Genomic DNA, 115,343 nt, shown 5'->3' with positions numbered 1-115,343 from the left:
TGTTTGAATAAAAGTCAGAAGGTACGGGATTTTACGGCAACCCCAATTTTTATGCAGCGTTATCGTTTCTCCGGACGATTCGGCAGCTAAAAAGCAAAAAGGCCGGTTACCCGGCCTTTTTAGGGAGCTAAAACTCACGTGCAGTTATTTTTCCTGCAAACCGAGTTTTTTCTCCAGATAATGAATGTTGGTACCGCCGTGTTGGAAGTTCTCGTCACTCATAATCTTTTGTTGCAGCTCAACGTTGGTTTTGATGCCGTCGATGATCAGTTCCGCTAACGCATTCTTCATGCGAGCGATAGCCACGTCACGGTTTTCACCGTAGCAGATAAGCTTACCAATCATGGAATCATAGTACGGAGGTACAGTGTAGCCCGCGTAGATATGGGATTCCCAACGAACGCCAAAGCCACCCGGTGCGTGGAAGCGCGTAATTTTACCCGGGCTTGGCAGGAAGGTATCAGAGTCTTCGGCGTTGATACGGCATTCTACCGCATGACCGCGAACCTGAACTTCGTGCTGTTTGATAGACAGAGGCTGTCCTGCAGCGATGCGCAGCTGTTCTTTAATCAGATCGACGCCGGTGATCATTTCGGTCACTGGATGTTCAACCTGAATACGGGTGTTCATTTCGATGAAATAGAACTCGCCGTTTTCGAACAGGAACTCGAAAGTACCTGCGCCGCGGTAGTTGATATCTACACAAGCTTTAGAACAACGTTCGCCGATGTAGCGACGTAGTTCAGGCGTGATGCCTGGTGCTGGTGCTTCTTCGACCACTTTCTGGTGACGACGCTGCATCGAGCAGTCACGTTCAGCCAGATAGATCGCGTTGCCTTGACCGTCTGCCAGCACCTGAATTTCGATGTGGCGTGGGTTTTCCAGATACTTCTCCATGTAAACCATGTCGTTGTTGAAAGCCGCTTTGGCTTCCGCTTTCGTCATGATAATGGATTGTTCCAGATCTTTATCACCGCGAACAACACGCATACCGCGTCCGCCGCCGCCGCCAGAGGCTTTGATGATCACTGGGTAACCGATGCGTTTGGCGATGGCTTTGTTCTTCACCATATCGTCGCCCAATGGGCCGTCAGAACCCGGTACGCACGGAACACCTGCTTTTTTCATCGCGCTAATCGCGGAAACTTTGTCACCCATCAGGCGGATAGTTTCAGCGCGTGGGCCGATAAAGATAAAGCCAGAACGCTCGATTTGCTCAGCAAAGTCGGCGTTTTCAGACAGGAAGCCATAACCCGGGTGAATCGCCACTGCGCCAGTAATTTCAGCCGCAGAGATAATTGCAGGGATATTTAAATAGCTTTTGACTGACTGTGCAGGGCCGATACAGACGGTTTCGTCTGCCAGCAGCACGTGTTTTAGATCGCGGTCAGCCGTGGAGTGAACTGCTACGGTTTTAATTCCCAGCTCTTTACAAGCGCGCAGGATACGCAGGGCAATTTCACCACGGTTGGCGATAACAATTTTATCTAGCATGACTCGCCTCGTTATTCGATGACGACCAGAGGCTCGTCAAATTCAACCGGTTGGCCGTTTTCCAGCAGGATGGCTTTCACCACACCGGATTTGTCGGCTTCAATCTGGTTCATCATTTTCATTGCTTCTACGATGCACAGTGGATCGCCAACATTTACTTTTTGGCCCACTTCAACAAACGCTTTCGCATCTGGGCTTGGAGTACGGTAGAAAGTACCGACCATCGGAGAACGTACAATGTGACCGCTAATCGCTGCCGGAGCTTCTGCTACAGGTGCTGCTGCAGGCGCTGCTGCTACTGGAGCTGCCGCTTGCGCAGGTGCTGCATAGTAAGGCTGCATCATAGGCATGCTGCCTGCTGCTGGGGCACGACTAATGCGTACTGATTCTTCACCTTCAGAGATTTCCAGCTCAGAAATGCCAGATTCTTCAACCAGTTCGATCAGTTTTTTGATTTTACGAATATCCATGTGTGATTCCGTACTCTTTGTTGTTACGTAGAATATAGATGCTCATCCGTCTGAATCTAAACCCTAGGTTCGGATCGACCGGGATGACATCCTTAGTTAAATTTTTTCAGGCGGTTAACTGCCGCCTGCAGGGCGAATTCGTATCCATCTGCACCCAAGCCGCAGATAACACCAATAGCGATATCGGACAGATAGGAGTGATGACGAAAAGGCTCGCGTGCGTGCACGTTTGACAGATGGATCTCGATAAACGGGATTTGAACTGCCAATAGTGCATCGCGGAGTGCTACGCTGGTATGCGTAAATGCCGCAGGGTTGATCAGAATGAAGTCCGTGTTGCCTCGGGCAGCATGAATACGATCGATAAGCTCAAATTCAGCATTAGACTGCAAATGACTGAGTGAAACGTTCAGCGCATCGGCGGCCTGTTCTAAATGGCTGACAATTTCTGGCAACGTGGTGCTGCCGTATTTGTCTGGCTCACGTGTTCCTAACAAATTCAGGTTAGGACCGTTTAAAAGCAAAATGTTGAACTTATCTGCCATTGTGCTGCTATCTCCGGCAATCAGACGATCATCGTCAAAATAACCCTATGTCACCGACTTGTCACCTTTTCTGTGTCAATTTGTGGCACAGATCTGCGTATAAGGTCGGGCATTATAATGATTTCGTGGCAATTAGCAGCTAAATACTGGTCGAATCAGCGAAGATATTCAACTACCAACTTCGCTAGATAGAAACACGTTGAATGAATTTGGATAGAAAAATACTAATAAGTTCCAACCGTTACCGCCACCATTGGCGAATTTTCTGATAACGGAATGCTAACAATATAATCGCTCCAATCGCATAAAAAATAGGCAATGGTGAGAGCGTTTTCACCGACCACAGGTAGTGAATCGGCGCTAGGATGGCCACAATATAGACAAAATTATGTAATTTCTGCCAGCCAGAACCCATTTTTCGCATTGCCCACTGGGTGGATGTCACCGTTAAAGCAAATAAAATCAGCCAACTGATGATACCTAAGGTGAGATAAGGTCGCTTGATCAACTCACTGCCCAGCAGGGTGAAGTCTAACCCAAGTTCCAGAATTGTATAGCTGGCTAAGTGAATTGATGCCCAAACAAAACACCAAACTCCGAGCAAACGGCGGCAGCGAATCAGCAACGGTTGTTTTCCGTAGCGCGCCAGCGGAGAAATAAGCAGGGTGGCCAGCAGCAGTTTTAGCGCCATTCTGCCGGTGAAATGCTGAATATCTTTAGCGGGATCGGCACTCAGTAGCCCCTGTGTGGTCGCGAATATTAACCAGAGCAGCGGCAGGCTCGCCGCTAGCCAGATCAGCACTTTGACTATCTTTATCTGTTTGAGCGTGAGTCTTTTCATGTTTGGGCTTTTGACCTCGAACTATTGACCCCTAATGAATCATCTTGGGCACATTGGGTTAGAAAAATTTCCTGAGATCCATACCTTGATAGAGCGATGCGACCTGATCGGCATAGCCATTAAAAAGCAGTGTTGGCTGGCGTTTAACGTCCAAAATGCCGCCTGAGCCAATAAAACGTTCGCTGGCCTGTGACCAGCGCGGATGATCGACGTGTGGATTCACGTTGGCATAGAAGCCATATTCGTCCGGTGCGCTGGCATTCCAGGTTGTCGGCGGCTCATCGTGAGTTAAGCGGATACTGACAATCGACTTAATCCCTTTGAATCCATATTTCCACGGCACGGTAAGGCGCAGAGGGGCACCGTTTTGTGGCGGTAGCGCTTTACCGTAAACGCCCGTGGTGATCATGGTGAGTGGATGCATTGCTTCATCTAAACGCAGACCTTCAATGTAGGGATATTTAAGCCCACCGCCGATAAAACGATCTTTTTGCCCCGGCATGTTGTCAGGGTCATAAATGGTTTGAAACGCCACGTAGCGAGCTTTGCTGGTGGGTTCCGCCATTTTTAGCAATTTTCCCAGCTCAAACCCTACCCACGGCACCACCATCGACCAAGCCTCAACGCAGCGCATCCGATAAATTCGTTCTTCTAAGGCGAAGTGCTTATAAATGTCGTCCATATCGAGCGTGAGCGGCTTGGCGACTTCGCCGTCGATGCGAATTTTCCAGCCTTCGGTTTTTAATGTTCCGGCATTGGCGGCGGGATCGGCTTTATCTAGGCCGAACTCATAAAAATTGTTATAGCCAGTCACCTTGTCTTCCGGCGTGAGTGCGAGCTTTGCTTGGTACTCAGCCGGTTGGGTAAATTTCAACGCTTTGCCAGCCGGAGCCGCTGGGCGATCGTGGCCTTTAAACCACGAGAGAAGGTCGGCTTGAGCGGCATGAGGAAGTGCTAAAGATGCAGCGGTAATGCCTAATGCCTTGAGCACGCTGCGGCGTTGCTGAAACACGCTCTCCGGCGTGACATCTGATTCAGTGAATCTTGGAAATTTAGTCATGATCGATGCCTCTTGTTTTTCTTAATTATCGTCGCTGTTGAAAAACATGATGGCAGGAATTGCGCGTAATGGAGGAATATCACGAAATTGTTATAAATAGTGATTGTTCCCTCTCTTTGGCTGGAGAGGGAACTGTTTGGCGTTAGATAGAAAAAGAGGTGCTTAGCGAACTTTCACTAAGGTTCGGCCTGTTACTTTGTTATCAATCAATGCAGCGGCGGCTTCTGCGGCTTTTTCCAGTGCGACTTCCGTCGATGCGTGTTCATAGAAACTTTCTGGCAGTAAATCAGCCAAACGTTCCCATGCTTGGGTGCGGCGCTGGTGTGGCGTCATGACGGAATCAACACCTTGCAAACGTACATTACGCAAAATGAATGGCATCACGGTTGTGGGTAACTGATAACCACCGGCTAACCCACAGGCAGCAACCGTACTGTTGTAATCCATTTGAGCTAAGACTTTCGCCAGCACTTTGTCGCCAACGGTATCAATCGCACCAGCCCAAATTTGTTTCTCTAATGGTCGACTGTCGGCGGTGAACTCACTGCGCGGCAGAACACGCTCTGCGCCCAGCGATTTTAAATATTCTTCATTACTATCACGACCGCTCACGGCAACAACGTGATAGCCCAAGCGAGTCAGCAACGCAATGGCGGTACTGCCCACGCCACCGCTGGCGCCTGTAACCAGAATTTCACCGCTTTCCGGTGTCACACCACCCTCTTCCAGAGCCATAACGCACAGCATGGCGGTAAAACCAGCGGTACCAATAATCATGGCCTTACGTGCATCCAATCCTTGAGGTAATGCAACGAGCCACTCACTGTTGACACGAGCCTGTTCAGATAAGCCGCCCCAATGATTTTCTCCCACGCCCCATCCTGTGAGGATCACGGATTGACCAATATGGAAACGCGGATCTTCGCTATGATGGACGGTACCCGCAAAATCAATGCCGGGAACCATCGGGAAATTACGGATAATTTTGCCTTTACCGGTGATCGCCAGTGCGTCTTTATAGTTAAGGCTGGACCACTGGACATCAACGAGAACATCTCCCGCGGGGAGATCGTCAGTTTTCAGAGTCTGAATATTGGCAACGGTTTTGCCATCAATTTGTTCAAGCACTAAAGCTTTCATTCGGGAGCCCTCGTTGAGGTCATTAAATTGCCAAAAGATCGAGAAAATACCGTGAGACGCCTCATTCATTGACAAAAGTCGTCTCAGATTAATTAGGAATTCGCTATGCTAATAGATTAATCAGTGTGTGAATAATTTCAAAAGTTGTCTTTGATATAGAGCAATGAAGCTCTTAGGATGTTGATGTGCGCAATGGAAAGGCGCTTGGGAGCCAAATTTACGGCTAAGTTACATTATATAGGTGGGTACTGACAGGGATGCGTATCACAACCAAGTTGTTTGCATTTATTACGGTCTTAGTTGCATTGGCGATGTTGCTTATGTTGCTGGGAAGTACATACAGTTTTTTCAATCAAAGCCATCATCGAGCTGAAAACCAGCTTAATGCACTCGCCACGACTATTGATCAGCTTTTGTTGACCGAGCAACGCAGCATTATCAAAAAATGGCTGCCGGTGGTGATGCGCTCATCTGGCGTGAATGAAATCATCATTCAGAATAATTCTCATCAGGTCTATCAGCTTAAATTACCGACCACCTACAACGCGTGGGATACTCTGATTAATCAGCGCTATGTTGAAGCGCCTTTAATGCACCATCCAGGTTATAGCCTAAAAATGGCGTATATCGATCCCACGGCTAGCTATACGCGTTCACTGGAAACCATGTTCCCCGTGACGGTTTCTATTGGTCTGATGGTTTTGGTGCTGCTATTTAGCTATCGCTGGCTACGTGAACAAACGCTGGGACTTGAAAAGCTAGAACGGCGAGCGCGTAAAATCTTGGGTGGTGAACGTGAAAATGCGGTGCGTGGCGACGTGCATGAGTTTCCGCCTAACGCCAGCAGCGCCATCGATCGTCTGCTTTCAGACCTTGCCGATGCTCGAGAAGAGCGCGGCCGTGTGGATACCTTGATCCGCGCCTTTGCGGCGCAGGACTCTCGTACCGGGCTCAATAACCGTCTCTTTTTTGATAATCAGCTAACGACGCAGCTGGAAGATGAAGGAGCACACGGGGTGGTGATGGTGATCCGCGTGCCGGATTGGGAATCGATGGCGGGTCTACAAGGTAAACGCGAGCGTGAAGAATACCGCTATTCGCTGGTGAATATGTTATCGACGTCGGTCATGCGTTATCCATCTGGGCTATTAGCCCGCTATTTCCAAAATAATTTTGCCGTTTTGCTTCCTCATCGATCGCTAAAAGAAGCCGAGGGATTTGCATCACAGCTAATTAGTTCGGTAAGTGCCATTCCTCCTGCCAATGGTATCGATAGTGAGGAAGTGCTGCATATCGGGATTAGCCTTTATCATTATGGGCAAAGCACCGAGCAGGTTATGGATCAGGCCGAGCAAGCCGCACGCAACGCAGTGCTGCAGGGCAGCAATGGCTGGTTTATTGATAGTAATCCCGTGCCGGAAGTGGTGCGAGGCAGCGTGAAGTGGCGGACGTTGTTAGAACAAACGCTTGCGCGAGGTGGCCCAACGTTATTGCAAAAAGAAGCGATCAGCGTGAGTGGAGAAGTGCATCATCACGATATTCTTCCTTATATTTACGACGGTAGCCAGGCACTACCCAGCGCTGAATATTATCCGCTTGTTCAACAGCTTGGCATGGCTGAAAGCTATGACCGGCAGATGCTGCTTCAGATTATTCCTTTATTGCGTCATTTTTCTGCTGAGAAACTGGCCTTTCCGGTTAGTATTGACTCATTATTACAGCGCAGTTTTCAACGTTGGCTGCGCGACACGCTGCTTCAGAGTGAAAAATCGCTTCGCCAGCGTATTTTCTTTGAACTGATTGAAGCAGATGTAAGCCAGCATATTGACCGTTTGCGTCCTGTCGTGCGCTTGCTGCAAGGTTTGGGTTGCCACATTGTTATTTCTCAAGCGGGACTCAAAGTGGTTAGCACTTCTTATATCAAGCAATTGCAGGTGACGTTGGTAAAACTTCATCCTGGCTTGGTTCGTAATATCCATAAGCGCGTAGAAAATCAGCTGTTTGTTCAGAGCTTGACGGGCGCGTGTGAAGGCACGTCGGCACAGGTTTTTGCCGCAGGAGTGCGAACTAAAGAAGAATGGCAGGTACTAAAAGACAAAGGGATCGCCGGTGGCCAAGGAGATTTTTTTGCAAAACCAAGGCCTGTTAGTCGTGTGTAAAAAAAATATTCACATCGGCAATAAATTGGCCTTTTTGTCGCGTGAAATTCACGTAGAATAGCGCGCGACCAAGTCATTCATAGTTGGTAGGTGCTAACGTTAGTGACCACCTGCCGATTGATACAAAAGACCGTCCGCAGTATTCGGTGCATTAATGCATCGAAACTGTTCAGCAATAGGTTGTCTATTGGTCAAATGCAATAGGTTGTCTATTGGTCAAATATTGTCTGTCGGTCAGATTCAAAGCTCATGTGTGCTGTGTTTTACCGTTCAACGAATTACCGGCGTGGTGTTTCTGTGGCCGCTGAAGGTGAGATTGTGCTGTTATTTCTCTGACCTGTAGGCCTAATTCATTGAATCTCAAACATGGTGTAAATTTTCACCGAAGTAGGACGTTTTTGCGCCTTGTCGCTGCTTCGCGTGGTTGGTAAAGTAGGCGGATTTTATTTTTCGCCCCCAGCTTTCAGGATTATCCTTCAGTTATGTTTAAGAAATTTCGTGGCATGTTTTCAAATGACTTGTCCATCGACTTGGGTACAGCCAATACCCTGATTTATGTGAAAGGACAAGGCATTGTATTGAACGAACCGTCCGTAGTGGCGATTCGTCAGGACCGCGCAGGCTCTCCAAAAAGCGTTGCTGCGGTAGGGCATGAAGCTAAGCAAATGCTGGGCCGTACGCCAGGTAATATTGCCGCGATTCGTCCAATGAAAGACGGTGTTATTGCCGATTTCTTCGTGACTGAAAAAATGCTTCAGCACTTTATCAAACAGGTGCATAGCAACAGCTTTATGCGTCCAAGTCCGCGTGTCTTGGTGTGTGTGCCGGTTGGCGCCACGCAGGTTGAACGTCGTGCAATCCGTGAATCTGCGCAGGGCGCAGGTGCTCGTGAGGTCTTCTTGATTGAAGAACCCATGGCGGCGGCAATTGGCGCAGGCTTGCCAGTTTCTGAAGCTACCGGCTCAATGGTGGTGGATATCGGTGGTGGTACCACTGAAGTGGCCGTTATCTCCCTTAATGGCGTGGTTTACTCTTCTTCTGTACGTATCGGTGGTGACCGCTTCGATGAAGCTATCATTAATTATGTGCGTCGTAACTATGGCTCACTGATTGGTGAAGCAACCGCCGAACGCATCAAACACGGCATCGGTTCTGCTTACCCAGGTGATGAAGTTCACGAAATCGAAGTTCGTGGTCGTAACCTGGCTGAAGGTGTTCCTCGTGGCTTCACGCTGAATTCCAACGAAATCCTGGAAGCTCTGCAAGAGCCTCTGACCGGCATCGTAAGCGCGGTGATGGTTGCTCTGGAACAGTGTCCACCAGAATTGGCTTCTGATATTTCCGAACGCGGTATGGTTCTGACCGGCGGTGGCGCACTGCTGCGCAACTTAGACCGTCTGCTGATGGAAGAAACCGGTATTCCAGTTGTTGTTGCCGAAGACCCGCTGACCTGTGTGGCGCGTGGTGGTGGTAAAGCGTTGGAAATGATCGATATGCATGGCGGTGATTTGTTCAGCGAAGAATAATCGGCCTGTAGGTAGGAGCTTGGCTCCTGCTTGCCGGTGATGCCACGTGTTTGCCACCGGATTGGGAATTCCCAAGCCGGTGGTTGTGCATCGTGGAATCGCTAAAACCGCTCGGGAAACGCTTGCCTGTTTCCCTGCTGTCGAGGATAACGCAATTTTATGAAGCCCATATTTAGCAGAGGCCCTTCTCTGCAACTCCGACTTTTTCTGGCGGTGGTTGTTGCTATTGGATTAGTAATTGCAGATAGCCGTTTTGGCACTTTTCTGCAGATTCGTAGCTACCTTGATACCGCCGTTAGTCCTTTTTATTATCTGTCAAATGGACCTCGTCAGATCCTGGACAACGTTTCAAGCACGTTGGCCACCCGCGAACAATTGGAACTGGAAAACAGGGCATTACGCCAAGAACTCCTATTAAAAAATAGCGATACCCTGTTACTCGGTCAGTTCAAACAAGAAAATGCCCGTCTGCGTGAGCTGTTGGGATCGCCGCTGCGTCAGGATGAGCACAAAATGGTGACGCAGGTCATTTCCACATTACCCGATCCGTATAGCGATCAGGTGGTGATAGATAAAGGCAGCAACAGCGGCGTTTATTTTGGTCAGCCTATCATCAGTGATAAAGGCGTAGTCGGTCAGGTTGTTGCCGTCGGCAAACTGTCTAGCCGGGTATTGCTAATCTGTAATGCTTCACATGCTTTGCCTATTCAGGTGTTACGCAATGACATTCGCGTGCTAGCCGCGGGTAACGGTTGTACTGACGATCTCCAGCTTGAGCATCTTCCTGCCAATACTGACATTCGCGTCGGTGATGTCTTAGTGACATCCGGTTTGGGTGGACGCTTCCCCGAAGGCTACCCGGTTGCCGTTGTTTCCTCGGTTAAAGTGGATAACCAACGTGCTTATACCGTGATTAAGGCGCGTCCAACCGCGGGACTCCAGCGTTTGCGCTATCTGCTGCTGCTGTGGGGCGCCGATCGCAATGGCACTATGCCGCTGCCGCCAGATGAAGTGCATCGCGTTGCCAATGAACGTTTAATGCAGATGATGCCGCAGGTATTACCGACGCCGTCAGAAATGGGGCCTCAACAACCCGCGCCAGCCGCAGGTATCACGCCGCCGGGCACGACTCCCGTAGCGCCAGCAGCCTCTGCCAATAACGCTACCCGCTCAGCCACTCCTGCGGTTTCGCCTTCTGCAACAACGCTTCCTGCTCGCACGCAAGGAGGTCGTTAATGTCTGGATATCGTAGCCAAGGACGGTGGGTTATTTGGTTATTCTTTCTGCTGGCATTCGTATTGCAAATAATGCCGTGGCCGGACGAACTGATGATGTTCCGGCCTAATTGGTTAGCCTTGTTCCTGATTTACTGGGTGATGGCGTTGCCACACCGGGTTAACGTTGGCACTGGGTTTGTGCTGGGCCTGATCTGGGATCTCATTTTAGGCTCCACGCTTGGCGTTCGCGCTTTAGCGTTCAGCCTGTTGGCGTATTTAGTTGCATTCAAGTTCCAACTATTCCGCAATATGGCACTCTGGCAGCAGGCCCTGATGGTGGTATTACTCACGGCAGCCATGGACGTTGTTGTTTTCTGGGGCGAATTTGTTGTGGCAAATGCCTCTTTCCGTCCAGAGGTGTTCTGGAGTAGTGTGGTTAACGGCGTGCTGTGGCCGTGGCTGTTCTTGCTGATGCGCAAAGTTCGTCGTCGTTTTGCGGTGCAATAATTTACCTTAGGGTAAAGCTCATTTATTTATAACGAGATACAACGAGAATTATCAATGGACTCTATCTATCTGGGATCTGGATCGCCGCGCCGTCGTGAATTATTAGCGTTAATGGATATTCCCTTCGAGCGCCTGATTATCGATGTGGAAGAACAGCGCCAGCCAGAAGAAGCGCCATTGGAATACGTTTGCCGTTTGGCACAGGATAAAGCGCGTGCTGGCGTTGCCGCCGCGCCAGAAGATAAGCCGGTGCTGGGTGCCGACACTATCGTTGTGTTAGAGGGTGCCGTACTAGAAAAACCTAAAAATGAGGCTCATGCGGCACAAATGCTGCGCCAGCTATCAGGGCAAACTCATCAGGTGATTACCGCGGTTTCATTGGCGGATAAGCAGCATCAGTTATATTGTCATGTGGTAACAGACGTGACATTTCGATCTCTCAGCGAACAAGATATTCACGACTATATCGCCAGCGGCGAACCCATGGATAAAGCGGGTGCATACGGGATACAAGGAAAAGGTGGCTGCTTCGTAAGATCTATTACCGGTAGTTATCATGCCGTAATGGGACTACCGTTAGTAGAAACACAAGAGCTACTTAAACAGTTTATGGCGTTACGGGACGTGAGGAGAGACCATGACAGCTGAATTGCTAGTTAACGTTACACCTTCAGAAACACGGGTCGCCTATATTGACGGTGGGATCCTGCAAGAAATCCATATTGAGCGCGAATCTAAGCGTGGCATCGTGGGTAATATTTACAAAGGGCGCGTCAGCCGTGTACTTCCCGGCATGCAGGCGGCTTTTGTCGACATTGGATTAGATAAAGCGGCATTTCTACATGCCTCGGACATCATGCCGCACACCGAATGCGTGGCGGGTGATGAGCAAAAAAACTTCCACGTACGTGATATTGCTGAACTGGTTCGTCAGGGACAAGACCTGATGGTTCAAGTTGTCAAAGATCCCCTCGGTACGAAAGGCGCACGCCTGACCACGGATATTACGCTGCCTTCTCGTTATCTGGTCTTTATGCCAGGTGCGAGCCACGTTGGCGTCTCTCAGCGTATTGAAGGTGAAGCAGAACGTAATCGTTTGAAGTCCATCGTTTCTGAATACTGTGATGAGCAGGGCGGTTTTATTATCCGCACGGCGGCGGAAGGTATTGATGACGAAGAATTGGCACAAGATGCCGCATTTTTAAAACGTTTGTGGACCAAAGTGATGGAACGCAAGCGTCGTAATAAAACCAAATGTAAGCTGTATGGCGAATTGGCCTTAGCGCATCGCGTATTGCGTGATTTTGCTGGTGCCGCGTTAGATCGCATCCGTGTTGATTCACGCCTGAATTTTGATTCATTGACCGAATTTACCCGTGAGTACATTCCGGAGATGACGTCTAAGCTCGAGTTGTATACGGGCAAGCAGCCTATTTTCGATCTCTATGACGTTGAGAACGAGATCCAGCGCTCGCTCGATCGCCGCGTTGAGCTAAAATCGGGTGGCTATTTGATCATCGATCAAACTGAAGCCATGACGACGGTGGATATAAATACCGGTGCGTTTGTGGGGCATCGCAATCTGGATGAAACCATTTTCAACACCAACGTTGAGGCGACTCAGGCGATTGCTCGTCAGCTGCGGTTGCGCAATTTAGGTGGCATTATCATCATTGATTTCATTGATATGAGCAGTGAAGATCACCGCCGCCGCGTGTTGCATTCGTTAGAGCAGGCGCTGAGCAAAGATCGCGCGAAAACCAGCATAAACGGTTTTTCCCAGCTAGGATTAGTGGAAATGACGCGCAAAAGAACGCGCGAAAGCATAGAGCATGTACTGTGCAGCGACTGTCCAACCTGTCGCGGGCGTGGAACGGTGAAAACCGTCGAAACCGTATGCTACGAGATTTTGCGTGAGATCGTGCGTGTGCATCATGCTTACGATAGCGACCGATTCTTGGTTTATGCGTCACCTGCCGTTGGCGAAGCGCTGAAAAGCGAAGAATCTCATTCTTTGGCTGAGGTGGAGATTTTTGTGGGTAAACAGGTCAAAGTACAAATTGAGCCGCTTTACAACCAAGAGCAATTCGACGTGGTTATGATGTGATTTGAACGCTCAGCTTACGATTATGATTTCAAGGAGAAGAGCGTGAGGCGACTGTCTGGATACTTACTAGCGACACTGGTGGCATTGATTGTTCTGGTGGCGCTGATAGTGAGTGGCCTGCGCTTGGCTCTGCCTCATCTTGAAACATTTCGCCCGCAGATTGTTGAAAAGGTTGAACAGTATACTGGTGTACCGGTAAAAATCGGCGCGCTGGATGCAAACTGGCAGTCCTTTGGCCCTACGCTGGAAGCGCGTAATATTTCCGTGGTGCAGCCAAAAGGCAATATCAGCATTCAGCGCGTGACCGTTGCGCTGGATGTTTGGCAGTCTCTATTACATTGGCGTTGGCAGTTTCGCGATCTCACTTTTTACCACTTACAGGCCGATAGCAATGAGCCTTTAAGCGGTTCTTCGTCCGATTCAAAGGGCATCGAAAGTGATGGTATTACGGATATCTTCCTTTACCAGTTTGACCACTTTATCCTGCGTGACAGCAAGATCACCTTTCCAAGCCCGTCGGGCCCGCGCATCCAGCTTGAAATCCCTAATCTGACATGGTTAAACACCGCGACGCGCCACCGCGCTGAAGGCCAGGTCATGTTCTCCACGCCGGAAGGTCAGCACGGCAATATGCAGGTCAGAATGGATCTGCATGACAAAAACGGCTTGCTCAGCGATGGCACCGTTTATTTGCAGGCCGATGAGATAGAGATGAAGCCGTGGCTGAGCCGCTGGGTAAACCGCAATACCGGTTTGCATAGCGCGCGATTCAGCTTAGCATCTTGGCTAACCGTGACCGATGGCGAAATCCAAGGCGGGCATCTGTTATTAAAACAGGGTGAGGCCAATTGGAGCACGGCAGATAAGCAACATGAACTGACGGTGGATAATCTTACGCTACAGGTTGGGCGTATTGCCGGCGGTTGGACGTTTGATATCCCGCAGCTTAATTTGAGCACCGATGGCGTTGCATGGCCGAAAGGCTCGTTGAGCGCCATGTACCGCCCTGAAAATACCCATTTTATCGGCCCCGACCAGCCTGAAGAACTGCGCCTGCGCGCGACAGATTTACAGTTAGAACGCATTGGACCTATTTTGCCTACTCTGGCGTTTCTTACGCCTGATGCCTTAGGGCGCTGGGACGATATTCGCCCCAAGGGCCATATCGAGTACGCGGGTGTTGATATTCCGTTGCAACAGCCTGAGCGAGCACGGTTTATCGGGGCATGGCAAGACGTCAGCTGGCAGCCGTGGAAATTGCTGCCTGGCGTCAATCATTTCAACGGCAGTGTATCAGGCAGTGCGATGAATGCGGGCCTGCAATTCAGGTTGAAAGACAGCTTGCTGCCATATGGTGATATGTTCCGAGCGCCGCTCGAAGTGAGTCACGCCAGCGGCTTCGCCACGTTTATTAACAATGACAAAGGCTGGTCGCTGTCGGGTGACAATCTTGACGTACAGGCGAAGTCTTTGTGGGCGACCGGTGAGTTTAATTACCAGCACCCTAAAGAAGGTCAGCCGTGGCTGAGCATCTTATCGGGGATCCGCCTGTATGACGCGGCACAGGCGTGGCGCTATTTCCCTGAACCTTTGATGGGCACGCATTTGGTTGACTATCTCACCGGTGCATTGGAAGGCGGCAAGGTGGACAATGCCACGCTGGTCTACGCTGGAAATCCGCATTATTTCCCTTATCAGCATAATGAAGGGCAGTTCCAAGTCTTTGTTCCCCTTCGTGATGCGACTTTCCGCTTCCAGCCAAACTGGGAGCCACTGAGTAATCTCGCTATCGATTTGAATTTTCTCAACGATGGCCTGTGGATGAATGCGCCGCACACTAAGTTAGGTGCCGTTGATGGAACGGATATCACCGCCGTAATTCCTGTTTACCAGAAAGAAAAGCTGCTCGTTGACGCGAAGGTGGCAGGTTCTGGCAAGGCCGTTCATGAATACTTTAAAACATCGCCATTAGCTGATTCTGTGGGCGCAGCCTTGGACGAATTGGAAGTGGGCGGCGATGTCAGTGGGCGCTTACATCTTGATATCCCGTTGGATGGTAAAGAAACCCGAGCCACCGGTGACGTTGCTTTTAAGAATAACTCCTTGCTGATCAAACCGCTGGATAGCACCTTTACCCAGCTCAATGGTTCGCTGCATTTCGATAATGGCAACTTAACCAGTAGCCCGATGAATGCCGCTTGGTTTGGTCAACCGGTAAACTTTACCTTCTCAACGGCGGAAGGCGTGCAGGACTTTGGCGTAGATGTTGCGCTGAACGCTGATTGGCAGCCTGCGAAGCTGCCGTGGATGCCGTCCGCGTTAGCGAAAGACGTTGCCGGTTCAGCGCCTTGGAATACAAAAGTGGCGATTAAGTTGCCGCATAAAGGCCATCCATCGTATGACATTCAAGTTAATGCCGATCTAAAAAATGTAAGCAGTCACTTACCGTCACCGCTAGATAAACCAAATGGTCAGACATTGCCGTTGGTGATTAATGCCAAAGGCGATTTAAATGGTTTCATGCTGACCGGGAATTTGGGGCCGAAAAACCACTTTAATAGCCAATTCATCCTGCAGAAACACGGAGTGAAGCTGGCACGCGCGGCATGGAGCGACGACAGTCGTAAAATACCTGCGTTGCCTGAAAGCGAATCACTAACGCTGAATCTGCCGGCTCTTGATGGCGAAGAGTGGCTCGCGGCGCTGGCTCCTGCACTGGGTGAGAAGGCAGGAACCGCAGCTTCAAACTTCAGCTATCCGCAGCAGGTTAACCTCACCACGCCACAATTAATTTTAGCGGGGCAAGCGTGGCATCAGTTGACCGTTTCGGCTTCAAAGCTGGCGAATGGCACGCATATCAGTGCGAAAGGGCGTGAAATTAACGGTGAAGCTGATTTAGATAATAACAACGTGTTACGTGCCAACGTGGCCTATCTATATTACAACCCACAATGGGACACTGACTCTCCAAGTTCTGGCTCTCCAGCTAGCAGCGATGCGCCAGCAACGCCGCCGGCCGTTGAACGAGTCTCCTTTAGTCAGTGGCCAAGCATGATTCTGCGTTGCCAAGACTGCTGGATGATGGGACAGCGCCTACGTCAGGTTAATGCGGATTTAACACCGAACGGCGATCAGCTGATGTTGAAAAATGGTTTAGTTGATACTGGAAATACCAAAGTTACGCTCAGCGGAATGTGGAACCAAAGCAACAGCAAGGATCATACTTGGCTGAAAGTGCGGGTTAAAGGTGCCAACATTACCACCAGCAGTGACTATTTTGGCTTTAGCTCGCCGCTGAAAAACTCGCCGTTTGATGTTCATCTTGATTTGAACTGGATAGGTGAACCGTGGCGGCCACAGGTGAACTCGCTTAATGGCACGCTAAGCAGTAAGCTGGGGAAAGGTGAAATTGATAATGCGGGCGGTGGTCGTGCTGGACAGCTGCTGCGGTTGGTGAGTTTCGACGCCTTGCTGCGTAAACTAAAGCTCGATTTTAGCGATACTTTCGGTCAAGGGTTCTACTATGACAGCATTCGCGGCAATGGTAAGTTTAAGGATGGTATTCTATCCACCAATGACTTACTGGTAGACGGCTTAGCTGCTGATATTGCGATGGACGGTAACGTGAACCTTGTGACTCGTCGTATCGACATGCAGGCGGTCATCGCGCCAGAGATTTCAGCTACCGTCGGCGTTGCAACGGCATTTGCCATTAACCCTGTCGTCGGTGCTGCCGTATTTGCTGCATCAAGAGTATTGGCACCGTTGTGGAATAAAATATCGCTGATACGCTACAACATTACAGGCAGTTTGGATCACCCAACCATTAACGAAGTTTTACGCCAGCCAAAGGAGAAATAGCACGATGAGGAATGCAAATATTGCTTTATTGCAACTGTGCAGCGGAGATAACACCCGTTCGAATCTGGCGCAAATAGAACAGCAAATCAAACAGTTGAATAACAACATCAAGCTGGTGATGACGCCAGAAAACGCACTGTTGTTTGCTGATTCGAAAGCCTATCACGAGCAGGCCGAGCAAGAAGGCAAAGGCCCGTTGCAGGACGCTATCCGCGATATGGCGCGCCGCTACGGCGTGTGGATCCTGATTGGCTCAATGCCATTGATTAGCCGTGAAAACAGCAAGCAAATTACCGCCAGCAGCCTGTTATTTGACGATCAAGGCGAGCTGAAAGCGCGTTACGATAAGCTGCATATGTTTGACGTGGATATTAAAGATACGCACGGACACTACCGTGAATCGGATACCTATCAGCACGGTGAGCACCTGACCGTGGTCGATACCCCAGTGGGAAAATTGGGTATGACTATCTGCTACGATCTGCGTTTCCCTGGTTTATTCCAAGCGCTGCGCGATAAAGGTGCCGAAATTATTTCCGTTCCTGCGGCGTTTACCCGCGTAACTGGGGAATCCCATTGGGAAATTTTGCTGCGTGCTCGCGCGATTGAAACCCAATGCTATATTTTGGCTCCGGCACAGGTTGGCCGTCATGGCGCAACGCGCCGCACGTGGGGACATACCATGGCGGTAGATGGTTGGGGCAATATTATTGAACAGAATGCCGATTTGGTGATGCCGATTAAAGTTAAAGTGAATACTAACTCACTTGAGAATATCCGCACCCAGATGCCGGTCGCGCAACACAACAGATTCCAGCCGACGCTGGTTAATCCTTTGGATCAAGAAGAGTAAAACGCTATGAGTCTGACGTTCGTTAGTGAGCAGCTATTGGCTGCTAACAACCTGAGTCATCAAGATCTGTTTTCAGTATTGGGTACACTGGCTGAACGTCAGCTTGACTACGCCGATCTCTATTTCCAGTCCAGTTACCATGAATCTTGGGTGATTGAAGACCGTATCATTAAAGACGGTTCTTACAATATCGATCAGGGCGTTGGCGTGCGCGCTATTAGCGGTGAGAAGACCGGCTTCGCCTACGCTGACCAGATTACCCTTAATGCGCTGAATCAAAGCGCACAGGCGGCCCGTAGCATCGTACGTGAACAGGGCAATGGCAAAGTTCATACTTTAGGCAATGTGCCTTATAGCTTGCTGTACCCCGCCATTGATCCGCTGCAAAGCCTGCCGCGTGAAGAGAAAATTGCTCTGCTGCATCGCGTTGATAACGCTGCGCGTGCGGAAGATCCCCGAGTGCAGGAAGTTTCTGCCAGCATTACTGGTGTGTATGAGTTAATTCTGGTCGCAGCAACCGATGGCACCTTGGCAGCAGATGTTCGCCCACTGGTTCGTCTTTCTGTCAGCGTGCTGGTAGAAGAGGATGGTCGCCGTGAACGTGGTTCGAGCGGCGGCGGTGGTCGTTCTGGTTACGAATACTTCCTCGAGCTCGTCGATGGCGATGTGCGTGCTGATGCTTTTGCCAAAGAAGCGGTACGCATGGCGCTGGTAAATCTGTCTGCGGTGGCGGCTCCTGCCGGTTCAATGCCGGTCGTGCTTGGCGCAGGCTGGCCGGGCGTGCTGTTGCATGAAGCGGTTGGTCATGGCTTAGAAGGTGATTTTAATCGTCGCGGTACGTCTGTCTTCAGCGGGCAAATGGGGCAGTTGGTGGCTTCTGAACTGTGTACCGTTGTTGATGATGGCACAATCAGCGGGCGTCGTGGCTCTCTGGCAATCGACGATGAAGGCGTTCCAGGTCAATACAACGTACTGATCGAAAAAGGCATTCTGAAAGGCTTTATGCAGGATAAAATGAATGCGCGCCTGATGGGGCTTGCGCCAACCGGTAACGGTCGCCGTGAATCCTATGCGCATCTGCCAATGCCACGTATGACTAACACCTATATGCTGGCAGGCAAATCTTCGCCGCAGGATATTATCGCCAGCGTTGAATATGGCCTGTATGCGCCGAATTTTGCCGGTGGTCAGGTCGATATTACGTCGGGCAAATTTGTCTTCTCAACGTCAGAGGCTTATCTGATTGAGAATGGCAAAATTACCAAACCGGTGAAAGGCGCAACGCTGATTGGTTCTGGCATTGAAGCTATGCAGCAAATTTCTATGGTTGGTAACGATCTGGCGCTGGATAAAGGCGTTGGCGTATGCGGCAAAGAAGGGCAAAGCGTGCCGGTTGGCGTTGGTCAGCCAACGTTGAAGCTGGATTCAATGACAGTAGGGGGAACGGCGTAAGCTGTCGCCTTACATTTCGGTATTTCTATACTTGAACGGTGAAGGGTTTCGTCCGCCAGTCAGTTTCTGGTTTTTCTATGCTGTTACTGGCGTAGGCGTCCGACGAAAGGTTGCTAGCGCGCAACCTCTCGACTCTCGCGCTTTTTACCGAGTTATTTGACCGACCGGTCTCGGAGCGCACATCCTGTGCGCCCTCAACCCGTCACCAGCATCCCTGCTGGTGACTCTAAAATGCATGCCATTCAATAAAACAAAAGCGCTGTCCGTATTTGTCTTTTCATTGTTTAGGTTTTGGTTGGACGAGCCAGCATGACATGGATGTCATGCTGGAGTTTGGGGCGCCCAGGACGGGCGATACCAAACCGGAGCGGAAATGGCATCTCGGATAGAAGCGCGCGAGTTGAGAGCCCCGCGCAATGGGGCTCTCATCGGACGCCTTCTAATTAGTTTTCATGGAAATGCTTTTTAAACAGGCGGACGAAATATTACACGGAGTTTGTATAGTGAGCCCCAAACGAAAAGCTAGCTCACTCCTCCTGCCGATAATCCTGATAAATCTCCCCAACCTTAGTGAAATATTCACTGAGGTAGTTAATACAAACCTGCACTTTGAGCGGAAGCTTATCTTTTTGGGTATGTAAGGCGTAAACCGGTCTTGGATCGGATTGATAACGGCTGAAGAGAATTTCAACTTCACCGCGTTTTATCTCTTCGATGACCCACATCAGCGGCACGTAGGCAATGCCCACGCCTTCGCTGAGCCAGCGGATGAGCGTTTGTGAGTCATTGGTAACGAAGCGGCCCTGAGGCGAGAGGCGCAGGGTTTGCCCTTCTGGCGCTATCAGCTCAAATTCACTGTCGGGGCGAACGCTATAGGTTAGCCAGCTAAAGCTGGTGATATCGGCGGGTTTCTCTGGTGTGCCGTGCTGCTGGAGATAGCTTTTCGCCGCGCATACCACCATTGGCATGGAACCTAAGCGCTTAGAAAAAAGGCTGGAGTCTTGTAATGCACCCACCCGTACCACCAGATCGAGTCCGTCAGCGATAAGGTCTGGCGCAGGAACGCCGGTGACTAAATCAATCGATAATCCCGGATACTCGCGCAGCATGCGTGCCGTCATCGGCGCCAAGACATTTTGTGCCATGGTGGATGAACTACCGATACGTAAGGTGCCCGTTGGCGTATTGTTGAAGGCGTAAATCTGTTCGTGGACTTCCTGCGCTTCAAGCAGCATTTTCCGACAGCCCTGATAATAAATTTTCCCCGCCTCGGTTAAACCAATGCTGCGCGTACTGCGGTTGAGCAGCTTAATATTCAGCTCATTTTCCAGCTTGGAAATAGTTTGGCTTATGGACGAAACGCTCATCTCAAGCTGGCGTCCTGCGCTGGTAAAGGAGCCGCATTCAACTACTTTGGCAAATACGGCCATTCGCTTAAGTCGTTCCATTGTTCAATCTACCTTAATAGGGAAGTGAGGCTAGATGGGAAAAACCGCCATACAATCAGCCTTTTAGGTAACGATGATAGCTTAAAAAAACGACTGATTGTTTATTTTAAATAAAAAGTGATTTAGCTCACATATTCTATACATGGTGATTATTATTGCGCTAAGATATTGTCATTGACGATGCGGAAATAATCCTCTGTGTATCGAAACGACGAAATGTCCTTCTGCCATCAGATCCTGTAGTTCACATCCTCTGACAGACATCCTTCTTCTGAGTTAAACGCCATCAGCCAGCATTTTAGGGTGAGGGCGGTTAGTGGATCGCGTAAGGCAAAAGTTATCGTTCGTGGCGCTATGCAGCCAACGAAGAACGCCGCGTTGAGCTAGGCTAAATATTATTTGAGTGGAGAGAATTATGGGGCTGCTACCGGTAATGGTCGTTTTTGGCCTGTCCTTTCCACCGGTGTTTTTTGAACTGCTGGTGGCTTTGCTGCTGTTTTTACTGTTCCGGCGGGTATTACAGCCGACGGGGATCTACGATTTTGTTTGGCATCCGGCGTTGTTTAATACCGCGTTGTACTGCTGTTTGTTCTACTTGATTACCTGCTTATTTGTCTGAGGTCACTGTGAATCAAATTATGATAAAAATGACCCGCATCGCTATCACCGTGATCATCGTGATAGTCGCGGCAATTGCCGTGTTTAAAGCATGGGCCTTTTATACCGAATCCCCTTGGACGCGTGATGCCAAATTTACCGCCGACGTGGTTGCCATTGCGCCAGACGTCAGCGGCCTGCTATCGGACGTTCCTATTCGCGATAACCAACTGGTGAAGAAAGGGCAGATTCTGTTTGTTATCGATCAGCCGCGTTATCAAGAAGCGCTAAATCAGGCTGAGGCCGATGTGCGCTACTACCAAACTCTGGTCAGTGAAAAAGCGAAAGAGGCTGGGCGTCGTGTCCGTTTAGGCGTTCAGGCGATGTCCCAAGAAGAGATTGATCAGTCAAGCAACGTACTGGCAACGGTGCGTCAGCAGCTGGCAAAAGCGCAGTCGACGCGCGATCTGGCAAAACTGGATCTAGAACGTACCGTGGTGCGTGCTCCGGCCGATGGCTGGGTAACCAACCTGAACGTGCATCAGGGGGAGTTTATTAACCGTGGCGCTACGGCGGTTGCGCTGGTGAAAAAAGGCACCTTCTACATTCTGGCCTACATGGAAGAAACCAAACTCGACGGCATCCAGCGCGGCGATCGCGTGGAGATTACGCCGCTGGGCAGTAACCGTATTCTGTATGGCACCGTAGATAGCGTATCCGCAGGGGTGAACAACAAAAGCTCTACGGCGGATAGCAAAGGCTTGGCGACCGTTGACTCTAACCTTGAATGGGTTCGTTTGGCACAGCGCGTTCCGGTAAAAATCCTGCTTGATAACAAAGAGCAAGAGACGCCTTATCCGGCTGGGACAACCGCCACCGTGGTGGTGAGCAACCAGCAAGACGTTGAGCGTAAATCGTCATCGCCGATTGTGCAGTTGCTACATCGTCTGCGTGAATTTGGTTAAGCCCTTTCAACGATATTTTCACTGACTTTCACTTGGGGTTTGCACGCACGTTAACGTGCAAATTCCTATCACTTTTTAGCGCAGACAGAGGCAATGATGAATAATGGTGGCATGTTTTTGCGCTTACGTTTTGCCTGTAAGTTAGCATTTGCTATCGTGCTGGCGCTGTTTCTTGGCTTTCATTTGCAACTTGAAACTCCGCGCTGGTCGGTTTTAACCGCGGCTATTGTAGCCGCAGGTCCGGCGTTTGCAGCTGGGGGCGAGCCTTTCTCTGGGGCCATTCGCCACCGTGGTTGGCTACGTATTATCGGAACATTTATTGGCTCGATTGGCGGTTTGCTGATCATGATGCTGTTCATCCGTGCGCCGCTGGTGATGATGCTCCTGTGCTGCGCATGGGCAGGCTTTTGTACCTGGATCTCTTCGCTGGTGCGCGTGGAGAACTCTTATGCCTTTGGCTTAGCAGGCTATACCGCGCTTATTATCGTGGTGACAACGGCAACCGAACCCTTGTTGAGCCCGCTGTATGCGGTTGAGCGCTGTAGTGAAATCGTATTAGGTATCGTGTGTGCGGTACTGGCTGACATTATCTTTTCGCCACGCTCAATTAAAAGTGATATTGACCGCGTGGTGAGTTCGCTGATCGTCGATCAATTCCGGCTACTGCAAATGTGCGTTCGCCCTGACGAGCGAGAAGTGCTGGATAAATCGTGGAACGATTTAGTAAAAGGCACCAATGCGCTCAATGGGATGCGCAGCAATCTGATGTTGGAATCCACCCGTTGGGTACGCGTAAACCGCCGCCTGAAGGCGTTGAACACCGTTTCTTTAACGCTGATCACGCAGGCCTGTGAAACCTTCTTTATCAGCTCAAATGCGCCAGAACGTATTCCCAGTGAAATGCAGGTTCTGATCCTTGAGCCGGTAGAAACTATCGGTGATGTTCACAAGCGAATGAAACAGCTGCGTCAGCTATTATCGATGCAGCCCACGGACTCGGTGCCGCTAACCATCAGCAGCTGGATTGGCGCCGCTACGCGCTACCTGTTATTGGCGAAAGGGGTGCATACCAACAGCAGTATTAGTTCGGTTGAAGAAAATATTCTCGAAGGCGAGTATGTGGTGAAACCCGCCTCCGCAGAGCGTCATCACGCGATGATCAACGGTTTACGTACGTGGGCAGCCACGTCCATTGGTGCGCTGTTCTGGCTGTGGACAGGTTGGACATCCGGCAGTGGCTGCATGGTTATGATTGCCGTGGTGACCGCGCTGGCGATGCGCACGCCGAACCCACGCATGGCATCGATTGATTTCCTGTTAGGCACGATTATGGCGCTGCCGATCGGTGCGTTGTTTTACATGCTGATCCTTCCCGCCACGCAGCAAAGCATGCTGTTGCTGTGTATCAGTTTGGGGCTGATGGCGTTTGTTATCGGTTTGGAAGTGCAAAAACGCCGTTTGGGATCGCTGGGGACCTTGGCTTCGACGATTAACATTATGGTGTTAAGCAACCCGATGACGTTTCCGGTCAGCAGCTTTTTGGACAACGCGATTGGCCAGATCATCGGCTGCTTTGTGGCGATGATTGTGCTGTTCTTGATCCGCGACCGTTCTAAAGCTCGTACAGGGCGCGCATTACTCAATGGCTTTGTGTACAGCGCGGTATCCGCGTTAACCACCAATCAGGCTCGGCGCAATGAAAACCATTTACCGGCGCTGTATCAACAGCTCTTTCAGCTGTTGAATCTGTTCCCGAATGACATCGCTAAATACCGTTTGGCGCTGACGTTAATCATCGCCCACCAGCGTTTACGCAATGCGCAGATTCCGGTCAACCAAGAGCTGTCAGACTTCCATAAACAGATACGAGCCACCGCCAATAAGGTGATTTCAGCAGGCGGCGACAGTAAGCGTAGAGGCTACTTCTTCCGCTTGTTAGATGAACTGAATCAGTATCAAGCACGCTTGGTACACTATCAGGCACCGTATACCGTTACGATCCCGGTCAAACGGCTATCGACCATGTTGGAGAAATACCAGCATGCGCTAATTGATTAAATCCTATCCATGTGATGAATGGGGCTTAGGAAAAGAAATCGTTTGCGTAGGATCATAAAAATCGTGATTTAGCGCTTGCAGCATCGCTGCGGGTGAGTATAATGCCCGACAATTTGCCGGGAGACTGCATGAAAAACGTTGTGGCTATCAGTGCTGTTTGGGTCGCTTGTCGACTAGACGCCCTGCCTGAACAAGGCGGCTGCCACCGTTTTTTTCTTCCGTTGCTAAAACGATCGTTAATCGCCCCTCAATGAGGGGCTTTTTTTTGTCCAGCGATCGGGTTGATTACATTTTAAACATCCCGTCGCCCCGGTCCGCGGGCGCGAAAAACAGGAGAACAACAAATGGCTAATCCGTTGTATAACAAAGATATCATCTCCATAAACGATCTGAATCGTGAAGAACTGGAGCTGGTATTACGTACTGCTGCAAGCCTGAAGGCCAATCCGCAGCCAGAATTGTTGAAACACAAAGTGATTGCCAGCCTGTTTTTCGAGGCCTCAACGCGTACCCGTCTCTCTTTCGAAACCTCGATGCATCGCCTTGGCGCTTCGGTCGTCGGTTTCTCCGACAGCAGCAATACGTCGCTGGGTAAGAAGGGTGAGACGCTGGCGGATACCATCTCGGTAATCAGCACCTACGTGGACGCCATTGTGATGCGCCATCCGCAGGAAGGCGCTGCGCGATTAGCCACTGAGTTTTGTGGTTCGATTCCGGTCGTTAACGCGGGCGATGGTTCGAACCAACACCCAACCCAAACGCTGCTCGACCTGTTTACGATTCAGGAAACGCAGGGACGTTTGAATAACATCAATATTGCGATGGTTGGTGACTTGAAATATGGCCGCACCGTGCACTCATTAACTCAGGCGCTGGCGAAGTTTGAAGGAAATCGCTTCTATTTCATCGCGCCAGATGCCTTGGCGATGCCGGCGTATATCTTGAAGATGCTGGATGAAAAAGGCATTCAATACAGCCTGCATACCAGTATCGAAGAGGTGATACCGGAACTGGATATTCTGTACATGACCCGTGTACAGAAAGAGCGCTTGGACCCGTCTGAATACGCCAACGTGAAGTCTCAGTTTGTGCTGCGCGCCGCTTCCTTAGAAGGCGCTCGTGACAACATGAAAGTGCTGCATCCTCTGCCGCGTATTGATGAAATCACCAACGACGTAGATAAAACTCCGTATGCCTATTATTTCCAGCAGGCAGGAAACGGCATCTTTGCTCGTCAGGCTTTGTTGGCTCTGGTTTTGAATGCTGAACTGAACTTTTAATCGAGGACGCTAAAATGACACACGATAATAAATTACAGGTAGAAGCGATTAAACGTGGCACGGTGATTGACCATATCCCAGCGCAGGTCGGCTTCAAACTCTTAACGTTGTTCAAACTCACCGAGACAGATCAGCGCATTACTATCGGCTTAAACCTGCCTTCAAATGCGCAGGGGCGTAAAGACCTGATTAAAATCGAAAACGTCTTTTTGACCGAAGAACAGGTCAACCAACTTTCGATTTATGCGCCTAAAGCGACGGTAAACCGTATCGATAACTACGAAGTGGTTCTCAAACTCACGCCAACGCTGCCAGAGCAGATTGACCACGTGCTGGACTGCCCAAACAGCAACTGCATTAGCCGTAGCGAACCGGTGTCTTCCAGCTTTAAAGTTCGCGTGCGCCAAGATGAAGTGTTATTGAAGTGTAAGTACTGTGAAAAAGAGTTTGAACATCATGCCGTGATGCAGGGGTTTTAGATTAAAGCTCAATACTAATTTCCAGATTTAACTCGGGATTGCGAGGCGGCGGGTGGGTTTTAGTAGGCCGCTTCCCTATAATGGTGGCGAATTTATGCTTAATGTTCATCATACATCCGAAATCCTATAGGAGCAGATATGTCACGCATCATCAGTACAGAGAACGCACCTGCCGCAATCGGCCCTTATGTTCAGGGCGTTGATCTGGGTAGCATGATCATCACTTCTGGTCAGATCCCAGTGAACCCGAAGAATGGCCAGGTTGCTGAAGACATTTCCGCGCAGGCGCGCCAGTCTCTGGAAAACGTGCAGGCTATCGTTGAAGCTGCTGGTCTGAAAGTATCAGATATTGTGAAAACAACCGTTTTCGTTAAAGATTTGAACGACTTTGCGACCGTTAACGCGATCTACGAAGCATTCTTCACTGAGCATAATGCGCCGTTCCCAGCGCGTTCATGCGTTGAAGTTGCGCGTCTGCCTAAAGACGTGAAAATTGAAATCGAAGCGATCGCAGTGCGTCGCTAATCGTTCGGTTATCAATGTTATACAGGCCAGCATTTGCTGGCCTGTTTTGTTTTTCGCGCTGTAAAAAATTACGCTTAGGCGTCTTTCACTGACGACGTATTGCCGAAGAAGAGTTCGGTAATTAATTTATCATCGATGGGCTCACCGCTCAGCGTGCGAACCAGTAATTCACTGCCGAGTAGCTGAAGCGAGAACACCATATCAGGCTGCACGCGCTTAATTTTCTGCAGGTGTTTGCTGGCATTAACTACCGAAATAGTTTTGGTGTTGGCATTGGCGACTTCTTTTGCCGCCAGCACGATAAACGCGTTTTCTGCATCATCGTCACGCAGCGCCAGAATGAATTTTGCCTTCGCCGCACCGGCTTCGATCAGCACTTGGGCATTAGACGGATCGCCGATGATCAGGTCTGTGTCCGGTGGATATTCATGGGAAACATTGGGTGGCACGATGACGGTTAGTGCGTCTCCGCGCTGTTTAAGCCCGAGATAAACGCTCAATGCTAGCGGAGTGGCACCCGCGATAATAAAGTGATTTTTACGCATCACGTGAGAAATCCTGCCTTTCACCAATCGTTTTAAATTACCGCCAATCACCGGCCCAATAATGGCACTGATTGACGTCGCAAATACGGTAATCCCCATAACGATAACGGAGACGGTAAATAGCCGAGCGGTTGCCGTATGAGGAACAATATCGCCAAAGCCTACCGTTGACATACTGACTACCGAGAAATAGAACGCCGTTGGCATATCTAAAATAGGTGGAACAAATTCGCCACCTAAATAGAGCGAACCAAAAACGGCATACAGCAGTAAAGACGCAAAGCTGACTAACGCAAATAGACCACCGGCGGCCAAGCTGGCGTGGTCAAAGCGCCGCCAATAGGCGATGAGTAAAACCAGCAATATGACAGCGTAGAGAAATAGATTCAGCATTTCCTGAGGTGAAAGAAAGCTGAGTAGGCCGGTAACGAATAACAATAGTAACGAGAATGCCCATGCCACACGCGCGCGCAGCAGCAGCCCGAACGCCATGAGTATTAAGCCAAATCCAAGCACAAACTGTGGGATTTCAAGTAGGCCAGTAACAGAAAGCGTCTCTTTCCATGAGCTGAACGAACTGATGGCGTTTGGCACATAGTCAAACGCTCTCAGCATCACCGGACGCATGAAGAGATAGCCATACGCGGCCACCAACACGGCCAGACACCAGTGCGGTTTAAACAAAGATATGAATCTGTGGAATAGTTTTTTCACGGCAAAGGGACTGATTCAAATAAAAAAAGTGTAGCGCGAAACGCCGGTGATGAACAGTTTGAGTCTGGGCGCGTTGCTTGCCAGTTTAACTCTCCCCGATAAAGGGGAGAGGGAAAATAAGGCTTATTAACCTAATACCTTTTCGTATCAGAAGAACCCTTGTGGTTTTTCGCTGTAGCTAACCAGCATGCATTTCGTTTGCTGATAATGCTCCAACATCATTTTGTGGGTTTCACGCCCGATGCCAGACTGTTTATAGCCACCGAATGCGGCATGTGCCGGATAGGCGTGGTAGCAGTTTGTCCACACGCGGCCAGCCTGAATTCCGCGGCCCATCTGATAAGCGACGGTACCGTTACGCGTCCATACGCCAGCGCCGAGGCCGTAGTCGGTATCGTTAGCCAGCTCAAGCGCTTCCGCCTGATTTTTGAACGTTGTGACGGCCAGTACTGGGCCAAAAATCTCTTCTTGGAAAACGCGCATGCTGTTTTTGCCAAACAGAATGGTGGGCTCTAAATAATATCCGCTGCCTAGTCCGCCCTCTAAGAGGCGTTTGCCGCCGCCGGTCAGTACGCGAGCGCCCTCTTTTTTACCAATCTCGATGTATTTTAAAATGGTATCCATTTGACCCGCAGAAACCTGAGCGCCCATCTGGGTATTGCTATCAAGCGGGTTACCCGAGCGAATGGATTCCACTCGTTTAATCGCGCGCTCCATAAAGCGTTCGTAGATCGATTCCTGCACCAGCGCGCGGCTTGGGCAGGTACAGACTTCGCCTTGGTTAAAGGCAAACATGGCAAATCCTTCCAGCGCTTTATCAAAGAAGGAGTCTTCTTTGTCCATCACGTCGGCGAAGAAAATATTGGGTGATTTTCCGCCCAGTTCAAGCGTAACGGGGATCACGTTTTTCGCCGCGTAGCCCATGATTTGCTGACCCACTTCCGTGGAGCCGGTAAACGCCACTTTGGCAATGCGCGGTGAGGTGGCGAGGTATTCGCCAATTTCTCCACCGGCACCGTTTACCACGTTGAGCACGCCTTCTGGCAGCAAATCGCCGATCAGCTCCATCATGATCAGCACAGACATCGGCGTTAGCTTAGCGGGTTTGAGCACGATGCAGTTGCCTGCCGCCAGCGCTGGCGCCATTTTCCAGCAGGCCATCAGCAGGGGGAAGTTCCACGGAATGATTTGCCCTACGACGCCAAGCGGCTCATGAAAATGATAGGCCACCGTTTCACTGTCAATTTCGCTGATACCCCCTTCCTGAGCGCGAATGCAGGAGGCAAAGTAACGGAAGTGGTCGATAGCAAGCGGAACGTCGGCGTTCAGGGTTTCACGGATCGGTTTGCCGTTATCCCATGTTTCAGCGTGAGCCAGCAGTTCTAGATTTTGCTCCATGCGGTCAGCAATCTTAAACAGCACGCTGGCGCGTTGCTGTACCGATGTTTTCCCCCAGGCATCTTTGGCTGCGTGGGCGGCGTCGAGCGCTAAATCCACGTCTTTTTTACTGGAGCTTGCCACTTCACAAAGTGCTTGTCCGGTAACCGGGGTCAGGTTAGAAAAATATTCTCCTTCAACGGGTGGCACCCATTTTCCGCCGATAAAGTTGTCATAACGTGATTTGAGTTTGAGGGGAGAGTTGCCGCTACCGGGAGTGAGAATATCAAGAGCGTGATTCGTCATTACTGTCTCCTTGAGTCCATGATGTCAGATACAGTGAAACGTCTATACCCGCCATACTCCAAGCTGCTTGAAGTATGGCGGGTATTTGTATTGCTCTATAAGCGTAGCGTGGCTGAATATATCAGGGACAAAGAGGGCGTATTTATTCGGAAGGGATCACAGTTTGGTGCGCAAATGCGCACCAAAAAGCCGTGATAGATCGTTAATCGTCTTTGAACAGCGCGCTATCTCGCAGCAGATGATCGTTTCCACGGCGGCGAGTGAAGCCGCTGCGATCAAAAAACTCCAGAATTTGGATCGCTAGCTTGCGCCCCACCCCTAGACGATCGCGGAAGTCCGCGGCGGAAGTGCTGCCCTGTGTGGCATCCATGGCGCGGATCAAATCGGCAAACTGGTGCATACGCTCGGTACGATAGTAACGATCTTTGACCACGGCGGTGATGTAGCCAAGCAATGCCGCCTGACGCAATAACTGCCGCATTTCATTTTCTTCGGCTTTCACTTCATTGGCTAGATCGCGCACCCACCACGGTGCATCCTGAATCAATGGCTGCGTACGCTCCCATAACGCCTGCTGGGCGTCGCTCATGCTTAAACCATGCTGTGGCAGATGCAGCCAGCCGCGGCTGTTGACGATTTGCTGATTCGCCAGCAGATGATTGATGAGGGCAAACACCAGTGATTCGGGTTCGACGGGCAATGCCATACGGCGCAGGCGCGCGCGACCAACGCCCATCTGATCGTTATGCTGCTCGTGGAACAGTGCCAAGGTGTCTAACAAGCGCTGTTGGAAGCGCTCCGCTATTTCGCGTGATAACGCGTAGTCGCCCACCACCAGCAGATTATCGGCATGGAAAAGTTCGCTGCAACGTTCTGCCGTGAGCTGGCGCTCCCAGGCGAACTGAGGAATGGAAAGCGTGCCTTTAGGCAGACGTAATGCCAATACATCGGCATCACTTTGGGCATTGGCGAGCTGCTTGAGCCAATCTAAAAATGCAGGTAGACGTTTACCACGGCGCGGTGAGGTGGTTTGCAATACTCGAGCTGAGCCCAGCGTGCTGCGTGCTGAAATATCACGCATGATCAGGGTATCGTTTTCCACCAGCCACAATGGGCTATCGAGCACCAGCTCAGCTAGCTGAACGCCTTCCATCGGAGCCTGTTCATCCAATAACGAGATACGGCCCGTAATGTGGCTCGCGGCATGATGCAGATGTAATGGCTGCCAATGTTGGATGGGCGCGATGAGATCCAGCGCGACTAAAATACGCGTGCTGGCCGTTTCTGAAGGGCGCTGTGCCAACAGCCAATCACCGCGCCCGATCTGTTCTTTGCTGACGTCGCCGCTGAGGTTTAGCGCAATACGCTGACCCGCATGGGCATGTTCAGACGGTTGGTTCTGGGCATGAATGCCGCGCACGCGCACGGGTCTATCACAACCGGTTAGCCAGAGGTTTTCACCCACTTTTACGCGACCTGCGAGCGCCGTTCCGGTAACTACTAAACCGGCGCCTTTCACGCTAAAAGCGCGGTCGATCGCTAAACGAAAGCGTTGATCGAGATGCGCTGGTGTTTCGGTTAAGGCAATAAGATGGGCGCGCAGCTCATCGATTCCCTCACCCTGAGCGGCTGACGTGGTAAAAATCGGCGTATCTGACCATCCCATTTCATGCAGTACGTCAGTGACTTGCTGGTGAACTTCATCCACACGCGCGCTATCGGCGCGGTCGGCTTTGGTTAACGCCACGGTTAATGCCGGTTTGCCCGCTAATCGCAGCAGCGTTAGGTGTTCGCGTGTTTGCGCCATAACGCCATCGTCGCAGGCTACAACTAGCAAGGCGTGCGGGATGCCGCCAATGCCGGCCAACATGTTAGCGAGGAATTTTTCATGGCCGGGAACGTCGATAAAACCCAGCACGTTGCCATCGTCTAATGGCAGATAGGCGTAGCCGAGATCGATGGTCATACCGCGGCGTTTTTCTTCCGGTAAACGGTCGGCATCCACGCCCGTCAGCGCCTGTAACAGCGTGGTCTTACCGTGGTCAACGTGCCCAGCGGTAGCAATAATCATGGACGTAACTCCTGTAATAACGCGTGTAAAAGTCCTTCTTCATCTTCCAAGCAGCGCAGATCGAGCCACAGTTTTCCTTCACTGATGCGACCAATCACCGGGCATGATAGCGAGCGGCATTGCTGAGACAGTGCTTCCAGTTCGCCGCCCTTACCGCTGTGCGGCATCAGGGTGATTGCGATGCTTGGCAGGCGATCAACCGGCAACGATCCGCTGCCGATTTGCGACTGGCAAGGCGTGATGCCCACGTTAAACTGTTTGGCGAAGCGCTGCTGTAATGGCGGTAACAGGCGTTCGGCGCAGGCGCGGATCTCAGCTTCGGTGCGGGTCATATGACGCAGCGTCGGCAAAGCCTGAGCGAGCTTATCGGGTTGTTGATAGAGCTGAAGCGTGGCATCAAGCGCTGCCAGCGTCATTTTACCGCAGCGCAGCGCGCGCTTAAGCGGATGGTTTTGCAACTGTTCAATCAGCTCACGTTTGCCCACGATAATGCCGGCCTGCGGCCCACCTAATAATTTATCGCCAGAAAAACTGACTAAGTCTACGCCGTCGGCAATCAGCTTTTGCGGCATCGGCTCGGCGGGAAGGCCATAGGCGGTCATGTCAATCAGCGAACCACTGCCCAAATCGGTAATAACGGGGACTCCCGTTTCACGGCCTAACGTCACCAACTCGGCTTCCTCTACGGCGGAGGTAAATCCTTGAATTGCATAATTGCTGGTGTGTACTTTCATCAGCAACGCGGTGTTTTCGTTGATGGCCTGACGATAGTCTTTGAGGTGAGTTCGGTTGGTGGTACCTACTTCGGTGAGTTCGCATCCGGCCTGCAGCATGACGTCGGGAATACGAAATGCGCCGCCAATCTCAACCAGCTCGCCGCGTGAAACGATAACCTGCTTCTGGCTCGCCAGCGCGGCCAGCATTAGCAGCACCGCAGCCGCATTGTTGTTAACGATACAGGCATCTTCCGCGCCGGTTAATTCGCACAGGCGGTCAGCGATCGCGCGATCGCGATGGCCACGGCCTGCGCCGTCGAGATCGTATTCCAGCGTTACGGAGTGACGCATTGCCATGACGCTGGCGTCGATAGCCTGCTCTGCTAGCAGGGCACGGCCTAAGTTGGTATGTAATACGGTTCCCGTCAGATTAAAGACCTGCTGGAGTGCGTCTTTTTGGCTGAGCGAAAGCTGATGATCGACTGCAAGAGCCCAGTTTTCACACCATGCGGGAAGCTGTTTCTGCACGCGAATACTGTCTCGCGCCTGCTGTTGCAGACTGCGCAAGGTTTGGGTGACAAGCTGTGCGCCATAGTTTTCCAACAAAGGTTGAAAGGTTTCGTCGCGTAACAGCGTATCGACGGAGGGGAGCTGGCTATAAAGAGTCTGGCTGTCTGCGGACATGGTGATCTCACGCCTTTATCATCGTAATAATGAATATGATAAAGGCTGAGAGCCCAAGAATACAGCGAGTATCAGGTTACCGGTGGTTCTGTGCGGGTAAAGCTCTCACGTTGGAACAAACGTTCCGCCAGTTTAACCAGCTCAGGGCGCTCCAAACTCCAGTTCGGCGCGACCCGACGAAAGTTGAGATAGCCAAGACAGCACCCGGTGGCAATATCTGCCAGCGTCATCTGTGCACCGTTGAGCCACTTACCTTCTTTCGCGTGTTGTTCTAAAGCGTCTAAGCCGCGATCGATTTTGCCGCGCTGGCGCACAATCCAATCGCTATTCTGTTTGTCGGCTGGGCGCATCATTTCCTGAACCAGCAGAACTGCGGCGTCGCAGATGCCGTCAGAAAGCGCTTCTAACTGGCGTACACGCAGCGCCTGTTGGCGATCTTCTGGTACGAATTTTGGCGTGGCGTCTAACAGATCGATGTATTCGGCAACGATGGGGGAGTCATAAAAGATTTCACCGTCGGCGGCGACGAGCGCGGGAATTTTCCCTAGTGGGTTATAGTGTGGGACATGGCTGGTGCTTTCCCATGGAATGTCGTTAACAAATTCAAATGTCAGCCCTTTTTCCAACAACATAACAAATATTTTGCGCACGTAGGGGCTGGTATAGCTGCCAATGAGTTTCATAGTCCCTGTCCTTATCCACTAACGAGTTTATAAAAGGATACTGGGATGAGTATGGCAGAAACGTTACGGTAGGGAAGTGAGAACCGACCACGGAATAGTGGCCGGTGGTGCGAATAATTTACTTCTTCTTGTAAATTTCGGCGGTGCCGCGGGCAATATCCCCCATGCCTTCGGTGCCAACGGAGGTAATGCGATAAGCGTCAGCGTCTTTCTCTTCGGCTTTTTTCTCCAGCTTTTTCACGATGTCATCCATGGTGCCGTCACGCACTTCTGCGCTGACGTCGCCGATTTTGGTGTACTTCTCCATATCGGAATGTTTGATTTCATCAGCCGCGTTAGAAAATGCAGAGAAAGAGAGCAGAGAGGCACCGGCAATAGCAAGTAGGTATTTGTTCATATCTTTATCCTCGATTTTATTTGTGAGTTACCAGCTTTAACGACAAAGCCAGTGGTTCATCCTTCAAACGATGGATCTACGACGTATTACAGCATGGAATATAGGGACGTGGGCGTAGGGTAACCGCTTCAATCCTGAACTCAGTTTTTGAAAACCCTAAAGGCGATGATTAAAAAAATTAATCTGATGGTTTTTAATTGCCCTTCAAGCTTAGTGGATATTTTCAGGATTGATAGTGATAAAAGGAAAACGATGTTTATGCAGGGGGCGAAAGCCCCCTGTGAAAGGTAAATATTATTTATGTTGTCCCTGTTTCTCAAGGAACTGAACGCCCTTGTCTGGGAAGTCAGTGAATACGCCGTCAACGCCCGCTTTGTTGTAGATCAGATCGTAAAGCTGATCGCCGTTGCTAACGTAACTCGGCAAGGCGTCAACGCGAATGGTATAAGGATGCACCACCATTTTCGCGGCGTGAGCATCGGTCACCATCGCCGTGAGCTTTGGATTAGCTTGGGTGGCATCTTTACCCACCAGCATATGGTAATCCGGTCCAATGCCGTCAGCATATTGCGCAATCTGCTTCATCGCACCCGGTTTAAACATCCAGTCGTAGTCGTAGTTCACCCATGTGCCGTCTGGTTTTTTCTCATAGGTTTCATTCCAGTCGGTATAGGCAATCAGCTGAACCAGTTTGAGATCCATACCCATCTTAGGTTCTAACTCGGTTTTGATGCGCTTAAGCTCGTTTGGATCGAAACATTGCAGATAAACATTGTCGTTCTTGCCGGTGTAGCCGTATTGCTTCAGCACCTGCAGCACTTTGGTGGAGATGTCTTTGCCTTCTTGCTGGTGGAACCAAGGCGCTTTTATCTCTGGGTAAATCCCGATATTTTTGCCCGTTGAATGGTTAAGCCCTTGGACAAATTCGATCTCTTCTTCAAAGGTGTGGATGCGGAAATCAGACTTGCCCATCGGGAAACGGCCTGGATAGCTTTGCACGCGCTTGCCGTCTTTGATGTCAAAACCTTCGGTGAATTTCAGCGATTTGATTTCATCAAGAGTGAAATCAATCGCGTAGTAACGCCCATCTTTACGTGCGCGGTCGGGGAAGCGGTCGGCAACATCGGTCACGCGATCCAAATAGTGGTCATGGAGAACGACTAATTTGTCGTCCTTGGTCATCACCAAATCCTGCTCGAGAAAATCTGCGCCTTGGGCATAAGCCATGGCCTTAGAAGGCAGGGAATGTTCAGGCAAATAGCCGCTCGCGCCACGGTGCGCAATAACCACTTTATCGGCGGCCTGTGCGCTCATCGCCAGCGTGCCGCTTAATAGCAATCCTGCCATGATGGTGTTTAGTCGTAGGGTCATAGAGGTTTTCCTTATTTTTATAAAAAAGGCCGTGGCGCAGGAAGCAACGACACGGCCTAGTGAAACTTTTTAAAGATTAGTTTCCGCGGTTTGCCGCGATTTCTTCGTGATGTTTTTTCTCGTTGATCATCACGACTAACAGCAGGATAACGGCGAGGATGCTACCGCCAATCATCACCATAAAGCCGCCGTCCCAGCCGAAGAAGTCAACGGTGTAACCCACGATGGCGCTCGCTGCAACCGAACCACCCAGATAACCGAACAGACCGGTAAAGCCCGCTGCGGTACCCGCTGCTTTTTTCGGTGCCAGCTCTAAGGCGTGCAGGCCGATGAGCATCACTGGGCCGTAAATCAGGAAGCCGATGATAATCATACAAGCCATATCGACGCCTGGATTGCCCGCTGGGTTCATCCAGTAAACGATGGTGGCGATGGTGACCAGAACCATGAAGAACACGCCGGTGGCACCACGGTTTCCGCGGAACACTTTATCCGACATCCAGCCACACAGCAGCGTGCCTGGGATACCCGCATATTCATACAGGAAGTAAGCCCAAGAGGATTTATCCAGCGCGAAGTGTTTCACTTCTTTCAGATAGGTTGGAGACCAATCCAGAATGCCGTAGCGCAGCAGATAAACAAACACGTTAGCGATAGCGATGTACCACAGCAGTTTGTTCGGCAGCACGTACTGCATGAAGATTTGCTTAGCGGTCAGCTCTTCTTCGGCTTTCTCAGAGTAATCATCCGGGTAGTCGTTTTTGTACTCTTCAATCGGTGGCAAACCACAAGACTGCGGAGTATCGCGCATCAGGCCGAAGGCAATCAGAGCAACAACAATGGCTGCGATGGCTGGCATATACAGCGCAGCGTGCCAGTCGTTAAACCACGCCATCCCCAACAGGAACAGCAGTGGAGGCAGGCCGCCGCCGACGTTATGCGCACAGTTCCACACGGAAACGATGCTGCCACGCTCTTTCTGTGACCACCAGTGAACCATGGTACGGCCACATGGAGGCCATCCCATTCCTTGGAACCAACCACACAGGAACAGCAGAACGAACATCACTGCAATGCTGGAGGTTGCCCATGGCACAAAGCCCATAAAGAGCATCACGGCGGCGGCCAGAATCAGGCCGGCAGGTAAGAACACGCGTGGGTTCGAACGGTCAGAGACGGAACCCATAATGAACTTCGAGAAGCCGTACGCGATTGAAATCCCTGAAAGGGCAAAGCCTAGATCGCCACGAGAGAAACCTTGTTCGATAAGGTACGGCATTGCTAGCGTAAAGTTTTTACGCACCAGATAGTAGGCGGCGTATCCGAAGAAGATCCCCATGAAGATCTGCCAACGTAAACGACGATAGGTCGGATCGACCTGTGCGTCTGGCAAGCGCTTCGCGTGCGCCGCGGGTTTAAAAATACTTAACATGTAGATATGCCTCCGATGGCTTTCTCTTCTTTATATGTATCCTGAACCGATTCCCCAGTGAGCCCGGTTAAGGTTTGCTGTGTGCCAACAAAAAAATAGAACAGCAATGGTGTTTTCTTACGCTATTTTCCGTTTAGTGGTGGTCATTCCATTTTCTTTTTCGAGCGTAGAGTATTCAAACGCGCATTTCGTTACTGTGAGAGATCGCGCAAATTGTTACAGTTTTATGAATGCGATGCTGATTTTGAGCGGTTAGTTAATTTTTTGAAACCAAAAATCATATGTATCTAGTGATAATGATCACAAAAATGGTGAAATACGCGCTAATCACTTTCGTTTTGTGCGCGTATTTGCTCCTTATCAAACAATTTCTGTGTGGGTTATGTCTTAATAAGCACAATTATTTATCAGTACATTCATTGTTGTGAATAAGGTCGGGAGCCACACATGCTACAAAGCCCAGCGACACAAGAAACTGATGTCATCATCATCGGGGGCGGTGCGACCGGTGCAGGGATTGCACGTGACTGCGCACGCCGCGGCCTGCGTTGTATTTTATTAGAGCGTCACGACATTGCGACTGGCGCAACGGGACGCAATCACGGCCTTTTGCACAGCGGTGCGCGTTATGCGGTAACCGACGGCGAATCCGCGCGTGAATGTATTGAAGAAAACAAAATTCTTAAGCGCATTGCCCGTCACTGCGTTGAACGCTCAGATGGCCTGTTTATCACGCTTCCTGAAGATGATTTGGGTTTTCAATCTGGTTTTATCGAAGCCTGCCAGAAGGCGGGCATTGATGCTCAGGCCATTGATCCTAAAGAGGCGCTGCGCCTTGAGCCAGCGGCCAACCCCGCTCTGATTGGCGCGGTACGCGTGCCCGATGGTACCGTCGACCCATTCCGCCTCACCGCCGCCAATATGTTGGATGCGCGCGAGCATGGCGCACAGGTGCTGACCTATCATGAAGTGAGCGGATTATTACGCCATGGCGATCGCATTACCGGCGTGCGCGTAATCGACCATAAATCGCGTGAAAGTTATGAGATTCATGCGCAAATCGTGGTGAATGCCGCAGGGATCTGGGGCCAGCATATTGCTGAGTATGCCGATTTGCGGGTACGTATGTTCCCAGCCAAAGGCGCGCTGTTGATCCTTGGTCATCGCATCAACAATATGGTGATCAACCGCTGCCGCAAGCCAGCCGATGCCGATATTTTGGTTCCGGGCGATACCATTTCGCTTATTGGCACCACCTCAACGCACATTGATTACGATCAGATCGACAACATGATCGTGACGCCGGAAGAAGTCGATATCTTGATCCGCGAGGGCGAGAAGCTTTCGCCTAAATTGGCGAGAACGCGAATTTTGCGCGCCTATGCGGGCGTGCGCCCGTTGGTTGCCAGCGATGACGACCCAAGCGGACGTAACGTGAGCCGTGGCATTGTGCTGCTGGATCATGCGGTTCGTGATGGTCTAGAAGGTTTTATCACGATCACCGGCGGCAAGCTGATGACCTATCGCCTGATGGCGGAGTGGGCCACGGATAAAGTCTGCGAGAAACTCGGTATTACAACTGCGTGTACCACGGCGACTGAAGCACTGCCGGGATCGCAACATTCAGCTGAAGAGACGCTGCGTAAGGTGATTTCGTTACCTGCCACGATCCGAGGTTCGGCGGTTTATCGCCATGGCGATCGCGCCGATCGTATGCTGGCCGGCGATCGTCTTAGCAACAGTTTGGTATGTGAATGTGAAGCCGTAACCGCTGGGGAAGTGCGCTATGCGGTTGATTCTCTGACGGTGAATAATCTGGTGGATTTACGCCGACGTACCCGTGTCGGCATGGGCACCTGTCAGGGCGAGCTTTGCGCCTGCCGCGCCGCGGGTCTGCTTAATCGTTTTAAAGTTACCACGCCGAAGCAATCTATCGATCAGCTCTCTCATTTCCTTAATGAACGTTGGAAAGGCGTGCGTCCAATAGCGTGGGGCGACGCGCTGCGCGAAAGCGAATTTACGGCTTGGGTTTATCAAGGTTTATGCGGCATGGAAGCACCCGCGCTGAATCAGGACGTTCAGGAGAATGACAATGAAATTTGACACGGTAATGATTGGCGGCGGTTTAGCAGGGCTATTGTGCGGTATTCGATTAGCCGAGGCTGGGCAAAAATGCGCCATTGTAAGTTCGGGTCAAAGCGCGCTGCATTTTTCTTCTGGTTCGCTGGATTTGTTATGCCATCTGCCCGACGGCAGCGCAGTTGAGCAACCGCTAGCCGCGTTGGCCTCTCTGGCGGCTCAGGCGCCGCAGCATCCTTATAGCTTAATGGGCCATGATGCGGTGGTGCGTTATGCGGCTGAATCTGAACGTTTACTGGAGCGCAGCGGGCTGGCATTGGTTGGAAGCTGCCAACAAAACCATTTACGTGTTACGCCGTTGGGAACGCGCAGAGCAACGTGGCTGAGCCCAAACGAAGTGCCGGTGAGCGCATTGGAGCAGCCGCTGCCGTGGGAACGCGTGCTGGTTGCCGGTATTGAAGGGTTCCTCGATTTTCAGCCGCATTTGGTAGCGAATTCGTTAGCCGAGCAGGGCGTGGAAACCAAAATTGCGGAGCTCACGCTGCCCGCGTTAGATCGTTTACGCAATAACCCAAGTGAATTCCGCGCGGTGAATATAGCGCGAGTGCTGGATTTGCCTGAAAACCAACAGCTGTTGATTGACGAACTTAACCGCCTTGCCCAGCAGGTGGATGCCATCATCATGCCTGCCTGCGTGGGTATGGAACAAGCTGATGCATTAGAACATTTACGTTCGCGGGTAAGGGTGCCGCTATTGCTACTGCCAACGCTGCCGCCATCGGTGCTGGGAATGCGTTTGCATCATCTGCTACGCCGTCGTTTTCAGGCGTTGGGCGGGGTGATTATGCCCGGTGATGCGGTGTTAAGAGCCGATCTGGACGAGGGTAAAGAGGCGAGAATTTACACGCGTAATCACACCGATATTCCTTTACGGGCAAAAAATGTGGTTCTGGCGAGCGGCAGTTTCTTCAGCAATGGACTCAAGGCTGATTTCAACGGTGTTACTGAGCCCGTGTTCGGCTTAGACGTTATTAGTGAAAACGAACGTGCTAGCTGGAGCACTGAAAATATGTTCGCGCCTCAGCCGTATTTGCAGTTTGGTGTGAGTACCGATGAGCAGTTGCGCCCAACGATAGGTGGTAAAGCAGTGAGTAATCTACGGGTGATTGGTGCCGTTCTAGGGGGATACGACCCTATTCAGCAAGGCTGTGGTGCAGGAGTATCAATGCTAACGGCGCTGCATGCGGCAGAACATATTTTGGCAAAAGCGGAGGGTGCGCTATGAACCTGCTCGCAGATAACAGCTTCGAAAACTGCATTAAGTGCACGGTGTGCACTACTTATTGTCCGGTGGCGAAGGTTAACCCGAATTATCCAGGGCCAAAGCAGGCGGGGCCAGACGGTGAACGCCTGCGTTTGAAAGATCCTCTGCTTTATGATGATGCATTGAAATACTGTACCAACTGCAAACGCTGTGAGGTTGCTTGTCCGTCAGACGTAAAAATTGGCGATATTATTCAACGAGCTAAAGCGAATTATAGCCAGCATAAACCAACGCTGCGTGATGCGATTCTCAGCCATACCGATCTGATGGGGACGCTATCAACGCCGTTCGCGCCGATTGTGAATATGACCACCGGTCTTAAACCGGTGCGCAAGCTGTTAGACAAAGCACTGAAGATCGACCATCGCCGCGAGTTGCCGAAATATTCGCTGGGGACATTCCGTCACTGGTACAAAAAACAGGCCGCAGAACAGGCTAAGTTCGCCGAACAGGTGGCGTTCTTCCACGGTTGTTTCGTTAACTATAACCATCCGCAGCTCGGCAAAGATTTGGTCAGCGTGTTTAACGCCATGGGTATCGGCGTGCAGCTGTTGAAGCGTGAGAAATGCTGCGGCGTACCACTGATTGCGAATGGATTTATCGAACAGGCGAAAAAGCAGGCTCGCGTTAACGCAGAGTCTTTGACCGATGCCGTGATTGGCAAAGGTATTCCGGTGGTTGCAACCTCCTCAACCTGTGCATTTACCATCCGTGATGAATATCCGCACGTGCTGGATGTGGATACCACACAGGTGCGTGAACACGTTGAGCTGGCAACGCGCTATCTCTATCGATTATTAGACGGTGGGCGTGAGTTAAAGCTGAAATCGACGCCGATGAAGATCGCTTACCACACGCCGTGTCATATGGAAAAAATGGGCTGGACGCCGTATACGCTGGCGCTGCTGCAAATGATCCCCGGCGTGGAGCTGACGGTTCTAGATTCCCAATGCTGTGGTATTGCAGGAACTTATGGTTTCAAGAAAGAGAACTATGAAACATCGCAGGGAATTGGCGCTGGGTTATTCCGCCAGATCGAAGAGAGCGGGGTGGATCTGGTGGTAACGGATTGCGAAACCTGCAAGTGGCAGATTGAGATGTCGACGAGTAAGAAATGCGAGCATCCGATTTCGTTGCTGGCGCGGGCGTTGGGGTAAGGTTTCGCCCGCCAGTCGCTAGTGCTGTATATGTTGGATCAGTGAAAGATTTCGTCCGCCAGTGAGCAAATGTGCTCCCATGAGACCAATGGCGTAGGCGTCCGATGAGAGCCCCGTTGCGCGGGGGCTCTCAACTCGCGCGCTTTTATCCGAGATGCCATCTCCGCGCCGGGTCGGCATGCGCCATCCCTGGCGCCTCCTCCCCTAGTGAAAACATCCTGTTTCCACTGCTCTAACCACCTAAAATTAAACAAGAAACCAGATAGGGTTTTGTCTTTTGTCTTTTCCGGCACGTTGTTCTTCAGCCGAATCGAGGAATGCAGGCTAGGATTCGCCGACTGGACGTCGGCAAAAGAACGACGGAGGCATGGATGCCGATTGTCGTTCGTTCCGTTAAAGCCGGAATGACGAGATGAGGGAACCTGCGAAGCAGGCTGAGGAACGGTGCCAAGCCCGGATGCAAGGCGGCGGCGATTGAGCCGCCTTGCTCGGACGCCAGCACTATGTCTATGTGAAACTCGGTATATTCGGCGTACGAAACCTTTAACTGTTCTAAGAGAGACTGGCGTACGAAATCTTTCACCATAGAAGATAAATCCGCAATTTCTTGCCCTTTATTCTCCTCCCCCTCCCTCCTCCCCCACCACAATTCTTGTGATCAACACCTAGTTTCGGGAACGTTCCCGTTTCATAAAAGAGTCATTGTGACTACGCTTTATGCAACTCAGTTTTTATGGATCGAATGTATGGCGCCGATCCACGTTACTCTGAAATCAGAACGACTCTACAGGTACTCAATATGAGCAAGGTAAAACAAGATCAGGTTGATCGGCTGATCGCACTGGTGGGCGGGCGTGAAAATATTGCTACCGTCAGTCATTGCCTTACCCGACTGCGGTTTGTACTGAACGATCCGGCGCTGGCTGCGCCTAAAAAGATTGAAGAATTGCCGATGGTGAAGGGCTGTTTCACCAATGCAGGGCAATTTCAGGTCGTTATTGGCACGGACGTAGGTGATTGGTATCAGGCGTTGATTAACACGGCACACGTCGATGCCAGTAACAAAGAGCAGGCTAAAAAAGCCGCTCGCCAGAATATGAGCTGGTGGGAAATTGCGATTTCGCATTTTGCCGAGATCTTCTTCCCGTTACTGCCTGCGTTAATCAGCGGCGGTTTGATCCTTGGTTTCCGTAATGTGATCGGCGACATCCCGTTGGTAGATGGGCAACCGCTGACGGCATTACACCCGGCGTGGAAAACGGTTTATGACTTCCTGTGGCTGCTGGGCGAAGCGATATTCTTCTATCTGCCGGTGGGAATTTGCTGGTCAACGGTGAAGAAGATGGGCGGTACGCCGATCCTCGGTATTGTGCTGGGGATTACGTTGGTTTCTCCACAGTTGATGAATTCATACATGCTGGGCCAGCAGCTGCCTGAAGTATGGAATTTTGGCTGGTTCACGATTGAAAAAGTTGGCTACCAAGCGCAGGTGATTCCATCCGTGATGGCGGGTTTGGCCTTGGGTTGGATTGAGACCCGCTTGAAGCGCCTAATCCCAGATTATCTGTATCTGGTGGTCGTGCCGGTGACGTCGTTGCTTCTGGCGGTGTTCTTGGCGCATACCCTGATTGGCCCGTTTGGCCGCATGATCGGCGACGGCGTTGCTTGGGGTGTGAAAGCGGTGATGACCGGCAGTTTTGCTCCGATTGGCGCGGCGCTGTTTGGCTTCCTGTACGCGCCGTTGGTGGTCACCGGCGTGCATCAGACAACGCTGGCGATCGATATGCAGATGGTGCAAAGCATGGGCGGAACGCCGGTATGGCCGATTATCGCGCTGTCGAATATTGCTCAAGCCTCTGCCGTGTTGGCGATTATTTTCATTAGCCGGAAAGCTAACGAACGTGAAATTTCGGTGCCTGCGGCGATTTCTGCCTACCTCGGCGTTACCGAGCCTGCGATGTACGGCATCAACCTTAAATATCGCTTCCCGATGCTGTGCGCCATGATTGGCGGTGCCTGCGCCGGATTGATTTGCGGTTTGTTTGGCGTGATGGCTAACGGCATCGGCGTGGGTGGATTGCCGGGTATCCTCTCTATCCAACCGAAATTCTGGGGAATTTATGCCGTGGCGATGGTGGTTGCGATTGTGGTGCCTCTTGCCCTTACTATTTTGATTTATAAGCGCAAACAGAAACGCGGCGAGTTGCCAGTATAACGAATGAATACGGCTGCGAGTCTCGTGGCCGTAGAGTGAATATAGGAATATGACGATGAGCGAAACAGTGCCGTGGTGGCAAAACGGTGTGATTTATCAAATCTACCCGAAAAGTTTTCAAGACAGTACCGGCAGCGGCACGGGCGATCTCAACGGGATTATTCAGCGTCTGGATTATCTGCAAAACCTTGGCGTGAGCGCACTGTGGCTGACGCCGGTTTATCCATCGCCGCAGATTGATAATGGCTATGACGTTGCTGATTACTGTGCCATCAATCCTGATTATGGAACGATGGCAGATTTTGAGCGCTTGGTTGATGAAGCCCATCAGCGTGGAATGCGTATCGTGATGGACATGGTATTTAACCATACCTCGACTCAGCATCCATGGTTTGTTGCGGCGCAGGATCCTAGCCACGAGAAGCATAATTTTTATATTTGGCGTGACGGTGAAGCGCAGGCGTTGCCGAATAATTGGCGGTCTAAATTTGGCGGCAACGCGTGGCAATGGTCTGAAAGCGCAGAGAAATATTATCTGCACTTATTCGCGCCGCAGCAGGCAGATCTCAACTGGGAGCATCCGCCGGTGCGTGAAGCACTGAAAGCCGTGTGTCATTTCTGGGCGGACAAAGGCGTTGATGGTTTGCGTTTAGACGTGATCAATCTGGTGTCTAAGCAGCAGGATTTCCCAGACGATCTGCAAGGTGACGGGCGTCGTTTTTATACTGACGGCCCACGTATTCATGAGTTTCTCAGCGAGTTTGGCCGTGATGTGTTTAAGCCTCGGGGCTTAATGACCGTTGGCGAAATGTCATCGACGCAGCTTGAGCATTGTCAGCGCTATGCGGCGCTAGACGGCAGTGAGCTTTCGATGACGTTTAATTTTCATCATCTGAAGGTGGATTACCCCGGTGGTGAAAAATGGACGCTGGCGAAGCCAGACTACGTTGAGTTGAAAAAGATTTTTGCCTATTGGCAGCAGGGAATGCATAACCGAGCGTGGAACGCGCTGTTCTGGTGTAACCACGATCAGCCGCGTATTGTGTCGCGTTTTGGTGATGAAGGTGAATCACGCAGCCTGTCGGCAAAAATGCTGGCGATGGTGCTGCATGGCATGCAAGGCACGCCGTATATTTATCAGGGCGAAGAGCTGGGTATGACTAACCCGGGCTTTACCGATATCGAACAGTACCGCGATGTTGAAAGCCTGAATATGTTCCGAGAGCTTAGCGAGCAGGGGCGAGACAGCGCAGAACTGTTAGCGATTCTGGCGACTAAATCACGTGATAACAGCCGCACCCCAATGCAGTGGAATGCCAGCCCAAATGCGGGCTTTACGCAGGGAACGCCGTGGATAGAACCTGCGAGTAATTATACCGAGATTAACGCTCAGGCGGCGGTCGCCGATGAAACGTCGGTTTATTACTGCTATCAAGCGCTGATTAAGCTGCGCCAGCAATTGCCGTTGCTGACCCACGGCGACTATGAGGATTTGCTGCCGAGCCATCCGGCGCAGTGGTGTTACCGTCGTAGTTATCAGGGGAAAAGCCTATATGTATTGGCCAACCTGAGCGCGCAAACGCAGACGCTGGAGATAAGCGGCGAGTTGCCGAAACAGGGGCGTGTGCTGATGAGCAATTACCCTCAGCAAGGCGAAGTTCCTCAGTCACTGCGGCCATATGAAAGTATTTATTGGCTTGTAGACGCATAATTGTCTGACGTGAATCCCCCTGAGCTGGGGGATTTTTGTTGGCGGCAATCCTCACCAAATTGTGGTTGGCACCTCGTTTCAGAGGTTCCTGTTTCTTTATACTAAAACGATGTTTCAAAATAATTTAAGCGAAATATCGAGGAATGTATGATCACTGGAAATGTTAACCATCTAGAACTGTTGCCTTATTTATCTGCTCAGCTCAAGCAGGCGATTCAACATGTGATGGCGAATTTCAATGCAGATTCTGCGCTAGGCAAGTTTGATGTTGATGGCGAAAATCAGTTCGTGATGATTTTTAACGACTCAACTTCTCCAGCGGAAGAGCGCCGTCAGGAATTGCACGGCAAATATTTGGATATCCAAATTGTCTTAGCCGGGCAGGAAAAAATGGTCTTCAGCAATCTTGCTGCGCCGCAAGGCAGCGCTGAATGGCTTGAAGGTAAGGATATTGCCTTTTTATCTCTGGGTCAGCAGGGTTTAGAAGAGAAAAGTTTTATCATGAACGCAGGCGATTTCGTGGTTTTCTATCCCGGCGAATTACATAAGCCCATGTGCGCGGTGGGTGAGAATGCGCCGGTTAAAAAAGCGGTCGTGAAGATTTTGGTTAAGTGATTTTGCATAAATAGATCTTTGATTCATCGCAGTTTGCGCGACTGCGATGATTAAGTTTTGCTGAAATTGTCACCGCAGCGTGTATTTGTCGATATTGGTTAGAAAACCACGGATCCGCTCATCCCCATGTTTAAACAGTGAAACTTGAGTTTGTTGAACAAACGGGCGGAACGGCCTTTATCGGTGCGTTAGCAGACGCCGAAGCCATTTTACGCCGAGAGAAGGGCACCTGTATTACGCCAGAAACTGCGGCTGTTGTATAAAATAAAATCAGCGCGCCGTGAATGTCGGGCGCGCTGATTTATTGATGATGAGTGCAGTAATTACAATTTGCCTAATGTTGCCACCATCACGGCTTTAATGGTGTGCAGACGGTTTTCCGCTTCGTCAAACACGATGCTGTGCTCGGATTCAAACACTTCATCGGTTACTTCCATTCCGCCATGCAGCCCGTATTGCTCTGCCATCTGTTTGCCTAAGGCGGTTTGATCGTCATGGAAAGCCGGTAAACAGTGCAGGAATTTTACCTGTGGGTTACCGGTCAGCTTGATCACATTCATGTTGATTTGATAAGGCAATAGCTGGGCGATACGCTCTTTCCACACCTCTTTCGGTTCGCCCATGGAGACCCAAACGTCGGTGTAAAGGAAATCGGCGTCTTTCACGCCTTCCGCCAGACCTTCGGTTAAAACCAGCTTCGCGCCGGTTTTGTCGGCGATCGTCTGACATTGAGCCACCAGTTCAGCTTCGGGCCAGCAGGCTTTTGGTGCAACGAGACGCAGCTCCATCCCCATCAGCGCAGCGCCTTCCAGCAATGAGTTGCCCATGTTATTACGCGCATCGCCAAGGTATGCCAGCTTCACCTGTGACAGCGGCTTATTTGGCATATGTTCTTGAATGGTCAGCAGATCGGCTAAGATTTGGGTTGGGTGAAATTCATTGGTTAATCCATTCCAAATAGGCACGCCGGCATACTGCGCCAATGTTTCAACCACGTCCTGCCCCCAGCCGCGATACTGGATGGCGTCGTACATTCTGCCCAGCACGCGGGCGCTGTCTTTGATGGATTCTTTGTGGCCGATTTGGCTGCCGTTTGAGCCTAAGTAGGTCACGTTAGCACCTTGGTCGTAAGCGGCAACTTCGAAAGAGCAGCGGGTTCGGGTGGAGTCTTTTTCGAAGATGAGCGCGATATTTTTACCTTTCAGCGTTTGTGGTTCATTACCTGCTTTCTTAGCCTGTTTAAGCTCGGCGGCTAAAGTGAGTAGATATGCGATATCTGCAGGCGTGAAATCCAGTAATCTAAGAAAATGATGCTGATATAGCTGACTCATAGTGCTCATCCTCAGTTGTGTTTTTATTGTGCTGAATGAATTAATATTCACATTATGTGTATTAAAATTCAAAATCAACCCCTGAGAGATAAATATTCACGTTTCTTATGGAGGCATGGGCGCGGCTGTGGGAGAATGAAAGTAGCGTGATTGCATACAGATTGAGGACAACGGCATGGCAAATCCTGAGCTATTAGAAGAACAACGTGAAGAAACTCGCCTGATCATTGAAGAACTGCTGGACGACGGCAGCGATCCGGACGCGTTATACACCATTGAGCATCATCTTTCGGCGGATAACTTTGAGCTGTTAGAAAAAGCGGCGGTTGAAGCTTTTAAACTCGGCTATGAAGTCACCGATGCTGAAGAGCTGGAAGTTGAAGACGGTACGCTGCTAATGTGCTGCGATGTTATCAGCGAAGTTGGCCTGAATGCGGAAGTGATCGATACTCAGGTTGAACAGCTGGTAAACCTCGCTGAAAAAATGAATGTGAACTACGACGGCTGGGGCACCTACTTCGAAGATCCTAACGGTGAAGAAGGTGACGACGACGAAGATGACGACGCAGAAGGCGTTGATGAGGATGACAATGGCGTTCGCCATTAGATTTTAAGATGCTCATCTTTAACGTCGCATAGTTAACGTCATAGTGAGAATAGTGAATCCGGTGTCAGCGATGGCACCGGATTTTTTTATGTGCAAAAAGGCGATTTAATCACACTTCGCGGGCGTTTTTAGGATTAGCGCTATTTAGAATAGTTAGACCTTACAGCTCTCTCAGCATCCTGACTTCGCAGTCCACATGACGTGTGCTGCCGAGAGCTTCGGTAATATGGTTAAATCCGAGCTTCTCATAGAGCGCTATGGCCGCGGTGAGGGAGGCAGTGGTTTCTAGATAACATTGGCTAAAACCGTTCTCACGAGCAAAATCCATGGCTTGAATAGCCAATTGTTTGGCTAAACCTTTTCCGCGCAATACCGGCAGAAAATACATCTTTTGCAGCTCACACAGGCTGACGTCTGCGCCTTCAAGCGGAGCAACGCCGCCGCCGCCAACCACTTGCCCATCGAGCTCAACCACCCAATAGGCGCAGCGTGGCTGGCTATAAACGTCGAATAGATGGTCAAGGTTTGGGTCAGATACGGTATAGCCTTTGTCTGCGGTGAGGCCGCACTCAGCTGAAACTTCACGAATAACCTGCGCAATGGCTGCGTTGTCGTTTGCCGTCATCTGGCGCACCTGAAGTCGTAAAGGCGTTTCTGTTGTCATAGTCATTACCCGGTTGTTCCGTTGTGTAAACGTTCTGACGCACATCGCTATTTTAGGCTGTTGTCACGGAGCGTTGTACCCCGCGTGATGGCGCACGAAATTCCTTAATACCACCGCTGATAGTGAGGATGCAAGCGTTCTGCGTGCGAGGTAAAAAAAAGCGGGGAACAATGTTCCCCGCTGATAGGTGTTTTGCTTACCGCGCTAGTTACAGCGCTGCAATCACCGCTTGCTGTTCGATGAGCTTCGCTTTGGCATCGGCGTAGCCGTTCATCTTCTCACGCTCTTTGGCAACAACGGCCTCAGGTGCGCGGGCCACGAAACCTTCGTTAGACAGTTTCGCTTCGATACGGCCAATTTCAGCTTCGATCTTAGCCACTTCTTTGGCTAAGCGATCGAGCTCTGCGTCTTTGTCGATAAGGCCAGCCATTGGGATCAGCAATTCAGCACCGTCAACCAGCTTGGTGACAGAAACTGGGCCTTTATCGCCCGCAGCCAGTACGGTGATGCTTTCCAAACGCGCCAGAGCCTGAATGAAGCTTAGGTTCTCCTGTACGCGACGCTGAGCATCCGCGCTGCATTCACGCAGCAGCAGTTCCAGTGGCTTGCTTGGCGCAATATTCATCTCGGCACGAATGTTACGCACGGCGATAATGGTTTGCTTGATCCATTCCAGATCGGCCAGCGCTTTCTCATCAACCTGAGATGCGTCGTACTCAGGGAATGGCTGCAACATGATGGTGTCTGCAGTAATCCCTTTCAGGCCTTTCACGCGCTGCCAGATGGTTTCGGTGATGTATGGGATCACCGGATGCGCCAAGCGCAGCAGGGCTTCCAGCACGGTGACCAGCGTATTGCGGGTACCGCGCAGTTCAGCTTCTGAACCACCAGTCATGACCGGCTTGGCCAGTTCCAGATACCAGTCGCAGAACTGGTTCCATGTGAACTCATACAGAATATTGGCAGCCAGATCGAAGCGGAAGTTATCCAGTGCTTCGCGGTAAGCTTTTACCGTCTGGTTGAATTCGGACAGGATCCAACGGTCTGCTAAGGACAGAACCATTTCGCCGCCGTTTAGGCCACAATCCTGCTCTTCCGTATTCATCAGTACGAAGCGGCTAGCATTCCACAGCTTGTTACAGAAGTTACGATAACCTTCCAAACGCTTCATATCCCAGTTGATATCACGGCCGGTAGAAGCCAGCGCTGCCAAGGTGAAGCGCAGAGCATCAGTACCGTGTGGCTCAATGCCTTCTGGGAACTGTTTTTCGGTGCGTTTAGCAATTTTTTCAGCCAGCTGTGGCTGCATCATATTGCCGGTACGTTTCTCTAACAGTTCTGGCAGAGAAATACCGTCGATCATATCCAGCGGGTCGATGACGTTACCCTTAGACTTAGACATTTTTTGTCCTTCGTCGTCACGGATAAGACCGGTCACATAGACGGTTTTGAATGGAACCTGTGGTTTGCCATTTTCATCTTTCACGAAGTGCATGGTCAGCATGATCATGCGCGCGATCCAGAAGAAGATGATGTCGAAACCGCTGGTTAACACGTTCGTTGGGTGGAAGGTTTTCAGCGCTTCGGTCTGTTCAGGCCAGCCCAGCGTTGAGAAAGTCCACAGACCAGAAGAGAACCATGTATCCAGAACGTCGTCGTCCTGTTTCAGTTCAACGTCTGCGCCTAAGTTATTTTCACGGCGTACTTCGTCTTCGTCACGGCCAACGAATACGTTGCCTTCGTTGTCGTACCAAGCAGGAATGCGATGACCCCACCACAGCTGACGAGAAATACACCAGTCTTGAATGTCGCGCATCCAAGAGTAGTACATGTTTTCGTACTGCTTAGGTACGAACTGGATTTCACCTTGCTCAACGGCTTCAATCGCCACTTTCGCCAGCGGCGCAGTGCGAACGTACCATTGGTCGGTCAGCATCGGTTCGATAACCACGCCGCCACGGTCGCCGTATGGAACGGTAAGATCGTGAGGTTTGATTTCAACCAGCAGGCCGGCTTCATCACAGGCTTTCACCACGGCACGGCGAGCGGCAAAACGCTCCATGCCACGGAACTGTTCTGGGATTTCGTTGCTGTAAACGTCGGTTTCTTCGCCGTTGGTATCCAAAACTTCTGCTTCGTCGCGAATGTCACCGTCGAAGGTCAGAATGTTGATCATTGGCAGTGCGTGGCGGCGGCCAACTTCATAGTCATTGAAGTCGTGCGCAGGGGTGATTTTCACGCAGCCGGTACCTTTTTCCATATCGGCGTGTTCATCACCGACGATAGGAATGCGACGGCCAACCAGCGGCAGAACCACGAATTTACCGATCAAATCTTTGTAGCGTGGATCTTCTGGGTTAACGGCAACACCGGTATCGCCCAACAGGGTTTCAGGGCGCGTAGTGGCAACCACCAGATAGTCTTTACCGTCGGCGGTTTTAGCGCCATCGGCCAGCGGATAACGCAGGTGCCACATGGAGCCTTTGGTTTCACGGTTTTCTACTTCCAGATCGGAGATAGCCGTGCGCAGTTTTGGATCCCAGTTAACCAGACGCTTACCGCGATAAATCAGGTCTTCTTTATACAGACGAACGAAAACTTCTTTCACCGCATTAGACAGGCCATCGTCCATTGTGAAGCGCTCGCGCTCCCAGTCGACGGAGTTGCCCAAACGGCGCATCTGGCGAGTAATGGTGCCGCCGGATTCTTCTTTCCACTGCCAGATTTTGTCGATAAAGGCATCACGACCATAGTCGTGACGAGTTTTGCCTTCTTCGGCGGCAATTTTGCGCTCGACGACCATCTGGGTGGCGATACCCGCGTGGTCGGTACCGACCTGCCACAGGGTGTTTTTACCCTGCATGCGCTGATAGCGGATCATGGTGTCCATGATGGTCTGCTGGAAAGCATGACCCATATGCAGGCTGCCGGTGACGTTCGGCGGCGGGATCATAATACAGAAGCTTTCTTTACTGGTGTCGCCATTCGGCTTGAAGTAGCCCTGCTGTTCCCAGTGCTCGTAGAGCGGCTGCTCAATGTCTTGCGGGTTATATGTCTTTTCCATGGTTCGTCTGTTCTTTGATTTGATCGATCAGTGAGTTGGCGGCGTAGCCGTGGTCAATTGAAAGCCGACGCTGCGGTAGATTTTATAGCGCTCACGCGCCAACTGTTTTAAAGCGTCTTCATAAGGAACGAAGTCTATCACTTCATGGAAAGCAGTAGCAAAATCTGCGAACTCGGTCTGCAAGCAGATCATCAGTTCACGCGGTGAATTACCCCGTTTTCCCGGCCATGAAAGTTCGACAGGCGCGCCATAATGTGGGCCTTCACCGGCCAGATTATGTGGCACAAACTGGTGCGGATCACGCGCCCAAAGGGCTTCATCTAATTTTTGAGCCTGTTCCTGACTTTGGCAAGCCAATAAAATTCGTTTACCGGAGCGCCAGTGTTGGGCGGCGAGATCACAGGCCAAAGCCTCAACGGCATCCAGTTCACCATCAGGTTGATGATGCTCCATGAGATAGAAGGTTGCCTGTTTCATGATGTGATATAGCCTTACGCTTGTGCAGCACTTATGAAGTAATGAAATACAACAACGAAAGACCCCCTCCCAGTCGTCTCTTAAAAACAGAGGTCTGGGGTGGGGGTTCTATTTATTTTAACTCAATTTTCTTAATCGTCGCCGTTCAGGCCTGCACGATTGAGCAAGAACTGAGAAAGCATGGCGACGGGGCGACCCGTTGCACCTTTTGCTTTCCCTGAACGCCACGCGGTGCCTGCGATATCCAGATGCGCCCAGCTATATTTGCGGGTGAATCGAGACAGGAAGCACGCTGCGGTAATCGCTCCGCCAGGACGGCCACCGATGTTTGCCATGTCGGCAAAATTGGAATCCAGCTGATCTTGGAACTCATCCATCATTGGCAGACGCCATGCACGGTCACCGGCTTGTTCTGATGCGCTGATAAGCTCGGAGGCTAATGGGTTATGGTTTGCCATTAAGCCCGTCAAATGATGACCCAGCGCGATAACGCAGGCACCGGTCAACGTAGCCACATCGATAACCACATCGGGTTCGAAACGCTCAACGTAGGTTAACACGTCACACAGAACTAAACGTCCTTCGGCATCAGTATTGAGCACTTCAACGGTTTGGCCGTTCATCGTGGTCAAAACATCACCGGGACGATAAGCGCGGCCGCCAGGCATGTTTTCGCAACCAGCCAGTACGCCAACGATATTCAACGGAAGCTGAAGCTCAGCAGCCATGCGCATCACGCCGTAGACCGAAGCGGCACCGCACATGTCGTATTTCATCTCGTCCATGCTGTCAGCGGGTTTGATTGAAATACCGCCAGAGTCAAAGGTTAAACCCTTACCAACCAATACGATAGGTTTAGCATCTGGGTTTTTGTTGCCCTTATATTCAATCACGGACATCAACGATTCATTTTGTGAACCTTGACCCACGGCAAGATAGGCATTCATGCCTAGCTCTTTCATCTGCTGTTCACCGATAACGCGGGTGCTAACGTTCGGGCTGAAGCTGTCGGCAAGCTGACGAGCCTGTGAAGCCAAATAGCCTGCGTTACAGATGTTTGGCGGCATGTTGCCAAGATCTTTCGCGGCCTTAATACCGGCAGCAATGGCTAAGCCGTGCTGGATCGCGCGCTCGCCGCTAGTGAGTTCACGACGGGTTGGGACGTTGAACACCATTTTACGCAGTGGGCGGCGCGGTTCCGCTTTATTACTTTTCAACTGATCGAAGGTATAAAGCGTTTCTTTTGCCGTTTCGACCGCCTGACGCACTTTCCAGTAGGTATTACGGCCTTTGACGTGCAGCTCAGTCAGGAAGCAAACCGCTTCCATAGAACCGGTGTCATTTAGCGTATTAATCGTTTTTTGAATGACTTGTTTATACTGACGTTCGTCCAACTCACGCTCTTTGCCACAGCCAATCAGCAAAATGCGTTCTGAGAGTACGTTAGGTACGTGGTGCAGCAAGAGTGTCTGACCCACTTTACCTTCCAGTTCGCCACGGCGCAGTAGGGCACTGATGTAGCCATCGCTGATTTTATCGAGCTGTTCTGCGATTGGGGACAGTCGGCGCGGTTCGAAAACACCGACGACGATACAGGCGCTACGCTGTTTTTCCGGGCTACCGCTTTTTACACTGAACTCCATGCACTCTCCTGAATCTTAAAGACAGCGGCGCGGGGCGATGACTCAGCTATACTCGTTTCTTGAAGCCAGAAACGTTGCCAGAGTGACTATTATCTCGGCCCTTGCCGTTGAACTGACTGGAACACTCATTCACGGTTTTCTCTGATGATGGTGGTTTTTACCCACTTTTTCATAGGAAATCGCGCAATTTTCTCTCATTCTGCAAGGCTTTTTAGGGGCTGTGCAGAGGGACGTTATATAATCGGTAGTTATTTTCTCGTTTTCGTTGCTAACGATTACGGTACAATTGTTTTACTGTACAATCAGTTTACCCTGCTTATCGCGATGTTGCTGCGGTGTGCGTTGTTTGCTGCAACGACAACAAGTTTGGGTATACATCACTCGTAGTGGGTGATTAGCCTTCTACGATGTGTCAGTTATAAGTGTGTTCCTATAGGTTACACTTGAGACACATGCTGTAATGCTATTCTGATTGTAACCGCCGCCATAATCATCATAAAAATGGCGGGTTAGCGTAGAAATTATCTATTTTCCTGCAAAAAGACAAGTTTTCACAGGCGTAATAAGCGTGATCATCATTAGATATCTGGTACGGGAAACGTTTAAGAGTCAGATTGCTATTCTATTTATCCTGCTGCTGATCTTTTTTTGTCAAAAGATGGTGCGGATACTGGGAGCGGCGGTTGACGGCGAAATTCCGACAAACTTAGTGTTATCTCTCCTTGGGCTAGGTGTGCCCGAGATGGCTCAGCTTATTCTGCCTCTTAGCCTGTTCCTTGGGCTATTGATGACGCTGGGTAAACTGTATACCGAAAGTGAAATCGTAGTTATGCACGCTTGCGGCCTAGGCAAAGGCGTGTTGATAAAAACTGCGATGATCCTTGCCTTCATTACCGGCGCGTTTGCATTGGTCAACGCGTTTTGGGTGAGTCCGTGGTCGTCGTTTCACTCTGATGAAGTGATGGCAGAAGCCAAGGCTAACCCAGGTTTAGCCTCGATGGTGGAAGGGCAATTCCAGCCGTCGAAAGATGGCAACTATGTGCTGTTTGTGGGTGACGTGAAGGGCAAAAAGTTTGAAAACATCTTTTTAGCTCAGCTACGTCCTAACGGCACCCAGCGCCCATCGGTGGTTGTGGCGGATACCGGCCATATGGAAGGGCGTCCCGATGGTTCTCAGCAAGTGGTATTGGATACCGGTACTCGCTATGAAGGTACCGCGATGCTGCGTGATTTCCGTATCACCGACTTTGTGAATTACGAAGCGGTTATCGGCCATCAGGCGGTGGTGCTTAATCCAAGCAATGCCGATCAGGCACCGATGACAGCGCTGTGGGAATCCAAAGAAAACGACTTCCGCGCAGAATTGAACTGGCGTATTACGCTGGTGTTCTCTGTCTTCGTGATGGCGTTGATGGTGGTTCCTTTGAGCGTGGTTAACCCACGTCAAGGGCGTGTGCTGAGTATGTTGCCAGCCATGTTGCTCTATCTGATCTTCTTCCTGCTGCAAAGCTCGCTGCGTTCTAATGCGGCGAAGGGCAAAATTGATCCGTTTATCTGGGTTTGGACCGTGAACGGGTTCTATCTGTTGCTCGCTGTTGCGTTGAATATTTGGGATACGCTACCGATGCGTCGGATCCGCGCACGAATCACCGGTAAAGGAGTCGCCTGATGCTTGGAGTATTAGACCGTTACATTGGGCGCACGATTTTCAGCACCATCATGGCAACGCTGTTTATGCTGGTGTCGCTGTCTGGGATTATCAAATTCGTTGATCAGCTGCGTAAAGTGGGTCAGGGCGATTATTCTGCGGCAGGCGCTGGCCTTTTCACCTTGCTCAGCGTGCCAAAGGATATTGAAGTCTTCTTCCCAATGGCTGCACTGCTTGGTGCGTTATTAGGCCTCGGTATGCTGGCCCAACGCAGTGAGTTGGTGGTGATGCAGGCGGCAGGTTATACCCGCATGCAGATAGCCTCTTCGGTGATGAAAACCGCGATACCGCTGGTGATCCTCACGATGGCCATTGGTGAGTGGGTTGCGCCTCAGGGCGATCAGGCTGCGCGTAACTATCGTGCTCAACAGATGTACGGCGGTTCGCTGCTATCCACGCAAAACGGGCTGTGGGCAAAAGACGGCAGCGACTTTATCTTTATTCAGCGCGTGACCGGTGAGAAAACTATTCAAGGCATAAGCATTTATACCTTTGATAAAGAACGTCATTTGCAAAAGCTGCGCTATGCCAACTCAGCAACGTTTGAGGGCAATCAGTGGAAGCTTTCACAGGTGGAAGAATCAAATCTCACCGACAGCAAAAGGATCACCGGTTCACAAACGATAAGCGGTATGTGGAAAACCAACCTAACGCCAGATAAATTGGGCGTGGTTGCCATGAGCCCTGACTCCCTGTCGATTAGCGGTCTCTACCACTATGTGAAATACCTGAAACAAAGCGGGCAAGAATCTAGCCGTTATCAGCTCAATATGTGGAGCAAAATTTTCGCGCCGCTGTCTGTCGCGGTCATGATGTTGATGGCGCTATCCTTTATTTTTGGTCCATTACGCAGCGTTCCAATGGGCGTGAGGGTGTTGACGGGTATCAGCTTCGGCTTCTTGTTCTACGTGCTTGATCAGATTTTTGGGCCGCTAAGTTTGGTGTACAGCGTACCTCCAGTGTTAGGTGCTCTACTGCCAAGCCTGCTGTTCTTATTGATCAGTGTTTATATGCTGCTGAGAAAATCGTAGCGGCATCGCGCAGTTATTGAATATAAAACGGGCCATTGTTATGGCCCGTTTTTTTACGCTTAAATCCAATGTGCACTGTGTGGATCGGGCCTCTGGGTTAGCTCAAGATCCTTTTTGGGCTCTTGCCATAGCTGATCGGTTAGCCGAAAAATCGATACTGCCTTAGCTAGCATATCGGACTGTTCTTCTACATTCGACGCGGTGGTAGCAACTTGCTCCACTAACGCAGCGTTCTGCTGAGTCACCTGATCCATCTGGTTGATAGCAATACTGACCTGAGCAACGCCGCGACTTTGTTCGTCGGACGCATAAGAGATGCTATCGACGATGCTGGTGGCTTTATTAACGTTAAGCACGATGTCGGCCATGGTTTCTCCTGCGTGCTCAACGAGTAACATGCCTTCTTTGATATCGTTGCTCGATGTCGCAATGAGATCGTTGATCTCTTTTGCTGAAAGCGAGCATCGTTGTGCCAAATTACGCACCTCACCAGCCACAACGGCAAAACCACGCCCTTGCTCTCCTGCGCGAGCGGCCTCAACCGCAGCATTTAGGGCTAAGATATTGGTCTGGAAGGCGATACCGTCGATTACGCTGATGATGTCACTCATTTTTTGTGCGCTATGATTGATGGTGCGCATTTTAGCGATGACCGACTCCATGACCTGTTCACCGTTATGGGCAATATTGGCGGTGCTATTGATCATTTGAGCGGCTTGCTGAGCATTTTCGGCATTTTGCTGCACGGTGGCGGTGATTTGCTCCATGCTGGCCGCGGTTTGAGCCAGCGCAGCCGCCTGTTCTTCGGTTCGGCTTGAAAGGTCGGTATTACCCGCAGAGATTTCGTGGGTGCCTATGTTGATAGACTCAACGCCTTGCCGCACGGTAGCAACGGTGGTCTGTAATCCGCTCTGCATTTTCTGTAATCCAGCCATCAATAGCCCAACCTCGTTGCTATTTTGTATGGAAATGATGCTACGTAAGTCACCCTGTCCAATAAGCTCGAAATAGTCAGTCGCTTCTTGCAGTGGATGAACGAGCACTCTTTTAATCCAAAAATGCACGGCTAAGCACATGAAAACGCATAAAATTAGTACGGTGATGAGTAAGCGTATAAATTCGGAATACGCTTGTTTGGCTATGTCTCTGGCGTCATCGTTGTTCTTAAGGGAAATGCTAATATATTTTTTTACCCATCCTTGAAATAAGGCTCGCGTTTTTACCTTTTCAGTTTTCAATTGAAAAAGCTTATCAACTAATACGCTTGGAGATGGTTCGGATAAAGCAATGCTGATCTGCTTTTCTATGTTATCGGCATTGTTTTGGAATGCATTTTTAATTTGTTCACCCAATTTAACATCATGATTTGTTAGCCCTGGGATCTTCCAAAATAGATCAAAGGATTTATTGGCAAGCGCCATGTTTTCACGAGCCGCCTGTATAGAATCTTTATTAACAGCGCCTTGTGGATTGACTGCATACTCAAGAACAATGTTATTGATGGCTGATTGAGCTTGTTGAAGATAGGCACCACTGCTGCTGAGCGCGTTTTGCTCATCGGCGATGACGCTCATTGCGCTAATGCTATCGCTATTTTTTTTGATGAAGTAGAACCCAATCAGGTTAGAGCCTATTTGTATCAAACCAAATAAATACAGCACTAGCAGCATGCCGCTGGCGATTTTAATATTTTTAAACATAGGTGTAGCTCCAATAATAAACCACATCTTTGGAAAGGTTTTTTCCGTGGGTCTTTGTGTTATCGGAGATAAGCCAAATTTATTTAGGTTTAAAATACATGCAAATTAACAATAATAAATGCAAATAAATCCATTAAATAAATATATTGAATGAATTTATTTAGTTTAATTTTGAAATAAAAAAGGGACATAAAAATGTCCCTTAATTAAACTCAAGCCACAGTTAGTGCTGCTGCTGTGCTAGCTCGCTGACTAACTGATTAACACCGTCGCTCATATTAGTAAATTTGGTTAGTTCAGTGCGGGCAACAACCGCAAACACGCCAACGTTTTTGTCTGGGATCATCGCCATATAGGTAATGAAGCCACCGCCGCCGCCGGTTTTTTGCATGATGCCTGGCAAGCCGTTTTGTGGCGCCATATATACCCACCCCAAGCCAAGCGCTGATGCTTTACCTGGAACATCCATTCCTTTAACCAGCGTAAGTTTTTCGCGCTGATAATACATTTTCAGCAGCTTATCGGCGTAAGGGCTACGAGGCTGGGTTGATGAAGATAAGAACTGTTGCATCCAGCGCTGCATGTCTTCCGGTGTGGAATACACACCGCCGCTACCGATAGCCGCTAGGCTGCTTTGGCATGGGCTCGCACCGCGTGCGGGTACGATCATACGTGAGCATTGCTCGGGGGAGGGGGTATATGTGGTGTCTTTCATGCCCAACGGCAGAGTCACCTTCTCTTTGAGCAGGCTCGGATAAGCTTTGCCCGTTGCCTGAGCAAGCGCATCGGCCAGCAGGTCAAACGCCAGATTCGAATAAGATGCTCGCACGCCGGGTGGCACCGCGACTTTCGCGCTTTTCATCCATTGCCAGCGATCGTATTTTGTTGGCCAGGTAAAGACGTCTCGATGTGCAACTCCGCCCGGCTGTTCGCGCGGCAAACCACTGGTATGAGAGGCGAGGTTCATCAGCACGATCGGCTGGTTGGCGCTATAGGACGGAACTCGCATTCCGCTAGGCGCGTACTTTCTCAATGGGTCATAAAGGCTGACTTTTCTTTCATCGGCGAGCTTAACCAACACTTCACTGGTCATGAGCTTGGTAAGGGAGGCGATACGGATTAAGGAGTCTTTGCGCGGGCGGGTATCATTGCCGGGGCGAGTTTCGCCAAAACTTCTAAACACCTGCTGGTTGTTATCGATAGCAACCATGGCCATTGCAGCGGCACCACTATTGTAAAAAATATGTTCAGCGTAGCCATCAACTACCTGTGAAGCTAAAGGCTCAGGTGGTTGAGCAGAACTTGTAAGTGGCAGTACCGCACAGGCGACGCCCAGTAGCGTCGCAGGGAAAAATTTCAACACGCGTTTATCCATTTTTTCAGGCAAGAGACAGGTCAGATTTTTTAGTGGGAACATCTTAATGCCAACCGTATGCGCTGGCAGAGCGGAATTCATCAGTTTTTTGTAAATAAAACCAAACGGTACATGTGGAAACAAAAATGATTGTGACGTAGCTCACACGCAGAGCTAATCTTAGAATAGAACCCAGTTTGGTTTGGTGAACACCAAAAATACGTTAGGAAGATGAGCACTAATGTTTTCCTCTTTTGCGTTTGTGCACATATAATGCGCATCCAGTCTTCACTGGCTAAAATCGACAACCGCCTGTGCGCGGTACTAGCACCCAACAGGAATATAAACATGAAAATGAGTATCCGTGCGCTCTTCACGGTGCTTCTGGCAACGACTGCTTTTATGCAGTCTGCATTTGCCGTGGTATACCCTTTACCGGCGAATAACAGCCGTCTGATTGGTGAAAACATTCAGGTAAAAGTGCCAGAAGATAACAAACAGCCTCTGGAACATTTTGCTGCTCAGTACCAAATGGGCCTGAGTAACATGTTGGAAGCGAATCCGGGCGTAGATGCGTACCTGCCAAAGCCGGGTATGACGCTGACTATCCCGCACCAGTTGATTCTGCCTAATACTCCACGTGAAGGCATTATCATCAACAGTGCAGAGATGCGTTTGTACTACTATCCAAAAGGCTCTAAAACCGTCGTGGTTCTGCCGATTGGTATTGGTGAGCTAGGTCGCGATACGCCAATGAACTGGGTGACTTCGGTTCAGCGTAAAAAAGCGGGCCCAACATGGACGCCAACTAAAAAAATGCACGAAGAGTACGCCGCTAACGGTGAGACTCTGCCACAGGTATTCCCTGCTGGTCCCGACAACCCAATGGGCCTGTACGCGCTGTATATCGGCCGTTTATATGCGGTTCACGGTACTAACGCCAACTTCGGTATTGGCCTGCGCGTAAGCCACGGTTGCGTGCGTCTGCGCGATGACGACATCAAATACCTGTTTGATAACGTTCCAGTAGGCACTCGCTTACAGTTCATCAATGAACCTGTAAAAGCGACCGTAGAGCCAGATGGATCTCGCTATATCGAGGTTCACAATCCGCTGTCTACCACTGAGCAGCAGTTCAACTCTGACGCGCCAGTACCTGTTGTGCTGACCGACGCCATCAACAAAATTGTTTCTGATCCAAGCGTTCAGACCAGCGCCGTTGATAATGCAGTAGCAGCACGTTCAGGTATGCCAATTAAAATCAACTGATTGCATAATCACTTGATGTGAGTTACCGAAAGGCGGGATATATCCCGCCTTTTTTACGTCTCACGCTCAGATATGCGCTGCAGTTTCATGCAGATGACGCCATAACACTTTCCCCTGACTATCTTTTTCAAAGACCGCCGTTGAGAAGCGAACGGTTTTCGGCTGTTCTGGTTGTGTCTGTGTTTCCTTATAGCTAACGACCGCGCCATTTTCCCACTCAGCGATGATAGCCATCTCTGAGACCTCGATGTTCAGCCCCGCTTTGGCGCCTCCATTCGCACGGAAAAATCCACACACCGCAGGATAATTCAGCAGCATGCCGCTCATTCCCACCATGCTGAATGCAGGGCTAAAGTGCGATAGCAGCTGTTCACAAAGCGCTTCGCCGGTAGACGCATTGGCAAACCACTGCTGAATGAGTTCATGTGATTCGACAACTTCAACAAAAAACGGGTTATTTGCGGACATGAGGTTTCCTAGAGAGAAGCGTATACCGCAATGTAATGATGGAACTCGTTAACAGCAACCCTGATAGACGTGAGCAAACGCCCCAATTCCTCCTCGATGCGTAGGCAAATGAAATTACGCGAGGTATAAACGGCGGCAAAAGAGCCGCCAAACCGCAGATGGTGAGTAATAATTGCTGATAAAATATCCGCATAGGCGTTTTTTATTGTACCTTCGTCGTTTTTTTAGGCACTTAAACAATTGAATGCAGGATAAGTATTGCGTGGGGGTCGTGGCTAGGTATAATGCACTCGTTTTCCGCATACTACTTCTGTGCCGAAGTGGCGAAATCGGTAGACGCAGTTGATTCAAAATCAACCGCCGCAAGGTGTGCCGGTTCGAGTCCGGCCTTCGGCACCAATAGTATGTAAATAGACCTCAATTGAGGTCTTTTTTTATGCCTGAAATCCAGTCTCCGCAAGGCTTTTCCCAGCTTTTCAGTCTACCGACGTCAATCTGAGTTACCCCACATCAACATGCTTGTGAGTATAGAACCGAGTATATATGCTGGTTCGATAATGCTTATATACTCACGGCAGCATATGGAAGGAATACCATCATGGCCCTGACAGATACAAAGGTGCGCTCTGCAAAACCTGAGGCAAAGGAATACTCGCTAGTAGACGGCGATGGAATGTTTTTGTTGATACACCCTAACGGCTCCAAATACTGGCGTTTCCGCTTTCGCTTTGGCGGCAAGCAACATCTGATGGCATTTGGTGTTTACCCCGAAACGTCACTGGCTGATGCCCGCCAAAAGAGGGAAGAGGCCAGGAGGCTTGTTGCTGCCGGTGTTGATCCTCGTGAGCATAAGCGTGCAGTGAAAGAAGAACAGGCTAAAGAGATCATCACTTTTGAATCTGTAGCCAGAGACTGGCACGCAAGCAATCAAAAATGGTCTGAGTCACATAGTGGCCGTGTTCTTAAAAGTCTGGAAGATAATCTGTTCGATGCGATTGGTAAGCGGAATATTGCCGAGCTAAAAACCAGAGATTTACTTATTCCCATCAAAGCCGTAGAGATGTCTGGACGTCTTGAGGTTGCTGCTCGTCTACAGCAACGCACAACAGCAATTATGCGCTTTGCCGTGCAGAGTGGATTAATTGACTACAACCCCGCACAAGAGATCGCTGGCGCGGTCGCTACCGCTAAACGACAGCATCGTGCTGCGCTAGAACTTAATTGTATACCTGAACTACTTCATCGTATCGACACATATACCGGTAGACCATTAACACGCTTAGCTGTGGAGCTGACGTTATTGGTATTTATTCGATCTAGTGAACTGCGTTTTGCACGCTGGTCAGAGGTAGATTTTGATAACTCTATGTGGACGATTCCGGGAGAACGTGCGCCTTTGGAAGGTGTGAAGCATTCACATCGAGGATCGAAAATGCGGACTCCGCATCTGGTTCCTTTATCCAGCCAAGCTCTGACCATTCTGGAAAAGATCAAAAACATGAGCGGAAATCGTGAGCTGATCTTCGTTGGTGATCACGATCCTCGTAAGCCGATGAGTGAAAATACGGTGAACAAGGCGCTGAGGGTGATGGGCTATGATACAAAAGTTGAGGTTTGTGGCCATGGTTTCAGAACTATGGCCTGTAGTTCTTTGATTGAGTCGGGATTGTGGTCGAAGGATGCGGTAGAACGGCAGATGAGTCACCAGGAACGTAACTCTGTGCGCGCGGCTTATATTCATAAGGCCGAGCACCTAGGGGAACGCAGGCTAATGCTGCAGTGGTGGGCTGATTATCTGGATGCAAACAGGCAGCAAACTATTTCACCTTTTGATTATGCAAAAGTAAATAATCCATTCAAATAATCATTAACAGTCTTTTGTTGTAATAAGCCTTATTCAATTTTTTATATATCACTAAGACCTCAGTTAAAAAACAGGTGTTTTTGTTTTTAATCAACCGAAAAGTAAGCGTTAAGTGAGTGCCATATAGACGCAGACCTGCAAGCCACATTTAACCTAAACGATACCAATGACTTGTATCGAGTTTGTGATGCAGCTCCTCTGAAAGGAGTCCTCAGCATAAGTGTGACAGAACTTACGCTGAGGGATGTCCATCACAGCACTAGGCTAACAACATCGTTGTCACTTAAGAAATCATCCGTTTGTGTGAAAATAAACTGCTTTAAAAACTGATCGATGCGAATATTCAGCTTGAATAGAGGCATGGTTACGCCGTCTTGTTTTTCAAAAAAGGCCTTGGCTTTCGCTTTATCTACCGATTCTTTTAATGCATCGAAGCGACCAAATTCGTTGAGATTCTTATCATTAACGCTATCAGCCATTAATGCTATGAGTAGTCCTTTATCTAAACCAAGAGCATCAACCACTGCGTTTAATTGCGCATTTTCAGCGTTATCTTTGTAGGTGTTGATGTAGTCTCTAAAAGTATGGCCTTCTACTAACTGCGCATCGCCGCGCTGCAAGTCGTGCAAGAAGAGCTTGGCGTACTTTTGCTCGCTTTGAGTGAGTGATGCAAACGACTTATGCAGCTCATTTAATGTGGTTTCAATGCTCGCAGAGTCTTGGTGCTGGTTCAGCTCTTTTAAAAATTTATCAAAGCGGCTGTTCATATAGTCGGCATCGATTTTGCCGGTATCTATTTCAGTTAAATAACCACTGATATCAAAAGGCACATTGCCGCCGCCACCACCATTACTTTTGCTGACCAACTCTTTATAGCGCAGCGCTAGGCTCAGGTAAGTTTGTTCGTCTATGACCCGCGTTACCTCATGTTCTACATCATTTTCAGTACAGGAATAGACCGATTGTTCCCAATGCAAACCTTGAACCTTAGCCGCTTCTAGGTGCTGGTTAAAGGTGTTAAATAATTTGGCGAATTGGGCACAGGTTTCCGTATCGTCTGGCAGTTTTTCAAAATTCTCAACGTCTGCATTGACGAACAGCTCGGTAATGTCCGCTACTAATTCATTCATGGCTTTAATATTACTTTCTAACTTATCTACGAAGAGGCCGATAGGTTTGTCGCCAGAATAGAGTTTTACCGCATCATTAATATGTTGCTCCATGGTGTGTGGATAGCGGTAGTAACGGATGATGCCGTGAGGTTTGTCGGGGCCAAACAAGCGATTGGTGCGCGAGAACGCTTGAATAATATTTTGGTATTTAATCACCTTGTCTAAATACAAGGTATTAAGCCATTTAGAGTCAAAGCCAGTGAGCATTTGATCCACAACAATCAGTAAATCTAATTGCTTTGAAGGCTCGGTGTGAATGCGCTCGTAGGGCTTTTTATGAGCAAGGCGTGCTGCTAAATCTTTTTTAAAGGCCGCATGGCGAGCAAAATCAAAATCTTGGCCGTAACGCTCGTTATAGTCGGCCATAACTTCTTCCAGACCATCGCCTTTAAACGTAGGACCTCGGCCGCTACTACCATCGTTATCAATGTGCGGGTCAAATAGGGCTGATATTTTAAGTTCAGGCTTGGCAGCTTTTAAACGGCGGTAATAGTCAATGGCTTCAGCAATGCTGCTAGTGGCTAAAATAGCGTGAAATTTATTGGCCTGACTGAGCACATCCCATTCGGCCAGAATATCAGCTACCACTTTTTCTTGATGGTCTACAGTGAGATATTGTTCTTTTGGCACATAGTCTTCTATGCCTTTGATATTCTTGCCTGTTGCATCTTTATGGCCAGCCATCGATACATCGTTCATAAAATAATTAAATTTTTTCTTTTTAGCAGGCGTAGACATTGCATCCGACACCGAATCGGCTTTGGCCTGTTCGAGGGCGATGGCTTGACGTAGATCCTTATCTTTAAAGGTACAGATTTTGTAAGGATCAAAGCCCAAAACATTACCGTCGCGAATACCGTCGGCAATGCTGTAGCGGTGTAACTCATTTCCGAAAACATCGGCGGTCGTGTTGTTGTTAACATGGTTTTCATCATGGATAGGTGTACCCGTAAAACCAAAAAACAACGCGGCAGGAAACGTCTTTTTGACCGTAATTAACATTCCGTCCTTATTATCTTTGCCGCCGCTCATGGTTGAACGATGCGCCTCATCGACAATAAACACCAAACGTTTAGCGCGAATTTTTTCAATATCCGCAGAGTTTGTGGCCACGCCTTCATCATCTACCGCTTCAAAAATATTACTCATTTTTTGAATCGAGCTAACAATTAACGTATCGGCGGGAGCGGTACTTTTTAATTTGGTAATGAGCACGTGAGTGTTTTCGGTGGCTTGAACGTCTTCGCCATCGCCGGCAAAATTGCGATATTCCGCGAGCGACTGGGTGCCCAACTCAATCCTGTCCATTAAAAAAATGACTTTATCGGCATCTTTGGATTGTGCGATCAACTGCGCCGATTTAAAGCTGGTCATGGTTTTACCCGAACCTGTGGTATGCCACACATATCCCCCGAGGCGATCGGGGTTATTGGCCGCGCTTCCCAGTTGCTGCCAGTTGGTTTTGGCGACTTTGTCAGATATTGCATTAGCGGCATAATACTGATAACTGCGCATGACCTTAAGCACGCCGTCGGTATCGTCGGCAACGGTATAAAAGCCAATCAACTGGTGCGCCATAGGGATGGAAAGCAGGGTAGAGGCAATGTCTTTCCAGTGGTTCATGGGCTCGTTATTAAAATCGGCCCAGTTAAATTGATAGTCGGGGTTAAACTTACCGTCTAGCCCAGGGTTAGCAAAGTATTTGGCCTCGTTGGGCTCCATGGCCACAAACACTTGGATGAGCGAAAACAGGCCGCTAAATACGCCCTCTTTGCTGTACTTTTCTATTTGGTTTACGGCTTGGCTAACCGGTATGCCGCTGCGCTTTAGCTCTACATGGATTACTGGCATACCATTAATCAGTAGCAGCACATCGCCGCGTCGGTCGTTACGCAAGGGGCTGCCTCGTTCAAATTTGGGCTGCTGCACAATTTGGTAACGGCTTTGGCCGGCGGCAATTTCTTGGCGATCGTATATTTTTAAGCTGACTTCTTTGCCCATATGCAAGCTATCGGCTGGGTTATCGCGCTTAATGGCTACTGTTTTACCGTTAATTAAGCCGTTGAGCTTGAGCGGAGTTTTAAGTTCTTTTATTTGCTCAATAATTTGCTGCATTTCAGTCGAGGTAAGCGGAACATCGTTTAAGCGATCCCGCTGGCGATTGTTTTCAAACAAAATGTTTGCCCAGTTTTGCAGCAAATCGGCTTCAGTTTTGTTTTTGAGTATCTCCGGCTCCCAACCTTTGTTGGTGAGAACCTCAATAAAGGCCTGCTCAAATTGCGCTTCAGTTTTAAAGGTGATCATGATGGCGCTCCCTGTTAGACAAACATTTTACTTAAGCAGGCCTGCTTGATGTTGTTAAGTTTGATTATTTGTTGTTGGTGTTGGTTGATCAGCGCGTCGAGTTTTTGGAAGTAGTTGCCGATGGCCGTTTGTTCTTCATTAGTAGGAATAGTTATGGTCAGGTTTTTAACAATATCGGAGTTAAGGTTAACTTGGCTTCCTGGTTGGCCAAATTGTTGCCACTTTGTTTCAAAGGATTTTAACCATTGATACATAAACTCAAGCTCAAAAAGTGGCTTTTTGAATATGAGGAAACCATCGTGAACCCCAGTTTCAACATAGTTAACTACAGGTTTACCAACGCTCGCGGCTATGCTTAACAGCAGATGTTTCTCATGCAATACACGAGTTTTTTCTTGGCCAAGCTTTGAAATTCTCTGCTCTAAATAGTGAATTCTGCCATCTTGCTCGGTCACATCTCTAATACGTAACCAACCAACACTTGATTGACTATCGAACCATTTAGGATCTTCAATCGGGCGAGGGCTTGCGCCGCGAACAATTTCAGCTAATTCACCTAACTCCTTCTCCTCCCACTCCCCACTAAACCCTTTAAAGCGGATTTCTGGCATGGTTTCGCCTTGTTTGGGAAACATTTTTTCCAGCATGGCTTTTTTAATGCTGCTGAGTTTGTCATGCTTTTGTTGATGTTGGTTGATCAGCGCGTCAAGCTTTTGGAAGTAGTTGCCGATGGTAGTTTGTTCTATATATTCAGTCGGTAAAATCAGGTCTAAATCTGCCAGGTCTGAATTTCTTATATGAACAACAGATTTTCCTTGCGCCTTAGAAGATAGCTTCTTTTTTAAACGGCCATTAGATATTGCTAAAGCGAGAAAGGTTGAGTGAATCTTTTTGTTAGGTAATAAAATGTTCAGATCACCACCAAGTATAACATTCGGCTCACTAACAACTGACGCCCTTGATATATCATCAGGTGATTCACCTGAAGCAGGAACGATAACTTCTCCGCCAATGCTTTTAATAGACGTATCTTTTTCAGTTACAAATGTGTCAACGCTAGAAATGACTGTTTGATACTTCGTATAAAGTCGGCCATATAAAATGATGGGCGTTCCACTCGTAACTAAATCACCTTTTGAATAACCTTGCCCTTTGGTGAATTTTGCGTTTTCTCCTAAAGTCAGGTAATTCCACCCCCCACTAAACCCTTTAAACCTAATCTCCGGTAACATATTGTCCATATTCATCTTATTCACCCTTCAATAAGTTGGTGAGTTCAGCCAAGCCCTGCATATCAAAATTATTCCCGGTGAGTTCGCTCATCATCTCCGCCAGTTCTTGCTCGGTGGTTTTAATCTCATGGGCCACCTGCGAATAGGTGACGGCGTATTTATCAGCAAGGGCTTGCACTTGGCTAGTCAGTTGGCTAATCACGGCGTTTGGCATGGTGGCGAGTTCTGTGCTTAATGGTGCAATCCATTTAAGGTGCAGCAGGTTGTTCACCTGTTCATCGGTTAATTCTTCGATGGTTGTTTTGGTTTTTGAGTGCAGGGCCGCGGCCGCATCTTTGACCGTTTTTTTCAGGGTTTTTTCTTCATCAATTAATTTACTTGCGCGAATGATTTTGGCTTCATAGCTTTCTTCTGCGAATTTAACTTTGTTGTCTTTTTGTTCTTTCAAGAAAGCCTTGGCGGCTTTGCCGACTTCGGCATTGGCAAAACCGTCTTTGCTTTCTTTGACCGTATCTTGTTCTTTTTCTTCTTCGGTGAGAGATTCTAAAATTTCTTCCAGCGCGCTAGCGATTTCTGCTAGGAGGGTTTCTTTATCTGCCAAAGCTTTTAAGTCATGACTTAAATAAGTTTGTTGCACTAAATCAAAGGGCAGTATGTGACCTTTCCAGCCGTCTTGTACTTCGGTGTCTTTACCGTCTTTCTTCTTGATGATGATATTCGGGTCAACTTGTTTGGTGGCGGCAAAGCCTTCGGTTTGCATCATCTCTAAATCAGCGCTAATGACTTGCCATTGGTTATTTAGAAATTGGTAAGCTTGGTATTTATCGATTAAGGCAATCGGGGCTAAACGAGCGAATAGCTCAGCACTTAATGCAGCCTCTTGTTGGTTACGCTGTACGCTTTGCCAGTTTTGTATTAGCTGGGTGTTTAGCTGTTCATCAAAGCCATCGAAGGCTTGGCTGTAGGCGCTGATAAACGCTAATACTTGCTGGTGCGCGCTAATGCTGGCGTTAACCTCTTTCTTGGCAATGGCCAGCTCACAGTAAGCGGCGGATTTTGGCGTAAACAGGGCACCGTGCAATTGCGGGAAGGCTTGCCAAAAATGGTGCAGTTCGGCAATTTCGCCGTTGGGAATGCCGCCGAGCATGGTGGCGTGTAAATCCCAGCTTGGTGCTGGCGCAGAGGAATCGACATAGCGCGGTATGTTGAGATTGTAGCCATTGTCGCGCAGGGTCTGTTTACTTACCAGCTGTGAGAATTTATCGATACTTTCACGGTTAATCACCGCATCAGTAATGCGCTTGATATCACTGGCTTGCAGTTTGTTATTTTTGCCTTCTTTCATAAAATGCTTAGAGGCATCGACCACCAACACATCGGTGTTTTGGCGTTTTTGCTTGAGTATCAAAATTACCGTGGGAATGCTGGTGCCAAAAAAGATATTGGCCGGTAAACCGATAACAGTATCAATGTGATTCTGTTCAATAAGTTGCTTACGAATTTCACCTTCTTCACCGCCACGGAACAAGACACCATGAGGGAGTACGATGGCCATAATGCCATCGGGTTTTAGGTGGTAGAGATCGTGCAGTAAAAAAGCAAAATCGGCTTTGGTTTTAGGTGCTAGGCCAAAACGTGAATAGCGCGGATCGCTGTCTTTAAAGCTAGGATCCCAGTTTTGCGAGTAGGGCGGGTTGGACACCACGGCATCCACATACAAGGCGTAGTAGGAATCTTGCGGATCGCTTTCATCAAAATACGGCCAATCCTCTTCCAAGGTATCGCCATTGCGGGTTTTAATGTTGCTGGCTTTAATACCGCGCATGATGAGGTTCATACGGGTAAGGTTGTAGGTATTAGCTTTTAACTCTTGAGCGTAATAGGTGATGCTGTCTTTGTTTTTAGCGTATTTCTCGAATGCTTCACCGATATTGATCAGCAATGAACCTGAGCCAGAAGTCGGGTCGTAAATTTTGATGGTATCTTTGTGTTTTAACTCATGGGCGATGATGTTTGACATCAGTACTGAAACTTCATGAGGCGTGTAAAACTCACCGGCTTTTTTACCTGCGTTGGCGGCAAATTTTTCAATCAGGTATTCGTAAATGTAGCCCAGTACGTCATACCCTTGATTGCTATTCATCGGGATGCTTTTGATCAGGTGCAGTAAGTCGCTGATGGCTTTAGTGCGTTTGCCTGCGCTTTCACCCAGTTTGCTTAAACCGGTTTCTAAAGTGGTAAAAATGCCTTCAAACAGCTTTTTGTAAGTGGGTGAAATCAAACGGCTAAAGGCAGAGAGCGCATCACGTACGTTTGATTCATCAAATTCGGATTTTGGATCAACCCATGTCGAAAACAGATTATCGTAGGCAATAAAGTAGCCCAGGCTGTCTTGCACGAATTTAACGGTGTCAGCGTCTTCTTCATTGAGGGATTTGATATCTTCAGAGGTCATCCCCTGTTTGGTGACAAACTGCACCAGCTGGTCGCTTAGGTACTTGTAGAAGATAAAGCCGAGTATGTAGTCTTTGTATTCGTTAGCTTCAATTTTAGAACGCATCTGGTTGGCAGATTCCCAGATTTTTGCCGCAAGCTGTTGTTTATTCACAATGAGTCCTGTTAAAAGCAATTCTTTTTTGGAAAGGGCTATTTTAAGGTTTTGATTGTACGTTTGATAAGAGCTTCTTGCTAGCGAACAGCAGATTGCTCTTACCTATGCGGTTTTCGCCCAGCAAAACAATGTTACCACTCAGTGGAATGTCTACTGTCTCGAAATTTCGGAAGTTGGCTATCCTTAAATTAGACAGATGCACCATTATCCTTTTTTTCAGCAAGTAAGGTACTCGTGCAATTTCTCTTCACACTATTGCTAGCGCCTAGTTCAGGACGCATTGTTGAACAGTCCTGATAAGTTCCCGGCTGGCACATGGTGAATTATTTGGGCTGGCGCTTTTAGCACATACACATTTCAGTTACGTCTTACAGCTTAACCAAGAGCAGACCGGTACTATAAACCTTATCAAATGCCGAATTGCCCATCACTGCTCAGACTCTAGCCCCCGCAGAAAACGATATTTATTATTTTTTTATTACTGCTTCCGCGCCGCTATCCACCTTGGTGGTATGAGCTTCACACCATTACGCCAGCGTTCTGAGACCACGATCTGGAACCCGTCATCCTTGAGGTCAGTATGATCCATGACGATTATGTGTAAATCAGGCGTAAGTGTTTGTGCTGTGTGGCTTATAAGGCTAAACAACTGGTTTACAGCGTTTATCCACTTGGTACCTGTATATTGCCTCCTCGGCATCAGGATACTCAACGGGCGATTAAGTATTTATTGATATTATTCTGGTAGACTTGTGTGTCAACGATAATCTGGACCGTAAGTTAGTCATGTAGCTGTTGGAGTTGCGAACTTCTGCTTCTCGCTCATAGCAGACCATAGAACTATCTATGCGTTTTTCGGCGATAAACCTCTGCCTACATAAATGCTCTTATACAGAGTCACAGATTATTTTTACCTTACTAGTGTATGGTTTACGCTAGTTAAAATTGATCCCCAGAACAAATGGGTAAATGGGTAAATGGGTAAAACCAGGCTTATCCGCCATGTAGATAGGTGCACAGGTTGGTTTTTTAGGTTGCAGGGATAGCGAATCTTCATTTTCAACATTATGTGGTGAACCTTGTTTTTTCGCCGATAAAGTCGACTTCTTTCGCTGGATTTTCTTGGTTACCGTTGCAGTGGATACAGCATTAGATGTCTGTAGATTCGGCTCGGCGCTGTAGCCCGAACAGAATCGTTTTGACTGACTTAAACTTCCGTCATTACAGACAAATGCACCGCCCGATGTACAATGAGATATACCCCCTTTGGAGCCGGAGCAGGGTTGTCGCCCACGAGCAGCATCAGTTGTTTGTGTAGTGAGTAATAAACTGATAACTAACAAAGGAATTATGCTTTTCATTCTGTAATCATCATTTTTAAGTATATTACCCATATTTTTCAATGGGCATAAATAGCATGATGGTGTGAGTTTTTTTGCAGTATAATAGCGCTTAAGCTATCAGTGATAGCCGACTTTCCATCTACTATAAATACATACCTATCTCTTCTTCAATTCCACGTTCGATGATGAATCGAGTTATAATGCCCATAACAAAAAATGAAATGAACCCCCCAATAATGAGCCAGATATAGATGCTGTCTAGGTTGGCGTTGTTATTGTTGGCTATATATCCTACCTCGAAAATAAGCCCCATAAGAGGTAAATAGGCCACACTGCTGCATAGGACTGAATCAAGTATTGGGCTGTGATTTTCAGGCGTAAAGGTTTCCTTTGGCGGACGAATCGATAACAAGCCAAGCTGAAAATTATCTGCTTTGGTGCCAGATACGAGTTGGCTACCTTGTCCGTAGCGCGCGGCGTCTGCGGCCAGAGCCGATGCTAGCCAAATTTGTCCATCAGAGTGGTCGCCTAGGCTAAAGTTGACATCATGGCGGTTTTGTCCTGATGCACTGTTCTCGATACAATCCAATGCCGCATATAAACCGTATTTTTCCTGCTTATCTAAGCCGCTGTGCCATAAGTGTTGTCCTATTCCATCTGCAATATGCTCGACAGCGAGATAGGTACGGCTATCTTCAGCCAGTTTATAGGCTGAGCTCTCTAGAGTACGAAACCAATAGAGAGGCGTTTCACTGGGCTTTTGTACGGAATAAAACCCTTTGTTATGTGCATCAGGGTGTGTAAAAAGGAATGCCTGCGCATTTTCATAAAAGGACGTTTTATCTTCGGTGTGAAGGTCAACAATGATCAAAAGTCGGCGCTCAGAGAATGGCGTATCTATCCATGTATTTAATAGCGCAAGGTCAGGGCACTCTGCCAGCCAATGGATCTTATGTTTCTCTATGGTTGGAATTGATAGCTCTTTGAGTACTGTTTTTAATTCATCAACGCTATCCTCACTTCCGCCATGAACATAAAGCCATAGGCTCAAGTCGCTGCCTTGGAACGAGAGCGTTTTCTCAAGCGGTTTCAGTATTGATGTGAGAATTAGCTGTAGTCTCGTTGACTCAAATTGCTCGCCACTGTCATTATCGATTTCAAGTGGCGTGGCCGGTGCGGTAGGGAATTCACCTTCTAGGCGCAGTATTTTTAAAGCAAGATCGTCAAGAGAAGACAGTGAAGCATGTTCATGGAGTAGGAGATGGCTCCGTCCCCAATATTTCCATCGTTGTTTCAGGCAGCCATAGAGGTAATTCCGTGTATGCCATGCGAAGTTTTCCGAGACTTTGACGAAGAGAACGATTCCTGCGATGAGAAAACCCACTGATGCGGGAAGTAAGAATGCTCGATGGATGAAACTGTTATCAACAAGTTTTCCTGTTGGCCAATTGAGTAGGGTAGCCACAAAAAAAATAATAACGAGGGCAATAAATATCAGAGAAACCACCAGCCAAGGATAGCGCGTTGGCCTAGGCATGGGGTTGGCGGGGGGAATATTCCAGCGCATTATTCCACTCCTGCATTGGGTAAGGTTGTGTTTATGGAGCACCCACATTGAGCTTTACACCCGTCAACGACCACCCCTTTACCATTTATCATCCAAGTTGGATGACATTGCGCCGCTGTTTTTTGTCCATGTAGCGAACAACTCACCATGTCCCCGAGTAACATCACATTTTTTCCCATAAAGTCTGGCCCGGATGCACTGATCACTGTTCCGCCATTGCTGAGTGGATCACCCAAGCGAATAACACCTTTCATTCATTAACCTTTATTGAAGGAGTATTAATTAAATAATTAGCTGTCTGTATTCAGGCTATTCATTCGCTATAACTTATTTTTTAGTGAGTCCATATACACCAAAATCAACGCCATATTGCACTGGGCGAAGGTTTTTGAGTTTTAATATGTAATCCGTATTGATAACTTTCTCGAAATCTCTCGAGTCAAACGTAATATGATAAATACTCCCCTTTTCCCATGGTGATATTGTTCCAAATCCATCAATGTCTAGAGTACAGAATGTGGATTGTTCTTTATTAGAACGTTTCACCGACGCTGATTGCGTTATTGGTGGGTCATAGGGAGTTTCAATCGTAAAGAGATACGTTGAGGAGGTCGTTTTTTCAACGTAGAAACGTGATTTTCCGCCTTCAACTTTATAGGTTCCTGAAAAATCTGGGCATTCAGACGTAGTTTCAGTTTCTGATGTGTTTGCTGAAGTCGTGGTTGACGCTTTTTGTAATGCATCATGCTGGCTATTTCCGCATCCTGCAAAAAGCATTACCGTAGCCATAAGTGTTAGTAATCTAATATTTCCATTCATTCTGTTTTACTCCTTATCTGGATCGCATTGCATATGATCCCAACCGGTATAGTTTTTTACCTCAGGGACTTTGGTGGGTAGCCCTTGCCATTCGGCTTTTTCTTCATTCGTCTGGCCTTTCAGCGTGCTCAGTTCAATGTATGACATTCCCCATTTTTGTCCTGGTGAGTGGGGATCGATCCGTCCTGTGCCTATTTTGCCATCGTAGGTGAAGGTGTAATCGATACCCGGACCTCCAGGGAGGACTCTTGGGTCATCGAAGGGTTTAGAACTGAGATAGAGGTGGCCTTGTTTGGTGAGTAAAAAACCTTGGTCATTCACCACGGTGAAAGACACCACGTTTTCACGATCGGGACTGGTTCCTCCTCCGGACTCAACGCCATAGGGGACCGAGGCGTAGGTAATCGCACGCCATGTTTTCCCATAGTCTTTAGAAACAGCAAATCCATCAGCTTCCCATGAGGTCAGGGCGATATAACGTTCCGAGGGATGTATAAACTTACCGGCAAATGCTCGATAAAATTGACTATAGGGCTCAGAGCGAATACCTCGTTTTGTATCAACATAATAGACAGCACCTTGACAGTTATAGCCTTTAAGTTCCAGATAGCGATGGTCATCAAAACGGTAAATAACCTGCGTTGGAATTTCACTTTTTTTGCCTGACAGCCCGCCGTTAATACTGTCGAGAGCAGAACGCCTATCAGAGCGATATTGGTGTTCATTAGGCATCCTCGCCGTATTGATAAGGAACTTCGCCATAGCCTGCGGGTTTAGGCATATCCCATTGCAGCCGAGCTACCTCTTTATTCTCAATTTCAGGGTATCGAGCAGGAATAACTTTACTGGCATTGTAAAATGCATTCACGACACCAAATTCACCAGTGGGTAAAATTTCGTCTGCTTTGCTCATAAACACTTTTGTAACACCAAATGGTAATATCCCTGTTTGATAATACTTTTTAGCCGGTATATTGGGGTTGTTCTTATTTCGCCAATCCGCGCGCCATAGCAGGCTGTTCCAAAACTGCCCGCCCTGCAATTCAAACGCCAGACATTGTCCGATGGCTAAATCGTAGGCCATCGCCAATTTAGGCACCTCGGGGTTGGCGACAATGGAAGAGTGCTGGCTGTAGGTGATCGGATCGCTTTTTCGCCATTCATCCTCAAGCTGCCGTTTGGTTTTTTCACAGCGTAGCTCCAGCATTTTATTCGCGTCGTTAGTGCCCACTACACGCCCACTGATCACCGGCGTTAGCTGATCAACACTCACTACGGCCAGTTCACTGGGGGTAAGTACATGTCCGATAGTTTGATAACGCAGGCTGTAAGGTAAATTCACCACTTTAGGCGGGGCCGCGCGTTTTAGCGCATTGGCGCGGGCGGAATAGGATATATTCTCGTCCTGACTGCCCTTTTCGATGCTGTGTTGATACTTTTTATTTACCTTCTCGTCGTTATATTGGCCTTGTAAGCTGAAGGTGAATACCTTTGGCAAAGCCTCGCCGTTGGGGGTGACATCGGAATAGCTGTAGGGCTGGTTAGTTTTGCCGGAATAAGCGTAGTCACCGCTGCCAGCGGGTGGTTTTCTGAACGGCGTGGACGCTGGCGCTCCCCCAACCGGATAATTTTGATAAAACACCCGCTGGCGCAGATTCGGAATGCTGTTTGCTATTGCATCAGGAATGCCTCGCCAGCCAAAGCCTTGCACGCTTCTGAGAGATACGGTGCCATCGTTTGGGCAAAAGTAGTTGTAAACCTTGCCAAAGTTATTTCGGCTGTAGCAAGGATCGGTATCCCAATGAGATTCTCGCGGTAAACACACACGGTCTTTTAATCTTTGGGTATCGGCAGCCGAGTGTTGCCCATCGACACTGGCGTGCGGGTTGGTCGCCATCAGCTGGCAGAAGTGCTTGAATGTCTCCTGACGTGCTTTGTCTGTTTGGTGATGGCCATCTTGCACGCCTTCCATCACCGTATTGGCTAGCGCGTAGGGAGAGTGGTTGAGGATCACGCAGTCGGCGGGATCGGCACCTTCCTGTTTAACCAACATATTGGCCAGCATGGTGATCAGCGTGCCTTGACTGTGTGCCACGATATTAATCGTATCGTGCTCGGTGGGCTTATTTTGTCTAATCGTCAGTATCAAATCAGCTAGTCGCTGAGCGGCAAAGAACTGGTAGATACGATGGGGATTGTCATAGATGGGATGCGTAAAATCACCGTCGTTTATCCAGTTGGTCCTCGACATAAAGCCAATGGCCGCCATGACCACCCCTCCGGCACCGGGCCCAAGCATATCGGGTAATGACGTGGTGGCATTAGCAAACGTGCCGCCGCCTTTCGCCGCGGTGGAGTCCAGCACATTACCAAAACAGTCATTAGCGAATCGGCTGTTATTGTCGTTACCGTATTTTTTTAATTTATCAGGATTATTTTCCTGATAAGCATCATACGGCAGCGGGGTCTCTGCGCTGTTCTTGCTCTTTTTCATCGCCGCACGATATTCGCGTTGGTCAGCTTCCCATGTCGCGTGATCGACCGGTTTGTACCCCCAATAAAATGGGATCACCGGTGAACGGCCCGGACCACAAACGCGCATTTGCGGCGTCTCCTCCTCAAGGGCGTAATCCTTCCACTCATGCGGATACAAATCGTCTCTGCCCAACCGCTGGTTGAGGCCCGCAATCATACCGGACTCTTGGTTTTGGTACGCCTCGCCCACGTCATTTACGCCATGCACCAGAATAACGATACAGGGCATCGGGCGTTTGAGACCGACATAGCAGGTGGTCATTGCGCCACCGGTTTTAGCATCTACCCCAAGTTCATTTTTGGCCACGATAGTGGGATTGTAAGGACTGGGTTTGCTATTTTTTGACGACGGGGTATTCATGCGGTTTCTCCATGGAGCAGTTCCATTGTCACCTGTTCTAAGTCAGTCATGTCGAGTAGAGGAGAGCATCCTTGAGCATCCGTGATCCCCTCCACGGCTTCACCGTTGGATTTCGTTAAGCGGAACTTCTGGTGGGCAATCACCTGTTTAGGATCGCCATCGGCATGTAAAGCAAAACGACGGGCGAACGTCCCTGATTCAAAGGCGGGAACCATGGTTTTGACACTTTCACCATCTTGGTACACGAGCACCGGCGCTTTTTGTGAAATCTTGGTGGGCGAGAATATCTCTACAGAACCATCCGTATTCACGCGTAATCCACCGCCGCCGCATACCAGCTGTAGACCTTTTTTGGCACTCAAAACCATCTGCCCATTAACACTGGTCATACTAAACTGTTGGTCAGCAAGAATGCCGATGGCCCCTTTTTGCGCCTGCATCGTGACATCGCCGGAAGCGGCAATAAGCTTAATGCCTAATTTGCGCGCAAAGGCTGAGATCCCTTGCCCTACGGCCACGGATAGATTTTTGAGGATGTTAATGCTGCTGCTGTTCCCTGCGGTTAACACCATATCTTCGCCCGCCGAAAGCTGGAGAGAAGCGGGGGTCACCTGTGCTATCCCCGCATCGGCGTAGTGCAACATCCCCGGTTGAGAGAGACCATTGAGTGCTTGTTGCAGCTGTTGCTGTTTGGTGGCATCAACCGGCGTTGCCTGTGCGATACTGGCGCTCTGCTGCAAAGTTTTTGCCAGCGTTAGCGCCTGCTCGAGCTGGCGTATGGTCGCAGACATATCCAGTTGCTTACCTTGGGCGCGAGTTTGAGGCTCTGTGGTAACTAAGATCCCTTCGGCGGCGCGCAGCGTTCCCTTTTTATCGGTTCTGACCTCAAACCCTTCTCCTCGCAGCGCATGCTCCGCGTTGACTAAATGCCCCATATTGAGCTGGGTTTTCCCCAGCTCGGTGGCGACCTTGATATGCTCTTCTCCGCGCTTATCCTCAAGGCGAATTTTGTTATTTGCGGGGGTACGGATGACATTGCGCGTATTATTTCGATGAGTAACCACATCAGGGTTGTGCTCATCGTGCATGGCGTAGGCAATGTAGGGGCGTTCTGGATCGCCGCCTTCAAAGGCAATGCCCACTTCCGTATTGTCTAATAGCGGAAAGTGATGACCGTAGGTATCACCGGCATAAGGGCGAGCCAGACGAACCAACATACTTTCGTGGCCCTTTTCTTCATCCTGTCGGTCAAAATCAAATTTAACCCAGTAACGTCCTTTCGCATCGAGATGCGCATAGCGATCGTTTGCCGTTAATGATGACACGCGTGCAGGAACGGTACCGCTGATGCAAGGTCGGGGAAGTCGCTCTGGACGGAAACAGATGTCTTCGCTGTAGGGAATACCGCTGAGTTCAACACAATATGCATTTTTTCGGGACGCTTTAGCGACCATGGTGGTCACAATAAATCCTGATGCAAAGGCCTCAGGGATGTCTCCGGCAATCGTTAATTCCATCCCTGGCGTGATATCCGGGCTATCAGCCGTTGCTGAAAGTTGAGTCTGTTGGTTGAGTAAATATTCATGGCGAATACGGGCATAGAACCAGGTTGTTTCTGCATCTTGATCTTGCTGCCACCGATCGCCGGGGGCATGGTGAATATCGGTGTAGTGGTATTCACTGCCGTAGGTTGTCGTGTCTTGACGCGCAATATCTGCCTGTGTTTCCAGCGTTTGCGCGCCACCCAGTCGGTAATCATAATTTCTGACGACGACTTCAGCCGGTACAATACAATGACGCGCTTTTAAACTGTGAACCGCGTAGCTGTTACTCGATAAGCCACTCGTATCGATGTGGTTGATTTTATGATCGAAGATATAGCGCTGCTGGCTATCCGCGAAGACCATCACAATGATAAACGCGTGTTCAGGGTGAGCCTCAAAGCGGAACCAAATACCGACCTCGGAGAGCAGGCGTCGAATAAACTGCAGGTCGGTTTCGCCCCACTGGGTAATCATTTCCCGATGCGGGTAGCGACATGACAGGTTATCAAAATCAATTTCATACCCTTCAAAATTATGGCTTTTGAGGATTTGTTTCACTAACTCTGGAACGGTTGTATCGAGATAAATCGCGTGGCGCCGTGTTCTTTCCAACAGCGCTAAAGGGTGTGAGAGTTCAACCTCATAAAGTGACTCATCAGCCGAGGTGCTAATGCGCTCAAAAGCCGTGAAAACACCTTCAATTCGCCGTGTCTCCAGCCACTTTTCACTGCTTTCAAGATAGCTCGACCATGCGGTATTCGGCGCACGCATCAACAATGTGGCCTGTTGATTTAGGATATCTTTGGGTGATATGTCTTTTATGGGGGAGGTAAATCGGATGGTATAGCGATAGGGCGTACTGAGTGCTTCATGACCGATGAATGACTCAACATCAGTCATCACATTGCTATGTAATATCTCAAGCAAATAACGGTTTAGCGTTGCTTCGGGGGAATGGCTGGCCAAAATAAATCTCCTTATTTAATGCCAATACCGCTCCGCGATAAGCTAACGTTGATGTCGGATCGGTTAACGTTCCTTATATAAACGATTAGCCTTACTAATGAAAGGGGTTAAGTCTGAAAGTGAGGGTAAAACGTACCAACTTGTGATCCCTGATAATAAGACTGCTTTATTGACTGTCCTTAAGACCTTTCTTGGCTGTTTGGGAAGAGGGCACTTTCTGCTGTAGAACACGGAAAGGGTAATTAAAAATCAGGGTGTATCTGAGGATGAAATATAAAAAAATATCTTAAATTTGAAATAAAAGGAGGATGACGAGGGTGGATTCAATAGCAAGATGGGGACTCGTAAAAGAGAGATGTTTTATAATGCTAAACGCCGCCACAGTGCCTGTGAGGATCAGCCGCCTGCAGTTTATGAAAGAGCCTGGTTCATGAGGCACGGAACTGTCTAGGAAACTAGGGGCTATTCACACGTCGCATATCCCTACAGCTGCCGGATAATACTCACAGCAGTTAATCCATACAATAACCCTGTGTTATTTTCAGACAAATTTTCTCTCCGCAGGCTGTTTGGCATATTCATAGTTTTTGTTCAGCAATAGAGAACCCGACGGTTAAGCCTACGCAACATGAACGTCATGCAAACTCATTTCTTTCATATTCCACGAATGCATGCCGATTTCATCAAGTTTGGCATTCTACTCTCAAGTACCAATGCCCATTACACTCGCTATAACATGGATGAGATTACAGTTTGTCTATTAACGCGTTGAACTGGTGGAAATCTCAAGCCGCTATCCTGCCAGGAATTTCAGGTTCTGCCAGACGGTGCTGGGAAGACGCTTACCGTTGCCTGCTTTTAGGTACATCTGCAACATCGACGAGAGTATGCTCTTCGAGCATGAGGCAAAATGGAATGTGATTTATTAGTGCCATCTACAGCAATATCAGCAGTTGTCCATTCAGTGTAAATGTAAGGATATAGTCTAAACCGTCATTTTATCTTAACTAACTGTTTTAAATTAAAAAATTAACGCCACTTGCCACGGTCATTCGTAGATTGCCGATTAGATTATTCACCATCTTTCATTGCTGTGACTTCCAAAATTCACACTATTGGAAAAACAAAAACCATCAATGTCAGGAAACAATGTCAATCTCCTAATATCAAAGGTATTCTCCAGTATTTTTAGACACTTTGATTTCATTTCCGGTGTTATGGCGATTACTCTGACCAGGTTTTCATCTTTCCTGAAACTCAGGCTTCCTGATGTATCATAACTGACCCGGCTATAGAGAAATTGTGCACTTTGAGCAGCAATCCGTTTTGTTACAACAGGAGGTTGCCATAATCTTGGATCGTGATTGAAATCATCTTCATCTGTCGATAAGTCGCTTTCTCGTTTGAATACCTGATTATAAGATCGAGAGTCAGGTCGTCCTTCAAATCCATTAATCGCTGAATAATGTAGTCCAAATACAAGACCCGTTTTATCGCGCACTGAATCGCATGCAAACCACAATGCAACTAGGATATTTCTTGATACGTCGATCATTCTGGTTGCTGCACCATGGTGCTGAAGCTTTGCTAGCAACTCAAAATCACTTAATGTTCTGCCATTTTCGAAATGGTATCCTTGATGTTGACCATTGAGTAATAGCTCTCGCTCATAATCTCGCATTACATGTTCTCCTAATGGATAATCTCTATCCTTCATGAGGCGTCTGTATGCCGAGCTATGTATTGGCCATGCAATATCACCTTGCCCTCGCCACATATAAATATTTCGATCATTATTAATATCTAAAGTAGCCAAGTTTATTATTTCACTAAAATCCTCTGGTACTATAACAACTCCGAATAATTCCGTATCAGCGAGTTTCATCCAGCCCTCCGTGTTTTAATACCTTGTTGAATAGTTTATTAAGTTGCCTCACTTAACTGATTGTATAACCAGTAATCCATACAGTGCAGAAATATCTGATTTAGGACTTATTGACCAATTTTCGATAGTATAAAATAAGTCGTCAGGCGATTTTAAATCGCATGTACGAATATACTTTTCTACGTTAGGAAGTAAATGCTCAGTCAAATCAGCATTACTCTCAAACGTCCCTAGACATTGGCCTGAGCCAATTTCTTCTTTCAATAAGCGTAAGACCTCTGCCCGGATCTTTGACCATTTGTTTTCTCCTCCTTTACTAGAGGCTTTCTTATGGTTTATTTTCCTTTCCTGCTGCAAAGAGGCCTCATGCTTACAGGTAAACAGGCTTAAAGCATTCACAGCTTCAAACATTGCCCGGAAAAACTGAACTACCCATGTATCAGTATCACCATTGGAAAAATGTCGGGTGGCAAGGATATAAAAATAGCATGAGACTTCAAAGTAATCAGGGTACGGCACTGCTTCGTCGATAAGAAGTGAGTCCAGCTTATTTGAGATATCCTCTCGATTAATCTCTCCCTCAAATATAGTACGGAAGAAGGCATCGTATACCAGTGCCTTATCTATTTTTGCCAAGCTTTGCATATGCTCATCAAGGAACATACTCTGTAAACTTGTTGGTTCGGCTGGCGGGGCTGCATGAAGCACGTCAAGCCATACATCAAAAGCGTTTTTTAATTCGCCGATATATACCTGCTCCAGCGGTTCAAGAGAACTGAACATACTGTAAGCATACTTACCCAATGATGATGGCTCTTCCACATAGTACAGAGACATAAACCGTTGCCAGTAATAATTCCCCGGCGTATCGCCATGCACATCCACAAAACGTCTTGCCTTCCTGGATCTTCCCACCGAATTTCTCCTCATCATCACGACTAAACTTTCTCATCTTAATCTATGTTCTGTTGAACTCGTCGTCCGTTTCTATGTGATTGATCACATTAAGGCGGGTTTACAAAAATTCGACCAGAACACATCAATGTCAGACCCAATAAAAAAAACGAAAAATCAAGGCATCAAGTAAAATTTAAATATTTTTTTGCTGACGGTATCGTGGTGCGTTCAGACAGTCTGTAGATTTCTCTTCTGTTGGGAGCAGAGAGCTCCTGTCATCTACAGAGAGGAACCAACGATGACCAACCCTCCACAAACAGAATACCCGGTTTACACAGATCGGCATGAGAATATACAAATTGGAACACCACGGCTAGCAGACATTGAAGGGCGAGCCCAGTTTGCTATGGGTGCGAACATTTTGCTCAGTATGAAAGATATAACGGCCCACAGTAACCTTAGCGATAAGCATTTTTACTGCCTTATTAAGCGCGGGTTATTCCCCCGTCCACTGAAGTTAGGTCGTTCGAGCCGTTGGCGTAAGAGTGACTATGAAGCATGGTTAAATGAGCGTGATACCAATCGCATTTTAACCAGCAGATAACGTTATTCGCATTAAATAATAATATTACCGGAAGGAGTAAATAGTTGAACTGAATCTAAATATTCTATTTAACAAATAAACTATTTATACCGAATTATCATATTCATATCGTGAGGGATATCTACGTCGGTCATGTATGGACTGACGTATATTCTTTATGTAAAGGGAACAATAAAAATGCATTACCCAGAACCTTATAACGCGCAGTCTAAACAGTTGCCCACTTCCCAGCCTCAACGAAAACGGTCGCATTTTCCTGTGAAAAGCCTTCCTAAACTTATTCGAGAAGCGACTGAGATACTCCATGACTATACACAAATCCCCGTTGAACTGATTGTCAGCGTTTTTCTCACGGTGCTGTCGTTGGTCTGCCAGTATATTACCGCCGTCAAACTCCCACATAGTGGCGCAGCAAAACCCGTGTCACTCTACCTATTGACAGCCGCTGAGTCTGGCGAGGGGAAGTCATTTATTTTAAAATTGTTAATGAAGCCGGTACTTGAGTGTATATCCGGTATGAATGAAGAATATCAATCACGTCTAAGAGAGTACAAAGGCAAGCATCGCATTTGGAAAACGGGTCAGCAAGCGTTGGAGGCCGTTTTGAGACAGGCGATAAAGCACGGTTATGACGGCGAAAATGAAACACGGGTACTGGAAGAGTACTGTAGCAAGGAGCCACAGAAACCCGTTAAACCGAAGTTCATCTATGAAGACGTATCTTACAAAGCGCTAATACAGGGATTAAGCCTTCAGGCTGAAGCGGGGATCATTACGGATGAAGGCATTTCGTTCTTCAAAGGGATGCTGAAAAACCACCTTGCCTTGCTCAATAAAGGCTGGGATGGCGGAACGTACGATTTCCAACGCGCAGAGGGTGAGAGCTATGAGCTTGAACTTTGTTTAATGATCTCATTGATGATCCAACCTAGTGTGTTTCATAAATATCTTCATACCCATGGCGAAACAGCAAAATCCAGTGGATTTCTTGCTCGTTTTCTTATTACTCAGGTAGAGAGTAATATAGGAAATCGTACTCGGCAGGTTGATATTGAAGATCTGGAACACGTGTTGGCGCCGTTTCATGATTATCTGAAAGAATTATTGGAAATACTGAAAAAACGCTTCTATGGTAAAAATATTCCTAGAGAAGTTATCAACCTTTCGGAGGAGGCAAAAGAATTACTTCAGGCTAAGCGAACGGAACTGGAGAGAAAAATCATACCCGGAGGTGAGTTGGCTCACATCAGCGACTTTATTTCAAAGTTCTCTGATAATGCTGTCAGGATAGCAGCCATATGTCAAAATGTGATTATATTACCTACTAAGACGTTTCTTAGTAATGTGCTAGGGTATAACATTATCGATAAGCAATGTATGCAAGACGCATTAGATATCATGGATTGGTATACTGAGCAAGCCAGTGAGTTATTTTATCCGATGTCTGAACGTTGCCAGTTTGAGAGGGATGTTCTTGAACTTCACTCATGGATTGCAAATGCATTAATTCAAAAAATGGATCAACTCAATGAACCCATTAGGTTAAGTGACATTATGCAGAGAGGACCGAATCGTTTAAGAAAACGGGAAGTACTAGAGTCCATATTGGCTCAACTTATCCATCAGAAGAGTATATTTTTGTTCTGTGATGTAAGAGGTGGGCCGACGTATATTTTACCTAATAATAATATCATGGAAGTAATGCCTTGCAGACTCAATTATTTATTTCCTCATGGTGTTAAATCTAAGTCAGTCAGTGAGTTCATCCCTGTACAGGCTAGCGTTTTACTTCCTGCGGGGGTAATGCCGCATTACCCCGTATGATTGGGTTGTTGTAATATTGTTATCACTGTTGTGTTGAGTATAAGTTCATACTGTACCAAGCGATAAAATAACATAGCTCGTTTAGTGAGCCATTTAGGTTTATGGACATCTGGTATGTGCCGCAAAGTTGCTAATTTAGCAGTTTAGCGGCACTTTTCAACGTAAAGGAATGAGAGTTGCTCATATTTCACCCATTACTTGGTCATCATATCTATATCGTTAGCGCATCATAAATGTTAATAACATGGGCGAGTTTTAAATTATTAATATCTGTGGGGGGGGAGGTAAGAGGAATGCGGTCAAATACAGCGCACAGGTTCAATGAAAAGCAGTTTGGAAATACCTGAGTTTAATGGTCAAGAAGCTAGGTGTTCTCTACATCATTTAATACATTTAACACTATCTTATTAGTGATAAACACTCACTGTTATTCTTATCAATATATTACCAAGTAGATTAATAACGTCATGGCAAGATGTATACGCAGTCATTGTAATGGAACTATTTATCGATTCACCCCTGCGGGGAGAGAGAGGCTTTGTGAAAAGCATTATCAAACGCTCTGCCATCATCGGGAAAATAAGATATTGAGAGCCACCTATGTCTGTCTTTATTGCGGTGTATCTCTGGCAGATAGCCGAAACAGTAAATACTGTTGCGTGCTTCATCGCCAACTTGCTTCACGGAAGTTGTTAAATAACTTACTCTCCCACTCATACTGGTATCGTATTGAGGACATGGTTGCTCGCAGTCCGTTTAAATTGAACTCGTTGCTCCGTATTACTGATGTTGCTGACATTATTAAATTGCAGCAATACAAAGCGAAGCATCAGCGTAGTTACCTGTTGTCGATGAGTGGGGGAAGTAAGCCCATACCACTCTTTAAACTCGAATTGTGCCATCGTTATCCTGTCAGTAAAGGCGGCATGAATACAGCGACGAATATCCTGATAGGCCCTAGTCTAATTAACCGAATGATTGGACATCGTATTCCTGCTCAAGACCGCGGTTTTGCGGGTATTAAAGCCATGGGTAAGATGATCCTATTCAATGGCAGTTTGTATGATGGCCTGGTTGGGCGTTTTGGTTTACAGGAGGTTAATGAAGCATTGGGGGGAATTAAGCTGAATAGGTTTTATGGTAATGAACCTCGTCCAATGAGCTTCAAGGGAATGGATAAAGACCTGCCTTTGTTCACGTTGCTACTTGAAGAATTATATCGTTTGGAGCTCGATGAATGGAGGGCACTTTTTATGGCGTTAAAATGTCACTATGAACGCCTTTTGCCTTTCCTGCTGGAGCTGCTTGCCGCATTAAGTTTTTATGCCGTTTTAACGGGCGATAGGGATCGCTTTCTGGCTCGTTTACGCCGATTTAATGATTGGTTTTTGTCTGAACATTCATCGGCACTTCATCCTTTTAGACGAGGGGGAGTAGAACGCTTTGAACGGATCCTTGTTCTGATGCTTAACACGTACTTGTTTAAGTTTTTCGCTGTGGATACTCATGATCCAGATGCCATCATCGAGTTTTACAACCGATTCTTCTCGGTCCCCGTTATCGCTATGGGAAACCCTGGTGAAGTCCTCTGTTATTCCTGGTTCAGAGGGAAGCAGTATCCGTCTACTACTCTATGGCTGGAACTTCGCTCAACATACAACATGGAAGATCCGCTGTGTGTCGCTGAGGTTATGTGATGAGAACAGCCCTTTAGTCAATTCGCCAACGTAGAGCAGTTGATACATCGCCATAGACCCCTTCACATCGTTGATGTCGATCTCCTATGAGTGACCGACGTTAAGGCGAAATGAAATTACGCCGATGGGCACCGCTAACACGTAGCTATTAACCAAAGTCTTTGATTGCGAGAAGTAATCTAGCTTCATTATCAGGGTATACAGATAACTTATATATACCCTGAGTTTTTTATTTCCCAGTGGATTTGCTTGGTTTTAATGCCGGAGTATTACCGGGAGTATCTTTATTGTCACGTCGACGTTGATCAGGTTTTCCTGTCGATTTAGCAATTGGTTTAGGACCAGGTTTAAGACCCATAATAGTTATCCTTTAAAGGTTTAAGAGGGAAGCCCTCGATATCGATATATGGGGTGTCATGAAAATTCTCAATAGAAGTAGTCTGCCTTCTAATGACTATTTTTCTTGTGTGTGATCAATGTCTGCTTCTGGGAGGACACAATCAACGCCTCAGGGAACTCCAGAAAATCTCACGACCATATTACTCATGTGAATCGCCGATTGACTCTCTTCCGGCATCGCTTTTCACAGGAGTTATCTATGTATCATCCCCCTGAGTCTCAGCCATATCCCATCGATACGCTAGAGTCCAGCCTTACGCTATTACCGCAAAACAGTATTGAACACATTCTTGCTCACCTTAAGCAGACTATTCACTATAAGCCCGTGATTGGCATCATGGGGAGCTCAGGGGCAGGCAAAAGTAGCCTGTGTAATGCGTTATTTCAGCAACCTGTCTGCCTGACTCATGATTTAACCGCCTGCACACGTGTTCCCCAGCGTCTTGTATTCACTGTCGGTGAACGCAGTATGACGTTGGTTGATTTACCCGGTATCGGTGAAACACCGGAATATGATGAAGAGTATCAGGCCCTTTACCGCGAACTATTGGCTGAGCTTGACCTGATTATCTGGGTATTACGCGCTGATGACCGTGCGCGTTCAGTGGATATTGCCACACATCGTCGGTTGCTCGAATACGGTGCTGACTCGGCACGCTTTCTGTTTGTGCTCACGCAGGCTGACCGTATTTCGCCAGCCCATGAATGGGACGAAACACAGGCGGTGCCCTCACCCACACAGTTATTGTCGTTGGCGGTGGTCAGCGCGCAGGCCGCAAGCCTGTTTCCCTCCTCATTCCCGGTCATGGCGGTGTCGGCACATACCGGCTACAACCTACCGGCGTTTGTGGCGCTGATGGTACATGCGCTTCCCCCTCAGGCCAGCAGTGCGGTTTACCGTCAGCTAAAACCCGAAAACAAAACCAAGGAGGCGGAGGCTATGGTACGCCAAGCCTTTGGTGATATGGCCGGTATCGCATTCGATACGGTGATTTATCCCAGCCATTATCCTCTTGGTTGGGCAGTGGTGCTCCGGCGGCTACGTAGAAAGTTGGTTCGGTTCGCCATGCAACTGTGGGACCGTTACTTTGGTTGAGAACGAACAGGGTTGATACCTCTCCGCATTTTTTCGTCTTCCTATACTCCGTGCGCGAGTAAGAGTCCTCACGCTTTGTGTGCTATGGGTATCAGAAAATACTTTATCGATCTATAATAACGATCGATAACATAAAATCGATCGTTATTATCTATCAATGTGCCATTTGATAATGCGCCATTCATTGCTTTAACCAATCAAAAAAGTAAGGGCTTTTGGCGTGATTGTGGGCGTCTAAAAGCAGCAAAAAAGAAGACGGCTATCACGGTGGCTGGAATAGGCCGCTGATGCACGTCTTTCACACGTCATGACATTTCATCTACCCAACAGAAGGACACGCTATGAGGGAGGTACTGGTATGTGTGTAACCCGGGCGCTGACAATAAAAAGAGGTCGGCAGTTTTTAATGATAACCATCGGCATGGCTGCGCTGACCGGTTGTGGTTATTTTGCGGATAACTGGGAGGTGACAGGTAATAAGTGCCAGGCCCTCAGCAGTGAAGAAAACGCTACGGCGGTAGTAGCCCGTGAGAACGTCGTGTTTATGAACATGGAAAGTGGATGCGCCCCTCGCCTTGATGAGTTCGGCACGCGCTTTACAGATATTGATATCGATGGGCATCGCTATCCAGCGACCCTTTTGTGTAACCGTGCGACGAATAACCACACGTTTACTATCGTGGGGACACCGATGGGGCAAGGGGAGCAGAGTGCACAGGCGCTGTCAGTTAAAGCCATAAAAGCGTTCACGGGGTTTATGGGGGCTAAGGTGACGATTGAGGGCCAGTCCTCTCATTTCAGCAAAGGAAACTTTACCCAAGCCTGCCGGGCTTTTCTTCCTCATCGCACAGAACAACGCCCCACAGCCTCTGCTGTGGCTGACAATAAACCTTCACTGACCCTTGATGACCTCAATCAGCAGTATAAAGCATCACATCCGCCTGAGCCCGTGACGGCCAAGCCAACGACACGACCTGAACGTGTGCCCGGTGTAGCACCATTAGCGCCAGAGGCGGTGGCACTGACCGCTGATATCTATGCACAAGCGCTGGCAAGGGCAAAGTCCACGTGGCTGATTTCATACCCCAAAGGCAAAGCAGACGAACAGGTCTGGGAGCGCATACGCCAACCGGATAAAACCCTTAACGGCGAGGTCGTGCGCGTTATCCGCTATACCACGACACAACCCGATACGGGGGTGATTTCCGATGTGGATGTTGAGATTAGCCCAGACGGCAGCGTGGGTTATGCCCTCAGTAAGGATAGAGCTTCACCAACGCCATCCGTACCTTCATCAACACCCTCGACGCCGGTTCAGGTACCACCACCACCGTCGACAACGGCCTATCCCATTAACGCCTTCTGCACGCTCGATAATGGCAAGCACGTCAGTGTCTATGCCGCCGATGGTCAGGATTACCGTTATCGCTATACCGACAAGAATGACAAAACCGAACTTGAGCTTAAAGAGGGGCTGTTCGGCGTGAAAGCCTTCCACTATTACACCCAGCTGGGCGTGGGGGCGGCGCGTTATATTCGATTCAATAAGGGCGTATATGACTATGTATTGCTGAGTAAAGACACGGGGCATGTGGAGTTCTATGGGGTACAGGTCTATAAAAATGGCGACCTGATTTCATCACATGAGTGCACCACCCCCTTAAATCTGGATACGGCCTCTCTGTCCAGCGATAGCCATCTCGATAGTGAAAAGATGGGCGAGTATTTCACAACACATTAATCACACCACGTTCATTTATAACAAGGGAACCGTTTATGCACGCACGCACTATTTCAACATTAAAAGAAACACTGAAAACACCGACTTGGCATTTTGTCTTGCTGTCTGCCGCCACGTATGGGATTTACCCGCTGATGTGGTTGTATAAAAACCAGGATGCAATGATGGATGAGCTCGGGCAACGCTTCGCCTCACGCGTCCTGGTTATTTGGATGGCCGTTTGTGCCGGGGTCTCCATCCTCCTCCACCTGATGTTTCCTCTTCAGCTCAATGAGTATGGCTATGGCTATGCCTATGATGATACCGCTGCAACGATGTCAGGGATTGCCGGTCTGATTTCATTCGCCTGGTTTATTTTGATGGTGGTATGGGCGTTCAAAGCTCGGGCCGCCTTACAGCAGTACGCGCTGATGCAATTTCGCTTTGAGCTTAAGATGAATCCGGCATGGACCGTGCTGTTCCATGTTTTCTACATTAACTATTGCATTAACGCGATGCCGGACGCATTAGCAAAACACCACATTATCCACGGCAGGCCGCACCCCGGCCCAAATGACACTCAGGAACAACAACCTTCATCATTATCGCCGACGTCACAGCCACAACCACCGGAACAGCCCCAGTAATCTTTCGGCCCTCTGCTTCGCTGGCATGAGGGCGCTTATTCATCTCGTCGGAAAGCACCTATGAACGTGTTCTATAAAAGAAATGGTATTCGCCATGATAACGTCAGTGAAGACGATAGAGCGCAATGTGCATTCGGCAGGTATGGCGGAATGGCAACCGCGGACAAAACCTCAGGTAAACGCATATCACCAATAAGGATAATTGTATGAAAAAACTGAGCATGCTCATCGTCATCAGCGTATTGATGTCAGCCCCCGCGCTGGCCCAAGTGGATGCTGCAACCGTACAGACCGCCACGCAGACGGCGCAAAAAGCCTATGAAGCCGTGACCGGTAATGATGCGCGTGATGTTGACTGGTCCATGTTTGAAGTCATTCCGGGAATGAAAGACCCCGCGACGCCGGGGCATAAACTTCGTGTTCTGCAGTGGGAGGGATTTAACCCAGGCTATCGCACTTATGACCGTGTCCGCGTTCTGGTCAATGAGGGGGGAAGCACAGTCGGCGCTGAAGTCCTGTATATGGGCCGCTGATAGCTCATCGGTTGCCATCATCGGGCCCATATCTGCATATGAGGTATGGGCTTTTACTTTTATGTCCCAGAAACGGGCATTCGCCGGGCTCATCATCGCGATAGGCCCGGCGCCCCCGCCTCGGCAAATACCACCGCTACGCGAAGCCCCTGTTTCCTTTTTGGATGCGGGGGCTTTTTGCTTTTATACCGCTTAATAAGGAAACACATCATGCGATTAGCCAGCCGTTTTGGTGCGGTGAATCAAATCCGCCGCGACCGTCCGTTAACCCATGAAGAACTGATGCATTACGTTCCCAGTGTCTTTGGTGAGGACAAACACATCTCTCGAAGCGACAAGTACACGTTTATCCCGACTATTACCTTATTGGAGAATCTACAGCGTGAAGGGTTTGAGCCGTTCTTTGCCTGCCAATCCCGTGTACGTGACCCAAGCCGTCGCGAGCACACCAAGCATCTACTGCGCCTGCGTAAATCGGGGCAAATCACAGGCCAACAGGTCCCAGAAATCATTATCCTCAATTCGCACGGCGGCGAGTCGAGTTTTCAGCTTTTGCCAGGGTACTTCCGAAGCATCTGTACCAATTCACTGGTCTGCGGACAGTCGTTGGGTGAAATTAAAGTTCCACACCGTGGCAACGTGGTGGAAAAAGTCATTGAAGGCGCTTACGAGGTGCTGGGTGTCTTTGACCGTGTGGAGGAGAAGCGTGAAGCCATGCAGTCTCTGCTGTTACCCCCACCGGCGCAGCAGGCACTGGCGCATGCCGCACTAACCTACCGTTTTGGAGAAAAACATCAGCCGGTGACCGCATCGCAGGTGCTGACGCCACGACGGTATGAAGACAAGCAGAACGACCTATGGACCACATACCAGCGAATTCAGGAATCCCTCGTGAAAGGCGGGCTAAGCGGTCGCACCGCACAAGGCAAACGCACCCACACTCGTGCCATTAACGGCATCGATGGCGACGTTAAGTTAAACCGGGCGCTCTGGGTGATGGCCGAGAACATGATGGACCTATTACGCCAATAACCTGCATTCCTCCCATGGGATCTACCTACATCTATGTCTATTCCTTAATCCGTTTTTCATTCAACACATTCATGCTTAGAGGAAAAATCCAATGCCCCTCAATACCCCTCATTCATTACTGGCTGACAATACTACGCCGGCTCTGACGGCAACCCTCGTCCCGGACGAACTGCGTGGAAGCTTCTGGCCGCAACATTTCGGCTGCATACCGCAGTGGATCACCCTGGAACCGCGTATCTTTGGCTGGATGGACCGATTTTGCGCTGATTATTCCGGCGGTATCTGGCTGTTCTACACGCTAAGCAACGGCGGGGCGTTTATGGAGCCTGAGCCTGATGAAGACCGCGATGACGCGTGGACATTATTCAACGCCATGAACGGCAACCGCGCTGACATGGGGGCTGAGGCGGCGGGAATAGCTGCCTGTCTGATGACCTATAGCCACCATGCCTGCCGTACCGGGTGCGAGGCCATGACCGAGCACTATTACCGACTGCGGGACTATGCTCTCAGCCACCCTGAATGTCAGGCCATTATGCGTATCATCGATTGAGATAAGGTGCTATGGAACAACAACTCCCGCTGTTTGCCGCCACACTAGCACCATCAGAACAGAAAACCATCCGGAAAGCCTTAACCCTGCTGGAGCGCCAGTTACGCGAACCCGGCGCGTCATTTACCTCAACCACCGCCGCACGTGACTGGCTACGCCTACACATGGCTGGGCTCGAGCGAGAAGCTTTTGTCGTGCTATTCCTCGATAACCAGAACCGTCTCATTACCCACGAAACCCTCTTCACCGGCACTATCAACCATACCCAAATCCATCCCCGCGAAGTCGTGAAATCCAGCCTAAAGCATAATGCGGCGGCCATTATCGTGGCCCACAACCATCCTTCCCATGAAGCAGAACCCAGCCACGCTGACCGCCAGATAACAACACGGCTCAAGCAGGCACTGGACCTGGTCGAAATACGTCTACTTGACCATTGGGTTATCGGTGGGATGGCGGTTGTGTCATTCACGGAACGGGGATGGCTATAGTCAAAGGAGAAAGCGCTCATGAAAATTATCAGTAAACGTCAGGCGATGACGATATACCGCCAGCATCCAGAGTCTCGGTTGTTTCGCTTCTGTACCGGTAAATACAAATGGAGCGGCAGCATCTGCCACTATGCCGGTCAGAATGTTCTAGATATCAGCGGTGTGCTTGCCGTGTTCGCTGAACGCCGTCAGGACCACAACGGCCCGTATGTCGTATTACGCAGCGTCACGCTCAATTAACGTTAATCAGGGAGTCACCCTTGTCGAATAAAACACCGCCAGTAAACCATGATATTTCTGAGCTCTGGTGGGGACTTAGCCCCACCGTCACGCCGTGCTTTGGTGCCCGGCTGGTACAGGAAAGCGACCGACTCCATTACCTAGCTGACCGTGCCAGCATCACCGGTAAATTCAGCGACGCGGATTTACGCCACCTCGACCAGGCGTTTCCGGTATTGCTTAAACAGCTGGAATTAATGCTCAAAAGTAGTGAACTCAGTCCGCACCATCAGCACTGTGTCACGCTGTATGCGAAAGGGCTGACCTGCGAAGCAGATAGCTTAGGCAGTTGTGGTTATCTTTATATCGCGATTTACCCGACACCACCTCAAGCGCAGCCGGAGGCTAATATCCATGCCATACGCCTGTAAAATCAGCGAGGTCATTGAACGGCTGCAACAGCATCAGCACGATAATTTCGTATTATGTTCACTCTGGTATGAAGACGATGTGCGCAGTGTGGATGCATCTGCCACGGATGAAGAGGCTCGCGCCGCCTTACGCCATGCTGCCAGTCACCACGATGCTGAGCAGGGCATTAACTGGGACACGTTGGAGGCCGCACTTGATACCATCCGGCAGAGAGGTCATCCACAGAAAAGCCCTCTGACTCAACGACCGCATTTACGGTAATACGTCCCTTATCACTCACGCCTTCTTTATTTAACAGAGAGCATTTCATTGCAAACACAACCCCTATCCCCGATGCGGGCGGCACTGGCCTGCCCGTCACCTGTCGACATCTGGCAGACGCTACTCACGCATCTGCTTAATCAACACTATGGTCTGACACTCAACGATACGCCGTTTGGCAACGACGGTGTCATTCAGGAGCATATTGACGCCGGTATCTCACTGGGTGATGCGGTCAACGTGATTGTCGAAAAGTACGATTTGGTTCGCACCGATCGTCATGGCTTCAGTATGGAAGAGCAATCGCCACTTATCAGCAGCATCGATATTCTCCGTGCCCGCAAGGCCTGTGGACTCATGACACGCAACGGGTACAAAGCCGTTACCGATATCACCCACGGCAAGTTCAGCGGGGTAACACAATGATGCTGTCCCTGACTATAGAAGCCGATGCCGTCAATATACTGGCCCTCAACATGGGCCGAATAGTCGTAGACATTGATGGTATCGACCTGTCAGCCCTCATCAAGGCTATCAATTGCAACAGTGGTACATTGCTGCTGGCGAGTGAGCCAGCCCCTGTGGCGGCAAATCTTCAAAACCATGAGCCATTAACGCCTGAACAAGGACTTGAGATAGTTATCCGTTGGCTTGAAGACAATATTGACGCTGATTCAACGATTATCTTCGACAACGATGACGACCGTACTGACTCAGCGGCGCTGTTGCCGTGTATCGCGCGCGCTTTAGCCGATATTCGCCAACGTCAAATCATGAACGGTCAATGACTATTGCATTCATGGTTAATGGTTAACGCCCAACATCTAACGACTTGCAAACCTACCGCGTATTCCCCCCACATCGCTAACCGTGATGTGGGTCTTCCCGATAACGCAAAAGAACATAAGGTAAAAAATAATGGCCATTATTCGCACAGAAAAAGAAAACGGAGAGAACCACTTACCCGCCGGTTGGCTCAGCGGCTTCACCACGCTGTGTGGGGGGGCTGAAGCGTCCGATACCGCCTTCAGCGATGCCCATGAGGGCACGGTCACCTGCGAGGTCTGCTGTGATATCGCCAACGCGATATTTCGCTCGGTACAACGTGAAGAGGTGGAGCATGCCCTAGTTTCTAGCATCAAAGTCTCGCCACCGATGAGTATCGTCAACCCATTACGCGCTCCGCATCCGCTTGACGGTGTGCAACTGAGTTTGATCGTCACTGTCACAGCAGCAGCATTCGAAACGCTGACGACCTTGGGAACGGAAGGCGTCTTTTATCCCATCACCGCCAGCTCACCCGTGGCACAACATCTGATTATTGATTTAGGCATGATACGAGATTGCGCCCTGGATTTTGATAAGCCGCAGTTTACGGCATGGTGCCGTGAACATCTGCCGCTAACGTTTTCAGAGCTTAAGCCCATCGGCTATCTGTTTGTCGTCGGGGCCGATGATATATAGCCCAACACGACCTTAAATGTGGCGTCCAACGGCGAAGAAACTACCAATGCCAATCTCGTGGGATACGACATCAAAAAATCATTGTTACCGGCAATCGTCTTCCGTTCTTTCTCCCCATCATCCCCTATCGTTCCATACCTGTCAGGTTGCTTTTCTCTCTCGCCATGACTGCAAGGGAAGGGCATCCCGTCGGTATTGATTAGCTACGCATAAAAGGAAACTTGATATGACCACAAACACAACGGATAACGCGGAATGCTTAACCGACCATACCGATGTGATTTGTTCCACCAGCATTGAACGTACTGTGAATGGGCGTAACGCTGCGCTGAAACAAATTGAAGCGTTAATGCACCAGCTTAACGATATCTCGACACTGACCCGCAGTATCGGCGGAAAAACCGCCCTAGACTGGGCCATGAAGCAAGATTTTCGCTGCGGCTGCTGGCTGATGGAAAAACCAGCCACCGCGATGAAAGTCATCACCCGCAATCTCGATCGCGGTATATGGCAAGACCTGATGAAAAGGTCAGGCATGCTATCGATTATGGATGCTCAGGCGCGTGAGCAGTGGTACAACAGTTTGGAAAAAGAGGATATTCCGGCTGTTAGCGAAGCCAATATCTTGAGTACTTTCGAGCAACTGCATCACAGCAAAGGTGACGTGTTTGAAAGGGGTGTCATCAACGTGTTTAAGGGATTGTCATGGGATTATAAGACAAATAGCCCATGTCACTTTGGCAAGAAAATCATCGTGACGGGACTGGTCAAATGCGACAGGTGGGGATTTGGACTTAACTGGGGCTGGCAGCGCGACCGCTTGGCAGACCTTGAGCGTATGCTAATGTTACTCGACGGAAAGCCTATTCCCGATAATCGTGCCGACGTCACCCGACGCCTAGGCGATCACATTCATGAGAACAGACACAGCAACAGTTATGAGGATGAGATGTTTGTAATCAAGTATTTTCAGAAAGGCTCTGCGCATATTACTTTTAAGCGGCCAGAGCTGGTTGATAAATTAAATGATATCATCGCTAAACACTATCCAGAGATGTTAGCTAAGTCTCTTTGAAGCGGAGAGTTTCAGTTGCTTCCTGCTGGTAAAAATGGCTCTAAACTGAGAATATACACATTGCTCTAACTCATTGATTTTTAATAATAGCAAACTAAAAATTATTGAGTATACAAGTGAGTATATAAAACAGTTTTCAATAATTTAATATTCATGTAATTCAGTCTGTTAGATTGTTTTTGCGAGTCCGGCCTTCGCACCATTAGTATGAAAATTAAGTCACCTCAGGGTGGCTTTTTTTATGTCTAGAATTCAGCTCCTGTAAGGCTTTCCGCACTTTTTCACTCAATTTCAGTCAACCGGATTTAATCTACATCAACTTAATGATGTGGGTACAAATGCGGGTATATCCCGGTTCGATAATGTTTGTACCCACACAGAACCCTTGAAAGGATACTCAACATGGCTCTGAGTGATGTAAAGGTTCGTACGGTCAAGCCTGAAGAAAAAGCCTATAAGCTTACCGATGGTGACGGCATGGTTTTGCTGGTTCATCCTAACGGCTCCAAATACTGGCGGCTACGCTATCGCTTCGGTGGTAAAGAGAAGATGCTGGCGCTGGGGGAATACCCTGAAGTGTCGTTGGCGGATGCCCGGGCACGGCGCGACGAAGCCCGTAAGCATCTAGCTAACGGTGTAGATCCTAGTGAGAACAAGAAAGCTGTTCATAAAGAGCAGGATCAAGAAGCGATAACTTTTGAAGTGGTAGCCAGAGACTGGCACACCAGCAATCAAAAGTGGTCGGCATCGCATAGCGCTCGTGTATTGAAAAGCCTCGAAGATAATCTCTTTGCCGCTATCGGAAAGCGGAACATTGCGGAGCTTAAGACTCGGGATCTTCTTGTACCCATTAAAGCCGTCGAGTCATCCGGGCGACTTGAAGTTGCCGCCCGTTTACAGCAGCGTACTACCGCGATTATGCGCTTTGCTCGCTGGTCAGAAGTGGATTTTGAAACGGCCATGTGGACGATTCCTGGTGAGCGTGAACCGTTGGAAGGTGTTAAGCATTCTCAACGTGGTTCGAAGATGCGGACTCCACATCTTGTTCCCTTATCGCGTCAGGCCTTAGCTATTCTGGAAAAGATCAAAAGTATGAATGGAAACCGAGAGCTGATCTTCGTTGGCGATCACGATCCGCGTAAGCCGATGAGTGAGAATACGGTGAACAAGGCTTTACGAGTGATGGGCTATGAAGTGGAATACTAAATCTGGCCACCTGAATAGAGGTGATATCATCGCCTCATAGTCAAAACAGGTGACATTATGACCGGACGTAACAGACGCAATTTTAGCCCCGAGTTTCGCCTCGAAGCTGCCCAGCTTGTACTCGATCAGCACTACAGCGTTGCCGCCGCTGCAACAGCAATGAATGTCGGTAAATCCACGATGGATAAATGGGTTCGCCAGCTTAAAGAAGAACGCGCAGGGAAATCCCCAAAGGCCTCTCCGATGACGCCTGAGCAACTTCGCATTCGTGAATTAGAAAAACGACTACAACGTGTTGAAATGGAAAACGATATATTAAAAAAGGCTACCGCGCTCTTGATGTCAGACTCCCTGAACAATTCTCGTTAGTTGAGAAACTCAGGACGCGGTTTCCTGTTGCCTTTATTTGCAATGTGTTCGGGATCCATCGCAGTAGCTATCGGTACTGGCTAAGCCGACCGCAGAAACCTGATGCAAAACACATCGTTATACTTAGCCTTAGTTCGTGAAGTTCATCATGCCAGTAATGGCTCTGCGGGGGCCCGGAGCATTGCCGATATGGTCAGCGCAAAAGGTGTTCCGTTGAGTCGCTGGCGGGCCAGTAAGATAATGAAAGAGCTGAATATTATTAGTTGCCAGCAACCGGAGCATCGCTACAAAAAAGCCACAAAAGAGCATGTGGATATCCCTAATCATCTGGATCGCCAGTTTGCAGTAACGGAACCTAATCAGACCTGGTGCGGCGACGTGACCTACATCTGGACGGGCAAACGCTGGGCTTATCTGGCGGTTGTTCTGGATTTATTTTCTCGCAAGCCAATAGGCTGGGCGATGTCGTTTTCTCCGGACTCAGTTCTGACAGGAAAAGCATTAACGATGGCCTGGGAAACCAGGGGAAAACCGGCTGACGTTATGTATCATTCTGACCAGGGAAGTCACTATACCAGCAGGGAATTCAGACGGTTATTGTGGCGTTATCGTATAAAGCAAAGCATGAGTCGACGAGGGAACTGCTGGGACAACAGCCCAATGGAACGATTTTTCCGCAGCCTGAAATCAGAATGGGTCCCGAACTGTGGATACGCTAATTTTAGCGAAGCAAATAGATCAATAACGAATTACATCATTGGTTATTACAGCCAGCTCAGACCCCACCAATATAACGGTGGCTTAACACCCAATGAATCAGAGCGATTGTTCTGGAAAAACTCTAAAACTGTGGCCAGTTTTTGTTGACCACTTCAGTTCCTGTTTGGCAAGGTAGATGATGATATATCTCAACCCGTGAATATAATCAGCATCCCGATAGTTAATCACCTTGCTGATATCTTCCTTATAGCTTTTCTTGTATTCACAGCGATGATACTTACCTTCGCCCTGAGTTATTTCCTTCCACAAAGCACCTATGCGTTCTGCTATCGGAAATGTTTTACGTATTTTTTGTCCGTCAAGATAGACCACCATATGAGAATGAAATTTACTGTCCTCGCCATGTTCAATAACACAAAAGAATCCGGCAACACCAGGCTCTTGTTCAACTCGTTTAAATAGCTTCCGCAGATCCTGTTGAAGGTGATTGTATTCCTTTTTGTAACTTTCTGAATTCTGGTTGTACGAAAAGTCCAGTCTTATACCAATCACCTTTGAATAACGGTCAATGACATTGTTTAGGTGATTGTTTATCAGACTATGTAAAAACCAGTCCATTTTATATTTGGCAATATATGGATAGTTATCGTTCATGTTGTTTCCTCTGAGGTTATGGTTCAGAGGAAGGGGATGTGTTGTATTTTTTGTCAGGTGGTTTGATGGTAAGGATCAGAAGGGATATTAATTAAACTAATTACCCTTAATTATATTCTTTCTTTTTATTTGCCTTTTTCTATAGACATGCATTAGTGGTAGAAACTGTATCCGTGGAGGTGGGCATGATTCAGTTGTCTGGTCCCATGCATGGCGTAAATGATAAAAACCTGCAGCCACACCCCGACACTATCCTTCGTTGATACAGGGCAATACCATAGCAACCATATGTAAAAAATCTTGCCACCCTTGCCTCAAAGGCATTTCCCCTTATAATTTCTGTGTTTCAGGCACATCAACGCTATGGTTTCTAGGAAAAGAAACAACATGCATTACTAAAATATTACTTAAAAATCACTAAAAAACCACTGTTTTAAGATTGAATAATTTTATGATTTTATGTATTCCTTACTTAAATATCATGATTTGTAGGTTCCCTTGATTCGAACCATGAGCAAAAATGGTGAGGTTGGAGGGGCGTTTGTGATTGAAACGTGTTTTGGCGAGGGCTGATATATGGGTGTGATTAAAAACCATAGACAGATTAGAGAGTATAAAAAATGTCTCGATCATATCGTTCATGAATGGAATAGGGCTGTTTCGGATAATGACATGAAACAACTGGTATCTAGGGGTGACTATTATAAATTGGCGAGAGCTATAGTTAACTCCCTTCCTGACAAAGAAAAGATAAAGGAAGCCGAAACTTTATTGGCTGCAGTGGTTAATAATGAATTATTACCAGAAGTGCATTTTAATGGTTGCACGATAGCGATCGCATTGCGTGTTTTTCCTTGTATTACATCATGTTTCATCCAGCAAAAAACAAATCCAATATAACAAGCAATGGATGCACTATTTCTGACTTTTCCAAAAAACCTGTCATGAAAAACGATGACATAGATATGATCACGCGGGATGAGTATGTGGATGCCATTATGCAGTATGTCGACGAAACCAAATTACCCTTGACAGATAAAGTAAAATATTTATCAGAGATGCAGCAATATTGGAGAAAAGAGTACAATACCCACCCACAACCTTTTGACTGGCTAAATAAAAAAAGTGAAGAGGATATTCAGTGGGCATGGGATTACATGGTCAAAAATCTCGTTCACTTTCCACTGCGTCCGATTAATAGCTACCAGCGCTGGCAATTTATAGAAGCAGCATTTTATACATTACCAGAGCGAGACCTTACCGAAATGATTTCAATCATAACCCGAAACAAAAAGAGAATGAGCAAGAAAGCTCAGCAGGAAAGTGATATTCATAACCTGGGTGTTGTGGGCTTTCAGATTGATAGCGAGAGCCTTGATTATAAATCAAAATTCCTTAAGGAAATGAGAAATGCCTGAGCTCAAAAAAACTGGCGAGAAAGAAACAGAACTGGTCAGAAAAAGGAAAAGGTTCCTAAGTTGGATGGTGTAACATTAAAAAAGCTTAATCAAATACAACAAGAAACCGGCGAGGGTATAAATGACATTATATCCAGATTAGTCGAGGAGGAGCTTTCCCATTATGTGTAGTGGTCAACTAATTCAGGACACTCTGTTAGCCCTTTTCCATTGGTTTTCATATTCGCAGGGCGATACCCCTCCGTTATGCGTGTGAGGCCGACGGGTATTGTAATAACTCACCCATCTGCTTATATCTGCCATTGCCTCATCTGTATCTCTGTAGCCACGGCGAGGGACCCATTCGCTTTTCAGACTCCTGAAGAACCGCTCCATCGGCGCATTATCCCAGCAGTTCCCCCGACGACTCATGCTCTGGACGACACCGTTTCTCCACAGGAGCTGTCGGAACTTCTTACTGCTGTACTGGCTCCCCTGATCACTGTGGAACAGTAATCTCCCCCGGATATGTCGGCTTTCCAGCGCATTTCTCATCGCTTTGCACACCAGTTCTGCATCTGGTGAACCTGATATTGCCGAACCCACCACGCGCCGTGAGTTCAGCTCCATCACCACCGCCAGATAGCACCATCCACCATTTATGCGTAGATAACTGATATCCCCGCACCAGGCCTGATTGGGCACCGATGGACTGAACGCTCGCCTGAGCAGGTTTGATGAAGCGGCGCTTTCTTCTTTACAGACCCGGTAACGGTGTTCACCAGGCTGACAACTGACCAGGTCACACTCTTTCATCAAGCGACGCGCCAGCCACCGTCCCACGTTCAGATTTTCCTGACGTAACAGCGTACTCAGCGCTCGGCTACCTGCGCTGCCACGACTTTCAGCATGCAGTTCCCGCAGACGACTGCGCAGCTTCATCCGCCGGACATCCACTGTTTTGTGAAGACTGGCGTAGTAGCCACTGCGCGATATTTTCAGCAACCGACACAACTCTGCGACCGGCCACTTCTGGCTCAGCCGTGTGATTAACGCGCAGGTTTGAACGGTAACTCGCTCATCAGCACGGCCGTCTGCTTTAGTATTTCTTTCTCCATTTCCAGCTGTTTTATCCGGGCCTTCAGTTGCTGGATTTCACGCTGTTCGGGTGTCAGAGCCACCGTGCCGGGCAGAGTAATGCCTGACATTTCAGCTTTATATTGTCTTATCCATCGACGCAACTGGCTGGGGTCAAGCTCCAGCGCCCGGGCGATGTCCACCACGCGTTGATGATGCCTGATGACTTGTTCAATGGCTTCGAGCTTAAATTCGGGTGAAAATTTTCGATTGGTTTTTTTTATCTGTGTCATGGGTTACCTCATTGTTTATCGCTACTTTAGCGGACTCATGAGGTGTCCTGGATTATTAAACCACTACACTGCCAGCCAATGGCTCACGGGCTACTTTTTATTGTCTGTAAATAGTCCTCAATCCATTGAACATCCTGCTTGATGAAACAGACCAACATCCTAACTGCTGTGGCGTAAAAGCCGAAGCTATCACGCTGGCCGCAGCGTTGAGAAAAGTGGGGCAGCCAGCTTAAAAGATGTTGTTTCAGGAATTGGCATTGCTGTTCCAGCTCTGTTGCAGTATTGCTGCTTTTCGCTACCAGAGTATCCATCAGCGCGAGCTGGATGGCGATATGATCGGGCGCTTCGTTGTTTTGTGGCGCAAGCTCATAACGAACCAGCCACTGCTGCATGGTTTTGCGCGCTTCATGCGGCGTGGTATGCGGGTAGTGTCCCGCATAGGGTGAAACGCCAGCGGGAGGAGGGAGCAAAAACAGTGAAGCGAAGTCCGCTGCGAGCTCAAGCTGGCGATCTTTGCGTTTTAACGCCGTGCGCAGGCGCAGCTGGAACTGTCGTACGTCCAGCCACAGTTCTGGAATAGACTTCAGCGCCTTAAGTCGTGCCTGAGTATCGGTATCGTGCAGGTGGCTAAGTGCCTCAGCGGTCAATTCCTGAAACAGAATTTGAGCGAACCAGCCATAAATAGAGGCCCGCTGCCGGGCCATATCACTAAGCAGTGGCATGAGATTCCTCTTGGTCTGCGGTCAGTTGTACCTCATGCGCGCCTCCGAATCCTGTCACGTTCGGCAGCTCGCCTTTGTAACGCTCTACCTGCACTAGCGCAGTATGGGCAGATGGCCCTTGTGACAGGCTGGATGTTCCAATATCTGCACTCAGGACATTCGGATCGCCATAGGTACATAATGTGCCGGCCTTGCCACCTTCCTTCGGTGAGTACCATGCTCCTTCGTGGATACGAACCACGCCCGGTGCATAATCTGGGCTTATCACTACACCTGCCAGCACCTGCCCGCGTGCGTTAAATACGCGCGCAACGTCACCGTTTTTGAGTCCTCGGGCTTTAGCATCTTCCGGACTGATATAAAGCGGCTCGCGATTTGCTACGGTGTAGCTTTTACGGAAGCTATCGCTTGAGCAAATTTGTGAATGCAGGCGTTTGTCGGGGTGACACGATTGCAGATGCAGAGGGTGCTGCTCGGCACCGTGGCCTCCGTGGCTACGTTCAAAAGGCTCCATCCATACTGGGTGACCAAGGCAATCTTGGTAATGAAAACCGGCAATAGTTTTACTGTAGATTTCAATTAGGCCAGATGGGGTACCTAAAGGGTTTAGATCGGGCTGATCGCGAAAATCACCGTGGCGCACCCAAGGCTTGCCGGCCGGGAATTCAATATAACCTTCACCATTCCAGAAGGTATCAAAATCAGGCATGGTTACACCGATGGCGGCTCCCTGAGTGACGCCCTCTTCGTAAATGGCTTTTATCCACTGCATTTCACTGCGTTTTTCGCTATACACTTCGTCACGACCGAAGCGTTTACATAAATCGGTAAATACATCGAAGTCATGACGGGCTTCATATTGCGGTTTCACGACTTGGCGGATCGCCATGAGTCCTTTATTGGAATGAGTACCAAATTGCTCAATGTCGTTACGTTCATAACGCGTGGTGACGGGTAGCACGATATCGGCAAAGCGCCACGACGCTGTCCATTGATGGTCCAGCACCACCACGGTTTCCAGTTTTTTCCACGCCTCGATCATACGGTTGCGATCCTGCTGTGCATGGAAGGGATTGGCCGCGCTAAACATAGCCATTTTAATATCAGGATAGGTGATGGTTGTGCCGTTGAACTCCACCTTTTTTCCCGGAGAGAGCAGGCAATCGACGATACGTGAAACGGGGATCTGCTCTGAAGCACCGCGGAAGTCGGCGGCATGGATCGGGGCCGGAGGGTTGCTCAGGCCGCCCAAACCGGATAGCACAGGCCCAAGGGAGGTTACGGTGCCGCCGCCATTGTAATGCCAGCCAAATCCCACGCCGCCGCCCGGCAGGCCAATTTGCCCCACCATGCAAGCCAGTACCACCAGCATCCACGGGTATTGTTCCCCGTGATGCATACGTTGCGCGCACCAACCGCCCATAAACTGAGTCCGCCCTTTGACCAGCTGACGGGCGAAATCACGAATGTCTTCAGCGCTCAGACCGCAAATTTTTGCTGCCCATTCAGGATCTTTAGGCTGGTTATCGTGCTCTCCCAGCAGGTAGGGGAGGAACTGTTCGAAGCCCACGCAGTAGTCTTTGATGAACGCCGAGTCGTAGAGTTTTTCTTGATGCAGCGTCCAAGCCACGCCTAACATCAGCGCGACGTCAGTTTGCGGGTTGAGCGCTAATTGCTCACAGCCCAGATAGTTCTGCGTTTTACTGCGGACCGGATCGACGCTGATAACACGCATTTTACCCTGTGCCACGCGCTCCTTAATCTGTTGCCAGTAGTCAAATGGTTGATGATCGGGAACGAGGTATTCAATTTGTAGGTTTTTGATCGGATCACAGCCCCAGAGCACGATGGTATTGGTGTTCTCAATAACCAGCGGGAGTGAGGTTTGCTGCTCATATACTTCCAGCGATCCCATCACGTGTGGCAGGATAACTTGGGCTGCCGCTGCCGAATAGTCCCCCACCGTGGTGACATAGCTGCCGTGCAGACCCATCCCGCGATCCATTGCACCACCCGCTTTATGCAGTTTGCCGATCATCTGCCAGTCAGCCAGACCGGTAAACACGCCGGACGATCCCGACTCTTTTTGCACCCGTTCAAGCTCCTGATAAACCAGATCTAACGCCTGATCCCAGCTCACGCGAACAAAACGGTTATCGCCGCGCTGGCTGCGGTCAGATTTTTCACGGTTGCGCAGCCAGTCCAAACGCACCATCGGGTAACGCACTCTGGAAGGGTTATAGACAATTTCCCGCACGGCGTTAAGCATGTCGCATGGATATTTATCGTGTTTGAAAGGGCGAGTTTCGATCCATTCGCCGTTAACCACTTTGGCTTCAAAGGCGCCAAAGTGCGATCCAGACTGGATCCATTGTTCTGGCATTTCTCCTGCGGCCCAGACTTTGCCGATCAGCGGATTGGGGGCCAGAATGCTCGCAGCGCCTGTAGCCAAAACACCTGTCATAAACCGGCGACGGGATAGTTTGAAATCATTAAGTTCCCTGTCAGTTCCTCGTTTTAATGAGTCGGATTGTCAGTGGTGTCACTGGCGTGGGTTTGCAGGTATTTCAGCAGGGTGCGCTCTTCCTGCGACGTCAGGCGATAGTAGGCTGACATCGCTTTTAATCCGGCAATCCAGCCATTGGCATTAAAACGGGTGGTTGGAGGAACGCTATGGCAGGCGCTACATGTGGACTGCAACATCTGGCCAGCGTATTGCCAAACGGGCTCAATGCTGGCTGAAAAGCCCTCGGTAGAGGTCCAAGCCGTAACGCTAATTTGCTGCCATTCCTGATGAGAGTCTGGGTCAATCTGGGTCTTCAGAATTTTTACTGCCGGTAGCAGTGATGGGTCCAGCACGGCGGCAAACACTCGCTTACCTGGGTATTGCGTTATCACGCGCCCACGTCCCTCGCTTTCGCGCCAGCCAACGATCTGAATTTCAACCTGATTATCGAGTTTTTTCAGTACGGTAACCTGAGTGGCCGGCATCAAAATGGCTTTTCCTGCCGGAGAAGAGGCCGTGGACGTGATGGCTTTTTCACCTAGGGTATACAGCGTTGTCTCATCGGGTAGGGACGTACTTTGCCGTTGCAGCTTTTCATATTGAACCCGAAAATCATTGCTCATATTCGGTTTGTGGTGCGCAATTCCCTTATGACAATCAATACAGTTGCTGTCTTTGAGTGCCGCAGGCGTCATCTGCGTCGCGGCATTGGATGACTGTTTCGCGTGATCCATTGCGTCATAGCTATGGCAAGATTTACAGGCAGCGGACCGATTCTCGGTCATTCTTGTCCATTCCCGCTGCGCAAGCTCAGCGCGCTTGTTTTGAAACTTCTCAGGCGTATCAATCGAGGGGGAAATAAACTCGTGATAGATATCGTTTAGCGCTTCGGTTTTACGTACCAAAGTAGGGATGATGCCCGGCGGTATATGGCAGTCTTTACATTCGGCCCGCACGCCAGACGCGTTTTTAAAATGAATGCTTTGCTCATATTCCTGACCCACCGTACTCATTGAATGGCAGGACAAACAGAATTCTGTTGAGCTAGTTTGATGGACTCCTTGCCAGCCTCCCCAGATAACAATCAACATAGCTAACGCCCCGGCAGCAACTAGCCAGAGCGATTTTTTACGTATCCATGACATGATTAGGCTTCCTCAATTCTCGTTATTTTGCTGTTAAACTAAAGGAGAAATGATCGGACTAATTAGATACGGCCGCCGTGTGTCATAGGGCCAGATGGATCGGCATGCGTAGCGTCAAATTCTAAGCTGGGATGTTGACGTAAATTGTCCAGATTGATTCTGGCAGTATCTGAGAGGTGGATTATTTTGATATGGGATATCGAGCTTGATAAAACCTGTGATATGCCTCTGCAATCACAAATATTTCAATATTATTATCAAGCAATCACGCTCGGTGAATGTGTAGCGGGCGATATGCTGCCATCTATACGTATGCTGGCTGGAAAACTACAGATTGCGCGAATTACGGTCGTGCTCGCATATGAAAAATTGATATCTGGTGGCTATATTAAAAGCCGCCCAGGGATTGGCTATCAGGTAATATTTGATCGACCCGTTGAGGTGACGCTTCAGGAAATACCTTATTTCACCGGGCCTGAACCCGCCGGATTAATCGCGGCGGAGGTGCCGGGAGATTTATATAATCAGCCGAGCGCAGAGCTTTATTGCCGGATGAGCATCCCCGATCCTAATGCGTTCCCTTGGTCGAGCTGGCGGAAATGGAATAACGCCCCTTCATATCTCAAAGAGCAATTAACCACCCGCTATCACTCTCCGCAGGGATTACTTTCTCTGCGCCAAGAGATTGTGCGCTATTTACGTTTATCGCGTGCAATCAATACCCGACCAGAAAATATCATTATTACAAATGGCACTCAGGAAGGGCTGTCGTTATTAACGCAACTCTTTGTGCTTAATCAGGCTAGAGTTAATCATTCACGCTGTCATATTGTCGCAGAGTCGCCATGTTATTCGGGGGCTTGGCATCTATTCAATTATTACGGCGCGCAGGTCAGCGCGGTGGATGTGGATGAGCAAGGGATATGTGTTTCCCGTATGCCCGAGTGTTCAACCCAGCTGTGTTATGTCACCCCTTCACATCAGTATCCATTGGGCAGCAAGCTCTCACTCTCGCGGAGAAAAAAAGTGTTGCTTTGGGCGCAGCGCGTTGGGGCCTATATCATTGAGGATGATTATGATGCCGTTTTTTCATGGGAAGAAAAACCACTGCCTGCGCTGAAGTCGATGGACAGCTATGACCGGGTCATCTATGCCGGAACGTTTTCCAAAACTCTGGGGCCGGGGATCCGTTTAGGGTATCTGGTTTGCCCTGATTCGATTCTTGAATCGGTGCAAAATATGAAAGCGCTAAATAACAGCGGCAGTAACTGGCTGTTCCAACAGTTTTTAGCCGAGTTTATGCATAATCAGGTCTTTTATACCCATCTAAGTAAATTATCCTGTGTTTATGAAGATCGTCAGCGCCTATTACACGAAGGCTTATTACGCCTGTTTCCTGAAGGAAAAATATGGGGCCATGCGGCAGGACTACACTTAACCTTAATCACGCCGCTTTCCGCTGAGTTTATTCAGGCGTTACGCGCTCGTTGTCTGCATGCAGGCGTGCGCTTTGATACCTTAAATGAGGTGGCGAATGGTTCCGAATTCATATGGCAGCAAATGAATAACCAGTCAGTGATGCTCTTTGGATTTGGAGGTTTGAATGTACAACAGCTACAAAAGGTACTTGCCGTTATCGAGCAGGAAATGGATCGCCTACGGGCAGAAGGATTGCCCACAAACATCATTGCTCAATGAGTCGGTTTTCAACTAAAGATTTTAAAAACATTCCGTTACGGGCGTTGTTTTTGGGAAAAGTGAAAAACAGCGGTGTTTGGCGATAGAAAATAAACGGCGCTCATCAGGAACGTGAGAATATCGCCGCCACGATAGGGTGCACGTGGCTCCCCACGCCCCTTGCTAGAGTCGAGATAGCTTCTATCGTTATAACTGATACTTTCGCGCCAAGAGGGCTGAAACATTTAACCCACGGAGAAGTGTGATCCGCATTAGAAAAAGTTTTAAGATAGATCTTTCCCCAACTGTTATTGCAACAGTGATATTCGCGTAAGGCTCTCGCTATGTGTGTGAACACGCTCGAAAAACATGCCCCTTTCGGTACGTTGTTAGGTTATGCCCCCGGTGGCGTAGCGATTTACTCCTCGAATTATGACTCCCTTGAAAACCTTGATCAGATGGATGATGCCGCATTCCGCCACTATCTGGACAAAGAGTACATGGGGTACAAGTGGCAGTGCGTCGAGTTTGCCCGCCGCTTCCTTTATCTCAACTACGGCACCGTGTTTACCGACGTGCGCATGGCCTACGATATTTTTTCGCTGCGCTATCTGCGTCAGGTCGTGAACGATAATATTCTGCCGTTGCAGGCGTTTGCCAACGGCTGCGAGCGTTTGCCGGTGGCGGGCTCTTTGCTGATTTGGCAGCAGGGCGGTGAGTTCGAGCATACGGGGCATGTGGCGATAATCACTCAGGTGTTGGCAGACCGCATCCGCGTGGCTGAGCAGAACGTGATCCATCATCCGTTGCCCGCAGGGCAGCAGTGGACGCGCGAGTTACCGCTGGTTTGCCAAGACGGCAAATACGTTATTCAAGACACGTTCGACGACACCGAAATATTGGGTTGGATGATCCCAACCGCTGACGATAGTTTTAGCCTGCCGCAGCCGCAGATCCCTGCGCCGTATTTGGCTATCCACAGCGAGCGCGTAGAAAATCGCGGCCAGTTTAGCGGCGCGTGGTTGAACGAACAGGATCCGTTGCAGCATACCTACGTGCAGGCCAACGGTGGCCATACGCTGAACGCCGATCCTTACCGCTATTTCACAATCTCACGCAGTGCGGAACAAGAGCTTATTCGTGCCACCAATGAGCTACACCTGATGTATCTGCATGCCACGGATAAAGTGCTGAAAGATGACAATCTGCTGGCGCTGTTTGATATCCCTGAAGCGCTGTGGCCGCGTCTGCGCCTGTCGTGGCAGCGCCGTCGTCATCATATGATCACTGGTCGCCTCGATTTCTGTATGGATGAACGCGGGCTTAAAGTTTATGAATACAACGCAGATTCCGCGTCGTGCCACGCTGAAACCGGGCTGATTTTAGGCCAATGGGCGGAGCAGGCCGGAGACGTTCTCGGCGGCGATCCGGGTGAGCATTTGCTGGATGCGTTGGCGAATACTTGGAAGCACAGCGATGCCAGCCCGTTTGTTCATATCCTGCAAGATCATGACGCTGAAGAGAGCTATCACGCGCAGTTTATGCAGCGTGCGTTAGCCAAAGCCGGGTTTGAAAGCAAAATTCTGCACGGTTTAGACGAGCTGCATTGGGATGCGTCTGGTCAGCTGGTGGATGGTGAGCATCGTCCAGTGAACTGTGTGTGGAAAACGTGGGCATGGGAAACTGCGCTCGATCAGCTGCGTGAAGAGAGTGAAGCGGAGCACTCGGCGCTGCCCATTCGTACCGGACATCCGGAAAACAGCGTTCGCCTGATCGACGTGTTGCTTCGTCCTGAAGTGATGGTCTTTGAGCCGCTGTGGACGGTGATCCCAAGTAATAAAGCCATTTTGCCGGTGCTATGGTCGCTGTTCCCGCACCATCGTTATTTGTTGGACGCCGACTTTGAGCTAAACGCAGAGCTGGAGCAAAGCGGCTATGCGGTGAAACCGATTGCCGGACGCTGTGGCAACAACATCGGATTGATCAGCCATGAAGATCAGGTGTTGGATGAAACTTCAGGTAAGTTCTCCGAGCAGAAAAATATCTATCAGCAGCTGTGGTGTTTGCCTGAAGTGGCGGGGCGTTATATTCAGCTGTGCGCGTTCACCGTTGGCGGCCATTACGGTGGTGTATGCGTGCGTTCAGAGACGGGCTTAGTGATTAAGAAAGAGAGCGATATCGATCCGCTGCGGGTGATTGATGATAAAGATTTTATCCGTTAATCGACGCTAAAAACTGACGTTATCGGCGTGTCATACCTGCGTGTGGCGCGCCGTTTTTTATTAGGCCGTTTGTTAAATAACGCTTATCTGATTTCCCCTCTCGACTTATTCAACATTATCCTTGACCAATGACAAGGCAGCCCCACGCTTAGCTTCTTTATAATCGAACCCGTTTTTCTTCTCACTGGTGTGAAAGCATGGCTTATCAACTCAATCTTAACTGGCCCGAATTTCTTGAAAAATACTGGCAAAAACAGCCAGTTGTATTAAAAAATGCCTTCCCAAACTTTGTTGATCCTATCACGCCGGATGAGCTGGCGGGTTTGGCGATGGAGCCGGAAGTCGATAGCCGTTTGGTTAGCCATAAAAACGGTGAGTGGCAGGCCAGCAATGGGCCTTTCGAAGATTTTGATGGCTTGGGTGAAACCGGCTGGTCGTTACTGGCACAGGCCGTTAACCACTGGCATGCGCCATCTGCCGAGCTGGTACGTCCGTTCCGTGTTTTGCCGGACTGGCGTTTAGATGATCTGATGATCTCCTTCTCCGTGCCGGGCGGCGGCGTTGGGCCACATATCGATCAGTACGATGTCTTTATCATTCAAGGTATGGGCAGCCGTCGTTGGCGCGTGGGCGATAAATTGCCGATGCGCCAGTTCTGCCCGCATCCAGCGCTGCTGCACGTCGATCCATTCGAGCCAATCATCGATGAAGATCTCGAACTGGGCGATATTCTGTATATTCCGCCGGGCTTCCCGCACGATGGTTTCACCCATGAAACCGCGATGAACTACTCTGTCGGCTTCCGCGGGCCAAATGGCAGAGATTTGATCAGTAGTTTTGCTGACTATGCGCTGGAAAACGATCTGGGTGGCGAGCACTACAGCGATCCTGATTTGACCTGCCGCGATCACGTTGGCCGCATTGAAGATTATGAAGTTGATCGCCTGCGCGGGATGATGATTGAGATGCTGAACCAGCCGGAAGATTTCAAGCAATGGCTGGGTCGTTTCGCGACTACGCCACGCCATGAGCTGGATATCGCGCCTGCGGAACCGGCTTATGAGCCTGATGAAATTCTTGATGCGCTGCTGGGCGATGAAGTTTTAACCCGCCTGAGCGGTCTACGCGTGCTTAACATTGGCGATAGCTTCTTTGTTAACAGCGAACCAATGCAGGCCGCTGAGCCTAAAGCCGCTGACGCGCTGTGCCGTTACACCACCGTAGGCAAAAAAGAGCTGGGTGACGCGCTGAACAATCCAGCCTTTGTGGCCGAGCTCACTGATTTAGTGAATCAGGGCTATTGGTATTTTGATGAGTATTAATCGGCTCTTTAAAGGCGATAAAACAGTCGTCTTTTGAACCGAGATACTCGGGCATAGCGCACCGCGGTGCGCTCTCCCTAATATCTGACTATGTTTGTTTTCTGAAGGGATAGCGATGGCTATCCCTTTTTTCTATCTGCTATTCAGCACCGTCCGCATTGTGCATTTGAAATAGGCGGTTATTGGCTTGTTCATACAGTTCGAACATTGCTGGGATCACGTGTGCAGAGGCTTTCAGCCATGCGCCAATCTGGCCAAGACTTTCTTGCGGGATTTGATTTCCACTCTCTAGCGATTCACTCAAATGCAATAATCCATGGCACAACCCTTCGGCGGATTCTGCGGCAATTCCGCTGATATCGTACAGCTGCGTGTCGCTGAACTGCTCGAATGATAAATCAGAAATCAGGGAACGGAAGATGGTGATGGAGTTGTCGCTTGGCGTTTGGTTTATTAAGTTCATGACGATGTTTCCTACTAGAGTTTATTTATCGCCATTACCAAAGGTTCCAAAGTTTGGTGATGGCACAGACAGGTTTGGAACCCCGGCCTCTAGCACCCGGTTAACCTTGCGGTTTCCCCGCCTGCGCCACCAAATGAAGTGTGCACGTCGGTGCCGAAAAAGTACAAGCTTTTTCAGGGCTAAAAGTTTTTAGGGTTCCAATCCCAACTACGGATTTTGCCGCAGCCAGATGACTATATGCCTGAGTTTTAGCCAATGAAATAGGCTGGATAGAATTACAGCAATTTGTATTTAAATATGGAATCAACCTCTCAGGAATTGGGGCGAGTAGCCCAAGGAAAGTAGTTCAGAATATGTGCCTAGATAACGTAGAGGTGGATGCATCTACTGATGTGATGCCTCACGGCCTAGGCAGAGTATGCAGCATATATTTGTGTTGTGTTACGTACTCAGTACGCATATTATTTGTTCATACATGGATCGGTATAGATGGATTATTTAGAGTTTGTCGAAACTCCCACTTTCAGTAGGATGCGAAGAGAACTAATGCAGGACGATGAGTTTCTGGCACTTCAACTCTACCTACTAGAGCACCATGAAGAGGGTGACACGATTAGCCATACTGGCGGATGTAAAAAGCTCCGTTGGTGCCGCTACGGGATGGGAAAGCGCGGTGGTATAAGGATTATCTACTACGTAAGAACCTTGAGTGGGAGGCTATATTTATTACTGGCCTATCCGAAAAATGCGAAAAATGACATTTCTCTGGAACAAAAATCTGCACTGAAAAATGCGATCCAAAATATGAAATAGCCGCTGTTATTGGTTGGTAACCTCTTCATAAAAAGGGCAAGTTTATGGAAAAAAAATTGTTTAATGATTTGCTTAGCAGCATTAATGAAATGGTTGCTATCGAAAATGGTGAGATGACAGTAAATCCAGAAAATGTACACCGCCACGCGATCCCTGATGTGAAATCAATTCGCAAAAGTATCGGTATGAATCAGGCTGAGTTTGCAAAAATGATTGGTGCTAGCTCAGCAACGATACAAAGCTGGGAGCTAAATCGCCGAGTGCCGAGTGGTATCGCGCTAAGAATGCTATGTCTAATAGAAAGAAATCCGAAAGTAGTTGAAACATTGAGATCTATTTAGATCTCACTCAAGCCTTCGAACGCCAAATGGATAATTAATCCTCCCTTCTGAACGTTATGTGCTGACCGAGCGACGAGATCATCCGCTGTTGTAACAGGTGATAACATCTACGCACCTCACGGCTCAGAATTAAAAATATCAAGGATATAGATATGCCTTTAGAACCTGCCATTGCTGAACTGGTAAACGATTTTATTGCGGCAGGCAGACCATCGCCTCGTCGCCAAACCGTGGCTGAACGGCGAGCGGGCTATGTTGCCAGCACGATATTGGCGGGTGAAAAAGAAACGCGTGTGGATGTGCGTGACGTAAGTCTGGAAGGTATGACGTTGCGCGTGATTTCTCCGCTGGGAGCTCATGGAAATATGCCAACGGTGATTTATTACCACGGCGGCTGTTTTATCAGCGGTGGCTTTGCCACCCACGAAAAGCAGCTGCGCCAGTTGGCCTATCACAGCGGGTGCCGAGTGATTGCCACGCAATATCGACTGGCACCAGAGCACGTCTATCCTGCGGCGCACGATGACGCGCATCATGCTGCAACGCTTGTCTGGCAGCATGCAGATTTTTTAGGCGTAGATCGCGAACAAATCACGTTAGCGGGCGATAGCGCGGGCGGGCATATTGCCCTAATCACGGCGCTGCGTCTGCGCGATGAGAAACGTTGGTTGCCGCATAAGCTATTGCTGATTTACCCGATGCTGGATGCCACGGCGTCTTTTGATAGCTACCAGCGTAACGGCGACGACTATATTATTACCCGCGAAACCCTGCTCAGCGGCTATGAGGCGTATTTTCCAGACATCGATCTTAAGCATCCTGAAGTCAGCCCGCTGTGGCGCAATGATTTCTACGGCTTACCGCCAACGCACATTATCACTGCGGAATACGATCCGTTATGCGATGAGGGTGAGGCGCTGTTCGCACGCCTCACCGAGCAGGGCGTATGCTGTTGTGCGCAGCGCTATCTTGGCGTGATCCACGGATTTTTCCAGCTCGGAGGTGTAAGCCAAACGGCGCGCAATGTGATGAGTGATATCGCTGTGGGTCTGTTATTTGAGCGTTCGTAAGCATGATTAAGCGCGCTAAACCTAGGAGCAACGAACCCTGTGTTTAGCGCGGCAAAAATACTGGCAACTGGAAATACGGCGGTTATATCGGTTTTATTTCCTTTGTGATTTAGACAGCATCCATTTCCACTTTTGCTCCTGATTCAGCTCTGAAGGGGGAACAGGGATCAGCATTCTGGGCATTGATTCTGAGTCATTTTCTTCGCCATCAACGTTAACCGCGTTTTTAATCCGCTCAGCAATATTATCGTCGATATGATCCACTTGGATCATGCGCTGACACTGACAACCTCTGCCTTCTAGCTGATTCGGAACGGTTTTGGTTTGGCAGTCAATCTCATCTACGGCAGAAAGAATATAAGAGACAAGATTTATGGCTTTGCATGGAGTGAGATCAAACTGATCGGCTATCTCTCGTGAGCTTATCCAACGTTGTTGTTGCATTGCCCAACGCGCCACGGACAAATACAAAGGCTCTGGTACGTATTCTCTACACATAAACTCACCTTTTAATTAAAGCAATTTTTATCAGATTAGCATTTGTTTACCATATAAATGGATAAGCTTAAATATATGCGATCATATTCACATTTATAATCATGGTTTGATCTGAATATACCTGTCTAATTACACCTTCGCTATGTATTTTATTTCATTTGTTGCGAAGGATTGTAACCGCGTTTATTGTTGTTTTATTGTAGTGATAATGTTTTGCTGCTGTATGGTATTACTTTGTTTTTGTGATTGAGAATATGTTTATAAAGACGTATTTATTGATTTCAAATAATAAAAAGCATAATTAATTTAATATCACATAGATGCGTGAGAAACCGTGCGCATTGGCGTGCTTTTTGCTTGCTGTTAGCGGCATAGCTATCTGGTTTGTCATGCTTTTTGTTTCT

94 protein-coding genes, 1 tRNA gene and 6 pseudogenes are annotated in these 115,343 nt (G+C 48.9%); 56 read left to right on the top strand and 45 right to left on the bottom strand.

Annotated features, from left to right (window positions below):
* Nucleotides 1–144: 144 nt before the first annotated feature.
* The 6 genes from accC to AB3Y96_RS20025 all read right to left on the bottom strand — a co-directional run bounded on the left by accC (nt 145) and on the right by AB3Y96_RS20025 (nt 5,550).
* Nucleotides 145–1,494 (bottom strand): acetyl-CoA carboxylase biotin carboxylase subunit, encoded by a 1,350-nt coding sequence (gene accC / locus AB3Y96_RS20050; RefSeq protein ID WP_072310190.1) that lies wholly within the window; start codon nt 1,492–1,494, stop codon nt 145–147.
* Nucleotides 1,495–1,505: 11 nt separating this feature from the next.
* Nucleotides 1,506–1,964 (bottom strand): acetyl-CoA carboxylase biotin carboxyl carrier protein, encoded by a 459-nt coding sequence (gene accB, locus AB3Y96_RS20045; protein ID WP_072310189.1) that lies wholly within the window; start codon nt 1,962–1,964, stop codon nt 1,506–1,508.
* 92 nt (nt 1,965–2,056) lie between these two features.
* Nucleotides 2,057–2,509 carry a type II 3-dehydroquinate dehydratase gene (gene aroQ / locus AB3Y96_RS20040; RefSeq protein WP_072310188.1) on the bottom strand — a complete coding sequence of 151 codons (453 nt, stop codon included), beginning with the start codon at nt 2,507–2,509 and terminating at the stop codon, nt 2,057–2,059.
* 241 nt (nt 2,510–2,750) lie between these two features.
* Nucleotides 2,751–3,350 (bottom strand): protein-methionine-sulfoxide reductase heme-binding subunit MsrQ, encoded by a 600-nt coding sequence (msrQ, locus tag AB3Y96_RS20035; RefSeq protein ID WP_367300058.1) that lies wholly within the window; start codon nt 3,348–3,350, stop codon nt 2,751–2,753.
* Nucleotides 3,351–3,408: 58 nt separating this feature from the next.
* A complete protein-coding gene (msrP, locus tag AB3Y96_RS20030) occupies nt 3,409–4,410 on the bottom strand; it encodes a protein-methionine-sulfoxide reductase catalytic subunit MsrP (RefSeq protein WP_367300057.1) in 1,002 nt (333 codons plus the stop codon).
* A 162-nt stretch (nt 4,411–4,572) separates the two neighbouring features.
* On the bottom strand, nt 4,573–5,550 hold the full coding sequence (locus AB3Y96_RS20025) for an MDR family oxidoreductase (RefSeq protein ID WP_072310185.1): 978 nt from the start codon (nt 5,548–5,550) through the stop codon (nt 4,573–4,575).
* A gap of 257 nt (nt 5,551–5,807) precedes the next feature.
* Between AB3Y96_RS20025 and csrD the strand changes: the two genes are divergently transcribed.
* The 9 genes from csrD to tldD all read left to right on the top strand — a co-directional run bounded on the left by csrD (nt 5,808) and on the right by tldD (nt 19,232).
* Nucleotides 5,808–7,709: an RNase E specificity factor CsrD gene (csrD, locus tag AB3Y96_RS20020; RefSeq protein ID WP_072310184.1), complete on the top strand. Its 1,902-nt coding sequence runs from the start codon at nt 5,808–5,810 to the stop codon at nt 7,707–7,709.
* A 482-nt stretch (nt 7,710–8,191) separates the two neighbouring features.
* Entirely contained in the window at nt 8,192–9,235 is a 1,044-nt protein-coding gene (gene mreB / locus AB3Y96_RS20015) for a rod shape-determining protein MreB (RefSeq protein ID WP_012147106.1), read from the top strand.
* 159 nt (nt 9,236–9,394) lie between these two features.
* A complete protein-coding gene (gene mreC, locus AB3Y96_RS20010; RefSeq protein ID WP_072310183.1) occupies nt 9,395–10,471 on the top strand; it encodes a rod shape-determining protein MreC in 1,077 nt (358 codons plus the stop codon).
* A complete protein-coding gene (mreD, locus tag AB3Y96_RS20005; RefSeq protein WP_072310182.1) occupies nt 10,471–10,959 on the top strand; it encodes a rod shape-determining protein MreD in 489 nt (162 codons plus the stop codon). Before mreC ends, mreD begins: the two co-directional genes overlap by 1 nt.
* Nucleotides 10,960–11,013: 54 nt before the next feature.
* Nucleotides 11,014–11,607 carry a nucleoside triphosphate pyrophosphatase gene (locus AB3Y96_RS20000; protein ID WP_072310181.1) on the top strand — a complete coding sequence of 198 codons (594 nt, stop codon included), beginning with the start codon at nt 11,014–11,016 and terminating at the stop codon, nt 11,605–11,607.
* Nucleotides 11,597–13,066, top strand: a complete 1,470-nt coding sequence (gene rng, locus AB3Y96_RS19995; RefSeq protein ID WP_040045631.1) for a ribonuclease G — start codon at nt 11,597–11,599, stop codon at nt 13,064–13,066. Before AB3Y96_RS20000 ends, rng begins: the two co-directional genes overlap by 11 nt.
* A 42-nt stretch (nt 13,067–13,108) precedes the next feature.
* Nucleotides 13,109–16,927, top strand: coding sequence for an AsmA2 domain-containing protein YhdP (gene yhdP, locus AB3Y96_RS19990; RefSeq protein ID WP_367300056.1), 3,819 nt, complete (start codon nt 13,109–13,111; stop codon nt 16,925–16,927).
* Between the two features lie 4 nt (nt 16,928–16,931).
* Nucleotides 16,932–17,780, top strand: a complete 849-nt coding sequence (gene nit1 / locus AB3Y96_RS19985; RefSeq protein ID WP_367300055.1) for a deaminated glutathione amidase — start codon at nt 16,932–16,934, stop codon at nt 17,778–17,780.
* Between the two features lie 6 nt (nt 17,781–17,786).
* Entirely contained in the window at nt 17,787–19,232 is a 1,446-nt protein-coding gene (gene tldD / locus AB3Y96_RS19980) for a metalloprotease TldD (RefSeq protein ID WP_072310178.1), read from the top strand.
* A 527-nt stretch (nt 19,233–19,759) separates the two neighbouring features.
* Here tldD and aaeR read toward each other — a convergent pair.
* Nucleotides 19,760–20,680, bottom strand: a complete 921-nt coding sequence (gene aaeR, locus AB3Y96_RS19975; protein ID WP_040046147.1) for an HTH-type transcriptional activator AaeR — start codon at nt 20,678–20,680, stop codon at nt 19,760–19,762.
* 415 nt (nt 20,681–21,095) lie between these two features.
* Between aaeR and aaeX the strand changes: the two genes are divergently transcribed.
* The 6 genes from aaeX to ridA all read left to right on the top strand — a co-directional run bounded on the left by aaeX (nt 21,096) and on the right by ridA (nt 26,584).
* Complete coding sequence (gene aaeX / locus AB3Y96_RS19970) at nt 21,096–21,299, top strand: p-hydroxybenzoic acid efflux pump operon protein AaeX (RefSeq protein WP_004097177.1); 204 nt, start codon at nt 21,096–21,098, stop codon at nt 21,297–21,299.
* Between the two features lie 7 nt (nt 21,300–21,306).
* Entirely contained in the window at nt 21,307–22,242 is a 936-nt protein-coding gene (aaeA, locus tag AB3Y96_RS19965) for a p-hydroxybenzoic acid efflux pump subunit AaeA (RefSeq protein ID WP_139130982.1), read from the top strand.
* Between the two features lie 96 nt (nt 22,243–22,338).
* Entirely contained in the window at nt 22,339–24,300 is a 1,962-nt protein-coding gene (aaeB, locus tag AB3Y96_RS19960) for a p-hydroxybenzoic acid efflux pump subunit AaeB (RefSeq protein ID WP_367300352.1), read from the top strand.
* A 344-nt stretch (nt 24,301–24,644) separates the two neighbouring features.
* Nucleotides 24,645–25,580 (top strand): aspartate carbamoyltransferase, encoded by a 936-nt coding sequence (gene pyrB, locus AB3Y96_RS19955; protein WP_367300054.1) that lies wholly within the window; start codon nt 24,645–24,647, stop codon nt 25,578–25,580.
* Nucleotides 25,581–25,594: 14 nt separating this feature from the next.
* Entirely contained in the window at nt 25,595–26,059 is a 465-nt protein-coding gene (pyrI, locus tag AB3Y96_RS19950; protein WP_072310175.1) for an aspartate carbamoyltransferase regulatory subunit, read from the top strand.
* A gap of 138 nt (nt 26,060–26,197) precedes the next feature.
* A complete protein-coding gene (gene ridA / locus AB3Y96_RS19945) occupies nt 26,198–26,584 on the top strand; it encodes a 2-iminobutanoate/2-iminopropanoate deaminase (RefSeq protein ID WP_072310174.1) in 387 nt (128 codons plus the stop codon).
* Between the two features lie 74 nt (nt 26,585–26,658).
* Here the strand turns inward: ridA and kch are convergent, their stop codons facing one another.
* The 8 genes from kch to glpT form a co-directional block, all read right to left on the bottom strand.
* Nucleotides 26,659–27,843, bottom strand: coding sequence for a voltage-gated potassium channel protein (gene kch, locus AB3Y96_RS19940; protein ID WP_072310173.1), 1,185 nt, complete (start codon nt 27,841–27,843; stop codon nt 26,659–26,661).
* A 147-nt stretch (nt 27,844–27,990) separates the two neighbouring features.
* Entirely contained in the window at nt 27,991–29,526 is a 1,536-nt protein-coding gene (locus AB3Y96_RS19935; protein ID WP_367300053.1) for an aldehyde dehydrogenase family protein, read from the bottom strand.
* Between the two features lie 202 nt (nt 29,527–29,728).
* Nucleotides 29,729–31,597, bottom strand: coding sequence for a selenocysteine-specific translation elongation factor (gene selB / locus AB3Y96_RS19930; protein ID WP_072310171.1), 1,869 nt, complete (start codon nt 31,595–31,597; stop codon nt 29,729–29,731).
* On the bottom strand, nt 31,594–32,997 hold the full coding sequence (selA, locus tag AB3Y96_RS19925) for an L-seryl-tRNA(Sec) selenium transferase (RefSeq protein WP_367300052.1): 1,404 nt from the start codon (nt 32,995–32,997) through the stop codon (nt 31,594–31,596). The genes selB and selA overlap by 4 nt, the downstream gene beginning before the upstream one ends.
* Nucleotides 32,998–33,068: 71 nt before the next feature.
* Complete coding sequence (locus AB3Y96_RS19920; protein WP_072310169.1) at nt 33,069–33,680, bottom strand: glutathione S-transferase; 612 nt, start codon at nt 33,678–33,680, stop codon at nt 33,069–33,071.
* Nucleotides 33,681–33,798: 118 nt separating this feature from the next.
* Entirely contained in the window at nt 33,799–34,077 is a 279-nt protein-coding gene (locus AB3Y96_RS19915) for a DUF1471 domain-containing protein (protein WP_025798408.1), read from the bottom strand.
* A 294-nt stretch (nt 34,078–34,371) separates the two neighbouring features.
* Nucleotides 34,372–35,448, bottom strand: coding sequence for a glycerophosphodiester phosphodiesterase (gene glpQ, locus AB3Y96_RS19910; protein ID WP_367300051.1), 1,077 nt, complete (start codon nt 35,446–35,448; stop codon nt 34,372–34,374).
* Between the two features lie 76 nt (nt 35,449–35,524).
* Nucleotides 35,525–36,880, bottom strand: a complete 1,356-nt coding sequence (gene glpT / locus AB3Y96_RS19905; RefSeq protein ID WP_025798404.1) for a glycerol-3-phosphate transporter — start codon at nt 36,878–36,880, stop codon at nt 35,525–35,527.
* A 447-nt stretch (nt 36,881–37,327) separates the two neighbouring features.
* Here glpT and glpA point away from each other — a divergent pair, with 447 nt between their 5' ends.
* The 7 genes and pseudogenes from glpA to AB3Y96_RS19870 all read left to right on the top strand — a co-directional run.
* On the top strand, nt 37,328–38,983 hold the full coding sequence (gene glpA / locus AB3Y96_RS19900) for an anaerobic glycerol-3-phosphate dehydrogenase subunit A (RefSeq protein WP_072310167.1): 1,656 nt from the start codon (nt 37,328–37,330) through the stop codon (nt 38,981–38,983).
* Nucleotides 38,973–40,244 (top strand): glycerol-3-phosphate dehydrogenase subunit GlpB, encoded by a 1,272-nt coding sequence (gene glpB, locus AB3Y96_RS19895; RefSeq protein ID WP_367300050.1) that lies wholly within the window; start codon nt 38,973–38,975, stop codon nt 40,242–40,244. Before glpA ends, glpB begins: the two co-directional genes overlap by 11 nt.
* Entirely contained in the window at nt 40,241–41,440 is a 1,200-nt protein-coding gene (gene glpC, locus AB3Y96_RS19890; RefSeq protein ID WP_025798398.1) for an anaerobic glycerol-3-phosphate dehydrogenase subunit GlpC, read from the top strand. The genes glpB and glpC overlap by 4 nt, the downstream gene beginning before the upstream one ends.
* Nucleotides 41,441–42,239: 799 nt before the next feature.
* Entirely contained in the window at nt 42,240–43,655 is a 1,416-nt protein-coding gene (treB, locus tag AB3Y96_RS19885) for a PTS trehalose transporter subunit IIBC (RefSeq protein ID WP_040046134.1), read from the top strand.
* A gap of 55 nt (nt 43,656–43,710) precedes the next feature.
* Nucleotides 43,711–45,366 carry an alpha,alpha-phosphotrehalase gene (gene treC, locus AB3Y96_RS19880; protein ID WP_367300049.1) on the top strand — a complete coding sequence of 552 codons (1,656 nt, stop codon included), beginning with the start codon at nt 43,711–43,713 and terminating at the stop codon, nt 45,364–45,366.
* A 147-nt stretch (nt 45,367–45,513) separates the two neighbouring features.
* Complete coding sequence (locus tag AB3Y96_RS19875) at nt 45,514–45,981, top strand: YhcH/YjgK/YiaL family protein (RefSeq protein WP_367300048.1); 468 nt, start codon at nt 45,514–45,516, stop codon at nt 45,979–45,981.
* A gap of 143 nt (nt 45,982–46,124) precedes the next feature.
* Nucleotides 46,125–46,244 (top strand): annotated as a pseudogene (locus tag AB3Y96_RS19870) (carbamate kinase); the annotation flags it as partial.
* Nucleotides 46,245–46,304: 60 nt separating this feature from the next.
* On the opposite strand, the gene argF reads toward AB3Y96_RS19870, so the two are convergent.
* Nucleotides 46,305–47,321, bottom strand: coding sequence for an ornithine carbamoyltransferase (gene argF / locus AB3Y96_RS19865; protein ID WP_367300047.1), 1,017 nt, complete (start codon nt 47,319–47,321; stop codon nt 46,305–46,307).
* Between the two features lie 166 nt (nt 47,322–47,487).
* Between argF and rraB the strand changes: the two genes are divergently transcribed.
* Nucleotides 47,488–47,919: a ribonuclease E inhibitor RraB gene (gene rraB / locus AB3Y96_RS19860; RefSeq protein ID WP_040046126.1), complete on the top strand. Its 432-nt coding sequence runs from the start codon at nt 47,488–47,490 to the stop codon at nt 47,917–47,919.
* A 160-nt stretch (nt 47,920–48,079) separates the two neighbouring features.
* On the opposite strand, the gene AB3Y96_RS19855 is transcribed toward rraB, so the two are convergent.
* The 4 genes from AB3Y96_RS19855 to pepA form a co-directional block, all read right to left on the bottom strand.
* The gene (locus tag AB3Y96_RS19855; protein ID WP_367300351.1) at nt 48,080–48,583 is read right to left on the bottom strand and encodes a GNAT family N-acetyltransferase; all 504 of its coding nucleotides are present in this window, start codon (nt 48,581–48,583) and stop codon (nt 48,080–48,082) included.
* 208 nt (nt 48,584–48,791) lie between these two features.
* On the bottom strand, nt 48,792–51,647 hold the full coding sequence (locus AB3Y96_RS19850) for a valine--tRNA ligase (RefSeq protein WP_367300046.1): 2,856 nt from the start codon (nt 51,645–51,647) through the stop codon (nt 48,792–48,794).
* 27 nt (nt 51,648–51,674) lie between these two features.
* Entirely contained in the window at nt 51,675–52,124 is a 450-nt protein-coding gene (locus AB3Y96_RS19845; protein WP_025798359.1) for a DNA polymerase III subunit chi, read from the bottom strand.
* A 131-nt stretch (nt 52,125–52,255) separates the two neighbouring features.
* Nucleotides 52,256–53,767 carry a leucyl aminopeptidase gene (gene pepA, locus AB3Y96_RS19840; RefSeq protein ID WP_072310160.1) on the bottom strand — a complete coding sequence of 504 codons (1,512 nt, stop codon included), beginning with the start codon at nt 53,765–53,767 and terminating at the stop codon, nt 52,256–52,258.
* Nucleotides 53,768–54,335: 568 nt separating this feature from the next.
* Between pepA and lptF the strand changes: the two genes are divergently transcribed.
* A complete protein-coding gene (gene lptF / locus AB3Y96_RS19835; protein WP_072310159.1) occupies nt 54,336–55,436 on the top strand; it encodes an LPS export ABC transporter permease LptF in 1,101 nt (366 codons plus the stop codon).
* Nucleotides 55,436–56,506, top strand: coding sequence for an LPS export ABC transporter permease LptG (gene lptG / locus AB3Y96_RS19830; RefSeq protein WP_072310158.1), 1,071 nt, complete (start codon nt 55,436–55,438; stop codon nt 56,504–56,506). Before lptF ends, lptG begins: the two co-directional genes overlap by 1 nt.
* Before the next feature lie 59 nt (nt 56,507–56,565).
* Here the strand turns inward: lptG and AB3Y96_RS19825 are convergent, their stop codons facing one another.
* Both AB3Y96_RS19825 and ampH read right to left on the bottom strand, forming a co-directional pair.
* The gene (locus AB3Y96_RS19825; RefSeq protein WP_072310157.1) at nt 56,566–58,206 is read right to left on the bottom strand and encodes a methyl-accepting chemotaxis protein; all 1,641 of its coding nucleotides are present in this window, start codon (nt 58,204–58,206) and stop codon (nt 56,566–56,568) included.
* 223 nt (nt 58,207–58,429) lie between these two features.
* Nucleotides 58,430–59,581 carry a D-alanyl-D-alanine-carboxypeptidase/endopeptidase AmpH gene (gene ampH, locus AB3Y96_RS19820; protein WP_072310229.1) on the bottom strand — a complete coding sequence of 384 codons (1,152 nt, stop codon included), beginning with the start codon at nt 59,579–59,581 and terminating at the stop codon, nt 58,430–58,432.
* 327 nt (nt 59,582–59,908) lie between these two features.
* Between ampH and AB3Y96_RS19815 the strand changes: the two genes are divergently transcribed.
* On the top strand, nt 59,909–60,829 hold the full coding sequence (locus AB3Y96_RS19815) for a L,D-transpeptidase family protein (RefSeq protein WP_025798346.1): 921 nt from the start codon (nt 59,909–59,911) through the stop codon (nt 60,827–60,829).
* A 66-nt stretch (nt 60,830–60,895) separates the two neighbouring features.
* Here AB3Y96_RS19815 and AB3Y96_RS19810 read toward each other — a convergent pair whose 3' ends face one another.
* Entirely contained in the window at nt 60,896–61,297 is a 402-nt protein-coding gene (locus tag AB3Y96_RS19810; protein ID WP_367300045.1) for a DUF4440 domain-containing protein, read from the bottom strand.
* Between the two features lie 314 nt (nt 61,298–61,611).
* On the opposite strand from AB3Y96_RS19810, the gene AB3Y96_RS19805 reads away from it, so the two are divergent.
* Together AB3Y96_RS19805 and AB3Y96_RS19800 are read left to right on the top strand one after the other, a co-directional pair.
* Nucleotides 61,612–61,696 (top strand) — tRNA-Leu (locus AB3Y96_RS19805).
* A gap of 199 nt (nt 61,697–61,895) precedes the next feature.
* On the top strand, nt 61,896–63,161 hold the full coding sequence (locus AB3Y96_RS19800) for a tyrosine-type recombinase/integrase (protein WP_367300044.1): 1,266 nt from the start codon (nt 61,896–61,898) through the stop codon (nt 63,159–63,161).
* 251 nt (nt 63,162–63,412) lie between these two features.
* On the opposite strand, the gene AB3Y96_RS19795 is transcribed toward AB3Y96_RS19800, so the two are convergent.
* The 14 genes and pseudogenes from AB3Y96_RS19795 to AB3Y96_RS19730 all read right to left on the bottom strand — a co-directional run bounded on the left by AB3Y96_RS19795 (nt 63,413) and on the right by AB3Y96_RS19730 (nt 82,385).
* Nucleotides 63,413–66,637, bottom strand: a complete 3,225-nt coding sequence (locus tag AB3Y96_RS19795) for a type I restriction endonuclease subunit R (protein WP_367300043.1) — start codon at nt 66,635–66,637, stop codon at nt 63,413–63,415.
* Nucleotides 66,638–66,651: 14 nt separating this feature from the next.
* Nucleotides 66,652–67,884: a restriction endonuclease subunit S gene (locus AB3Y96_RS19790; RefSeq protein WP_367300042.1), complete on the bottom strand. Its 1,233-nt coding sequence runs from the start codon at nt 67,882–67,884 to the stop codon at nt 66,652–66,654.
* A 1-nt stretch (nt 67,885) separates the two neighbouring features.
* Nucleotides 67,886–70,477, bottom strand: coding sequence for a type I restriction-modification system subunit M (locus tag AB3Y96_RS19785; RefSeq protein WP_367300041.1), 2,592 nt, complete (start codon nt 70,475–70,477; stop codon nt 67,886–67,888).
* 43 nt (nt 70,478–70,520) lie between these two features.
* Complete coding sequence (locus AB3Y96_RS19780; RefSeq protein WP_367300040.1) at nt 70,521–70,685, bottom strand: DUF2813 domain-containing protein; 165 nt, start codon at nt 70,683–70,685, stop codon at nt 70,521–70,523.
* 273 nt (nt 70,686–70,958) lie between these two features.
* Complete coding sequence (locus tag AB3Y96_RS19775; protein ID WP_367300039.1) at nt 70,959–71,180, bottom strand: DUF3732 domain-containing protein; 222 nt, start codon at nt 71,178–71,180, stop codon at nt 70,959–70,961.
* Between the two features lie 484 nt (nt 71,181–71,664).
* Nucleotides 71,665–71,841, bottom strand: a pseudogene (locus AB3Y96_RS19770) (hypothetical protein); the annotation flags it as partial.
* 124 nt (nt 71,842–71,965) lie between these two features.
* Entirely contained in the window at nt 71,966–73,390 is a 1,425-nt protein-coding gene (locus tag AB3Y96_RS19765; RefSeq protein ID WP_367300038.1) for a hypothetical protein, read from the bottom strand.
* The gene (locus tag AB3Y96_RS19760; RefSeq protein ID WP_367300037.1) at nt 73,390–73,644 is read right to left on the bottom strand and encodes a PAAR domain-containing protein; all 255 of its coding nucleotides are present in this window, start codon (nt 73,642–73,644) and stop codon (nt 73,390–73,392) included. The genes AB3Y96_RS19765 and AB3Y96_RS19760 overlap by 1 nt, the downstream gene beginning before the upstream one ends.
* 73 nt (nt 73,645–73,717) lie before the next feature.
* Nucleotides 73,718–74,209 (bottom strand): hypothetical protein, encoded by a 492-nt coding sequence (locus AB3Y96_RS19755; RefSeq protein WP_367300036.1) that lies wholly within the window; start codon nt 74,207–74,209, stop codon nt 73,718–73,720.
* Between the two features lie 6 nt (nt 74,210–74,215).
* The gene (locus AB3Y96_RS19750; protein WP_367300035.1) at nt 74,216–74,941 is read right to left on the bottom strand and encodes a hypothetical protein; all 726 of its coding nucleotides are present in this window, start codon (nt 74,939–74,941) and stop codon (nt 74,216–74,218) included.
* Nucleotides 74,934–77,105 carry a DUF3274 domain-containing protein gene (locus AB3Y96_RS19745; protein ID WP_367300034.1) on the bottom strand — a complete coding sequence of 724 codons (2,172 nt, stop codon included), beginning with the start codon at nt 77,103–77,105 and terminating at the stop codon, nt 74,934–74,936. The genes AB3Y96_RS19750 and AB3Y96_RS19745 overlap by 8 nt, the downstream gene beginning before the upstream one ends.
* Nucleotides 77,102–79,615, bottom strand: coding sequence for a type VI secretion system Vgr family protein (locus AB3Y96_RS19740; protein WP_367300033.1), 2,514 nt, complete (start codon nt 79,613–79,615; stop codon nt 77,102–77,104). The genes AB3Y96_RS19745 and AB3Y96_RS19740 overlap by 4 nt, the downstream gene beginning before the upstream one ends.
* 1,075 nt (nt 79,616–80,690) lie before the next feature.
* Nucleotides 80,691–81,500, bottom strand: coding sequence for an FRG domain-containing protein (locus tag AB3Y96_RS19735; protein WP_367300032.1), 810 nt, complete (start codon nt 81,498–81,500; stop codon nt 80,691–80,693).
* 48 nt (nt 81,501–81,548) lie between these two features.
* Nucleotides 81,549–82,385, bottom strand: coding sequence for a hypothetical protein (locus tag AB3Y96_RS19730; RefSeq protein ID WP_367300031.1), 837 nt, complete (start codon nt 82,383–82,385; stop codon nt 81,549–81,551).
* A gap of 310 nt (nt 82,386–82,695) precedes the next feature.
* On the opposite strand from AB3Y96_RS19730, the gene AB3Y96_RS19725 reads away from it, so the two are divergent.
* From AB3Y96_RS19725 to AB3Y96_RS19715, 3 genes are all read left to right on the top strand, one after another.
* A complete protein-coding gene (locus AB3Y96_RS19725; protein WP_367300030.1) occupies nt 82,696–83,001 on the top strand; it encodes a helix-turn-helix transcriptional regulator in 306 nt (101 codons plus the stop codon).
* Between the two features lie 177 nt (nt 83,002–83,178).
* The gene (locus AB3Y96_RS19720) at nt 83,179–84,825 is read left to right on the top strand and encodes a YfjI family protein (RefSeq protein WP_367300029.1); all 1,647 of its coding nucleotides are present in this window, start codon (nt 83,179–83,181) and stop codon (nt 84,823–84,825) included.
* 737 nt (nt 84,826–85,562) lie between these two features.
* Nucleotides 85,563–86,522, top strand: coding sequence for a hypothetical protein (locus AB3Y96_RS19715; protein WP_367300028.1), 960 nt, complete (start codon nt 85,563–85,565; stop codon nt 86,520–86,522).
* 229 nt (nt 86,523–86,751) lie between these two features.
* Here AB3Y96_RS19715 and AB3Y96_RS19710 read toward each other — a convergent pair whose 3' ends face one another.
* Nucleotides 86,752–86,880, bottom strand: coding sequence for a hypothetical protein (locus AB3Y96_RS19710; protein ID WP_280136011.1), 129 nt, complete (start codon nt 86,878–86,880; stop codon nt 86,752–86,754).
* Between the two features lie 240 nt (nt 86,881–87,120).
* Here AB3Y96_RS19710 and AB3Y96_RS19705 point away from each other — a divergent pair, with 240 nt between their 5' ends.
* The 17 genes and pseudogenes from AB3Y96_RS19705 to AB3Y96_RS19625 all read left to right on the top strand — a co-directional run bounded on the left by AB3Y96_RS19705 (nt 87,121) and on the right by AB3Y96_RS19625 (nt 98,886).
* Nucleotides 87,121–88,017, top strand: coding sequence for a GTPase family protein (locus tag AB3Y96_RS19705; RefSeq protein ID WP_367300027.1), 897 nt, complete (start codon nt 87,121–87,123; stop codon nt 88,015–88,017).
* Nucleotides 88,018–88,423: 406 nt separating this feature from the next.
* On the top strand, nt 88,424–89,758 hold the full coding sequence (locus AB3Y96_RS19700; protein WP_367300026.1) for a hypothetical protein: 1,335 nt from the start codon (nt 88,424–88,426) through the stop codon (nt 89,756–89,758).
* A 35-nt stretch (nt 89,759–89,793) separates the two neighbouring features.
* Nucleotides 89,794–90,384, top strand: coding sequence for a DUF4234 domain-containing protein (locus AB3Y96_RS19695; protein ID WP_367300025.1), 591 nt, complete (start codon nt 89,794–89,796; stop codon nt 90,382–90,384).
* A 206-nt stretch (nt 90,385–90,590) separates the two neighbouring features.
* On the top strand, nt 90,591–90,917 hold the full coding sequence (locus tag AB3Y96_RS19690; protein ID WP_367300024.1) for a hypothetical protein: 327 nt from the start codon (nt 90,591–90,593) through the stop codon (nt 90,915–90,917).
* A 210-nt stretch (nt 90,918–91,127) separates the two neighbouring features.
* Entirely contained in the window at nt 91,128–91,949 is an 822-nt protein-coding gene (locus tag AB3Y96_RS19685; protein WP_367300023.1) for a DUF932 domain-containing protein, read from the top strand.
* A gap of 91 nt (nt 91,950–92,040) precedes the next feature.
* Complete coding sequence (locus AB3Y96_RS19680) at nt 92,041–92,502, top strand: antirestriction protein (RefSeq protein ID WP_367300022.1); 462 nt, start codon at nt 92,041–92,043, stop codon at nt 92,500–92,502.
* An 11-nt stretch (nt 92,503–92,513) separates the two neighbouring features.
* Complete coding sequence (radC, locus tag AB3Y96_RS19675; RefSeq protein ID WP_367300021.1) at nt 92,514–92,993, top strand: DNA repair protein RadC; 480 nt, start codon at nt 92,514–92,516, stop codon at nt 92,991–92,993.
* An 18-nt stretch (nt 92,994–93,011) separates the two neighbouring features.
* Nucleotides 93,012–93,233: a DUF987 domain-containing protein gene (locus tag AB3Y96_RS19670; protein ID WP_168780275.1), complete on the top strand. Its 222-nt coding sequence runs from the start codon at nt 93,012–93,014 to the stop codon at nt 93,231–93,233.
* A 20-nt stretch (nt 93,234–93,253) separates the two neighbouring features.
* Nucleotides 93,254–93,643: a type IV toxin-antitoxin system YeeU family antitoxin gene (locus AB3Y96_RS19665; RefSeq protein WP_367300020.1), complete on the top strand. Its 390-nt coding sequence runs from the start codon at nt 93,254–93,256 to the stop codon at nt 93,641–93,643.
* Entirely contained in the window at nt 93,627–93,905 is a 279-nt protein-coding gene (locus tag AB3Y96_RS19660; protein WP_367300019.1) for a hypothetical protein, read from the top strand. Before AB3Y96_RS19665 ends, AB3Y96_RS19660 begins: the two co-directional genes overlap by 17 nt.
* A 48-nt stretch (nt 93,906–93,953) precedes the next feature.
* Nucleotides 93,954–94,331 carry a TA system toxin CbtA family protein gene (locus AB3Y96_RS19655; protein ID WP_367300018.1) on the top strand — a complete coding sequence of 126 codons (378 nt, stop codon included), beginning with the start codon at nt 93,954–93,956 and terminating at the stop codon, nt 94,329–94,331.
* Nucleotides 94,328–94,438 (top strand): annotated as a pseudogene (locus AB3Y96_RS19650) (DUF5983 family protein); the annotation flags it as partial. The gene AB3Y96_RS19655 and the pseudogene AB3Y96_RS19650, both read left to right, overlap by 4 nt.
* A gap of 48 nt (nt 94,439–94,486) precedes the next feature.
* Entirely contained in the window at nt 94,487–94,693 is a 207-nt protein-coding gene (locus AB3Y96_RS19645; RefSeq protein WP_367300350.1) for a hypothetical protein, read from the top strand.
* A gap of 130 nt (nt 94,694–94,823) precedes the next feature.
* Nucleotides 94,824–95,369 carry a hypothetical protein gene (locus AB3Y96_RS19640; RefSeq protein ID WP_367300017.1) on the top strand — a complete coding sequence of 182 codons (546 nt, stop codon included), beginning with the start codon at nt 94,824–94,826 and terminating at the stop codon, nt 95,367–95,369.
* 226 nt (nt 95,370–95,595) lie between these two features.
* Complete coding sequence (locus tag AB3Y96_RS19635; RefSeq protein WP_367300016.1) at nt 95,596–96,444, top strand: DUF4942 domain-containing protein; 849 nt, start codon at nt 95,596–95,598, stop codon at nt 96,442–96,444.
* 402 nt (nt 96,445–96,846) lie between these two features.
* Nucleotides 96,847–97,638, top strand: a pseudogene (locus tag AB3Y96_RS19630) (tyrosine-type recombinase/integrase); the annotation flags it as partial.
* Nucleotides 97,639–97,707: 69 nt separating this feature from the next.
* A pseudogene (locus AB3Y96_RS19625) lies at nt 97,708–98,886 on the top strand (IS3 family transposase).
* Here the strand turns inward: AB3Y96_RS19625 and AB3Y96_RS19620 are convergent.
* Entirely contained in the window at nt 98,836–99,393 is a 558-nt protein-coding gene (locus AB3Y96_RS19620) for a hypothetical protein (RefSeq protein WP_367300015.1), read from the bottom strand. The pseudogene AB3Y96_RS19625 and the gene AB3Y96_RS19620 overlap by 51 nt on opposite strands.
* A 576-nt stretch (nt 99,394–99,969) precedes the next feature.
* On the opposite strand from AB3Y96_RS19620, the gene AB3Y96_RS19615 reads away from it, so the two are divergent.
* Together AB3Y96_RS19615 and AB3Y96_RS19610 are read left to right on the top strand one after the other, a co-directional pair.
* Nucleotides 99,970–100,293 carry a hypothetical protein gene (locus tag AB3Y96_RS19615; RefSeq protein ID WP_367300014.1) on the top strand — a complete coding sequence of 108 codons (324 nt, stop codon included), beginning with the start codon at nt 99,970–99,972 and terminating at the stop codon, nt 100,291–100,293.
* 44 nt (nt 100,294–100,337) lie between these two features.
* Nucleotides 100,338–100,811, top strand: a complete 474-nt coding sequence (locus AB3Y96_RS19610) for a hypothetical protein (protein ID WP_367300013.1) — start codon at nt 100,338–100,340, stop codon at nt 100,809–100,811.
* 183 nt (nt 100,812–100,994) lie between these two features.
* On the opposite strand, the gene AB3Y96_RS19605 is transcribed toward AB3Y96_RS19610, so the two are convergent.
* From AB3Y96_RS19605 to torC, 4 genes and pseudogenes are all read right to left on the bottom strand, one after another.
* Nucleotides 100,995–102,160 (bottom strand): IS3 family transposase gene (locus AB3Y96_RS19605; protein ID WP_367300012.1). Its coding sequence is split into 2 segments (ribosomal slippage): nt 100,995–101,863 and nt 101,863–102,160, totalling 1,167 coding nucleotides; the frame shifts between segments, so codons are not numbered across the junction.
* A gap of 83 nt (nt 102,161–102,243) precedes the next feature.
* Nucleotides 102,244–102,882, bottom strand: coding sequence for a molecular chaperone TorD (gene torD / locus AB3Y96_RS19600; protein ID WP_367300011.1), 639 nt, complete (start codon nt 102,880–102,882; stop codon nt 102,244–102,246).
* Nucleotides 102,869–105,382 (bottom strand): annotated as a pseudogene (gene torA / locus AB3Y96_RS19595) (trimethylamine-N-oxide reductase TorA); the annotation flags it as partial. The gene torD and the pseudogene torA, both read right to left, overlap by 14 nt.
* 17 nt (nt 105,383–105,399) lie before the next feature.
* Nucleotides 105,400–106,533 (bottom strand): pentaheme c-type cytochrome TorC, encoded by a 1,134-nt coding sequence (gene torC, locus AB3Y96_RS19590; protein ID WP_367300010.1) that lies wholly within the window; start codon nt 106,531–106,533, stop codon nt 105,400–105,402.
* A 222-nt stretch (nt 106,534–106,755) separates the two neighbouring features.
* Between torC and AB3Y96_RS19585 the strand changes: the two genes are divergently transcribed.
* From AB3Y96_RS19585 to AB3Y96_RS19575, 3 genes are all read left to right on the top strand, one after another.
* Nucleotides 106,756–108,231 (top strand): PLP-dependent aminotransferase family protein, encoded by a 1,476-nt coding sequence (locus AB3Y96_RS19585; protein WP_367300349.1) that lies wholly within the window; start codon nt 106,756–106,758, stop codon nt 108,229–108,231.
* A 323-nt stretch (nt 108,232–108,554) separates the two neighbouring features.
* Nucleotides 108,555–110,432, top strand: coding sequence for a bifunctional glutathionylspermidine amidase/synthase (gss, locus tag AB3Y96_RS19580; RefSeq protein ID WP_367300009.1), 1,878 nt, complete (start codon nt 108,555–108,557; stop codon nt 110,430–110,432).
* 197 nt (nt 110,433–110,629) lie between these two features.
* Entirely contained in the window at nt 110,630–111,754 is a 1,125-nt protein-coding gene (locus AB3Y96_RS19575) for a JmjC domain-containing protein (RefSeq protein WP_367300008.1), read from the top strand.
* Between the two features lie 139 nt (nt 111,755–111,893).
* Here the strand turns inward: AB3Y96_RS19575 and AB3Y96_RS19570 are convergent, their stop codons facing one another.
* Complete coding sequence (locus AB3Y96_RS19570) at nt 111,894–112,217, bottom strand: hypothetical protein (RefSeq protein ID WP_367300007.1); 324 nt, start codon at nt 112,215–112,217, stop codon at nt 111,894–111,896.
* Between the two features lie 489 nt (nt 112,218–112,706).
* On the opposite strand from AB3Y96_RS19570, the gene AB3Y96_RS19565 reads away from it, so the two are divergent.
* The 3 genes from AB3Y96_RS19565 (at nt 112,707) to AB3Y96_RS19555 (ending at nt 114,441) form a co-directional block, all read left to right on the top strand.
* Nucleotides 112,707–113,030, top strand: a complete 324-nt coding sequence (locus tag AB3Y96_RS19565; protein ID WP_072308281.1) for a type II toxin-antitoxin system RelE/ParE family toxin — start codon at nt 112,707–112,709, stop codon at nt 113,028–113,030.
* Between the two features lie 44 nt (nt 113,031–113,074).
* Complete coding sequence (gene nadS / locus AB3Y96_RS19560; protein WP_072308280.1) at nt 113,075–113,371, top strand: NadS family protein; 297 nt, start codon at nt 113,075–113,077, stop codon at nt 113,369–113,371.
* 152 nt (nt 113,372–113,523) lie between these two features.
* Nucleotides 113,524–114,441 (top strand): alpha/beta hydrolase, encoded by a 918-nt coding sequence (locus AB3Y96_RS19555; RefSeq protein WP_367300006.1) that lies wholly within the window; start codon nt 113,524–113,526, stop codon nt 114,439–114,441.
* A 93-nt stretch (nt 114,442–114,534) separates the two neighbouring features.
* Here AB3Y96_RS19555 and caiF read toward each other — a convergent pair whose 3' ends face one another.
* Nucleotides 114,535–114,939, bottom strand: a complete 405-nt coding sequence (gene caiF, locus AB3Y96_RS19550; protein WP_072308278.1) for a carnitine metabolism transcriptional regulator CaiF — start codon at nt 114,937–114,939, stop codon at nt 114,535–114,537.
* Nucleotides 114,940–115,343 lie beyond the last annotated feature (404 nt).

It is taken from the genome of Hafnia alvei, from assembly GCF_964063325.1.
GTDB classification, from domain to species: Bacteria; Pseudomonadota; Gammaproteobacteria; order Enterobacterales; family Enterobacteriaceae; genus Hafnia; species Hafnia alvei_B.
This window is presented reverse-complemented; position numbering and strand designations above follow the sequence as displayed.

What these genes read in the sequence shown, in the direction of transcription:
- mreB (WP_012147106.1), top strand. Translation starts at nt 8,192, where the DNA reads ATGTTTAAGAAATTTCGTGGCATGTTTTCAAATGACTTGTCCATCGAC.
- AB3Y96_RS20025 (WP_072310185.1), bottom strand. Translation starts at nt 5,550, where the DNA reads ATGAAAGCTTTAGTGCTTGAACAAATTGATGGCAAAACCGTTGCCAAT.
- lptG (WP_072310158.1), top strand. Translation starts at nt 55,436, where the DNA reads ATGCTTGGAGTATTAGACCGTTACATTGGGCGCACGATTTTCAGCACC.
- AB3Y96_RS19795 (WP_367300043.1), bottom strand. Translation starts at nt 66,637, where the DNA reads ATGATCACCTTTAAAACTGAAGCGCAATTTGAGCAGGCCTTTATTGAG.
- AB3Y96_RS19610 (WP_367300013.1), top strand. Translation starts at nt 100,338, where the DNA reads ATGAAAAACGATGACATAGATATGATCACGCGGGATGAGTATGTGGAT.
- glpB (WP_367300050.1), top strand. Translation starts at nt 38,973, where the DNA reads ATGAAATTTGACACGGTAATGATTGGCGGCGGTTTAGCAGGGCTATTG.
- selA (WP_367300052.1), bottom strand. Translation starts at nt 32,997, where the DNA reads ATGTCCGCAGACAGCCAGACTCTTTATAGCCAGCTCCCCTCCGTCGAT.
- AB3Y96_RS19565 (WP_072308281.1), top strand. Translation starts at nt 112,707, where the DNA reads ATGGATTATTTAGAGTTTGTCGAAACTCCCACTTTCAGTAGGATGCGA.
- AB3Y96_RS19915 (WP_025798408.1), bottom strand. Translation starts at nt 34,077, where the DNA reads ATGAACAAATACCTACTTGCTATTGCCGGTGCCTCTCTGCTCTCTTTC.
- AB3Y96_RS19585 (WP_367300349.1), top strand. Translation starts at nt 106,756, where the DNA reads ATGCCTCTGCAATCACAAATATTTCAATATTATTATCAAGCAATCACG.
- AB3Y96_RS19775 (WP_367300039.1), bottom strand. Translation starts at nt 71,180, where the DNA reads ATGCCGAGGAGGCAATATACAGGTACCAAGTGGATAAACGCTGTAAAC.
- treB (WP_040046134.1), top strand. Translation starts at nt 42,240, where the DNA reads ATGAGCAAGGTAAAACAAGATCAGGTTGATCGGCTGATCGCACTGGTG.
- AB3Y96_RS20000 (WP_072310181.1), top strand. Translation starts at nt 11,014, where the DNA reads ATGGACTCTATCTATCTGGGATCTGGATCGCCGCGCCGTCGTGAATTA.
- selB (WP_072310171.1), bottom strand. Translation starts at nt 31,597, where the DNA reads ATGATTATTGCTACCGCTGGGCACGTTGACCACGGTAAGACCACGCTG.
- AB3Y96_RS19725 (WP_367300030.1), top strand. Translation starts at nt 82,696, where the DNA reads ATGACCAACCCTCCACAAACAGAATACCCGGTTTACACAGATCGGCAT.
- AB3Y96_RS19715 (WP_367300028.1), top strand. Translation starts at nt 85,563, where the DNA reads ATGGTTGCTCGCAGTCCGTTTAAATTGAACTCGTTGCTCCGTATTACT.
- torC (WP_367300010.1), bottom strand. Translation starts at nt 106,533, where the DNA reads ATGTCATGGATACGTAAAAAATCGCTCTGGCTAGTTGCTGCCGGGGCG.
- accB (WP_072310189.1), bottom strand. Translation starts at nt 1,964, where the DNA reads ATGGATATTCGTAAAATCAAAAAACTGATCGAACTGGTTGAAGAATCT.
- ridA (WP_072310174.1), top strand. Translation starts at nt 26,198, where the DNA reads ATGTCACGCATCATCAGTACAGAGAACGCACCTGCCGCAATCGGCCCT.
- radC (WP_367300021.1), top strand. Translation starts at nt 92,514, where the DNA reads ATGGAACAACAACTCCCGCTGTTTGCCGCCACACTAGCACCATCAGAA.
- AB3Y96_RS19555 (WP_367300006.1), top strand. Translation starts at nt 113,524, where the DNA reads ATGCCTTTAGAACCTGCCATTGCTGAACTGGTAAACGATTTTATTGCG.
- AB3Y96_RS19700 (WP_367300026.1), top strand. Translation starts at nt 88,424, where the DNA reads ATGATAACCATCGGCATGGCTGCGCTGACCGGTTGTGGTTATTTTGCG.
- AB3Y96_RS19855 (WP_367300351.1), bottom strand. Translation starts at nt 48,583, where the DNA reads ATGACAACAGAAACGCCTTTACGACTTCAGGTGCGCCAGATGACGGCA.
- caiF (WP_072308278.1), bottom strand. Translation starts at nt 114,939, where the DNA reads ATGTGTAGAGAATACGTACCAGAGCCTTTGTATTTGTCCGTGGCGCGT.
- argF (WP_367300047.1), bottom strand. Translation starts at nt 47,321, where the DNA reads ATGAGCACTATGAGTCAGCTATATCAGCATCATTTTCTTAGATTACTG.
- aaeX (WP_004097177.1), top strand. Translation starts at nt 21,096, where the DNA reads ATGGGGCTGCTACCGGTAATGGTCGTTTTTGGCCTGTCCTTTCCACCG.
- pyrB (WP_367300054.1), top strand. Translation starts at nt 24,645, where the DNA reads ATGGCTAATCCGTTGTATAACAAAGATATCATCTCCATAAACGATCTG.
- AB3Y96_RS19685 (WP_367300023.1), top strand. Translation starts at nt 91,128, where the DNA reads ATGCGATTAGCCAGCCGTTTTGGTGCGGTGAATCAAATCCGCCGCGAC.
- msrP (WP_367300057.1), bottom strand. Translation starts at nt 4,410, where the DNA reads ATGACTAAATTTCCAAGATTCACTGAATCAGATGTCACGCCGGAGAGC.
- AB3Y96_RS19695 (WP_367300025.1), top strand. Translation starts at nt 89,794, where the DNA reads ATGCACGCACGCACTATTTCAACATTAAAAGAAACACTGAAAACACCG.
- nadS (WP_072308280.1), top strand. Translation starts at nt 113,075, where the DNA reads ATGGAAAAAAAATTGTTTAATGATTTGCTTAGCAGCATTAATGAAATG.
- AB3Y96_RS19710 (WP_280136011.1), bottom strand. Translation starts at nt 86,880, where the DNA reads ATGGGTCTTAAACCTGGTCCTAAACCAATTGCTAAATCGACAGGAAAA.
- AB3Y96_RS19825 (WP_072310157.1), bottom strand. Translation starts at nt 58,206, where the DNA reads ATGTTTAAAAATATTAAAATCGCCAGCGGCATGCTGCTAGTGCTGTAT.
- AB3Y96_RS19935 (WP_367300053.1), bottom strand. Translation starts at nt 29,526, where the DNA reads ATGACGAATCACGCTCTTGATATTCTCACTCCCGGTAGCGGCAACTCT.
- rng (WP_040045631.1), top strand. Translation starts at nt 11,597, where the DNA reads ATGACAGCTGAATTGCTAGTTAACGTTACACCTTCAGAAACACGGGTC.
- mreD (WP_072310182.1), top strand. Translation starts at nt 10,471, where the DNA reads ATGTCTGGATATCGTAGCCAAGGACGGTGGGTTATTTGGTTATTCTTT.
- AB3Y96_RS19755 (WP_367300036.1), bottom strand. Translation starts at nt 74,209, where the DNA reads ATGAATGGAAATATTAGATTACTAACACTTATGGCTACGGTAATGCTT.
- AB3Y96_RS19720 (WP_367300029.1), top strand. Translation starts at nt 83,179, where the DNA reads ATGCATTACCCAGAACCTTATAACGCGCAGTCTAAACAGTTGCCCACT.
- ampH (WP_072310229.1), bottom strand. Translation starts at nt 59,581, where the DNA reads ATGGATAAACGCGTGTTGAAATTTTTCCCTGCGACGCTACTGGGCGTC.
- AB3Y96_RS19660 (WP_367300019.1), top strand. Translation starts at nt 93,627, where the DNA reads ATGCCATACGCCTGTAAAATCAGCGAGGTCATTGAACGGCTGCAACAG.
- AB3Y96_RS19810 (WP_367300045.1), bottom strand. Translation starts at nt 61,297, where the DNA reads ATGTCCGCAAATAACCCGTTTTTTGTTGAAGTTGTCGAATCACATGAA.
- AB3Y96_RS19780 (WP_367300040.1), bottom strand. Translation starts at nt 70,685, where the DNA reads ATGGTGCATCTGTCTAATTTAAGGATAGCCAACTTCCGAAATTTCGAG.
- AB3Y96_RS19690 (WP_367300024.1), top strand. Translation starts at nt 90,591, where the DNA reads ATGAAAAAACTGAGCATGCTCATCGTCATCAGCGTATTGATGTCAGCC.
- AB3Y96_RS19815 (WP_025798346.1), top strand. Translation starts at nt 59,909, where the DNA reads ATGAAAATGAGTATCCGTGCGCTCTTCACGGTGCTTCTGGCAACGACT.
- csrD (WP_072310184.1), top strand. Translation starts at nt 5,808, where the DNA reads ATGCGTATCACAACCAAGTTGTTTGCATTTATTACGGTCTTAGTTGCA.
- nit1 (WP_367300055.1), top strand. Translation starts at nt 16,932, where the DNA reads ATGAGGAATGCAAATATTGCTTTATTGCAACTGTGCAGCGGAGATAAC.
- tldD (WP_072310178.1), top strand. Translation starts at nt 17,787, where the DNA reads ATGAGTCTGACGTTCGTTAGTGAGCAGCTATTGGCTGCTAACAACCTG.
- AB3Y96_RS19640 (WP_367300017.1), top strand. Translation starts at nt 94,824, where the DNA reads ATGGCCATTATTCGCACAGAAAAAGAAAACGGAGAGAACCACTTACCC.
- pepA (WP_072310160.1), bottom strand. Translation starts at nt 53,767, where the DNA reads ATGGAGTTCAGTGTAAAAAGCGGTAGCCCGGAAAAACAGCGTAGCGCC.
- AB3Y96_RS19920 (WP_072310169.1), bottom strand. Translation starts at nt 33,680, where the DNA reads ATGAAACTCATTGGCAGCTATACCAGCCCCTACGTGCGCAAAATATTT.
- aaeB (WP_367300352.1), top strand. Translation starts at nt 22,339, where the DNA reads ATGAATAATGGTGGCATGTTTTTGCGCTTACGTTTTGCCTGTAAGTTA.
- AB3Y96_RS19575 (WP_367300008.1), top strand. Translation starts at nt 110,630, where the DNA reads ATGGCTTATCAACTCAATCTTAACTGGCCCGAATTTCTTGAAAAATAC.
- AB3Y96_RS19845 (WP_025798359.1), bottom strand. Translation starts at nt 52,124, where the DNA reads ATGAAACAGGCAACCTTCTATCTCATGGAGCATCATCAACCTGATGGT.
- glpA (WP_072310167.1), top strand. Translation starts at nt 37,328, where the DNA reads ATGCTACAAAGCCCAGCGACACAAGAAACTGATGTCATCATCATCGGG.
- glpT (WP_025798404.1), bottom strand. Translation starts at nt 36,880, where the DNA reads ATGTTAAGTATTTTTAAACCCGCGGCGCACGCGAAGCGCTTGCCAGAC.
- AB3Y96_RS19745 (WP_367300034.1), bottom strand. Translation starts at nt 77,105, where the DNA reads ATGAATACCCCGTCGTCAAAAAATAGCAAACCCAGTCCTTACAATCCC.
- aroQ (WP_072310188.1), bottom strand. Translation starts at nt 2,509, where the DNA reads ATGGCAGATAAGTTCAACATTTTGCTTTTAAACGGTCCTAACCTGAAT.
- AB3Y96_RS19615 (WP_367300014.1), top strand. Translation starts at nt 99,970, where the DNA reads ATGGGTGTGATTAAAAACCATAGACAGATTAGAGAGTATAAAAAATGT.
- torD (WP_367300011.1), bottom strand. Translation starts at nt 102,882, where the DNA reads ATGCCACTGCTTAGTGATATGGCCCGGCAGCGGGCCTCTATTTATGGC.
- AB3Y96_RS19765 (WP_367300038.1), bottom strand. Translation starts at nt 73,390, where the DNA reads ATGCGCTGGAATATTCCCCCCGCCAACCCCATGCCTAGGCCAACGCGC.
- AB3Y96_RS19735 (WP_367300032.1), bottom strand. Translation starts at nt 81,500, where the DNA reads ATGAAACTCGCTGATACGGAATTATTCGGAGTTGTTATAGTACCAGAG.
- AB3Y96_RS19680 (WP_367300022.1), top strand. Translation starts at nt 92,041, where the DNA reads ATGCCCCTCAATACCCCTCATTCATTACTGGCTGACAATACTACGCCG.
- treC (WP_367300049.1), top strand. Translation starts at nt 43,711, where the DNA reads ATGAGCGAAACAGTGCCGTGGTGGCAAAACGGTGTGATTTATCAAATC.
- glpC (WP_025798398.1), top strand. Translation starts at nt 40,241, where the DNA reads ATGAACCTGCTCGCAGATAACAGCTTCGAAAACTGCATTAAGTGCACG.
- AB3Y96_RS19670 (WP_168780275.1), top strand. Translation starts at nt 93,012, where the DNA reads ATGAAAATTATCAGTAAACGTCAGGCGATGACGATATACCGCCAGCAT.
- rraB (WP_040046126.1), top strand. Translation starts at nt 47,488, where the DNA reads ATGGCAAATCCTGAGCTATTAGAAGAACAACGTGAAGAAACTCGCCTG.
- AB3Y96_RS19620 (WP_367300015.1), bottom strand. Translation starts at nt 99,393, where the DNA reads ATGAACGATAACTATCCATATATTGCCAAATATAAAATGGACTGGTTT.
- AB3Y96_RS19850 (WP_367300046.1), bottom strand. Translation starts at nt 51,647, where the DNA reads ATGGAAAAGACATATAACCCGCAAGACATTGAGCAGCCGCTCTACGAG.
- AB3Y96_RS19750 (WP_367300035.1), bottom strand. Translation starts at nt 74,941, where the DNA reads ATGCCTAATGAACACCAATATCGCTCTGATAGGCGTTCTGCTCTCGAC.
- gss (WP_367300009.1), top strand. Translation starts at nt 108,555, where the DNA reads ATGTGTGTGAACACGCTCGAAAAACATGCCCCTTTCGGTACGTTGTTA.
- AB3Y96_RS19800 (WP_367300044.1), top strand. Translation starts at nt 61,896, where the DNA reads ATGGCCCTGACAGATACAAAGGTGCGCTCTGCAAAACCTGAGGCAAAG.
- glpQ (WP_367300051.1), bottom strand. Translation starts at nt 35,448, where the DNA reads ATGACCCTACGACTAAACACCATCATGGCAGGATTGCTATTAAGCGGC.
- AB3Y96_RS19635 (WP_367300016.1), top strand. Translation starts at nt 95,596, where the DNA reads ATGACCACAAACACAACGGATAACGCGGAATGCTTAACCGACCATACC.
- msrQ (WP_367300058.1), bottom strand. Translation starts at nt 3,350, where the DNA reads ATGAAAAGACTCACGCTCAAACAGATAAAGATAGTCAAAGTGCTGATC.
- AB3Y96_RS19875 (WP_367300048.1), top strand. Translation starts at nt 45,514, where the DNA reads ATGATCACTGGAAATGTTAACCATCTAGAACTGTTGCCTTATTTATCT.
- pyrI (WP_072310175.1), top strand. Translation starts at nt 25,595, where the DNA reads ATGACACACGATAATAAATTACAGGTAGAAGCGATTAAACGTGGCACG.
- aaeR (WP_040046147.1), bottom strand. Translation starts at nt 20,680, where the DNA reads ATGGAACGACTTAAGCGAATGGCCGTATTTGCCAAAGTAGTTGAATGC.
- AB3Y96_RS19570 (WP_367300007.1), bottom strand. Translation starts at nt 112,217, where the DNA reads ATGAACTTAATAAACCAAACGCCAAGCGACAACTCCATCACCATCTTC.
- accC (WP_072310190.1), bottom strand. Translation starts at nt 1,494, where the DNA reads ATGCTAGATAAAATTGTTATCGCCAACCGTGGTGAAATTGCCCTGCGT.
- mreC (WP_072310183.1), top strand. Translation starts at nt 9,395, where the DNA reads ATGAAGCCCATATTTAGCAGAGGCCCTTCTCTGCAACTCCGACTTTTT.
- AB3Y96_RS19705 (WP_367300027.1), top strand. Translation starts at nt 87,121, where the DNA reads ATGTATCATCCCCCTGAGTCTCAGCCATATCCCATCGATACGCTAGAG.
- AB3Y96_RS19790 (WP_367300042.1), bottom strand. Translation starts at nt 67,884, where the DNA reads ATGAATATGGACAATATGTTACCGGAGATTAGGTTTAAAGGGTTTAGT.
- AB3Y96_RS19760 (WP_367300037.1), bottom strand. Translation starts at nt 73,644, where the DNA reads ATGAAAGGTGTTATTCGCTTGGGTGATCCACTCAGCAATGGCGGAACA.